This window comes from Pseudomonas protegens (genome assembly GCF_003363755.1).
Lineage (GTDB): Bacteria > Pseudomonadota > Gammaproteobacteria > Pseudomonadales > Pseudomonadaceae > Aquipseudomonas > Aquipseudomonas danubii.
The window spans coordinates 4,946,726-5,059,359 of the sequence record NZ_CP031396.1 but is presented as its reverse complement, the minus strand read 5'-3'; the positions used below and the strand labels follow the sequence as shown (position 1 = coordinate 5,059,359).

General features: G+C 62.9%; 106 protein-coding genes (2 of these 106 running past the window's edge). 49 read left to right on the top strand and 57 right to left on the bottom strand.

The features are described from left to right. From DWF74_RS22910 to DWF74_RS22895, 4 genes are all read right to left on the bottom strand, one after another. Nucleotides 1-1,133, bottom strand: the 5' portion of a protein-coding gene (locus DWF74_RS22910; protein ID WP_115581764.1) for an acyl-CoA dehydrogenase family protein. It extends 73 nt beyond the left edge of the window; the window shows 1,133 of its 1,206 coding nt (coding positions 1-1,133); it begins with the start codon at nt 1,131-1,133; its stop codon lies beyond the left edge, outside the window. Then, entirely contained in the window at nt 1,130-1,909 is a 780-nt protein-coding gene (locus DWF74_RS22905) for an ABC transporter ATP-binding protein (RefSeq protein ID WP_115581763.1), read from the bottom strand. Before DWF74_RS22905 ends, DWF74_RS22910 begins: the two co-directional genes overlap by 4 nt. Nucleotides 1,910-1,911: 2 nt before the next feature. After that, nucleotides 1,912-2,733, bottom strand: a complete 822-nt coding sequence (locus DWF74_RS22900) for an ABC transporter permease (RefSeq protein WP_115581762.1) — start codon at nt 2,731-2,733, stop codon at nt 1,912-1,914. A 244-nt stretch (nt 2,734-2,977) separates the two neighbouring features. Next, complete coding sequence (locus DWF74_RS22895) at nt 2,978-3,865, bottom strand: LysR family transcriptional regulator (protein WP_092320280.1); 888 nt, start codon at nt 3,863-3,865, stop codon at nt 2,978-2,980. Between the two features lie 106 nt (nt 3,866-3,971). On the opposite strand from DWF74_RS22895, the gene DWF74_RS22890 reads away from it, so the two are divergent. From DWF74_RS22890 to DWF74_RS22860, 7 genes are all read left to right on the top strand, one after another. Then, complete coding sequence (locus DWF74_RS22890; protein WP_115581761.1) at nt 3,972-4,601, top strand: cysteine dioxygenase; 630 nt, start codon at nt 3,972-3,974, stop codon at nt 4,599-4,601. Further along, nucleotides 4,598-6,181 (top strand): rhodanese-related sulfurtransferase, encoded by a 1,584-nt coding sequence (locus DWF74_RS22885; protein WP_115581760.1) that lies wholly within the window; start codon nt 4,598-4,600, stop codon nt 6,179-6,181. The genes DWF74_RS22890 and DWF74_RS22885 overlap by 4 nt, the downstream gene beginning before the upstream one ends. A 258-nt stretch (nt 6,182-6,439) precedes the next feature. Continuing rightward, complete coding sequence (locus tag DWF74_RS22880; RefSeq protein ID WP_102861537.1) at nt 6,440-6,988, top strand: RNA polymerase sigma factor; 549 nt, start codon at nt 6,440-6,442, stop codon at nt 6,986-6,988. After that, nucleotides 6,985-7,947 (top strand): FecR family protein, encoded by a 963-nt coding sequence (locus DWF74_RS22875; RefSeq protein ID WP_110595028.1) that lies wholly within the window; start codon nt 6,985-6,987, stop codon nt 7,945-7,947. The genes DWF74_RS22880 and DWF74_RS22875 overlap by 4 nt, the downstream gene beginning before the upstream one ends. Before the next feature lie 120 nt (nt 7,948-8,067). Further along, on the top strand, nt 8,068-10,629 hold the full coding sequence (locus DWF74_RS22870) for a TonB-dependent receptor (protein WP_115581759.1): 2,562 nt from the start codon (nt 8,068-8,070) through the stop codon (nt 10,627-10,629). Between the two features lie 210 nt (nt 10,630-10,839). Further along, the gene (locus DWF74_RS22865) at nt 10,840-11,130 is read left to right on the top strand and encodes a hypothetical protein (protein WP_240321955.1); all 291 of its coding nucleotides are present in this window, start codon (nt 10,840-10,842) and stop codon (nt 11,128-11,130) included. Between the two features lie 9 nt (nt 11,131-11,139). After that, a complete protein-coding gene (locus tag DWF74_RS22860) occupies nt 11,140-11,760 on the top strand; it encodes a hypothetical protein (protein WP_115581757.1) in 621 nt (206 codons plus the stop codon). Between the two features lie 560 nt (nt 11,761-12,320). Here DWF74_RS22860 and DWF74_RS22850 read toward each other — a convergent pair. Beyond that, entirely contained in the window at nt 12,321-12,626 is a 306-nt protein-coding gene (locus DWF74_RS22850) for a ribbon-helix-helix domain-containing protein (protein ID WP_102861531.1), read from the bottom strand. Nucleotides 12,627-12,640: 14 nt separating this feature from the next. After that, nucleotides 12,641-13,222 carry a DJ-1/PfpI family protein gene (locus DWF74_RS22845; protein ID WP_115581755.1) on the bottom strand — a complete coding sequence of 194 codons (582 nt, stop codon included), beginning with the start codon at nt 13,220-13,222 and terminating at the stop codon, nt 12,641-12,643. A 253-nt stretch (nt 13,223-13,475) separates the two neighbouring features. Between DWF74_RS22845 and DWF74_RS22840 the strand changes: the two genes are divergently transcribed. Next, nucleotides 13,476-14,390 carry a DMT family transporter gene (locus DWF74_RS22840; RefSeq protein WP_102861529.1) on the top strand — a complete coding sequence of 305 codons (915 nt, stop codon included), beginning with the start codon at nt 13,476-13,478 and terminating at the stop codon, nt 14,388-14,390. Here DWF74_RS22840 and DWF74_RS22835 read toward each other — a convergent pair. From DWF74_RS22835 to DWF74_RS22815, 5 genes are all read right to left on the bottom strand, one after another. Further along, the gene (locus tag DWF74_RS22835; RefSeq protein WP_115581754.1) at nt 14,378-15,595 is read right to left on the bottom strand and encodes a class I SAM-dependent methyltransferase; all 1,218 of its coding nucleotides are present in this window, start codon (nt 15,593-15,595) and stop codon (nt 14,378-14,380) included. The two genes, DWF74_RS22840 and DWF74_RS22835, sit on opposite strands and share 13 nt — an antisense overlap. A gap of 169 nt (nt 15,596-15,764) precedes the next feature. Beyond that, the gene (locus DWF74_RS22830; protein ID WP_060837908.1) at nt 15,765-16,382 is read right to left on the bottom strand and encodes a TPM domain-containing protein; all 618 of its coding nucleotides are present in this window, start codon (nt 16,380-16,382) and stop codon (nt 15,765-15,767) included. A gap of 29 nt (nt 16,383-16,411) precedes the next feature. Continuing rightward, entirely contained in the window at nt 16,412-17,170 is a 759-nt protein-coding gene (locus DWF74_RS22825; RefSeq protein WP_115581753.1) for a TPM domain-containing protein, read from the bottom strand. 33 nt (nt 17,171-17,203) lie between these two features. Further along, on the bottom strand, nt 17,204-18,154 hold the full coding sequence (locus tag DWF74_RS30815) for a TPM domain-containing protein (RefSeq protein WP_102861526.1): 951 nt from the start codon (nt 18,152-18,154) through the stop codon (nt 17,204-17,206). Further along, nucleotides 18,154-18,762 carry a LemA family protein gene (locus DWF74_RS22815; RefSeq protein ID WP_115581752.1) on the bottom strand — a complete coding sequence of 203 codons (609 nt, stop codon included), beginning with the start codon at nt 18,760-18,762 and terminating at the stop codon, nt 18,154-18,156. The genes DWF74_RS30815 and DWF74_RS22815 overlap by 1 nt, the downstream gene beginning before the upstream one ends. 399 nt (nt 18,763-19,161) lie before the next feature. On the opposite strand from DWF74_RS22815, the gene bglX reads away from it, so the two are divergent. Continuing rightward, nucleotides 19,162-21,453 carry a beta-glucosidase BglX gene (gene bglX, locus DWF74_RS22810; RefSeq protein ID WP_115581751.1) on the top strand — a complete coding sequence of 764 codons (2,292 nt, stop codon included), beginning with the start codon at nt 19,162-19,164 and terminating at the stop codon, nt 21,451-21,453. Nucleotides 21,454-21,693: 240 nt separating this feature from the next. On the opposite strand, the gene DWF74_RS22805 is transcribed toward bglX, so the two are convergent. The 9 genes from DWF74_RS22805 to DWF74_RS22765 all read right to left on the bottom strand — a co-directional run bounded on the left by DWF74_RS22805 (nt 21,694) and on the right by DWF74_RS22765 (nt 31,085). Further along, nucleotides 21,694-22,851 carry a phospholipase D-like domain-containing protein gene (locus tag DWF74_RS22805; protein WP_102861523.1) on the bottom strand — a complete coding sequence of 386 codons (1,158 nt, stop codon included), beginning with the start codon at nt 22,849-22,851 and terminating at the stop codon, nt 21,694-21,696. A gap of 1 nt (nt 22,852) precedes the next feature. Further along, a complete protein-coding gene (locus tag DWF74_RS22800; RefSeq protein WP_102861522.1) occupies nt 22,853-23,434 on the bottom strand; it encodes a YceI family protein in 582 nt (193 codons plus the stop codon). Between the two features lie 100 nt (nt 23,435-23,534). Next, the gene (locus tag DWF74_RS22795; RefSeq protein ID WP_102861521.1) at nt 23,535-24,305 is read right to left on the bottom strand and encodes an IclR family transcriptional regulator; all 771 of its coding nucleotides are present in this window, start codon (nt 24,303-24,305) and stop codon (nt 23,535-23,537) included. 85 nt (nt 24,306-24,390) lie between these two features. Then, nucleotides 24,391-25,833: an amidase gene (locus tag DWF74_RS22790; RefSeq protein WP_115582477.1), complete on the bottom strand. Its 1,443-nt coding sequence runs from the start codon at nt 25,831-25,833 to the stop codon at nt 24,391-24,393. 17 nt (nt 25,834-25,850) lie between these two features. Next, nucleotides 25,851-27,161 (bottom strand): MFS transporter, encoded by a 1,311-nt coding sequence (locus DWF74_RS22785; protein ID WP_102861520.1) that lies wholly within the window; start codon nt 27,159-27,161, stop codon nt 25,851-25,853. Between the two features lie 98 nt (nt 27,162-27,259). After that, nucleotides 27,260-28,435 carry a M20 aminoacylase family protein gene (locus DWF74_RS22780; protein ID WP_102861519.1) on the bottom strand — a complete coding sequence of 392 codons (1,176 nt, stop codon included), beginning with the start codon at nt 28,433-28,435 and terminating at the stop codon, nt 27,260-27,262. Between the two features lie 173 nt (nt 28,436-28,608). Continuing rightward, nucleotides 28,609-28,938 carry an amidase gene (locus DWF74_RS22775; protein ID WP_102861518.1) on the bottom strand — a complete coding sequence of 110 codons (330 nt, stop codon included), beginning with the start codon at nt 28,936-28,938 and terminating at the stop codon, nt 28,609-28,611. Continuing rightward, complete coding sequence (locus DWF74_RS22770; protein WP_115581750.1) at nt 28,935-30,032, bottom strand: serine hydrolase domain-containing protein; 1,098 nt, start codon at nt 30,030-30,032, stop codon at nt 28,935-28,937. Before DWF74_RS22770 ends, DWF74_RS22775 begins: the two co-directional genes overlap by 4 nt. A 153-nt stretch (nt 30,033-30,185) precedes the next feature. Next, nucleotides 30,186-31,085: an acyl-CoA dehydrogenase gene (locus DWF74_RS22765; protein WP_115581749.1), complete on the bottom strand. Its 900-nt coding sequence runs from the start codon at nt 31,083-31,085 to the stop codon at nt 30,186-30,188. Nucleotides 31,086-31,225: 140 nt separating this feature from the next. Here DWF74_RS22765 and olsB point away from each other — a divergent pair, with 140 nt between their 5' ends. Both olsB and DWF74_RS22755 read left to right on the top strand, forming a co-directional pair. Continuing rightward, a complete protein-coding gene (gene olsB / locus DWF74_RS22760) occupies nt 31,226-31,981 on the top strand; it encodes an L-ornithine N(alpha)-acyltransferase (RefSeq protein ID WP_102861515.1) in 756 nt (251 codons plus the stop codon). Beyond that, nucleotides 31,981-32,775 carry a lysophospholipid acyltransferase family protein gene (locus tag DWF74_RS22755; protein WP_102861514.1) on the top strand — a complete coding sequence of 265 codons (795 nt, stop codon included), beginning with the start codon at nt 31,981-31,983 and terminating at the stop codon, nt 32,773-32,775. Before olsB ends, DWF74_RS22755 begins: the two co-directional genes overlap by 1 nt. Nucleotides 32,776-32,879: 104 nt before the next feature. Here DWF74_RS22755 and DWF74_RS22750 read toward each other — a convergent pair whose 3' ends face one another. Continuing rightward, on the bottom strand, nt 32,880-33,461 hold the full coding sequence (locus DWF74_RS22750) for an ACP phosphodiesterase (protein WP_102861513.1): 582 nt from the start codon (nt 33,459-33,461) through the stop codon (nt 32,880-32,882). A 153-nt stretch (nt 33,462-33,614) separates the two neighbouring features. Between DWF74_RS22750 and DWF74_RS22745 the strand changes: the two genes are divergently transcribed. The 3 genes from DWF74_RS22745 to DWF74_RS22735 are packed head-to-tail and all read left to right on the top strand — an operon-like array spanning nt 33,615 to nt 36,185. Further along, on the top strand, nt 33,615-33,917 hold the full coding sequence (locus DWF74_RS22745) for an ArsR/SmtB family transcription factor (RefSeq protein ID WP_016965050.1): 303 nt from the start codon (nt 33,615-33,617) through the stop codon (nt 33,915-33,917). Between the two features lie 18 nt (nt 33,918-33,935). Continuing rightward, on the top strand, nt 33,936-35,102 hold the full coding sequence (locus tag DWF74_RS22740; RefSeq protein ID WP_102861512.1) for an MFS transporter: 1,167 nt from the start codon (nt 33,936-33,938) through the stop codon (nt 35,100-35,102). Between the two features lie 33 nt (nt 35,103-35,135). Continuing rightward, nucleotides 35,136-36,185 (top strand): alkene reductase, encoded by a 1,050-nt coding sequence (locus DWF74_RS22735; protein ID WP_102878651.1) that lies wholly within the window; start codon nt 35,136-35,138, stop codon nt 36,183-36,185. Nucleotides 36,186-36,249: 64 nt separating this feature from the next. Here DWF74_RS22735 and DWF74_RS22730 read toward each other — a convergent pair whose 3' ends face one another. Further along, nucleotides 36,250-37,134, bottom strand: a complete 885-nt coding sequence (locus DWF74_RS22730) for a DMT family transporter (protein ID WP_115581748.1) — start codon at nt 37,132-37,134, stop codon at nt 36,250-36,252. A 162-nt stretch (nt 37,135-37,296) separates the two neighbouring features. After that, nucleotides 37,297-37,929: an efflux system transcriptional repressor EmhR gene (gene emhR / locus DWF74_RS22725; protein WP_102861509.1), complete on the bottom strand. Its 633-nt coding sequence runs from the start codon at nt 37,927-37,929 to the stop codon at nt 37,297-37,299. A gap of 265 nt (nt 37,930-38,194) precedes the next feature. Here emhR and emhA point away from each other — a divergent pair, with 265 nt between their 5' ends. From emhA to adeC, 3 genes are read left to right on the top strand one after another with little or no spacing between them, the layout of a single operon-like run. Then, nucleotides 38,195-39,352: an efflux RND transporter periplasmic adaptor subunit EmhA gene (emhA, locus tag DWF74_RS22720; protein ID WP_102861508.1), complete on the top strand. Its 1,158-nt coding sequence runs from the start codon at nt 38,195-38,197 to the stop codon at nt 39,350-39,352. Between the two features lie 3 nt (nt 39,353-39,355). Further along, on the top strand, nt 39,356-42,499 hold the full coding sequence (locus DWF74_RS22715; protein WP_102861507.1) for an efflux RND transporter permease subunit: 3,144 nt from the start codon (nt 39,356-39,358) through the stop codon (nt 42,497-42,499). Continuing rightward, nucleotides 42,496-43,956 carry an AdeC/AdeK/OprM family multidrug efflux complex outer membrane factor gene (gene adeC, locus DWF74_RS22710; RefSeq protein ID WP_102861506.1) on the top strand — a complete coding sequence of 487 codons (1,461 nt, stop codon included), beginning with the start codon at nt 42,496-42,498 and terminating at the stop codon, nt 43,954-43,956. Before DWF74_RS22715 ends, adeC begins: the two co-directional genes overlap by 4 nt. 67 nt (nt 43,957-44,023) lie before the next feature. Here adeC and DWF74_RS22705 read toward each other — a convergent pair whose 3' ends face one another. The 4 genes from DWF74_RS22705 to DWF74_RS22690 form a co-directional block, all read right to left on the bottom strand. Then, nucleotides 44,024-45,970: a multinuclear nonheme iron-dependent oxidase gene (locus DWF74_RS22705; RefSeq protein WP_115581747.1), complete on the bottom strand. Its 1,947-nt coding sequence runs from the start codon at nt 45,968-45,970 to the stop codon at nt 44,024-44,026. Nucleotides 45,971-45,985: 15 nt separating this feature from the next. After that, nucleotides 45,986-47,146 carry an aKG-HExxH-type peptide beta-hydroxylase gene (locus DWF74_RS22700; protein WP_115581746.1) on the bottom strand — a complete coding sequence of 387 codons (1,161 nt, stop codon included), beginning with the start codon at nt 47,144-47,146 and terminating at the stop codon, nt 45,986-45,988. A 20-nt stretch (nt 47,147-47,166) separates the two neighbouring features. Beyond that, on the bottom strand, nt 47,167-47,637 hold the full coding sequence (locus DWF74_RS22695; protein WP_240321954.1) for a GNAT family N-acetyltransferase: 471 nt from the start codon (nt 47,635-47,637) through the stop codon (nt 47,167-47,169). 93 nt (nt 47,638-47,730) lie between these two features. Beyond that, a complete protein-coding gene (locus DWF74_RS22690) occupies nt 47,731-47,988 on the bottom strand; it encodes an Os1348 family RiPP precursor (protein WP_102861503.1) in 258 nt (85 codons plus the stop codon). A gap of 622 nt (nt 47,989-48,610) precedes the next feature. Between DWF74_RS22690 and DWF74_RS22685 the strand changes: the two genes are divergently transcribed. Continuing rightward, nucleotides 48,611-49,873: an OprD family porin gene (locus DWF74_RS22685; protein WP_115581745.1), complete on the top strand. Its 1,263-nt coding sequence runs from the start codon at nt 48,611-48,613 to the stop codon at nt 49,871-49,873. Between the two features lie 69 nt (nt 49,874-49,942). On the opposite strand, the gene pcaC is transcribed toward DWF74_RS22685, so the two are convergent. The 11 genes from pcaC to pcaR all read right to left on the bottom strand — a co-directional run bounded on the left by pcaC (nt 49,943) and on the right by pcaR (nt 60,922). Beyond that, on the bottom strand, nt 49,943-50,335 hold the full coding sequence (gene pcaC, locus DWF74_RS22680; protein WP_102861501.1) for a 4-carboxymuconolactone decarboxylase: 393 nt from the start codon (nt 50,333-50,335) through the stop codon (nt 49,943-49,945). 22 nt (nt 50,336-50,357) lie between these two features. Then, a complete protein-coding gene (pcaD, locus tag DWF74_RS22675) occupies nt 50,358-51,146 on the bottom strand; it encodes a 3-oxoadipate enol-lactonase (protein ID WP_115581744.1) in 789 nt (262 codons plus the stop codon). An 11-nt stretch (nt 51,147-51,157) separates the two neighbouring features. Beyond that, entirely contained in the window at nt 51,158-52,522 is a 1,365-nt protein-coding gene (locus DWF74_RS22670) for a 3-carboxy-cis,cis-muconate cycloisomerase (protein WP_115581743.1), read from the bottom strand. Between the two features lie 48 nt (nt 52,523-52,570). Then, a complete protein-coding gene (locus DWF74_RS22665) occupies nt 52,571-53,866 on the bottom strand; it encodes an MFS family transporter (RefSeq protein ID WP_102861498.1) in 1,296 nt (431 codons plus the stop codon). Between the two features lie 251 nt (nt 53,867-54,117). Further along, nucleotides 54,118-54,684 (bottom strand): protocatechuate 3,4-dioxygenase subunit alpha, encoded by a 567-nt coding sequence (gene pcaG / locus DWF74_RS22660; RefSeq protein ID WP_102861497.1) that lies wholly within the window; start codon nt 54,682-54,684, stop codon nt 54,118-54,120. Nucleotide 54,685: 1 nt separating this feature from the next. Beyond that, nucleotides 54,686-55,390, bottom strand: coding sequence for a protocatechuate 3,4-dioxygenase subunit beta (pcaH, locus tag DWF74_RS22655; RefSeq protein ID WP_102861496.1), 705 nt, complete (start codon nt 55,388-55,390; stop codon nt 54,686-54,688). A 37-nt stretch (nt 55,391-55,427) separates the two neighbouring features. Next, entirely contained in the window at nt 55,428-56,633 is a 1,206-nt protein-coding gene (gene pcaF / locus DWF74_RS22650) for a 3-oxoadipyl-CoA thiolase (RefSeq protein WP_180988530.1), read from the bottom strand. Further along, nucleotides 56,630-57,409: a CoA-transferase subunit beta gene (locus tag DWF74_RS22645; RefSeq protein WP_102861494.1), complete on the bottom strand. Its 780-nt coding sequence runs from the start codon at nt 57,407-57,409 to the stop codon at nt 56,630-56,632. The genes pcaF and DWF74_RS22645 overlap by 4 nt, the downstream gene beginning before the upstream one ends. Beyond that, a complete protein-coding gene (locus tag DWF74_RS22640) occupies nt 57,409-58,266 on the bottom strand; it encodes a CoA transferase subunit A (protein ID WP_102861493.1) in 858 nt (285 codons plus the stop codon). The genes DWF74_RS22645 and DWF74_RS22640 overlap by 1 nt, the downstream gene beginning before the upstream one ends. Before the next feature lie 190 nt (nt 58,267-58,456). Further along, the gene (locus tag DWF74_RS22635; RefSeq protein WP_102861492.1) at nt 58,457-59,803 is read right to left on the bottom strand and encodes an MFS transporter; all 1,347 of its coding nucleotides are present in this window, start codon (nt 59,801-59,803) and stop codon (nt 58,457-58,459) included. Nucleotides 59,804-60,079: 276 nt separating this feature from the next. Further along, a complete protein-coding gene (gene pcaR / locus DWF74_RS22630; protein WP_016962563.1) occupies nt 60,080-60,922 on the bottom strand; it encodes a pca regulon transcriptional regulator PcaR in 843 nt (280 codons plus the stop codon). 686 nt (nt 60,923-61,608) lie between these two features. Here pcaR and DWF74_RS22625 point away from each other — a divergent pair. Together DWF74_RS22625 and DWF74_RS22620 are read left to right on the top strand one after the other, a co-directional pair. Next, nucleotides 61,609-61,809, top strand: coding sequence for a hypothetical protein (locus DWF74_RS22625; RefSeq protein WP_102861491.1), 201 nt, complete (start codon nt 61,609-61,611; stop codon nt 61,807-61,809). Nucleotides 61,810-62,185: 376 nt separating this feature from the next. Continuing rightward, nucleotides 62,186-63,661, top strand: a complete 1,476-nt coding sequence (locus DWF74_RS22620; RefSeq protein WP_102861490.1) for an inorganic phosphate transporter — start codon at nt 62,186-62,188, stop codon at nt 63,659-63,661. Nucleotides 63,662-63,788: 127 nt separating this feature from the next. Here DWF74_RS22620 and ccoM read toward each other — a convergent pair whose 3' ends face one another. After that, the gene (gene ccoM / locus DWF74_RS30810; protein ID WP_015634423.1) at nt 63,789-63,905 is read right to left on the bottom strand and encodes a cytochrome c oxidase subunit CcoM; all 117 of its coding nucleotides are present in this window, start codon (nt 63,903-63,905) and stop codon (nt 63,789-63,791) included. Between the two features lie 144 nt (nt 63,906-64,049). After that, the gene (locus DWF74_RS30455; protein WP_162884110.1) at nt 64,050-64,211 is read right to left on the bottom strand and encodes a hypothetical protein; all 162 of its coding nucleotides are present in this window, start codon (nt 64,209-64,211) and stop codon (nt 64,050-64,052) included. A 205-nt stretch (nt 64,212-64,416) separates the two neighbouring features. Between DWF74_RS30455 and DWF74_RS22615 the strand changes: the two genes are divergently transcribed. From DWF74_RS22615 to DWF74_RS22605, 3 genes are all read left to right on the top strand, one after another. Next, nucleotides 64,417-65,283, top strand: a complete 867-nt coding sequence (locus DWF74_RS22615) for a LysR substrate-binding domain-containing protein (RefSeq protein WP_115582476.1) — start codon at nt 64,417-64,419, stop codon at nt 65,281-65,283. An 88-nt stretch (nt 65,284-65,371) separates the two neighbouring features. Next, nucleotides 65,372-65,842 carry a RidA family protein gene (locus tag DWF74_RS22610; protein ID WP_102861489.1) on the top strand — a complete coding sequence of 157 codons (471 nt, stop codon included), beginning with the start codon at nt 65,372-65,374 and terminating at the stop codon, nt 65,840-65,842. Then, nucleotides 65,839-67,047 (top strand): aminotransferase class V-fold PLP-dependent enzyme, encoded by a 1,209-nt coding sequence (locus DWF74_RS22605; RefSeq protein ID WP_115581742.1) that lies wholly within the window; start codon nt 65,839-65,841, stop codon nt 67,045-67,047. Before DWF74_RS22610 ends, DWF74_RS22605 begins: the two co-directional genes overlap by 4 nt. On the opposite strand, the gene DWF74_RS22600 is transcribed toward DWF74_RS22605, so the two are convergent. Next, the gene (locus DWF74_RS22600) at nt 67,044-67,385 is read right to left on the bottom strand and encodes an aspartate-semialdehyde dehydrogenase (protein WP_102861487.1); all 342 of its coding nucleotides are present in this window, start codon (nt 67,383-67,385) and stop codon (nt 67,044-67,046) included. The genes DWF74_RS22605 and DWF74_RS22600 overlap by 4 nt on opposite strands. A 218-nt stretch (nt 67,386-67,603) precedes the next feature. Here DWF74_RS22600 and rapA point away from each other — a divergent pair, with 218 nt between their 5' ends. Then, nucleotides 67,604-70,453, top strand: coding sequence for an RNA polymerase-associated protein RapA (gene rapA, locus DWF74_RS22595; RefSeq protein WP_102861486.1), 2,850 nt, complete (start codon nt 67,604-67,606; stop codon nt 70,451-70,453). Nucleotides 70,454-70,516: 63 nt separating this feature from the next. Here rapA and DWF74_RS22590 read toward each other — a convergent pair whose 3' ends face one another. Further along, a complete protein-coding gene (locus DWF74_RS22590; RefSeq protein WP_102861485.1) occupies nt 70,517-71,863 on the bottom strand; it encodes a spinster family MFS transporter in 1,347 nt (448 codons plus the stop codon). A gap of 329 nt (nt 71,864-72,192) precedes the next feature. Here DWF74_RS22590 and DWF74_RS22585 point away from each other — a divergent pair, with 329 nt between their 5' ends. Both DWF74_RS22585 and DWF74_RS22580 read left to right on the top strand, forming a co-directional pair. Next, complete coding sequence (locus tag DWF74_RS22585) at nt 72,193-72,561, top strand: YkgJ family cysteine cluster protein (RefSeq protein ID WP_102861484.1); 369 nt, start codon at nt 72,193-72,195, stop codon at nt 72,559-72,561. A 142-nt stretch (nt 72,562-72,703) separates the two neighbouring features. Then, nucleotides 72,704-74,980 carry a putative bifunctional diguanylate cyclase/phosphodiesterase gene (locus DWF74_RS22580; RefSeq protein ID WP_115581741.1) on the top strand — a complete coding sequence of 759 codons (2,277 nt, stop codon included), beginning with the start codon at nt 72,704-72,706 and terminating at the stop codon, nt 74,978-74,980. On the opposite strand, the gene DWF74_RS22575 is transcribed toward DWF74_RS22580, so the two are convergent. Beyond that, the gene (locus tag DWF74_RS22575) at nt 74,871-75,767 is read right to left on the bottom strand and encodes an NAD(P)-dependent oxidoreductase (RefSeq protein ID WP_115581740.1); all 897 of its coding nucleotides are present in this window, start codon (nt 75,765-75,767) and stop codon (nt 74,871-74,873) included. The two genes, DWF74_RS22580 and DWF74_RS22575, sit on opposite strands and share 110 nt — an antisense overlap. Before the next feature lie 197 nt (nt 75,768-75,964). Between DWF74_RS22575 and DWF74_RS22570 the strand changes: the two genes are divergently transcribed. Further along, nucleotides 75,965-78,145 (top strand): hypothetical protein, encoded by a 2,181-nt coding sequence (locus DWF74_RS22570; RefSeq protein ID WP_102861481.1) that lies wholly within the window; start codon nt 75,965-75,967, stop codon nt 78,143-78,145. A gap of 289 nt (nt 78,146-78,434) precedes the next feature. On the opposite strand, the gene DWF74_RS22565 is transcribed toward DWF74_RS22570, so the two are convergent. Beyond that, nucleotides 78,435-78,740, bottom strand: coding sequence for a DUF2288 domain-containing protein (locus tag DWF74_RS22565; protein WP_115581739.1), 306 nt, complete (start codon nt 78,738-78,740; stop codon nt 78,435-78,437). Nucleotides 78,741-79,079: 339 nt separating this feature from the next. On the opposite strand from DWF74_RS22565, the gene DWF74_RS22560 reads away from it, so the two are divergent. The 9 genes from DWF74_RS22560 (at nt 79,080) to DWF74_RS22520 (ending at nt 86,728) form a co-directional block, all read left to right on the top strand. Beyond that, nucleotides 79,080-80,207 (top strand): branched-chain amino acid ABC transporter substrate-binding protein, encoded by a 1,128-nt coding sequence (locus DWF74_RS22560; protein ID WP_102861479.1) that lies wholly within the window; start codon nt 79,080-79,082, stop codon nt 80,205-80,207. Between the two features lie 230 nt (nt 80,208-80,437). Next, nucleotides 80,438-81,361: a high-affinity branched-chain amino acid ABC transporter permease LivH gene (gene livH, locus DWF74_RS22555; protein ID WP_102861478.1), complete on the top strand. Its 924-nt coding sequence runs from the start codon at nt 80,438-80,440 to the stop codon at nt 81,359-81,361. Further along, a complete protein-coding gene (locus DWF74_RS22550; RefSeq protein WP_102861477.1) occupies nt 81,358-82,614 on the top strand; it encodes a high-affinity branched-chain amino acid ABC transporter permease LivM in 1,257 nt (418 codons plus the stop codon). Before livH ends, DWF74_RS22550 begins: the two co-directional genes overlap by 4 nt. Then, on the top strand, nt 82,611-83,378 hold the full coding sequence (livG, locus tag DWF74_RS22545; RefSeq protein ID WP_016967588.1) for a high-affinity branched-chain amino acid ABC transporter ATP-binding protein LivG: 768 nt from the start codon (nt 82,611-82,613) through the stop codon (nt 83,376-83,378). The genes DWF74_RS22550 and livG overlap by 4 nt, the downstream gene beginning before the upstream one ends. Further along, nucleotides 83,379-84,080: an ABC transporter ATP-binding protein gene (locus DWF74_RS22540; RefSeq protein ID WP_025127774.1), complete on the top strand. Its 702-nt coding sequence runs from the start codon at nt 83,379-83,381 to the stop codon at nt 84,078-84,080. It begins immediately after the preceding gene. 147 nt (nt 84,081-84,227) lie between these two features. After that, a complete protein-coding gene (locus DWF74_RS22535) occupies nt 84,228-84,533 on the top strand; it encodes a BufA1 family periplasmic bufferin-type metallophore (protein WP_102861476.1) in 306 nt (101 codons plus the stop codon). 22 nt (nt 84,534-84,555) lie between these two features. Then, a complete protein-coding gene (gene bufB, locus DWF74_RS22530; protein WP_430757459.1) occupies nt 84,556-85,449 on the top strand; it encodes an MNIO family bufferin maturase in 894 nt (297 codons plus the stop codon). Then, nucleotides 85,446-86,216 carry an HvfC/BufC N-terminal domain-containing protein gene (locus tag DWF74_RS22525; RefSeq protein ID WP_102861474.1) on the top strand — a complete coding sequence of 257 codons (771 nt, stop codon included), beginning with the start codon at nt 85,446-85,448 and terminating at the stop codon, nt 86,214-86,216. Before bufB ends, DWF74_RS22525 begins: the two co-directional genes overlap by 4 nt. A 2-nt stretch (nt 86,217-86,218) precedes the next feature. After that, nucleotides 86,219-86,728 carry a DoxX family protein gene (locus tag DWF74_RS22520; RefSeq protein ID WP_102861473.1) on the top strand — a complete coding sequence of 170 codons (510 nt, stop codon included), beginning with the start codon at nt 86,219-86,221 and terminating at the stop codon, nt 86,726-86,728. A gap of 71 nt (nt 86,729-86,799) precedes the next feature. Here the strand turns inward: DWF74_RS22520 and DWF74_RS22515 are convergent, their stop codons facing one another. Then, the gene (locus DWF74_RS22515) at nt 86,800-87,708 is read right to left on the bottom strand and encodes a LysR family transcriptional regulator (protein WP_102861472.1); all 909 of its coding nucleotides are present in this window, start codon (nt 87,706-87,708) and stop codon (nt 86,800-86,802) included. A gap of 105 nt (nt 87,709-87,813) precedes the next feature. On the opposite strand from DWF74_RS22515, the gene DWF74_RS22510 reads away from it, so the two are divergent. From DWF74_RS22510 to DWF74_RS22500, 3 genes are all read left to right on the top strand, one after another. Beyond that, a complete protein-coding gene (locus DWF74_RS22510) occupies nt 87,814-88,413 on the top strand; it encodes a short chain dehydrogenase (protein ID WP_102861471.1) in 600 nt (199 codons plus the stop codon). Between the two features lie 178 nt (nt 88,414-88,591). Next, entirely contained in the window at nt 88,592-89,269 is a 678-nt protein-coding gene (locus DWF74_RS22505; RefSeq protein WP_102861721.1) for a COG3650 family protein, read from the top strand. 112 nt (nt 89,270-89,381) lie between these two features. Further along, nucleotides 89,382-90,995 carry an NAD(P)/FAD-dependent oxidoreductase gene (locus DWF74_RS22500; protein ID WP_102861470.1) on the top strand — a complete coding sequence of 538 codons (1,614 nt, stop codon included), beginning with the start codon at nt 89,382-89,384 and terminating at the stop codon, nt 90,993-90,995. Between the two features lie 132 nt (nt 90,996-91,127). Here DWF74_RS22500 and DWF74_RS22495 read toward each other — a convergent pair whose 3' ends face one another. Next, a complete protein-coding gene (locus DWF74_RS22495; RefSeq protein ID WP_115581738.1) occupies nt 91,128-92,219 on the bottom strand; it encodes a PLP-dependent cysteine synthase family protein in 1,092 nt (363 codons plus the stop codon). A gap of 319 nt (nt 92,220-92,538) precedes the next feature. Here DWF74_RS22495 and nhaA point away from each other — a divergent pair, with 319 nt between their 5' ends. Beyond that, nucleotides 92,539-93,726, top strand: coding sequence for a Na+/H+ antiporter NhaA (gene nhaA, locus DWF74_RS22490; protein WP_102861468.1), 1,188 nt, complete (start codon nt 92,539-92,541; stop codon nt 93,724-93,726). A gap of 78 nt (nt 93,727-93,804) precedes the next feature. On the opposite strand, the gene DWF74_RS22485 is transcribed toward nhaA, so the two are convergent. Next, entirely contained in the window at nt 93,805-94,269 is a 465-nt protein-coding gene (locus DWF74_RS22485; RefSeq protein ID WP_011059627.1) for a glycine zipper 2TM domain-containing protein, read from the bottom strand. A gap of 173 nt (nt 94,270-94,442) precedes the next feature. Between DWF74_RS22485 and DWF74_RS22480 the strand changes: the two genes are divergently transcribed. Beyond that, on the top strand, nt 94,443-94,679 hold the full coding sequence (locus DWF74_RS22480; RefSeq protein WP_102861467.1) for a hypothetical protein: 237 nt from the start codon (nt 94,443-94,445) through the stop codon (nt 94,677-94,679). Nucleotides 94,680-94,689: 10 nt separating this feature from the next. Here the strand turns inward: DWF74_RS22480 and pdxH are convergent, their stop codons facing one another. The 5 genes from pdxH to dinG form a co-directional block, all read right to left on the bottom strand. Beyond that, on the bottom strand, nt 94,690-95,337 hold the full coding sequence (gene pdxH, locus DWF74_RS22475) for a pyridoxamine 5'-phosphate oxidase (protein WP_102861466.1): 648 nt from the start codon (nt 95,335-95,337) through the stop codon (nt 94,690-94,692). 23 nt (nt 95,338-95,360) lie between these two features. Then, entirely contained in the window at nt 95,361-96,599 is a 1,239-nt protein-coding gene (locus DWF74_RS22470) for an OmpA family protein (RefSeq protein ID WP_115581737.1), read from the bottom strand. 140 nt (nt 96,600-96,739) lie between these two features. Next, a complete protein-coding gene (locus DWF74_RS22465; protein WP_102861464.1) occupies nt 96,740-97,885 on the bottom strand; it encodes a serine hydrolase domain-containing protein in 1,146 nt (381 codons plus the stop codon). 112 nt (nt 97,886-97,997) lie between these two features. Beyond that, nucleotides 97,998-100,397 (bottom strand): beta-galactosidase, encoded by a 2,400-nt coding sequence (locus DWF74_RS22460; protein WP_115581736.1) that lies wholly within the window; start codon nt 100,395-100,397, stop codon nt 97,998-98,000. A gap of 93 nt (nt 100,398-100,490) precedes the next feature. Then, nucleotides 100,491-102,635, bottom strand: coding sequence for an ATP-dependent DNA helicase DinG (dinG, locus tag DWF74_RS22455; RefSeq protein ID WP_102878618.1), 2,145 nt, complete (start codon nt 102,633-102,635; stop codon nt 100,491-100,493). A 99-nt stretch (nt 102,636-102,734) separates the two neighbouring features. Between dinG and DWF74_RS22450 the strand changes: the two genes are divergently transcribed. After that, nucleotides 102,735-103,199 (top strand): CopD family protein, encoded by a 465-nt coding sequence (locus DWF74_RS22450; RefSeq protein WP_102861461.1) that lies wholly within the window; start codon nt 102,735-102,737, stop codon nt 103,197-103,199. 56 nt (nt 103,200-103,255) lie between these two features. Here the strand turns inward: DWF74_RS22450 and DWF74_RS22445 are convergent, their stop codons facing one another. The 4 genes from DWF74_RS22445 to DWF74_RS22430 form a co-directional block, all read right to left on the bottom strand. Beyond that, complete coding sequence (locus tag DWF74_RS22445) at nt 103,256-104,014, bottom strand: hypothetical protein (protein WP_102861460.1); 759 nt, start codon at nt 104,012-104,014, stop codon at nt 103,256-103,258. Further along, a complete protein-coding gene (locus tag DWF74_RS22440) occupies nt 104,007-104,288 on the bottom strand; it encodes a DUF1145 domain-containing protein (protein ID WP_102861459.1) in 282 nt (93 codons plus the stop codon). The genes DWF74_RS22445 and DWF74_RS22440 overlap by 8 nt, the downstream gene beginning before the upstream one ends. Before the next feature lie 139 nt (nt 104,289-104,427). Continuing rightward, entirely contained in the window at nt 104,428-105,156 is a 729-nt protein-coding gene (locus DWF74_RS22435; protein ID WP_115582474.1) for an OmpA family protein, read from the bottom strand. A gap of 89 nt (nt 105,157-105,245) precedes the next feature. Further along, nucleotides 105,246-105,935, bottom strand: a complete 690-nt coding sequence (locus tag DWF74_RS22430) for an OmpA family protein (protein ID WP_102861457.1) — start codon at nt 105,933-105,935, stop codon at nt 105,246-105,248. A gap of 190 nt (nt 105,936-106,125) precedes the next feature. Here DWF74_RS22430 and DWF74_RS22425 point away from each other — a divergent pair, with 190 nt between their 5' ends. From DWF74_RS22425 to DWF74_RS22410, 4 genes are all read left to right on the top strand, one after another. Then, complete coding sequence (locus DWF74_RS22425) at nt 106,126-106,623, top strand: DUF6231 family protein (protein ID WP_102861456.1); 498 nt, start codon at nt 106,126-106,128, stop codon at nt 106,621-106,623. Between the two features lie 4 nt (nt 106,624-106,627). After that, the gene (locus DWF74_RS22420) at nt 106,628-107,104 is read left to right on the top strand and encodes a YchJ family protein (protein WP_102861455.1); all 477 of its coding nucleotides are present in this window, start codon (nt 106,628-106,630) and stop codon (nt 107,102-107,104) included. Nucleotides 107,105-107,167: 63 nt separating this feature from the next. Next, nucleotides 107,168-107,653: an LEA type 2 family protein gene (locus tag DWF74_RS22415; RefSeq protein WP_102861454.1), complete on the top strand. Its 486-nt coding sequence runs from the start codon at nt 107,168-107,170 to the stop codon at nt 107,651-107,653. 6 nt (nt 107,654-107,659) lie between these two features. Then, nucleotides 107,660-107,860, top strand: a complete 201-nt coding sequence (locus tag DWF74_RS22410) for an SEC-C metal-binding domain-containing protein (RefSeq protein ID WP_007923047.1) — start codon at nt 107,660-107,662, stop codon at nt 107,858-107,860. Nucleotides 107,861-107,908: 48 nt separating this feature from the next. On the opposite strand, the gene DWF74_RS22405 is transcribed toward DWF74_RS22410, so the two are convergent. Beyond that, nucleotides 107,909-108,457, bottom strand: coding sequence for a cysteine hydrolase family protein (locus DWF74_RS22405; protein WP_102861453.1), 549 nt, complete (start codon nt 108,455-108,457; stop codon nt 107,909-107,911). Nucleotides 108,458-108,722: 265 nt separating this feature from the next. On the opposite strand from DWF74_RS22405, the gene DWF74_RS22400 reads away from it, so the two are divergent. The 3 genes from DWF74_RS22400 to DWF74_RS22390 all read left to right on the top strand — a co-directional run. Further along, a complete protein-coding gene (locus DWF74_RS22400; RefSeq protein WP_115581735.1) occupies nt 108,723-111,164 on the top strand; it encodes a penicillin acylase family protein in 2,442 nt (813 codons plus the stop codon). Between the two features lie 333 nt (nt 111,165-111,497). After that, nucleotides 111,498-112,280 carry a transporter substrate-binding domain-containing protein gene (locus DWF74_RS22395; RefSeq protein WP_102861451.1) on the top strand — a complete coding sequence of 261 codons (783 nt, stop codon included), beginning with the start codon at nt 111,498-111,500 and terminating at the stop codon, nt 112,278-112,280. 56 nt (nt 112,281-112,336) lie between these two features. Continuing rightward, nucleotides 112,337-112,634 carry the start of an ABC transporter permease gene (locus DWF74_RS22390; protein ID WP_102861450.1) on the top strand. The gene runs 431 nt beyond the window's last position, so only the first 298 of its 729 coding nucleotides appear in the window; it begins with the start codon at nt 112,337-112,339; its stop codon lies beyond the right edge, outside the window.

The following is a 112,634-nucleotide window of genomic DNA, read 5'->3' as shown; positions in this document are numbered from 1 at the left end:
GGCGTGTGAATCCGGCTGCACAGCACATCACGGTAATGCCGCTCGATGGGGTTGCCCCGGGCCAACCCGGGATTACCGATGGCCTCGATGCCCAGCTCCACGGCGCTGATGGCGTTACTGGTCACCAGGTACTTGATCTGGGTCGCCTCGCCCGGGGCGATCCGCCCTTCGGCGGCGGCATCGAGCAGCACCCGATTATTGAACAGCAAGGCATCGATGCGCCCGATCAGCTCCTGGAAACGCGGCAGGCTCGACAGCGGCGCGCCAAGGTTGGCCGGGACGCGCTGGGCCAGCCAGCCCAGCAGCCAGTCGCGGGCGGCCCGGGCCACGCCGTCATAGATCGCCGACAGCAGCACCGCCAGCCAGAGCACACCCTTGCTGTCCAGTTCGGAAGGACGAGGAACGTTGGCCGGCTGGATGTCCACCGCCTGCTCCAGGGGCACGAACACGTCGTCGAAGATCACGTCGTGGCTGCCGGTGGCGCGCATGCCCAGGTGGTCCCAGGTTTCCTCGACGCGGATGCCGGGGCTGTCGCGGTGCACCAGCCAGGTGCCCACCTGCGGCTCGGCATCGTCGCTGCGGGCCCAGACCGCCAGCCAGGTCAGCCCGGGAATGCCGGTGGAGTAGATCTTGCGCCCGTTGAGCCGCCAGCCACCTTCGACCCGCTGCGCCAGGGTCGCGGGCAAGCCGCCCCGGGCCGGGGTGCCGAGGTCCGGCTCGACCCGCAGCGCATTGATCAGGGCGCCCTCTTGCACCGCCTCGCGCGCCACGCGCTGGCGCAGGTGCAGGGGCCAGGCGCTGTTCTGTTGCAGGCGGGTGTGCTGCAGGTACTGCATCACCAGCACCAGCGCGGTGGACGGTTCGCCCCGGGCCACGGCGCCGATCACCCGCCGCGCCTGGGCCAGGGTCGCCTCGCTGCCACCCAGGGCCCGAGGCACGGTCAGGGCCAGCAGGCCATGCTGTTGCAGGCGCTGCAGGTTGGCGTGGGGAAACTCGCTGTGGCGATCGTAATGGGCCGCGGTGGCGGCGAACTCCTCGCTCAACTGCTGCAGCAGGTCGGCGAACTCGCTGGAGTCCGGATCAGGGACGGGACGGGACACGGACGAAGACGGTTGCACGCTGGAAAGGCTCATCGGCTGGCAGTCCTGCTCAAGGGGTGGGAGATGTCGACGGCCGGCTCGGCCTCGGTTTCCACGCCCAGCAGTTGCAGCAACCGCGCACGCAGCGGCTGGAACCCCGGGGCGGACACCTGGCGCGGACGCGGCAGGCGAATCGGCAGTTGTTCGGCGATTTGCCCGTTGGCCAGCACCAGCACCCGGTCGGCCAGCAGCAGCGCCTCGTCGACATCGTGGGTCACCAGCAGCACCGCCGGGGTATGCGCCCGCCACAGGCGGATGATCAGTTGATGCATGCGAATCCGGGTCAGGGCGTCGAGGGCGGCGAAGGGTTCATCCAGCAGCAACAGCTGCGGTTCGCGCACCAGGGCCCGGGCCAGGGCCACGCGCTGGGCTTCGCCGCCGGACAGGGTGCCGGGCCAGGCGCCCAACCGATGGGCCAGCCCGACCTCGCCCAGCGCCGCCTCGGCCCGCTCGCGGACCCCAGCCCCACGCACGCCCAGGGCAACGTTGCGCCACACGCGCTTCCAGGGCATCAAGCGTGGTTCCTGGAACACTGCAGCCATGGCCGAAGGCACCTGTAACCGGCCCTCGTCGATGGGTTCCAGCCCGGCCAGGGCCCGCAGCAAGGTGGTCTTGCCCGACCCGCTGCTGCCCAGCAGGGCGACGAACTCCCCCGGGGCGATGTTCAGGTCCAGGCTGTCGAGTACCGCCTGCCCGGCAAAACGGCGGGTCACCCCACGGCATTCGACGGCGGCGCGCACGGGGCCCGGCTGGGGCAATGACACAGTCATGGTCAGTTCCTGATAAAGGTCGGGCGCCAGGCCAGGGCGCAACGTTCGAGGCCGCGCACCAGCCCGTCGATGCCCAGGCCGAGCACGCTGTAGACCAGGAGGCAGATGACGATCACATCGGTGCGCATGAAGTCCCGGGCGTCATTAACCAGGTAGCCGATGCCGGCGCTGGCGTTGATCTGCTCCACCACCACCAGCCCCAGCCAACTGATGCCGAAGGCGTAGCGCAGGCCGACGAAGAACGCCGGCAAGGCTCCGGGCAGGATCACGTGGACGATCAGTTCCCAGCGCTTGAGGCCGAGCAGGGTCGCCGCCTCCAGCAGCTTGGGGTCCAGGCTGCGGATGCCGGAAAACAGCGTCAGGTAGATGGGAAAGGTGGTGCCCAGGGCAATCAGGGCGATCTTCGGCGTCTCGCCCACGCCGAACCAGAGAATGAACAGCGGCACGATGGCCAGGAACGGCAGGGTGCGCAGCATCTGCATCGGCGAGTCGATGGCGATCTCGCCGCGCCGCGACAGCCCCGCCACCAGGGCCAGGACAGTGCCCAGGCTGACGCCGATGGCCAGGCCGCTGAGGGCGCGCTGGAGGGACACCCACAGATGCCCGCCCAGCTCGCCACTGCCGAGCATCTGCCACAGGGTGTCGCCGATGGTGCTGGGGGCGGCGATGATCCGCGCCGGCAACAGCCCGCTGCGGGAAGCCAGTTCCCAGAGCAGCAGCAACAACAGCGGGCTGATCAGGCGCAGCGACAGATTGCCGAGGAACTTCACTCCGGGGCGCTCGGTCCAGCGGGCATACAAGGAGAGCGGGGCTTGCGCAGGCATTTCAACATCCCTATTTCAGCGCGTTCGAGCCCCATGCTAACTACATAAAAAACGTCCGTGAAATTCGTTTTGGTTCTAACTTAATATACAAAAATTGCATTCAGCAAATAGATATATATGCAAACAAAGGATAAACCCGTAGACGTCGGCTTGCCGGCGAAAAGGCCGTAGAGCCTTGTGCCGCCTTTGCCGGCACCTTCGCTGGCAAGCCAGCTCCTACCGCCGATTTGTGCCGCCCCCGCGGCTAGCCGACGCGAGCGGCGACCATTTCGCCGAACAGACTCACCGGCTCCTGCAAGTTGCCGAGGAAGCGCGGGTGGATCAGCCACAGGTCGATCACCGGCTTGAAGTCGCTGACCGGGACGATCTCCAGCTTGTCCCGGTGGCTGCTGTTTTCCAGCAGCGGCAGCGGCACCAGACCGTAACCCAGGCCATTGGCGATCAGCCCCAGTTGCAGCTCGGTGCCGAAGGTTTCCAGGTTGATCTGCAAGGTCAGGCCCTGGGCGCTCAAGGCCCGTTGCAGGCCGGCCCGGAAACCGCAGCCATCGGGATTCAACACCCAGCCGCGCTGGTAACAGTCGGCCAGCTTGCACGAGCGCTTGCGCACCTCGCCCTTGGCCGCCACCACCACCAGGTTCATGCTGCCCAGGGAACGCCCCACCACCCCTTCGGGGAACACCTTGCCGGCGGGAAACAGCGCGGCCACCACGTCCAGCTCACCGTTCTCGACCTTGCTCAGCAGGTGGCTGCCCCAGCCGGTGGCCACCGAGGTCTGCAACTGCGGATAGAGGTTCTTCAGCTGGCTCAGGGCATCCAGCAGCACCACGTCGCCAATGGTCTGCGGCACGCCAATGCGCAAGGCGCCGCTGGGGGCGCCGTCATTGGCCACCAGCTCGTTCAGGGCATCGATGCTGCGCAGCACTTCCAGGCACTGGCCGTAAACCCGCAAGCCCATGCTGGTGGGCTTGAGCGGCTTGGTGTTGCGGTCCAGCAACTCCACCCCCAGGGCTTCCTCGAAATTCTGCACCCGGCGGGTGATGGCCGGCTGGGTCAATTGCAGGGCATCGGCCGCTTGGCTGATGGTCTGGCAGCGGATCACCGCCACGAACGCGTTCAGATCATCTATCTTCATTCTTTTTTCGCATAATAAATGACTGGAAAAATGTTCGAGAAGAATAATACCTTTTAGCTCGCCCGTGTAGTTCGCGTCATTTGCCTTGTGTCCACGGAGGGAGCCCATGCCCCACAACGCCGCAACAGTCGCTATCGATACACCCAACTTCGCCCGCCTGCGGGACTTCATCGCCGCCCTGGCCGAGCTGCTGGACGGCCATCCCGACGAGGCCCGAATACTGGAGCACGGCGCCGACCTGCTGCAGCGCCTGGTGAGCCAGGACGACTGGCTGCCCGATGATTTCGCCCAGCCGGACCCGCAGCGCTACCAGCAATTCCTGCTGCATGCCGACTCGCGCCAGCGCTTCTCCATCGTCAGCTTTGTCTGGGGTCCGGGGCAGCGCACGCCGATCCACGATCACCGGGTCTGGGGGCTGATCGGCATGCTCCGCGGCGCCGAAGACTCCCAGGGGTTCGAACGCCTGGCGGACGGCCGCCTGCAACCTGCGGGGGCTCCGATTCGCCTGGTACCGGGGCAAGTGGAGGCGGTGTCGCCGCGCATTGGCGACATCCATCAGGTGAGCAACGCCTACGCCGACCGGGTGTCCATCAGCATCCATGTGTACGGCGCCAACATCGGCGCGGTACGACGGGCCGTGTACACCGCCGAAGGTCACGAGAAGCCCTTTGTCTCCGGTTATTCCAACCGCTTGCTGCCTAACCTCTGGGACTTGTCGAAGGAGCCCCTGCAATGACCGATTTCCCTACCCGCAGCCCGGCGCAGATCCGTCAGGCCCTGCTCGAGCGCCAGGAACTGGCGCTGATCGATGTCCGCGAAGAGGCGCCCTTCGCCGAAGCCCACCCGCTGTTCGCGGCCAATATCCCGCTGTCGAAACTGGAGCTGGAGGTCTATGCGCGCATCCCCCGGCGCGACACCCCGATCACCCTCTATGACCAGGGCGAAGGGCTGGCCCAGCGCGCCGCGACCCGCCTGGGGCAACTGGGCTACCGCGACGTCGCCCTGCTCGAAGGCGGCCTGGAGGGCTGGCGCGCCGCCGGTGGCGAGTTGTTCAAGGACGTCAACGTCCCCAGCAAATCCTTTGGCGAACTGGTGGAAGCCGAACGTCATACCCCATCCCTGGCCGCCGAAGAACTCCAGGCACTGCTCGACCAAGAGGCCGACCTGGTGGTACTGGATGCCCGGCGCTTCGACGAGTACCAGACCATGAGCATCCCCGGCAGCACCAGCGTGCCCGGCGCCGAACTGGTGCTGCGGGTGCGTGAGCTGGCCCCCGATCCACGCACCCGAGTGGTGGTCAACTGTGCCGGACGCACCCGCAGCATCATCGGCACACAGTCCCTGGTGAACGCCGGCATTCCCAATCCGGTGGCGGCGCTGCGCAACGGCACCATCGGTTGGACCCTGGCCGGACAGAAACTGGAGCACGGCCAGAGCCGCCGGTTCAAGGCGGTGAATGAGGACCAGCGGGCGCAGGCGCAAACAGCAGCGCGGGCGGTCGCGGATCGGGCTGACGTGGCACGCATTGACCTCGCCCAATGGCGGCGCTGGCAAGCCGATCCCAAGCGCACCAGCTATCTGTTCGATGTACGCACTCCGGAGGAATTCGCCGCCGGACACCTGCCGGGAGCTCGCTCCACGCCCGGGGGACAACTGGTGCAGGAAACCGATCACTTCGCCAGCGTTCGCGGTGCGCGCCTGGTGCTGGTGGACAACGACGGCGTGCGCGCCAACATGAGCGCGTCCTGGCTGGCCCAGATGGGCTGGCAGGTGGCAGTGCTCGACGGCCTGCGCGATAGCGACTTCAGCGTGCGCGGTCCCTGGCAGGCGCCGCTGCCGGATACCTCGCCGGCCGAAGAAATCAGCCCTCGGACCCTCGCCGCCTGGCTAGAGAAACCCGGCACCCTGGTCCTGGATTTCACCGCCAGCGCCAACTACGTGCAACGTCATATCCCCGGCGCCTGGTGGGCCCTGCCCAGCCAACTGCAGGAATCCCTGGCCCGGTTGCCCCAGCCCGAGCGGTTTGTCCTGACCTGCGGCAGCAGTCTGCTGGCGCGCTTTGTGGTGCCGCAATTGCAGGCCCTGACCCAGCGTCCGGTGTTTCTCCTGAGCGGTGGCACCGCGGCCTGGATCGACGCCGGCCTGCCCTTGGAGGAAAGCCGCCAGCAACTGGCCGCGCCACGGATCGACCGCTACCGCCGGCCCTATGAGGGCACCGACAACCCCAGGGAAGCCATGCAGGGTTACCTGGACTGGGAGTTTGGTCTGGTAGAACAACTGCGGCGCGACGGCACCCACGGTTTTTTCGTGATCTGAGCCTTAGTGGGGGCTTTCGCTGGCACGCCAGCTCCTACAGGCCTGCTTCCCCTTGTAGGAGCCGGCTTGCCGGCGAAGAGGCCGCAAGCCTGGCATCGCTCGCAAGGTCGCCTTCGCTGCAGGCCCGCTCCTGCGAAGAGGGTATTTCGGACGCGTAGGCGGTGCCGGTTGATCGTCAATCTGCCCAAGTGACAAATAGCAATAATTCTCGATATCATTCGCGACCTTGTGCTCACCGCGTCGTCAAGAAGGATATCCATGTCTCGCTCCAAGACCGACTCTGCGTCGGCGGACTCTGTTCGCGGGTTCTATGCGGACATCCTGCATTTCCTGCGTAAACGCACGGACAACGCCAGCGACGCGGCGGACATGACCCAGGACGTGTTCACCCAATGGCTTGATTACCGTGATCGGGCCCAGGTCGAGCAGCCCCGGGCCTTCCTGTTCCAGATGGCGCGCAATCTGTTGCGCGATCATTGGCGGCGCCAGCAAGTGCGCTCCAAGGTGCACCACGAGGCCCGCCACGAGGAAAATTTCGACAGCGAGCCCCTGGCCGACGAACAGCACGAGCCGCTGCCCGCCGCCCAGCGCCTGCAACGCCTGGAACAATTGAAAGAAGTCCTCGCTCAACTCTCGCCGCGCCGCCGCGAAGCCCTTATGCTGCACCGCTTCGAAGGGCTGAGCCAGGCGCAGATCGCCGAACGCATGGGGATTTCCGTGAGCATGGTGGAGAAACACATCGCCTTTGCCCTGCTGCACTGCAAGCAGCACCTACAACGAGAAAATGGCAAGGAGCAGCCTGAATGACCCGCTTTCCCGGCACTCACGACGACCTCGACAGCGAGCAGATCGATGCCCAGGCCGCCAGCTGGTTCGCCCGTAACCGCAATGATCCGGACCGTGCCACGCGCAAGGCCTTCGAGAGCTGGGTCAGTGAACCGGCCCATGCCCGGGCCTACGCCGAATTCGAGGAGCTGTGGGACGACCTGGCGCAGCTGCAACAACTGAGCCGCCCAGTGCCACTCCCCCGGCGCAAGGCGCCGCTATGGCGCCCGGCCCTGGCAGTGGCCGCTGCTTTGCTGTGCGCGGTACTGGCGGCCAACCTGGGCACGCCCCAGGCCCCCTACCGGCAGCAGATCGCGGCCCAGGAACAGGGAGCGCGAGCCTTCAAGCTGCCGGACGGCAGCACTTTGTACGTCAATGCCAATACCCAGGTGAGCGTCGATTTCAGCGCCCATCAGCGCAACATCTACTTGCAGGCGGGCCAGCTGTACCTGGAAGTCGCCGCCGACAAGGAGCGTCCGCTGTGGGTGCACAGTGGCGAGGCCAAGGTCCGGGTGGTGGGCACCGCTTTCGACGTGCGGCGCGGCCAGCGCCAACTGGTGGTCAGCGTGGCCCACGGCCAGGTGGCCTTCAGCCCGGACGGCAAGCCCGGGGAGCTGACCCTGCTGGGCGCTCGGCAACAGGCCACCTATGACCTGCAAAAAGGCACCTTGCGCCAACAGACCCTGGACCGCGACGAGGTGGCCGACTGGCGCAGCGGGCGCCTGGCCTTTCGCAACCGCGACCTGGCCAGTCTGGTGGACGAGTTGAACCTGTACCGCCAGCAACCGGTACAACTGGCCGAGGGCCCGCTGGGTGCCTACAAGGTTTCCGGCAACCTCGACGTCAACGATCCGGATGCCCTGGTCAAGGCTCTACCGGCCCTGATCCCGGTGAAAACCCGGGTCCAGGCCAACGGTCAGCTGAAGATCGAAGCCCGCTAATTTTTTATATGAGAATATTTTGCATTCGCATATGAGGTTTTTTTTCACTGCCGCGTCTTCCTCCTGTCTGCGCTCTGTCCGCAGCGCCTTTTTGGCCTTTAAGCCGCTCTGGGGGATGTCATGTTTCGCGCGTTCTTGCCTGTTCCGTTAGTCCGTACCCGCCCGACCCTGCTCGCCGCCTGCCTGGCATTCAGCCTGCAGGCCCATGCCGGGCCGCTGCATTTCCAGTTGCCGGCGCAACCTCTGGCTGCCTCCCTGAGCCAGATCGCCCAGCAGGCGAAAATCCAGCTGCTGTTCGATGAACAACTGCTGCGCAATGCCAAGGCCCCGGCCCTGCAAGGCGACTACAGCCCGGAAGAAGCGATCCGCACCCTGCTGCAGAACGGCCAGTTCAATCTGATGAAGGTCGACAACACCTACATCGTGCGCCCTGCCGAGACCAGCCTCAGCAGCGGTTCGGCCCTGCAGTTGGGGGCCATGAGCGTGATCGGCAACGGCACCGAGGTGGACGCCGCCAGCGTTGGCCGCTCGACCCTGAACCAGGCGGAAATCGATCGCCATCAGTCCAACAACGTGGTCAGCCTGATCGACACCCTGCCCGGGGTCAGCCTGGGCGGCTCGCTGAAACCCGGCGGCCAGACCATCAATATCTGGGGCCTGGGGGATGCCGAAGACGTGCCGATCACCGTCGACGGCGCCACCAAGAGCGGCTTCGAGCGCTACCAGCAGGGAGTGATCTTCATCGAGCCGGAACTGATCCGGCGGGTTGAAGTGGAGAAAGGCCCGCACTCGCCGAAGACCGGCAACGGCGGTTTCGGCGGCACCGTGCACACCGAGACCAAGGATGCCCCGGACCTGTTGCAGGACGGGCGCAATGTCGGCGCCATGGTCAAGTACGGCTACAGCAGCAACGACCATCAACAGGCCTACACCTCGGCCGTGTATGGCCGTTCCGATGACCATCGCTTCGACGCTCTGGCCTACTGGACCAAGCGCGACGGCGACGACATGAAGCTGGCCAGCTCCATTCCCGATCCGCGCAACGAGTACCTGATCAACCCCAAGCGCCAGCCCAACACCGCTCAGGACCTGGATGGCGAACTCTACAAGTTCAACATGCAACTGACCGACGAGCATCGCCTGGGATTCAGCTACATGCGCTCCAACAGCGACATCTGGGCGCCCTTCTCGGCCAAGACCTACCCAGCGCCGCCCAGCAAGGCCAACATCGACAAGTACGGTTATGACGGCGCCACCAAGCGCTACCTGGCCCAGCGCAACACCATCGACACCACCTGGCTGACCAAGTACGAGTACCAGCCGGTGGACAACCCCTGGGTCGACCTCAAGGTCCAGTACTCCAACTCCAAGACCGACCAGACCGACGAGCGCGGCCCGACCGCCTTCTATCAACCGGTCACTGGCGGGCGCAAGATCACCGTGGGCTACGAGGACAAGATCCTCGAAGTGACCAACATCAGCCGCTTCAGCACCGGTCCCCTGGAACACGCCTTCACCACAGGTGCGCAGATCCGCAAGCACACCCGTGAGGTGGACATGTGGATGCCGGGCAAGACCTATGAAGTGCCCAAATACAACTACGGCCACTACCAACCGGGCTTCATGCCCCACGGTAAGGTCGACAACAACGCCTTCTATATCCAGGACGCGATAACCCTGGGGGACTTCACCCTGACTCCATCGCTGCGCTACGACCACGTGCGCAACCGTGGCGAGCAAAACGACGCGCCGCTGTACAACAGCACCAGCCCCAAGGACGGCCATGACTACGGCGACAAGACCTACACCGGCTGGTCGCCGCGCCTCTCGGCGTTCTGGAACGTCAATCCGAACCTGGCGCTGTTCGCCGACTACAGCAAGACCTGGCGCGCACCGGTAATCGACGAGCAGTACGAGGTCCAGGCCCCCGGCAGCACGCGCTCGGCCACCAGCCGCAACCTGGACCCGGAGCGCATCACCGCACTGCGCGCGGGGACCCTCCACAACTTCTCCAAGGTGCTGACCGACAACGACAACGTGCAGATCCGCACCACGGTGTTCCAGAACAAGATCAGCAACGAGATCCTCAAGGCCACCGGCATCGGCTGCGCGGAACAACTGAGCACCGGCAAGAGCATCGCCCAGGTGTGCAAGGAGTCGCCGATGTCGGTGTATCGCAACATCGGCGACCTGACCATCAAGGGCTTTGAAGTCGAGAGCTACTACGACTCCACCTACCTGTTCGGCGCACTGTCCTACTCGTGGATCACCGGCAAGCACCAAGGCGCCTACACCAACCCCTGGGGGCCGAACGTCTGGGCCCGGGACATTCCGCCGCGCAAATGGGTGGCGACCCTGGGAGTGAAGATTCCCCAGTGGGATGCCCAAGTCGGCTGGCAGGGCCAGTGGGTGCGCCAGACCGACCGCCTGCCCAGCGACAAATACCCCAGCGGCCCGGCCAGTAGCCTGGGTGATTCCTACTGGGACCAGTACGGCAATGATCGCTACAACGTGCAGGGCCTGTTCGCCAACTGGAAGCCCCAGCAGGCCTATCTCAAGGGCACCGAAGTCAACTTCACCCTGGATAACATGTTCAACCGCGACTACCGTCCGGCCCTCAGCGGCGACAACGCCTACAGCGTCGGACGCAACGCCAAGATCAGCGTGACCCGCTTCTTCTGACGGCCACTGACTGCGGTGCATCGGACGCACCGCAGCAGGCCAGCCGTTGGCCATCACCGATGTATTGCAAGCCGTTAGCCCGGCCCTGCCGCCCGCGCCTGCCGGGCTAAGATCGACTCCCCCCTGAACACCGCTGAAAGGCCGTTGAGCGCTTTCAGTCAACGTCCCATTGATTATGTACGACGACTGTCGTACAAACGAGAACGCATCATGGACAGAGGCTTCAGGAAGGTCAGGCGGGACCTGATCAATGCACTACAAAGCGGTAACTATGTGCATGCCGCGCGCGGTTCGATCGAGGTCAAGAACCTGCTGGCCACTGGCGAGGTTTCGGCTGGCCAACTGATCGAGGTCATCGGCGCCTGCAAGGGCTCCGACCACCATTGCAGTGCCCACCACAGCGTCCCGGACCTTGCCGTCCATGTGCTGAAGAAGGCGGGCTGGTACATCAAGTTCTACTTTATCGAGCCAGAAACCTGGTTCATCAGCGTTCACCGATGAGGGCAACCCATGAAACTCTATCTGCAGGGCGACCGGGGCAAGGCGCTTTGTGAGCATTGCCAACAGGTCGTGGGCATCACCTACACCCGCCGCGACGTCCCTTTCAGCGACGGCAACGGCCAGGCCCGGGAGGTCCTGGTGGGGGTCTGCGACCTGTGCGCCACGGTGGTGGCCATCCCGCCCCAGTCGACGCCGGCGATCAAGGAAGCCCGCAAGCAGTCATTGACCTCCATCGAGGCGCGGCTGCCGGCGGTCTACCTCGATGTGCTGGATGCGGCGATGCACTCGGTGGCCGAAGACGCCGGAGTACAGATGCGCAAACTGTTCTTCAGCTACTACTTCAGCGCTCCTCCGGCGTCTTCCCTGGAGCAGGTGCATGAGGGCTTCGCCGCGTACCTGGCCGAACAGGCCGAGGCCCGCCAGTTGCCGGCCGTGCCGGCCATGAAACGCCTGTCGCTGAAGGTCAACCACTATGCGGCCGAGGATCTCGCGCGCCTGCTGCAAGCCACCCGGATGACCCAGACCGAGCTGCTGAAATCGCTGATCGCGCAGATGCGCCTGGATGTGCTCGAAGGCGGCAACCCGGCGGTGATCGCCGACCTGCGCCAGCTGGCACGCCTGGGGCTCTAGCCCTCAGCCTTTGCCGCGGCCCTGAACCTTCGCGAACACCTGCAACGCCTCAAAGTGCTGTCGGTGCTCCCGGAACCGGAACCACCTGGCTTCCTCAGCAAAATCAGCCGAGCCCTGTAGCCGCTGCCGAGCCCGCGAGGCTGCGCAAAGGTCCGCAGGACCTTGCTTGGCGATCGCCCGCCAAACCTCTGGTGGCCTTCAGCTCCCCGCGTCCCTGCGGGCCGTTCGCAGCCTGCGGCAGCGGCTACACAAATCCCGACCCGGCATCGACCCTGTAGCCGCTGCCGAGCTCGCGAGGCTGCGCAAAGGTCCGCAGGACCTTGCTTGGCGATCGCCCGCCAAACCTCCAGCGGCCTTCAGACCCCCGCGTCCCTGCGGGCCGTTCGCAGCCTGCGGCAGCGGCTACACAAATCCCGACCCAGCATCGACCCTGTAGCCGCTGCCGAGCTCGCGAGGCTGCGCAAAGGTCCGCAGGACCTTGCTTGGCGATCGCCCGCCAAACCTCCAGCGGCCTTCAGCCCCCCGCGTCCCTGCGGGCCGTTCGCAGCCTGCGGCAGCGGCTACAGTGCGTTGCGCCGCACCAGGCTGAGATCGGGGGCGGTGGTGCGGCGCTGGCTCAGGTAACGGGTGCAGCTGACCCGCAGGAAGGAGGCGAAGTTCACCACTTCGCCGCGATAGTCCATGACCTCTTCATAGAGTTTGGCGATCAGCTGGTTGGTGGTCATGCCATCCACTTCGGCAATTTCGCTGAGGATGTCCCAGAACTGGTTTTCCAGGCGCAAGGTGGTGACCACGCCACAGATGCGCAGCGAGCGGGAACGGGATTCGTAGAGAATCGGGTCGGCCTTGACGTACAGCTCGCACATGGCGTGGTCCTCGCTTACAGGGTGATTTGGGTGCCCAACAGGCCGAGGAAACCCGCCAGCCAGCTGGGGTGCGCCGGCCAGGCCGGAGCGGTGGCCAGATTGCCCTGGACGTGGCCTTCGGTCACCGGGATATCGATGTAGGTGCCACCGGCCAGCCGCACTTCCGGGGCACAGGCCGGGTAGGCGCTGCACTCGCGGCCTTCGAGAATGCCCGCCGCCGCCAGCAGTTGCGCGCCATGGCACACCGCGGCAATCGGCTTGCCGGCCTGGTCGAATTCCTTGACCAGTTGCAGGACCTTTTCGTTCAGCCGCAGGTATTCCGGAGCACGTCCGCCGGGGATCAGCAGGGCGTCGTAATCAGCGGAGCGGACCTGGGCGAAGTCGTGGTTGAGGGTAAACAGGTGACCCGGTTTCTCACTGTAGGTCTGGTCGCCCTCGAAGTCATGGATCGCCGTGCGCACGGTCTGCCCGGCGCTCTTGTCGGGGCACACCGCGTGCACCTGGTGGCCGACCATCAGCAGGGCCTGGAACGGCACCATCGCTTCGTAGTCTTCGACGTAATCGCCAACCAGCATGAGGATCTTTTTCGCGGCCATGGAGTGGACTCCTATCAGGGAAATACATGGGCAGAAGGAGTACTCAAGGTAGCCCCATTCCCGCGGGCCGGGTAATAACCCGGTACTACAGCGGTAAGCTTCAAGCGGTAAGTGGACGCCTTGCAGCCTGTGGCCTGCAACTGCCCCCTCCAACTGTACGGACAACTCTGCCGCCAGCTGTAACAGCCGCACCGGCCGGCTTTATGGCTAGATGCAAGCTCCTGTGTCCCTGTACGAATTCTGGTAGCCCCTCATGTCCTCGCGCGAAAACACCGGCATGGCCCTCGGCCTGCTGGGTGTCATCATTTTCAGCCTGACCCTGCCCTTCACCCGGATCGTGGTGGAGCAGATGCACCCCTTGCTCAACGGCCTGGGCCGCGCGCTGTTCGCGGCGATCCCGGCGGCCTTGCTGCTGCTCTGGCACCGGGAGAAGTGGCCGACCTGGAAACAGGTCAAAGGCCTGAGCGTGGTGATTCTCGGGGTAATCCTCGGTTTTCCGGTGCTTTCGGCCTGGGCCATGCAGACCCTGCCCGCGTCCCACGGCGCCCTGGTCAATGGCCTGCAACCGTTGTGCGTGGCGCTGTATGCGGCGTGGCTGTCCCACGAACGGCCGTCGAAGGCCTTCTGGGCTTGCGCCGCCCTGGGCAGTGCGCTGGTACTGGGTTATGCGCTGCTCAGTGGCGCGGGCAGCATCCAGGCCGGTGATGTGCTGATGCTCGGGGCGATTGCCGTGGGCGGCCTGGGTTATGCCGAAGGTGGCCGGCTGGCGCGGGAGATGGGTGGCTGGCAGGTGATCTGCTGGGCCCTGGTGCTGTCCACGCCGCTGCTGATCGGCCCGGTGTGGTACCTGGCGGCGCAGCACCAGGGAGCGATTTCCATGAGGACCTGGTGGGCCTTCGGCTACGTTGCGCTGTTCTCGCAGTTCCTGGGTTTTTTCGCCTGGTATGCCGGGCTGGCCATGGGCGGAATTGCCCGAGTGAGCCAGATCCAGCTATTGCAGATTTTCTTCACCATCGCCTTTTCCGCGCTGTTCTTCGATGAACAGGTGCAGCCCATTACCTGGGTGTTCGCGGTGGGCGTGATCCTCACCGTGGTCGTGGGGCGCAAGACCGCGGTGCGCCCGGCCGCCCCGCTGCCCACGCCGCTGACCAACCCTCAGCCGAGATAGCCATCGGCCTTGAGCAGGGTTTCCAGGCAGTGTTCGCTGATCTGGTAGAAGGCCTTGAGTTCTTCGATCCTGGCCAGCAACTGGGTCGGGTCAACCGGCTCGGCGCGCTTGACCGCCAGGATCATCTTGTTCTTGTTGGTGTGCTCCAGGGAGATGAACTCGAAGACCTTGGTTTCATAACCACAGGCTTCGAGGAACAGCGCCCGCAGGCTGTCGGTGACCATCTCCGCCTGCTGTCCCAGGTGCAGACCGTATTGCAGCATCGGCTTGAGCAGCGCCGGGCTCTGGATCTGCAGGCGGATCTGCTTGTGGCAGCACGGCGAGCACATGATGATCGCCGCGCCGGAGCGGATGCCGGTGTGAATCGCGTAGTCGGTGGCGATGTCGCAGGCATGCAGGGCGATCATCACGTCCAGCTGGCTGGGGGCTACGCTGCGCACGTCACCGCACTTGAACACCAGGCCCGGGTGTTCCAGGCGCTGCGCCGCGGTGTTGCACAGGGTCACCATGTCCTCGCGTAATTCGACGCCGGTGACTTCGCCCTCGGCCTTGAGGGTGTTGCGCAGGTAATCGTGGATGGCGAACGTCAGGTAGCCCTTGCCGGAGCCGAAGTCCGCGACCCGCACCGGCTGATCGAGCTTGATCGGCGAGCTGCCCAGGGCGTGGCTGAAGACCTCGATGAACTTGTTGATCTGCTTCCACTTGCGCGACATGGCCGGGATCAGTTCGTGCTGCTTGTTGGTCACCCCAAGATCGGCCAGGAAAGGCCGGCTCAGGTCGAGAAAGCGGTTCTTCTCGCGGTTGTGCTCGGCGGACGGCACATCGCGCTGGATTTGCGGCTTGCCCTTGAACAGCGAACTCTTGCCCTTCTTGCTGTATTCGAGCTGCACTTCGTCGGTCAGGGTCAGCAGGTGGGCATTCTTGAACGCAGCCGGCAGCAGCTCGGCGATGGCGGCGCTGCCTTCGTCCAGGGTGAAGTTCTTGGTGATGTCGCGGGTCTTGTAGCGATAGACGAAGGACAGGCACGGCTGCTCCTTGACCGTCAGTTGCTTGATGATCAGGCGTTGCAGGTCCGCCTCCGGGCCCACGTGCTTGGCCAGTACCAGCTTGATAAAGGCGTTCTGCGCAAGGCTGGTGTCGAGCAATTGCAGGAACTGGGCATGATGATCCGGCGCGGGACGGGCGGAAGGTGCGGTCACAGACATGGGGGCAGGTGCCTCGGGCGATGCGGGGTGTGAATCAGGGAGTGGCGGGTATTTTAGGGAGCAAACCCCGTCGGGGCACGGAGTTATTCACCCGACGGTAAAAAAATCGTCTCCCCAGGGCAGTGGAAGGCTCAGGGGCCATGGGCCGGCAAGCCGGCCCCCAAGGGGCTCAGTTGAGCACCACCAGGCGGTTGGGCAATTCATTGCGCACCTGGGTCAGGGGCACATGGGCCTTGAGCAGTTCGCCGCTGGCCTCAATGCAGTCGAGGAAGCCCTGCAGGGTCTGGCCCTGCCGGACCTGCTGGGTAAAGTTGCGCACGATACCGTTCCACTGCTTGTTATCCAGACGCTTGGAAATGCCTTCGTCCACGAGGATTTCCACGTAGCGCTCGGCTTCGCTGACAAAGATCAGCACCCCGGTGCCGCCCACGGTGTGGTGCAGGTTCTGTTCGAGGAACTGGCGCCGGGCCAGGTTGGAAGCCCGCCAATGGCGCACCGAACGCGGGATCAGCCGGGTGGTGATCCGCGGCAGGCGAAACACCAGGCACAGCACGATGAAGGTCGCCCATTGCGCCAGCAGCAACAGGTGCATGTTCAGCCAGCCGGTGGCGTAGTGCACCAGCCCCGGCACCACCAGCGCCAGCAGGCTGGCCCAGAGCAGCGGGATATAGGCGTAGTCGTCGGCCCGGGCGGCCAGCACTGTCACCAGTTCGGCGTCGGTCTGCTGCTCCACCCGGGCAATGGCTTCGGCCACTTGCCGTTGTTCGTATTCACTGAGTAATGCCATGTCGTTGGATTTCCGCTTCTTATTTTGAGTTACCAGCCGCCGGAGGAACCGCCGCCGCCAAAACTGCCGCCGCCACCGCTGAAGCCGCCACCGCCGGACCCACCACCAAAACCGCCACCGCCGAAACCACCCCCACCACCGCCACGACCGCTGGTGGTGGTGATGAAACCGAGCGCCTGCGCCACCATCACCACCAGGATGAACAGCAGCACCATGAAGAGGAACAGCCACGGGTGACGCTGGACAAAATCCTCCTGGTCGCTGCTCTCGCCGCCGCTGTCGTAGGCCGTGGCCGGCTCGTCCAGCGGCGTGCCGCCGAGCACCAGGAGCATGGCCGAAACCCCGTCGCTGATGCCCTTGCTGAACTGCCCGGTCTTGAACGCCGGGGTGATCACCTGGTTGATGATCACCGAGGCCTGGGCGTCGGTCAGGCGCTCCTCCAGGCCGTAGCCCACTTCGATGCGCAGCTTGCGCTCGTCCCGAGCGACGATCAGCAGCGCGCCGTTGTTCTTGTCCTTCTGGCCGATGCCCCAGTGGCGCCCCAACTGGTAGCCGTAGTCCTCGATGCTGGCGCCTTGCAGGTCCGGCAGGGTCACCACCACCAACTGTTCGCTGGTGGCCTGTTCGTGGGCTTGCAGTTGCCGAGTCAGCTGGGCGCGGACGCTCGGCTCGATCATCTGCGCGTCGTCCACCACCCGCCCGGTCAGGGCCGGGAACCTGAGTTCGGCCTGGGCCGAGACCGCGAAGACCCAGAGCAACAGCACCAGGCCGATTTTATAGAGTCGCATCAGCACCTCATCCTTAATGTTTGTCCGCGTGTACTACCAACTGCCAGACGCCCCGCCACCGCCAAAACTGCCACCACCGCCCCTGAAACTGTCCGAATCCGAGCTGGAACTGGAGCTGGAGCTGGAGCTGCTGGAGTCGAACCAGTCGAATGAACCGCTGCTCGCACGGCTGTCGCGCTCGGCCCTGGGCTCGCGCCTGGACGAGTCATCGCCGGTGTCCCGCCGCCCGGCGCTTGCCGCTTCACCGTCGTCGCGCGTGTAGAGCAAGAGCCCAACCAGCGGCACGCCGACGAACACCGAGAAAAACACCAGCTTGAACCACCACAGCCATTCGATCTGCTGGTACCAGCTCTGCACCACCCAGCGATGCTCCAGCATCCGCGTGCTGTTGGGCTCCAGCAGACGCACGATGGAGGTGGTGCCGGTAATGATCCCGGAGGAGTACAGCTCATCCTTGAAGTACGGAATGATCGAGTCGTTGATAATCAGGTGCGCCCAGATATCGTCGATCCGCCCTTCCAGCCCGTAGCCCACCTCGATCCGCACCTGGCGCTCGTCCTTGGCCACCAGCAGCAGGACACCGTTGTTCCTGTCCTTGCGGCCGATGCCCCAGTGCCGGCCCAGTTGCAGGCCGAACTCCTCGATGCTGTAGCCGCCCAGGCTCGGCACCGTGACCACCACCACCTGGTCGCTGGTGCTTTGTTCAAGCCGTTCGAGCATCTGCGTCAGGTAGACCTGCGCCGAAGGCGTCAGCAACTGGGCGGTGTCCACCACACGCCCGGTCAACGGGGGGAACAGGCTTGCAATCGGTGCCGCTGTCGCCGTGGCCGTGGCCGGTGCAGGCCCGACCTGGACAGAGGGCTGCGTCGCACGCAACGGCACCCCATCCATGGGTGTTGAACCTGAGGGTTGCGCCAGTACGGCGCCACTCACCAGCCCCAGCCACAGCAGCGCGCCTCGTAGCACGCGCTGCCCGAGGGCCATCAGAATTTCACTTGCGGCGCTTTGTCGGCGTCGGGGCTGGTGGCCTCGAAGGTTTCACGCACCGGCAGGTCGCTGTACATCAGGCTGTGCCACAGGCGGCCGGGGAAGGTGCGGATCTCGGTGTTGTACTTCTGCACCGCGAGGATGAAGTCGCGGCGGGCCACGGCGATGCGGTTCTCGGTGCCTTCCAGCTGAGATTGCAGGGCCAGGAAGTTCTGGTTGGCCTTCAGATCCGGATAACGCTCGGAGACCACCATCAGACGGCTCAGGGCACCACTCAACTGATCCTGGGCCTGCTGGAACTGCTTGAGTTTTTCCGGGTTGTCCAGGGTGCTGGCGTCCACCTGGATCGAAGTGGCCTTGGCCCGCGCCTCGATCACCGCGGTCAGGGTGGCTTCCTCGTGCTTGGCGTAGCCCTTGACGGTCTCCACCAGGTTGGGGATCAGGTCGGCGCGGCGCTGATACTGGTTCTGCACCTGGCCCCAGTCGGCCTTGACCTGCTCGTCCAGGGTCGGAATGTTGTTGATGCCGCAGCCGCTGAGCAGGCTGGCAAGCAACAACAGGGCAGCGACGGGCCAGCTCAAGCGCAGGCTTTGGGTGATGTTCATGGGTGGGGCTCCTTGCACAAACTGATGGAAAAGAATCTTTTGCCCGTTTTCACACATTCTGTGGGGCAAAATCTGCCTGCGCCACTGGAATGCATCGGGCTGATGGGCTAAAAGATGCCCAGCGCGAAAAAGAGTTCAGAAATAAGGCGGTGTGAAAACGTCGCGAGTGAAGGCAAGACAAAGCAAAAACAGGCGAGGACGCGAAGTGTAGGAGCCTACATGAGCATTCCGATCGGACTCGCGCACGAGCCTGTTTTTAACGCCGTATTGCCGAACGCAGTGGTTTTCACACGGCCTGAAGTGTGCTGGATTTATCTGAACAACAATAGTCGCTCCCTAAATTTTGGCTGTTCGACGCGTCACTCATGCGTCGGTCTTGAGCCCTTGAGAACACTATTCATGAATAAGCTGTGTTTGCTGGGCCTGCTGGTCAGCCTGGCCAGTCACCCTGTGTTGGCCGAATCTGCCCCGGTCCCCCTGGAAAACAAAGACGCCTTTATCAACGACCTGCTCAAGCGCATGACCCTGGAAGAGAAGATCGGCCAGTTGCGCCTGATCAGCATCGGCCCGGAAATGCCCCGCGAGCTGATCCGCAAGGAAATCGCCGCGGGCAATATCGGCGGCACTTTCAACTCCATCACCCGCCCGGAAAACCGGCCGATGCAGGACGCGGCCATGCGCAGCCGGCTGAAGATCCCGATGTTCTTCGCCTATGACGTGATCCACGGCCACCGGACCATCTTCCCCATCAGCCTGGCCCTGGCGTCCAGCTGGGATATGGACGCCATCGGTCGCTCCGGGCGCATCGCCGCCAAGGAGGCCAGCGCCGACAGCCTGGACATCACCTTCGCGCCGATGGTGGACATCTCCCGCGATCCTCGCTGGGGCCGTACCTCCGAAGGCTTCGGCGAAGACACCTACCTGGTCTCGCGCATCGCCAAGGTCATGGTCAATGCCTACCAGGGCCAGAGCCCGGCCCTGCCGGACAGCATCATGGCCAGCGTCAAGCACTTCGCCCTGTACGGCGCGGTGGAGGGCGGTCGCGACTACAACATCGTCGACATGAGCCCGGTGAAGATGTACCAGGACTACCTGCCGCCCTACCGCGCAGCCATTGACGCCGGTGCCGGCGGAGTGATGGTGGCCCTGAACTCCATCAACGGCGTGCCGGCCACCTCCAACACCTGGCTGATGAACGACCTGTTGCGCAAGGAATGGGGCTTCAAGGGCCTGGCGGTGAGCGACCACGGGGCGATCATCGAGCTGATCCGCCACGGCGTCGCCAAGGACGGTCGCGAGGCCGCCAAGCTGGCAATCAAGGCCGGCATCGACATGAGCATGAACGACTCGCTGTACGGCAAGGAACTGCCGGGGCTGCTCAAGTCCGGCGAGATCGAGCAGAAGGACATCGACAACGCGGTGCGTGAAGTGCTGGCGGCCAAGTACGACATGGGCCTGTTCAAGGACCCTTACGTGCGCATCGGCAAGGCCGAGGACGACCCGGCCGACACCAACGCCGAAAGCCGCCTGCACCGCAGCGACGCCCGGGACATCGCCCGCCGCAGCCTGGTGCTGCTGAAGAACCACAACGACACCTTGCCGCTGAAGAAAACCGCGAAGATCGCCCTGGTCGGCCCCCTGGCCAAGGCCCCCATCGACATGATGGGCAGCTGGGCCGCCGCTGGCGTACCGACACAGTCGGTGACGCTGTACGACGGCATGCGCAACGTCCTGGGTGACAAGGCCCAACTGGTGTACGCCCGGGGCTCGAACATCACCGCCGACAAGAAGGTGGTGGACTACCTGAACTTCCTCAACTTCGATGCCCCGGAAGTGGTGGACGACCCGCGTCCGGCGCAGCAGATGATCGACGAAGCGGTCAAGGCGGCCAAGCAGGCGGACGTGATCGTGGCCGCTGTGGGCGAGTCCCGTGGCATGTCCCACGAGTCTTCGAGCCGCACCGACCTGCACATCCCCGCCAGCCAGCGCGAGCTGATCAAGGCCCTCAAGGCCACCGGCAAGCCTCTGGTGCTGGTGCTGATGAATGGCCGGCCGCTGTCACTGCTGGAAGAAAACCAGCAAGCCGACGCCATCCTGGAAACCTGGTTCAGCGGCACCGAGGGCGGCAACGCCATTGCCGACGTGCTGTTCGGCGACTACAACCCGTCGGGCAAGCTGCCGATCACCTTCCCTCGCTCCGTGGGCCAGATTCCCACCTACTACAACCACCTGACCATTGGCCGGCCGTTCACGCCGGGCAAGCCGGGCAACTACACCTCGCAGTACTTCGACGACACCACCGGCCCGCTGTATCCGTTCGGCTATGGCTTGAGCTACACCAGCTTCAGCCTGTCGGACATGGCACTGTCCTCCACCACCCTGAACAAGAGCGGCAAGCTCGATGCCAGCGTGACCGTGAAGAACACCGGCAAGCGTGACGGCGAAACCGTGGTGCAGCTGTATATCCAGGACGTGGCCGGCTCGATGATCCGCCCGATCAAGGAATTGAAGAACTTCCAGAAAGTCATGCTCAAGGCCGGCGAAGAGAAGTCCATTCACTTCACCATCACCGAGGATGACCTGAAGTTCTACAACGCCCAGCTCAAGTACGCCGCAGAACCGGGCGACTTCAATGTACAGATCGGCCTGGATTCCCAGGACGTCAAGCAACAGAGCTTCGAACTGCTCTGATGCCTGTCAGCGGCCGGCGCAGGACCTGCGCCGGCCGCCTCCTTCTGCAATCCCAGCAATCCCCACAATCGCTGCAATATCTGTAGCCGCTGCCGAGCCTGCGAGGCTGCGCAAAGGTCCGCAGGACCTTGCTTGTCGATCTACCGCCAAACCTCCATCGGACTCACGACCGCCGCGACCGCTTCGCGCTCGTTCGCAGCCTCCGGCAGCGGCTACAGCCAGCCATGTCAGCCGTGACGGTCAGCCGCGCCGGTCCAGCAGGTTGACCACCAGGCGGTCGACCCAACCCCAGATCCGCTGCTTGACCCGCCGCCACAACGGCCGGTTGCGCCACTGCGCCAGGCTGATCTCTTCACTCTGGGCGAAGTCCGCCTCGAAGCTCGCCGCCACGGAGTGGGTCAGGGGCGGGTCCAGGGCCTCCAGGTTGGCTTCCAGGTTGAAACGCAGGTTCCAGTGGTCGAAATTGCACGACCCCACACTGACCCAGTCGTCCACCAGCACCATCTTCAAATGCAGGAAACGCGGCTGATACTCGAAAATCCGCACGCCGGCCTTGAGCAACCGCGGGTAGTAACGGTGCCCGGCATAGCGCACGGCCGGATGATCGGTGTGCGGCCCGGTCAGCAACAGGCGTACGTCGACGCCCCGGGCGGCGGCCTTGCGCAGTGAGCGCCGCACCGACCACGTCGGCAAGAAGTAAGGCGTGGCCAGCCAGATGCGCTGCTGGCCGCTGTGCAGGGCACGAATCAGTGAATGCAGGATGTCGCGATGCTGACGCGAGTCGGCATAAGCCACCCGGCCCATGCCCGCCCCCGAGTCAGGCACACGGGGCAGATGGGGCAGGCCGAAATCCACGTCGGGCCGCCAGGCGCCCTTGCGCAGGTTGGCGCTCCACTGGCGGTCGAACAGCCTTTGCCAGTCCAGCACCGCGGGCCCGGCGATCTCCACCATCACTTCATGCCAGTCGCAGCTGTTGTCCTCGGGCTGCCAGAACTCATCGGTAACCCCTGTACCGCCCACCACGGCCAGGGACTGGTCCACCAACAACAGTTTTCGATGGTCGCGATACAGATTGAGAAAGCCCTGGCGCCACTTCAGGCGGTTGTAGAAACGCAGCTCGACACCGGCCGTGGTCAAGCGCAGGCGCAAGGCCTGGGTAAAAGCCAGGCTGCCATAGTCATCGAACAGACAGCGCACCCGCACCCCGCGCTCGGCAGCCTGGACCAGGGACTGGACCAGAGCGTCGGCACAGGCGCCGGCTTCCACCAGATACAGCTCCAGCTCCACCTGCTGCCGGGCGCGGGCAATGGCCACCAGCATGCGCGGAAAGAACTGGGGACCGTCGATCAACAGCTCGAAGCGGTTGCCTTCACGCCAGGGGAACACCGCTCCGCGCATTTCAGCGCGCCGTGAAGATCAGTACCGCACCCACCGGTACCGAGAAACTGATGGCCGACAAGCCAGCCACTTTGCGCAGACTGTCGAGGCCCGGTGCCAGGTTGAAGTCTTCGGCATTGAGAACCAGCGGTTCCAAGGTCACCACCTGGAAACGCCGCTCATCAAGGCGAGTGGCCAGCAGCTCGGCGTTGTAGGTGTGTTCCTGGCCGTGCAGGGCCACGGTGACCGGCAACAGCAGCTCGATCTGCGCCCCGGGGGCCAGGTCGTTGATCGGCCGCAGGTTGATCTGCGTCGTGATCTGCGCTTCGGGAAACTGCTGGACCTGGAACAGCTCCTGACGCATGCGCTCATCGCGCAGGGGAATGCCGCTGCTGATCGAGTCCAGCTCGATCTGCAACCGGGCCTGGCCCTTGGCGTCGACCTTGCCGTGCAACACCAGGAAGCGCTGGACCTCGGAAATACTGGCGTTCTTGGTGGTCACGAAGGACACCCGGGAAGACTCGTTGTCCAGGTACCAGTTGGCCTGGGCCGGCAGGGCAAGTACCCCGAGCAGGCTGATAAGAAGGCGGATCGGCGTACGCATGCAAGCTCCCGTGAACAGAAGGCGCCACCTTAACCGGCTGCCAGGGGGCTGGCAAACACCGCGCTCAAGTGGGGCCCAGCCGTTGCAGACGGGGAATGGTTCAGGCAATGGACTTCTGCAATTGCTCGATGGTGTCGGCCAGCAATCCCAAGTGACGATTGCGCACCTGCTCGACACAGCTCAGGTCCATCGGCCAATGCAGAGCGATGCTGCCGATCACCCGGCCTTCGGCCTGCAACGGCAGGGCCACGGCACGAATCAGAAAAGGCAGTCGTACCGGATATTCCCAGTGGCCCTCGGTACGCTGACCGAAGCCCAGATGCTGGGACTGGGCGCAAGCTTGTTGCTGGTCTTCGGCCGGTACTCGCTCACGCTCGGCCAGACGCTCGACTTCATCACTGGCCAGGGCCCCCAGGCAGGCCTTGCCCATGGCCGAATGAAACAGGCTGGCATGCTGGCCGACAATCCGGCTGTTGTTCGGGTAGCGCTTGCGCAACACCGCAGGCACCGCACTTTCCAGGACCTCAAGGTGCTCACCGTCAAAACTCGACAGGTCGCTGACCAGTCCGGTGCGTGCACTCAACTCCAGCATCCAGGGCGCCGCCTGCTCCACCAGATGGCGCTTGAAGCGTTGCCGGCTGTCGCCGAACAGGCTGCGGGCGCTCAGGCGATAACGCCTGTCGCTCAGTCCACGGTAGATCCAGCCCTGCTCCTGCAGGGTCAGCAACATGCGCGACACCGTGGCCTTGGCTAGGCCCGTCAGGTAGTGCAGCTCCTCCAGGCCCAGGGCCTGGTGCTGACCCAGCAACTCGACGATGGCCAGGGCCCGTTCCACGGAACGCACGCTGCCGGTTTCTACCTTGCTGGCCATAGTCCGAACTCCCTGACTGAAGATGGGTAAAGGTTTTTCCCAGCAAGATGCGGGCCTCAGAACCCTATCAACAGCATTTGCCTGGTTACAGCAGGTTACCCGGAGGGCGTTGCCGCACCCAGTGCGTCAGTTGTTCGTGGGCATAGGCCAGTTGCAGCACGGCGTGGTCGGCCTGGGCCGGCCCGATGATCTGCAAGCCCATGGGCAGGCCCGCCAGATTGAACCCCACCGGAATGCTGATACTGGGCAGGCCGGCCAGGGTCGGACCGATCACCACCTCCATCCAGCGGTGATAGGTGTCCATTTCCTGCCCATCGATCTGCCTTGGCCAGGCCTGCCGTGCATCGAAAGGGAACACCTGGGCCGTGGGCAGCAGCAGAAAATCGTAACGTTCGAACAGCCGCAGCAAGGCGCGATACCAATCGCTGCGACTCTGGGAAGCGCGGTACACGTCCGCGGCACTGAGGCTGGCCGCGCCCTCCACTTCCCAACGCGCCTCGGGCTTGAGCCAGCGGCGCTGGTCCGGGTCGTTGTGCAACAGCCCCAGGGAACCCTGGATCAGCCAGTGCCGGTGCACCAGCCAGCAGTCCCACAACTGCGCCATGGAAAACTCCGGCTGGCAGCTTTCCACTTCACAGCCCAGATGGGTGAAATCGGCCAGGGCCTTTTCGCACAGGCTCAGGACGCCCTGCTCCATGGCCAGGTAGCCGTTGTAGTCACCCAGCCAGCCCAGGCGCAGGCCACGTACATCCCGTTGCAGAGGCGCCTGCAACAGCGCCGGATCGTCCTTGAGGGACAAGGGCACTCGCGGATCATATCCGGCCTGGGTGCTCAACAACCGCGCCACATCAGCCACCGTGCGCCCCATTGGCCCTTCGGTAGCCAGTTGCTGCACGAACAGCTCAGGGGTCGGGCCGAATGGCACCCGCCCCTGGGAGGGGCGCATGCCGAACACGTTGTTGAAGGCCGCCGGATTGCGCAGCGAGCCCATCATGTCGCTGCCATCGGCCACCGGCAGCATGCGCAAGGCCAGGGCCACCGCCGCCCCGCCGCTGCTGCCGCCCGCGCTCAGGCTGCTGTCATAAGCATTGCCGGTGGTGCCGAACAACTGGTTGTAGGTATGGGAGCCCAGGCCGAACTCCGGCACGTTGCTCTTGCCGACAATGATCGCGCCGCTGGCACGGACCCGGGCCACGCTGATGGCATCCACCTGGGGTACCTGATCGGCGAACAGCGGCGAGCCCATGCTGGTGGCCAGCCCTGCGGTGGCTGCCAGATCCTTGATCGCCTGGGGCATGCCATGCATCCAGCCCATGGACTGCCCCCGGTCCAGTTGCCGGTCACGCTCATCGGCCTGGGCCAGCAGATCCTGCGGATCGCACAGAGAGACCAGGGCATTGACGCCCGGGTTGTAACGCTCGATCTGCTGCAGATAAGCCTGCATCACCTCGCGACAGGACAGCTCGCGCGCATGGATCGCCCGGGATAGTGCCAAGGCATCCAACTCGACGATGGACTCGTTGGCCATTGCTTCGCTGTGCTTGATCAAGACTCGCCTCCCAGGGTCACGGCATCTTGTTTGTCGTCTCTGACTGCGTCATGCATGCAGTAGATACCCAGCAGGCTGAGGATCGAGGTCAGCAAGACATAGAAGGATGGCGCCACCGGCGTGGCCATGACCTTGCTCAGCCAGGTCACGATCAAGGGCGCAAAGCCACCGAACAACATCACCGTGACGTTATACGCCACCGACACCCCGGTGGAACGCACCTCGATGGGAAACTGCTCGGCCAGGGCCGTAGGACCGGGACCGAAAAAGCCGCCAATGGCACCGCACAGCAACATTTGCATCACCAGCAGGCGTTCAATGGACGGCGCCGCGGCGACCCACACATACAAGGGATAGACCATGACGAAAAACGCCAGGGTGAAGGCCATCAGCACTGGGCGCCGGCCGATGCGGTCCGACAGCGCCCCGGCAAAGGGAATCACCAGGGTCATCAGGGCCACGGCGAACATCTGCACCAGCAGCACCTGATCCAGGGGCAGGCCGAGGTTGGTGTGGGCGAAGGTCGGCATGTTCACCAGCACCACATAGAAAGACACAGTGCTGCCGCAGCACAGGCCCATGGAGACCAGGATCGCCCGGCGATGGGCCGACACCACCTGCCACAGCCCCGGCCCCTTGCCACCTGCCTGCTTGCGCGCCTCGATGAAGGCCTCCGGCTCCTCCATGTACTTGCGAATCCACAGTCCCACCGGACCGATCAGCAGGCCGATCACGAACGGCAGGCGCCAGCCCCAGAGATCCAGGGTCTGCGGCGAAAAGAGGTGGGTCACCGCCGCCGCCATTGCCGCTCCGCTGAACACCGCCAGGCACTGTCCTACCAACTGCCAGGAGCCATACAACCCCTTCTTGTCCACTGGGGCACTTTCCACCAGGTAGGCCGTGGCGCTGGCGTATTCCCCCCCGGTGGCAAAGCCCTGGAGCATCCGCGCCACCACGATCAGCAACGGCGCGCCCAGGCCAATGGCCGCGTAGTTGGGGGCAAAGACGATCATCGCAATGGCCACGGTCATCAGCTGGATGATCACCAGCATCGCCGCCTTGCGGCCTTTGCGGTCGGAATACATGCCCAGCAGCACGCCGCCCACCGGGCGCATGAAAAAACCCACGCCGAAGGTGGCCAGGGCCATCAGCAGCGAGGTGTACTCGTCTTCAGCCGGGAAAAACTGGCGGGCGATAAAGCTGGCGAGAAAGCCATAGACGATGAAGTCGTACCATTCCAGGGCGTTGCCAACCACGGCGGCAACCACTTGCCGGGTCTTGGAAACAGCAGGTATCGAGACGCTCATGGGAGGTTCCTTGATACTTTTGAGCCTTCTTGCGGGCTCGAAAAAGTGCCGGACGCATGGCACGCCCGGGCCGCACAGCACTACAGGAACAGGAGGGTTCAGACGGGCTTGAGCCAGCTCTCCGCCAGCGCGCTCCAATAGGCCGCACCGGTGAGCAGGATGTCGTCGTTGAAGTCGTAACCCGGGTTGTGCACCATCGGTTGCGCTATGCCATTGCCGATGAACAGGTAGCTGCCGGGGCAGCGCTGCAGCATCCAGCCGAAGTCTTCGCTGCCCATCAGCTTCGGCGTTTGGCCATTGACCGCCTCGGCCCCCACCAGCTCGACACCGACCCGCCGGGCAAACTCGGTTTCTTCAGGACTGTTGACCAGCACCGGATAAGCCGGGCGGTGGTCGATGCTGGCGCTGCAGCCAAAACTCTCGGCCTGGGTGCGGATGATCGACTTGACCCGCTCCAGCATCTGCTCGCGCACCGGTGCGTTGAGGGCCCTGAGGCTCAGGCGCAGTAACGCCTGCTGGGGAATCACGTTGGCCGCCTCACCCGCCTGCAAGGCCCCCACCGTCACCACCGCCGCTTCCTGCGCGTCGATATTGCGCGCCACCACCGTCTGCAAGGCCATGACCATGCTGGCCGCGGCCACCAAGGGGTCCACCGCCAGGTGGGGCATGGAGCCGTGACCGCCGACACCTTCGACAATCACCTCAAGCAGGTCCTGGGACGCCATCATCGGCCCCTCGCGAAAGCCCAGGTGACCGGCCGGCAGCCCAGGCATGTTGTGCAGGCCGAACAGTGCATCACAGGGGAAGCGTTCCAGCAGGCCATCGGCAAGCATCGCCTCGGCACCGCCCTGGCCCTCTTCCGCGGGCTGGAAGATCAGGTTCAGGGTGCCGTCGAACGCTCGGGTCGCCGCCAGGTAGCGCGCCGCCCCCAGCAGGATGGTGGTGTGGCCGTCATGCCCGCAGGCGTGCATGCAACCGCCATGGCGGCTGCTGTAGGGAACCCCGGTGTTCTCGATGATCGGCAAGGCGTCCATGTCCGCCCGCAGGCCCAGGGTGCGCGTGCCCGTGCCGTTGCGCAGAACACCCACGACCCCGGTTCGGCCGACGCCGGTGTGCACTTCATAACCCCACTCCTGCAGACAGCGAGCCACCAGCGCCGAAGTGCGTTGCTCTTCGAAACCCAGTTCCGGGTGGGCATGAATATCCTGGCGGATGGCCCGCAGATCGCTGGCAATGTCGTTGAGCCAGGCAAGGATGTGCTGGTGTCGGGTCATGGCGAATCTCCTCTGGGCCGGGTGGCTTCCCGTTCTTTTTTTCGGAGCGTTGCACGAGGCGCCGGAGCGTGCTCGAAGCTCGGCGTCAGATAACCGCGAGCCGGAGCACAGGACAATCAAATGTGGTTCCACTGGATGGAACACATAATCTGCAGCGCTGCCTGATCCAGGGATCAGGGGGCGAGGCGGCAGCCTTCCCGGGGACCTAGCCAGAGTGCGCTGTGGGTACGCCCCAGGGCGCTGGCGGTGACACGTCGGCTCTGCGGCTCATCGCTAAAGCCGCTGATGGGCAGGTACTGGCGCACATAGGCGCGGCAGTAGTCGGCAGGTTGTTGCATCACGTAACGGCAGGAGCAGTACTCCTTGGCGGTGTAGGCACCGAGGATATCCGGGAAGGCTTGCAGGGCCACCCGGTGCTGCAAGCTCCAGCCCAGCAGCAGGAGCAGCGCCACCAACACCAGGCCGAGCAGCGGATGACGGCGGAAAAAGGCCCGACGCTTCATGGCTGCCCCTGGCTGGAAAACGCCGCCACGACTCGCTTGAGCAACTCATTGTGCCGATAGCTGCCATCGCGATCGTCGCCGTAACGCACGATCACCAGGCGCTGCGCCGGCAGGACATACAGCGCCTGTCCCCAGTGCCCCAGGGCCGCATAGGTATCCGCTGGAGCATCGGGCCAGGGCTGAGGAGCACCGTCCACCGAGCGGTTGAGCCACCAGTGCCCGCCCGCCACCGCCTCATCCTGGTTGGCCCGATAGCCGGCAAAGGGCGTGCGGCTGAACTCGACCCAGGCCCTGGGCAGCAACTGCCGGTCACGCCAGCGCCCCTCGCGCAGCATCAACAGGCCGACACGGGCCAGATCGCGGGCCGTCAGGTAGAGGTAGGAAGACGCCACGAAGGTGCCGGCGGCGTCGCGTTCCCACACCGCCTGGGTGATGCCCAGCGGTTCGAACAGGGCACGCCAGGGATAGTCCGCGTACTGGTCTGCCCCGACCATCCCCCGCAGGCTGGCCGCCAGCAGGTTGCTATCGCCGCTGGAATAACGGAAGACCTGCCCCGGTGGGGTGGAGCGCACCTGCTGTGCAGCAAATGCCGCCATGTCCCGATGCCCGCGGGTATAGAGCATGGCCACCACTGAGGAATTGAGGGGGGCGTATTCGTAGTCTTCCTGCCAATCCAGACCCGAGGCCCAATGCAACAAATCCTCCAGGCTGATAGCCGGATGCGGCTGCAGCGCGGGGTAATATTTTGCCGCGGGGTCCTGGAGCTGGAAGCGGCCTTCACCGTAAGCAACGCCCAACACCACCGCCAACAGGCTTTTGCTGGCAGACCAGATGAGATGGGGCGTCTGTGGTCCGGTGGCGCCAGCGTAGCGTTCGTAAAGCACCTGGCCATCGCGGATCACCAGCAAGGCGTCAGTGCGAATGCCTTTGTGGGACTGGTCGTCCCTGGGCACAAAGGCATAGTCCTCCAGAGCCTTGAGCGCCGGGCCACTGACAGTCGGCCCCCGACTCCATTGCTGCGCCGGCCACTCCTCGGCCCAGGCCGGCAAGCAGAGGTACACCAGTAACGCCAGCAGAATCGGAGCCTTGGCCATGGATGACACTCGAACAACGTCAGTGGCCGAGCCTAGTCCAGGCTGATGACAGTTTCACTGCAAGTGCCCCCGTTTGTTGGAGCTGGCTGGCCAGCGCAGACGTAATCGAGCCTTGTGCGAGGCTCTCGGGCCCTTTCGCCGGCAAGCCGGTTCCTAGGCAAGGGGACGCCGTTGCTGAAACGAGGCCAGGGCTTTGGCCAGGCGTTGTTCCCGGGCGCTGGCCGCCAGGTCCAGCAGGGCCTGGTCACGGGACCATTGGTTGCGCCAATGCTCGGGGCCATTGGCGAATGCGGCGTCGATTTCAGGCCGCAATACCTGGAACTGCGTGAACAAACCAGCCAATAGAATGTGCCCGCCACTCAAGGAGGGATTCTGCCGACTGACTTCGGCACAACCTGCAAGCAACCCCAGTACCTGCAACTGCAAGGGCTGCGGCCAGCCGCTGTCCTGCCCCACGCCATACAGCCAGGCGAGCATGGCGCTCAGGACATAGATGTCCTCCAGGGTGCGGAAGGGTTTGACATAGGCGTCCCAGCCATCGCCGGCCAGCAGTTCGCAGGCGGCGTTTTCCAGCAACAGGCAGCCGTGGCTGATCTCCGGCATCAGGGCGATGGCGGGCAGAGTCTGGACCTTGACCCCAGGCTCCCCGGCATAGACCACGGTCAGGCGCAAGGTCGCCCGCTCACCCGGGGCCTCGCTGCGGGCCGCCACCAACAGCCAGTCGGCGGCATCGCCAGCGGTCACGAAATCCTTGCGCCCCTGCAGGCGCAGATCCTCCAGCCGGGTCTGCATGTCCGCCGGACGCAGGCTGCGGCGCTCAGTCGCGCACATAGCCCCCAGGCTTTGCGGCGCACTGGGCCACAACATGCGCAACGCCGCCTGGTAGCCCACCAGGAACGCCAGCCCCGGAGTCTCCATCAGACGGCCGCCGAGCACCGCCAGTTCGAAGGGTGTAACGCTGCCCAAATGGGCCAGCAAAGCCCCGTAGCCCTCGGCCAGATCGGGGTTGACGGGCAGTCGGTCACGGCTCTCGAGCAGGGCTTGCCAGGGCATTCGAAGATCCTCAGGGGCTGTCATATAAGCATCACCAAAGCTTCATGGCGATGACACCGGGGCTACATAGCCTGACTTTGCACAACAAAGTCGATTGGCTGCAACCCAAGGCGGGTCGGTAGCCCGCACGGAGATTCACGATGACTCAGATCGCCCGCATCAGCGACACCGGCACTGAACGCCGCCTGCAAGCCGAACGCCTGATCGGCGCCCAGGCCCTGCAAGAAGCCCAGGCCCTGCGTTTCAACGTCTTCAGCGGCGAGTTCAACGCCAAGCTCAAGGGCGCGGAATGGGGTCTGGACATGGATGACTATGATGTTCACTGCAGCCACATCGGTGTACGCGACTTGAACACCGGGCGTCTGGTGGCCACCACCCGCCTGCTGGACCATCAGGCCGCCAGCAGCCTGGGACGCTTCTACAGCGAGGAAGAGTTCAGCCTGCACGGCCTGGCGCACCTCAAGGGCCCCATCCTGGAAATCGGCCGCACCTGTGTCGACCCGGCCTATCGCAACGGCGGCACCATCGCCGTGCTCTGGGGCGAGCTGGCGGAAGTGCTCAACCAGGGCGGCTACAGCTACCTGATGGGGTGCGCCAGCATCCCCATGCAGGACGGCGGCATCCAGGCCCAGGCCATCATGCAACGGCTGCGCGAGCGCTACCTGAGTACCGAACACCTGCGGGCCGAGCCCAAGCACCCGCTGCCCAGCCTGGATATTCCTTCCAATGTCATCGCCGAGATGCCGCCACTGCTCAAGGCCTACATGCGCCTGGGGGCGAAGATCTGCGGCGAACCCTGCTGGGACCAGGACTTCCAGGTTGCCGACGTGTTCATCCTGCTCAAGCGCGACGAGTTGTGCCCGCGTTATGCACGGCACTTCAAGGCGGCGGTCTGATGCGCCGGCTGCGGGTCTACGGGCGCATCGCCCGGGTACTGCTGGTGGTCGCGCTGGGCCTGAGCATGGCCAGTATCTTCGGCTTGCTGGAACGTCTGGGGGTCGCCAACTCCATGGTTCGGCGCCAGCGCTGGTCGCGGTTCTTCATGGCTCGCCTGAGCAATGCCCTGCCGTTTCGGGTTACGGTGCACGGCGAGTTGCCTCGCCAGCCGATGCTCTGGGTCAGCAATCACGTGTCCTGGACCGATATTCCACTGCTGGGCATGTTGACGCCGCTGTCGTTCCTGTCCAAGGCCGAGGTGCGCACCTGGCCGGTGGCGGGCTGGCTGGCAGCCAAGGCCGGCAGCCTGTTCATCCGTCGAGGGGCCGGTGACAGCCAACTGATCCGCAAGCAGATGACCCGACACCTGCAGGAGCAGCACCCGCTGCTGCTGTTTCCTGAAGGCACCACCACCGACGGCCGTGCCCTGCGCACCTTCCACGGCCGCCTGCTGGCCAGCGCCATCGATGCCGAGGTGTCCCTGCAACCGGTGGCGATCCGTTATTTGCGCGATGGCCAGATCGATACCCTGGCTCCTTTCATTGGCGACGACGACCTGCTCTCGCACCTGATGCGGCTGTTTGCCAACGACCGGGGTCAGGTGGAGATTCATGTGCTCAAGCCGATTGCCTGCCAGGGCCAGGAACGTGCGGCGCTGGCCTTTCAGGCCCAGCAAGCCGTACAGAAAGCCCTGTTCGGTGAGGTCATACAGCCCGCCGAACCACGCCGCAACGGCGAACTGGTCGCGGCCTGAAACTCGCTGTAGGAACCGGCTTGCCGGCGAAAAGGCCTTCAAGCCTGGCGCCACTCATGAAGGCGCCTTCGCTGGCAAGCCAGCGCCTCCCGGTGGAGCGTTCGTCAGGGCAACTGGGTGTGCTGCGCGGCGAATGCCTGCAACTGCGGGTAGAAGGCTCGGAAATCTTCGCTCAAGGGCTGATACAGCCGCTCCAGCTCGATCATCGCTGCAGTCAGTTCCTCTGGCCGTGACAGGCGTCGGGCAATGCCCCGCAAGACCTGCTCCAACACCGCGAAATCCCGATAGGAACCCAGCCAGTCATCAGCAGCCATGTACGGCGCAATCTGCGCCAGACGCGCCGGCAGTTGCGGCTCGGCCGCCAGCACCCGGTACACCTCGGCGGTGAACAGCGGCAAGGGACGATCGGCGTAATGAGCCCAGTCACGGGCCAGGCAGTGGTCGAAGAACACGTCGATGACGATGCCGGCATAGCGCCGCCGGGTCAGGGAGAAACGCGACAGTGCCGCCGTCACCCGAGGATGGCTGTCGGTGTAGGTATCGATGCGCCGATGCAGCTGGATCGCCGCCTCGACCTCGGGGGCAAACTGCCCTTGCAGGCGGCCTTTGACGAAATCGCCATACAGGCTGCCGAGTAATTGACCCGGACGCTGGCCGCCAAGGTGTAGATGTGCGAGATAATTCATTCGCGCAGCTTAGCACCGCGCACAACATATCGTTATAACCCGATATACCGATAAGTGATGATTTAAGATCAAAATCATATTGGTATATCGCGAAATAACGATTTAAATTTCGCCTCATCGCGATACAACGTTTTATGGAAAACGAGCACCGCCATGTCCCTCGACCTCGACGAAATAATAAAAGCCCTGGCACATCCGGTTCGCAGGGAAATCCTGCACTGGCTGAAAGACCCGACAGTCGAATTTCCCGATCAGGCTCACAGCAATGAGCACGGCGTCTGTGCCGGACAGATCGATCAACGCTGCGGCCTGTCGCAGTCGACCGTGTCCGCCCACCTCGCCACGTTGCAACGCGCAGGCCTGATCAGCAGCCGGAAAGTCGGCCAATGGCATTTTTTCAAACGCAATGAGGAAGTCATCCAGCAGTTCCTCACGCAAATGAGCCAACAGCTCTGATCTGACAAGGACCCGACAATGCCCCTTTCACTCATCATCCTGGCCTTGAGTGCCTTCGCCATCGGCACCACCGAGTTCGTCATCATGGGGCTTTTGCCCGATGTGGCGGCGGACCTCGGGGTGTCGATTCCCGGTGCCGGCTGGCTGGTGACCGGCTACGCCCTGGGTGTGGCCATCGGCGCGCCGTTCATGGCCCTGGCCACCGCACGGCTGCCACGCAAGGCAGCACTGGTAGCACTGATGGGGATCTTCATTGTCGGCAACCTGCTGTGTGCACTGGCCAGTGATTACAACGTGCTGATGTTCGCCCGGGTAATCACGGCGCTGTGCCACGGTGCCTTCTTCGGCATCGGTTCAGTGGTGGCCGCCGGCCTGGTGCCCGCCAACAAGCGCGCCTCGGCCGTGGCCCTGATGTTCACCGGCCTGACCCTGGCCAACGTACTCGGCGTGCCCCTGGGTACTGCCCTGGGCCAGGCAGCCGGCTGGCGTTCGACCTTCTGGGCGGTGACGGTCATCGGTGTGGTGGCGCTGATCGGCCTGCTGCGTTTTTTGCCGGCCAAGCGCGATGAGGAAAAACTCGACATGGGTGCGGAACTGGCGGCCCTCAAGGGCGCGGGGATCTGGCTATCCCTGAGCATGACCGCACTGTTCGCCGCGTCGATGTTCACCCTCTTCACCTACGTTGCGCCGCTGCTCGGCGACGTCACCGGCGTCTCGCCCCGGGGCGTGACCTGGACCCTGCTGCTGATCGGCCTGGGCCTGACCCTGGGCAACATCATCGGCGGCAAGCTGGCGGACAAGCGCCTGGGCGCCACCCTGATCGGCGTGTTCGCGGCCATGGCCGTGGTCTCCACCGTACTGACCTGGACCAGCGTGGCGTTGATTCCCACCGAGATCACTCTGTTCCTCTGGGCCACCGCTTCGTTTGCTGCGGTGCCGGCCTTGCAGGTCAATGTGGTGACCTTCGGCAAAGCCGCACCCAACCTGGTTTCGACCCTGAACATCGGCGCTTTCAACATCGGCAACGCCCTGGGCGCCTGGGTCGGCGGCAGCGTCATCGCCCACGGTTTCGGCCTGACCAGCGTGCCCCTGGCGGCGGCGGTCCTGGCGATCCTGGCCCTGCTGGTGACGCTGATTACCTTTCGCCAGGGCGGCAACGCCGAACTGGCTGCTGCAACCCACTGATCCGTTCCTTTCCTATATAGAAGGCTGTATTCCATGACCACTCTCTTTGATCCGATCAAGATCGGCGACCTCGAGCTGTCCAACCGCATCATCATGGCCCCACTGACCCGCTGCCGCGCCGACGCCGGCCGCGTGCCCAATGCGCTGATGGCCGAGTACTACGTGCAGCGGGCCTCCGCTGGCCTGATCCTCAGCGAGGCCACCTCGGTGACCCCAATGGGGGTGGGCTACCCGGACACCCCCGGCATCTGGTCCAACGACCAGGTGCGTGGCTGGGCCAATGTAACCAAGGCCGTGCACGGCGCTGGCGGCAAGATCTTCCTGCAGCTGTGGCACGTGGGGCGGATTTCCCACCCGTCCTACCTGGACGGTGAAACGCCAGTGGCGCCAAGCGCCATCCAGCCCAAGGGCCATGTCAGCCTGGTGCGTCCACTGGCCGACTACCCAACCCCGCGAGCCCTGGAAACCGCTGAGATCGCCGACATCGTCGACGCTTACCGGGTCGGTGCGGAAAACGCCAAGGCCGCCGGTTTCGACGGTGTGGAAATCCACGGCGCCAACGGTTACCTGCTGGATCAGTTCCTGCAAAGCAGCACCAACCAGCGTACCGACCAGTACGGCGGTTCTCTGGAGAACCGTGCCCGCCTGCTGCTGGAAGTCACCGACGCCGCCATCGAGGTCTGGGGCGCTGGCCGAGTGGGCGTGCACCTGGCACCCCGTGCCGACTCCCATGACATGGGCGACGACAACCTGGCAGAGACGTTCACCTACGTAGCCCGCGAGTTGGGCAAACGCGGCATCGCCTTTATCTGCTCCCGCGAGAAAGAAGGCGCCGACAGCCTGGGCCCGCAGTTGAAAGCGGCTTTCGGTGGCCCCTACATCGCCAACGAGCGCTTCACCAAGGACAGCGCCAATGCCTGGCTGGCCGCCGGCAAGGCTGACGCCGTTGCGTTCGGTGTACCTTTCATCGCCAACCCGGACCTGCCGGCCCGCTTGAAGGCCGATGCGCCCTTGAATGAGGCGCATCCGGAAACCTTCTACGGCAAGGGCCCAGTGGGCTACATCGACTACCCGGCGCTGTAAGCCTGCCTCTGTAAATAGAAAGCCCCGACTCTCACGAGCCGGGGCTTTTCTTTGAGTGCCAGGATTAACGCTTGCGTTGAGTCCAGGCCACCGCCAGGCCGCTCAGGCAGATCACCGCAATCCCGATAAGGCCGTAGCGGTCCGGGGTATGGTCGAAGATCAGGTAGCCATACAGGCCAGCGAACAGTATCTGTCCATAGCTGAAAGGCGCCAGCATCGCCGGCGCGGCATGACGGAAGGCCTGGGTCAGCAGCATATGGCCAAGCATGCCGCAGGTGCCGAGGCCGATCATGAACAGGCCGTGAATAAAGCTTGGCGTGCTCCAGAAAAACGGCAACAACGCGCTAATGATCAGGCTGTTGAAGATCCCGGTCAGGAAGTTGCTGGTAGTCGGGCTGTCGATGCCGCTGAGCTTGCGGGTGAGCAACTGATAAAAGCCGAAGCACAGCGCCGACCCCAGGGGCAGCAGGATCGCCGGAGTGAAGAGAACGCCACCAGGGCGCACCACGATCAGCACCCCGACGAAGCCCGCGAGCACCGCCAGCCATTGCCCACGGCTGACCCGCTCGCCCAGGAACGGCACAGACAAGGCCGTGACCAGCAAGGGCGCAAGAAAGTTGACCGCGGTAGCTTCCGCCAGGGGGATATAGCGCAGGCCAGTGGTGAACAGCAGGCTGGTGCCGATCAGGCACAAGGCCCGGAGCAGTTGCAGGCCGGGACGCTTGGTTCGTACCACCGCGGAAAAACCGCTGCGAGGCACGAACACCACCAGCATCAGCAAGGTATGAACCACGTAACGAGCCCAGACCACCATGACGATGGGGTAAAAGGCCGAGAGATATTTGGACAGCGTGTCGTGACTGGCGAAGAGCAGAACCGCCAGACAAATCAGGGCGATCCCCTTGATTGGCTGTTCTGCGCCTTTGAACGGTGAAGGGTTCACACTCATTCACACACCCGCAACAAAATCACTACAAAATACGTAGCTCGCTATCTATCAAGATGCAGCCAGCCCGTATATAAAAGCACCCCATCGCGATCCGGCGAGCGCGGTAATGAATCTCCCTCGCCGTAAATCTTGACATAACTGGACTCAATTACGCATTTTGTCTTAATGACGCAGGTTCGGGCTCAAGCGCAGCATGTCCAGCCCGATGTCGATCCAGCGCTCTGCCTCGGTGTGCAGAGCGAAGCTGTCAGGGGCCAGCAGCCATTGATAAAGGATGCCATCGATAAAGGCCCGCATGCTGATAGCCGCTCGCATAGTGTCGAGATTTTCGGGCAATTGCCCACGATTCACTGCATTGGTCAGCGCCAACTCGATACGCAGGTTGCAGTCCAGGCTGGCGGCACGACGCTGGCGACGCAGGTCGCACATTTCATCGGTGAATTCGCACTTATGAAACAGAATTTCATTAATGCGTCGGGTTTTCGGGTCCAGGGCAACTTGATGAAACAAATGAATGAGCAACTTGCGCATCCAGCCCAACGGATCCATTTCATCTACATTTTCACTGGCGGCAGCCATCTCATCCAAGGGTTCACGCAGGCTGTCGAGCATGGCCTGCACCAGATCGGCCTTATTGCTGAAGTGCCAATAGATGGCACCCCGAGTCACCCCTGCCAGCGCCGCGATATCGGCCAGGGTGGTACGCGCCACGCCACGCTCGTAAAAGGCCTTTTCGGCGGCCTCGAGTATCTGGCTGCGAGTTTCTTGAGCTTCCTCTTTGGTACGACGGACCATGGCAGTAAAACCTCGATCAGGATCTTTCAGCGATGCGTGAAGACCTTCTGAATAAATATGGAACGGCATCTCGAGTGCCGTTTGCCCAACCTACAATTCAACACCTACAGGGGCTTTTGTAACCGGATGGGTACGCCGCCAGGGTATTTACAAACAACCATGAACGTAAGTATATTCCTTAGCAAGCTACTAATCCACTCAGCCAACTCTTTTTACCCTTCCACTTTTCTTGTGCGCATCTTGCGTGCCTGACCCGAGGATCTTCATGCAACTCAAGCCAGCTGTTACCGCTCTGGTCACTGCCGTCGCCCTGGCATCGCTGCTCAGCGGATGTAAAAAGGAAGAGGCGGCGCCAGCCCCTCAAGCCCCTCAGGTCGGCGTCGTTACCCTGCAACCACAAGCCTTTACCTTGACTTCCGAACTCCCGGGCCGGACCACCGCTTTCCGCATCGCCGAAGTTCGCCCACAGGTAAACGGGATCATTCTCAAGCGCCTGTTCAAAGAAGGCGGAGATGTTAAGGAAGGTCAGCAGCTTTATCAGATCGACCCATCGGTCTATGAGGCAACGCTGAAGAGCGCCGAGGCCAATCTGCAATCGACCAAGTCGATTGCAGATCGCTACAAGCAATTGGTCGATGAGCAGGCCGTGAGCCGCCAGGAATACGACACCGCCGTGGCCAACCGTCTGCAATCGGAAGCCTCCCTGCAAAGTGCCCAGATCAACCTGCGCTTCACCAAAGTGCTGTCGCCCTTGACCGGCCGCATTGGCCGCTCCTCGGTAACCGAAGGCGCCTTGGTCAGCAACGGCCAGGCCAATGCCATGGCAGTGATCCAGCAGTTGGACCCGATCTACGTCGACGTCACCCAGTCCTCGGTTGAGCTGCTGGAACTGCGCCGCGAGCTGGAAAGCGGTCGCCTGCAGAAAGTGGGCGACAACGCCGCCAAGGTCAAACTGACTCTGGAAGACGGCAGCCAGTACAAGCTCGACGGCAAGCTGGAGTTCTCCGAAGTCTCGGTGGATGAAACCACCGGTTCGGTGACCCTGCGCGCCGTGTTCCCCAACCCCCAGCACACCCTGTTGCCGGGCATGTTCGTCCACGCCCAGCTGCAAGCTGGGGTCAACAGTGCAGCGATCCTGGCCCCACAACAAGGCGTGACCCGCGACCTGAAAGGCACCCCGACCGCCCTGGTGGTTGGCCCGGACAACAAGGTCGAGCTGCGCCAGCTCAAGGCCAGCCGCACCGTCGGTAGCCAGTGGCTGGTGGAAGATGGCCTGAAAGCTGGTGATCGGCTGATCACCGAAGGCCTGCAATTCGTCAAGCCGGGCATTGAAGTAAAGGCCAGCGAAGCGACCAATGTAGCAACCAAGAACCCGGCCCCTGCACAGGCAACTGACAAAGCTGCAGGCGGCAAAGGGGAGTAAACCATGTCGAAATTTTTTATCGACCGTCCGATTTTCGCCTGGGTAATTGCCCTGGTGATCATGTTGGTCGGGGCTCTATCGATCCTCAAATTGCCGATCAACCAGTACCCGAGCATCGCCCCTCCGGCGATTGCGATCTCCGTGACCTACCCAGGCGCTTCTGCACAGACCGTGCAGGACACCGTGGTCCAGGTGATCGAGCAGCAGCTCAACGGTATCGACAACCTGCGTTACGTGTCCTCGGAAAGTAACTCCGACGGCAGCATGACCATCACCGCCACCTTCGAGCAGGGCACCAACTCGGACACCGCGCAGGTCCAGGTACAGAACAAGCTCAACCTGGCCACCCCGCTGCTGCCGCAAGAAGTGCAGCAACAGGGTATCCGCGTAACCAAGGCAGTGAAGAACTTCCTGCTGGTGATCGGCGTGGTTTCCGAGGACGGCAGCATGTCCAAGGACGACCTGTCGAACTACATCGTGTCGAACATGCAGGACCCGATCTCGCGGACCGCGGGTGTGGGTGACTTCCAGGTGTTCGGTGCCCAGTACGCCATGCGGATCTGGCTCGACCCGGCCAAGCTGAACAACTTCAACCTGACCCCGGTGGACGTGAAGACCGCGGTTGCCGCGCAGAACGTCCAGGTGTCCTCCGGCCAGCTCGGTGGCCTGCCCGCCCTGCCCGGCCAGCAGCTGAACGCCACCATCATCGGCAAGACTCGCCTGCAGACGGCCGAGCAGTTCAAGGCAATCCTGCTCAAGGTCAACAAGGACGGTTCGCAAGTACGCCTGGGTGATGTTGCCGATGTAGCGCTGGGCGGCGAAAACTACGCCATCAGCGCCCAGTTCAACGGCAAGCCGGCTTCCGGTCTGGCGGTGAAACTGGCCAACGGCGCCAACGCCCTGGACACCGCCAAGGCGCTGCGCAAGACCATCAGCGACCTGGAACCCTTCTTCCCGCAAGGCATGAAGGTGGTGTTCCCGTACGACACCACGCCAGTGGTGACCGAATCCATCAAGGGTGTGGTTGAAACCCTGGTGGAAGCGATTGTCCTGGTGTTCCTGGTGATGTTCCTGTTCCTGCAGAACTTCCGCGCCACGGTGATCACCACCATGACGGTGCCGGTGGTCCTGCTGGGGACCTTCGGCATCCTCGCGGCGGCCGGCTTCAGCATCAACACCCTGACCATGTTCGGCATGGTACTGGCCATCGGCTTGCTGGTGGACGACGCCATCGTCGTGGTGGAAAACGTCGAGCGGGTGATGCACGAGGAAGGTCTGTCACCCAAGGAAGCGACGAAGAAATCCATGGGCCAGATCCAGGGCGCCCTGGTGGGTATCGCCCTGGTGCTGTCTGCGGTACTGCTGCCGATGGCGTTCTTCAGCGGCTCCACGGGCGTGATCTACAAACAGTTCTCGATCACCGTGGTGTCGGCCATGGCCCTGTCGGTGCTGGTGGCCCTGATCTTCACCCCGGCCCTGTGCGCCACCATGCTCAAGCCTGTGGTTGCGGGGCAGAATCACGAGAAGCGCGGCTTCTTCGGCTGGTTCAACCGCACCTTCGATCGCAGCGTGAAAAGCTACGAGCGCGGCGTCGGCAACATGCTGCGCCACAAGGTCCCGTACCTGCTGGCCTACGTATTGATCGTCCTGGGCATGATCTGGCTGTTCACCCGCATCCCGACCGCGTTCCTGCCGGAAGAAGACCAGGGCGTTCTGTTCGCCCAGGTACAGACCCCAGCCGGCTCCAGTGCCGAACGGACCCAAGTGGTGGTGGACGAGATGCGCGCCTACCTGCTGGACAAGGAAAAGGACACCGTGGCTTCGGTGTTCACCGTGAACGGCTTCAACTTCGCCGGTCGCGGCCAGAGCTCGGGCATGGCCTTCATCATGCTCAAGCCCTGGGGCGAGCGCTCCGCAGAAAACAGCGTGTTCAACCTGGCGGCCCGCGCCCAGCAGCACTTCTTCAGCTTCCGTGACGCGATGGTGTTCGCCTTCGCCCCTCCGGCGGTACTGGAGTTGGGTAACGCCACCGGTTTCGACGTGTTCCTCCAGGACCGCGCCGGTATCGGCCACGAGAAACTCATGGCGGCACGCAACCAGTTCCTCGGCATGGCCGCCCAGAGCAAGGTGCTGTCCCAGGTGCGTCCGAACGGCCTGAACGATGAACCGCAGTACCAGTTGACCATCGATGACGAGCGCGCCAGTGCCTTGGGCGTGACCCTCACCGATATCAACAACACCCTGTCGATTGCCCTGGGCAGTAGCTACGTCAACGACTTCATCGACCGCGGTCGGGTGAAGAAGGTCTACATCCAGGGTCAGGCCGGTGCTCGCATGAGCCCTGAAGACCTGAAGAAGTGGTACGTACGCAACAGCGCCGGGACCATGGTGCCGTTCTCCGCCTTCGCCAAGGGCGAGTGGATCTACGGTTCGCCGAAACTGGCCCGTTACAACGGCGTGGAAGCCATGGAAGTCCTCGGTGCTCCAGCCCCTGGCTACAGTACCGGTGAGGCCATGGCCGAAGTCGAAGCCATTGCCGCCAAGCTGCCACCGGGTGTGGGCATCTCCTGGACCGGCCTGTCCTATGAGGAACGCCTGTCGGGTTCCCAGGCTCCAGCGCTGTACGCCTTGTCCCTGCTGATGGTGTTCCTGTGTCTGGCAGCCCTGTATGAAAGCTGGTCGATTCCGATCGCGGTCATGCTGGTGGTGCCTCTGGGGATCATCGGTGCACTGATGGCCACCAGCCTGCGGGGTCTGTCCAACGACGTGTACTTCCAGGTGGGGCTGTTGGTGACCATCGGCCTGGCGGCGAAAAACGCCATTCTGATCGTCGAGTTCGCCAAGGAACTGCACGAGCAGGGCCGCTCCCTGGTGGACGCGGCGGTGGAAGCCTGCCGTATGCGTCTGCGGCCGATCATCATGACCTCCCTGGCCTTCGTCCTCGGGGTTGTGCCACTGGCCATCTCCACCGGCGCCGGCTCGGGCAGCCAGCATGCGATCGGTACCGGGGTGATTGGCGGTATGCTCACCGCGACGATCCTGGCGATCTTCTGGGTGCCATTGTTCTTCGTCACCGTGTCGTCCATGGGCCGCAGGAAAGCGGACCAATCAGAAACTACTGCAACTGCTAATGAGGCTGGCCAATGAGCAAGTCGCTACTCTCCCTGGCAATCACCGCCATCGCGCTAAGTGGTTGCTCGCTGATACCGGATTATCAGCGACCGCAAGCGCCGGTGGCGGCGCAATTCCCCCAAGGCCCTGCCTACTCGCCCAAGGAGGCCGCCAACGTGGCGGCCGCCGAACAGGGCTGGCGGCAGTTCTTCCATGACCCGGCGTTGCAGCAGCTGATCCAGACTGCACTGGAAAACAACCGCGACCTCAAAGTCGCGGCGCTGAACATCGATGCCTATGCCGCGCAGTACCAGATCCAGCGGGCTGACCTGTTCCCTGCGGTTTCGGCCAACGGCAGCGGTAGCCGCCAGCGTACTCCAGCACGCATGTCGCAGACCGGCGAAGCCGGGATCACCAGCCAGTACTCGGCCACCGTGGGCGTCAGCGCCTATGAGCTGGACCTGTTCGGCCGGGTTCGCAGCCTGAGCGAACAAGCCCTGCAGACCTACTTCTCCAGCGAAGAGGCCCGGCGCAGCACCCAGATCAGCCTGGTGGCCAGCGTGGCCAATGCCTACATGACCTGGCAGGCCGACAAGGAACTGCTGAAACTGACCCAGGACACCCTCGGTGCCTACGAGGAAAGCTACCGGCTGACCTCCCGCAGCAACGAAGTGGGCGTGGCCTCGGCACTGGACCTGAGTCAGGCGCGAACCTCGGTGGAAAACGCCCGGGTGCAACTGGCCCGTTACACCCGCCAGGTGGCCCAGGATGAAAACAGCCTGACGCTGCTGCTGGGCACGGCGATTCCGAGCAATCTGCCGGCGGCCCAGCCGCTGTCGGCCAATCTGTTGAGCGAGCTGCCGGCCGGCCTGCCGTCGGAACTGCTGCAACGGCGTCCGGACATCCTCGAAGCCGAGTACAAGCTCAAAGCAGCCAACGCCAATATCGGCGCGGCGCGGGCGGCGTTCTTCCCGAGCATCAGCCTGACGGCCAACGCCGGCACCTTGAGCCCGGACCTTTCCGGGCTGTTCAAGGGTGGTTCGGGAACCTGGCTGTTCCAGCCGCAGATCAATCTGCCAATCTTCAACGCCGGCAGCCTGCGGGCCAGCCTGGACTACTCGAAGATCCAGAAAGACATCACCGTGGCCCAGTACGAAAAATCCATCCAGACCGCCTTCCAGGAAGTCTCCGATGGCTTGGCCGCACGCCAGACCTACAACCAGCAGTTGCAGGCCCAGCGTGACTTCGTCAACGCCAACCAGGACTACTACCGCCTGGCCGAGCGTCGCTATCGCATCGGGGTCGACAGCAACCTGACCTTCCTCGACGCCCAGCGCTCGCTGTTCAGTGCCCAGCAGGCCTTGATCACCGATCGCCTGTCGCAGCTGACCAGCGAGGTCAACCTGTACAAGGCCCTCGGCGGCGGCTGGAGCGAACAGACCGCGAAGAACGAGCCACTGGCTGAAAAGGCCCCGGCGCTGCACCTGTTCTGAAGCACAGTCTGTGCGTATGAAAAACCCACCTGACGGTGGGTTTTTTTATGCCTCGCGCGCCCTCCCCTCAGCCGCCGGCACCATTGAGCAGGAACACCGGCTCGCGCAGGTAATCCAGGCCCAGTCGGGTTTCGAAGGTCTCGTCGCGCAAGGCTGCCGTGGTGCAGCTCTTGAGCCCCAGCGCCGTGGCCACCAAGGCGAAGCTCTGGCTCAGGTGGCCGCAGTCCATCAAGGCCACGCGCAAGGCCCGGCTGCCCGGGTATTTCCAGGCCAGGCGCTCAAGCCGCGCGGTGGACAGAAACACCACGGCGGCCTTGCTGATCCAGTCCTGCTCGCCACAGGCTGCGCCAATCCACTCCCCGGGGTCCTCTCGCGACAGCAGTTCAAGCCCGTGCCGACGCACCGAATAGTGGTACAACCCTGCCTCGAAGCCCTGCACATTGAGCAAGATCGGATAGACCTCGATGGCATGCAGAGAGCCGCCGGACGCCGAGGTTTTCTTCAGGAAGAAGTCGCCCATGGGGTTGCGGCGCATCTGGGTAGCGCCCCAGGTGTAATACAGCAGCAGGGACAACTGCCGGGCGCTCAAGGGCGAACCGTCGAAGGTCCGGCAAGTCTCGCGATCGCTCAAGGTATCCATCAGGCCCTGCTGACCCAACGCCGGTGCAGATGCCAACAGAGGATTGTCCAGGGCAAGGAACGGGTGAGAAAAGTAGTCCTTGAACGCCGATGGCTGACGCTGCTGCAACGCCTTGCCAGCCAGCTGTTCTTCCATCTGCGCCACACTGATGTAGGGCGTAGCGGTTTGAGTGCGAGTCCCCAGGTAGAAATCCAGGGCGTCCTGCCAATGGGCCCAGATATCGCCGGCGTCCTCGGGCTCGGCAAGGCCCTGGGACTGCCCGGGCTGCAACAGGCCCAACTCAATCAGCTCCTGGAGCACCGCCAGGCTCTCGCCCTGCAACGCGCCGGGTAGCAAGAGTGCGCTGTCCAGGGTCCGCGGGCAGAGAAAATGCCGTACCAGCGGCAAAAACTCCGTCGACAACTCCAGGTCCAGGCCGCGCCGACGATCGCGCAGGGAAAAGGCCTGATGGGCGAAACCGAGCCAGGTCCCCGGCCGCAGTTCGAACAAGCTCTGGCCATCCACCGCGCCAACCGTCGGGGCCGGCACACTGGCAACAGGCGCGGCCTGCCAGAACAGAGGTTCGGGCCGCAGGGCCTTGATCTCCTTGATCAGCGCCGACAACTGCGGGTCCTCGGCTCGATCGGCAATGTCCCACTCGATGGTGACCGCCTTGAGCGGCGCACACTGCAAGAGTTGGCGCAATATGTCCCAGTCCCGGCGCGGATCGCCGATATGCACCTCAATCAGACGTTGCAGCGGCAATGAGCGCAGGTAATCGCGCAAGTCGTAGCCCAGGGCCCTGGCCGTGCTGATGGCGCTGTCCAGGTCCAGAAGAAAGCCACTGTCACTGCGCTCGACCACACTGCAAATGAACCCGCCTTCGGAGAGTTCCTGGCCAATGTCCATGGAAAACAGCCGGGGGGCGTTCTCCAGCACCAGGGGGGTCCGGGTGAAGGCCTGCAGCTCGATGGCATTGGCCACCACCGTATCGGCCACTTCACGGGCCAGGCTCGGCAGAATGAAATGCTGGGTATCACCCCCCTGAAACCGTGACCAGGAAATATGCTCCGCCAGCCAGGGGGATGAGGTTCGGTCGCACAGACGACGGGTCATGCGCAAAAACTCCCGATCCATCTCAATACCGACGCTACCCAGGGACAGGCTGGAAGAATGCAGCAGCACCGGCACCCGTCCGCCCAGCTCATTCAGCTGCGGCTGCAGAATGCAGTGGGTGGGCTGGAATTCCAGGTAATCGAAGTACGGCAGCCCTTCATCCAGAATCCGCTCGATGGTGGGATCGAGCCCTGCTGAGCCGGCCCCGGCGCCATGTGGCAAATGATATTCCAGCCCCACCCCGGCTTCGGGGAAACGCGAAGAATCGAAGTTTTGCATGTCCGCCTCCCTGGCTCAGGCCGTCAGGTGCAGGGGCGCGGCAACGGTGCTGGCACCTTCGCCTCGACTCAGCAACCCGGCATGACGACGCTCCAGCCGATGCACTTCCTGCATCAGGTTACCCAGCAGTTCCCGCCCTTGCGCGGTGAAGCCCGGTGCGGTTTCAAAATCCGCCAGCGCCTTGCTCAAGCCCCGCAGGATAAACAACATGCGCTGCTCGGCCCGGCGCATTTCCTCTGCCGGACGGGCCTGGACCCGCTCCAGGTACTTGACCAGGGCGATGTAGACGTAGAAGGCATGGAAGTAGCCATACAAGTCACGCTGCTGCCCCGACCAGGGCAAGGAATACAGGGCTTCTTTGGAGGCGTGGGGCTCCACCACCGCAGCGACTTCAACGATGTTGTACAGCAGCTGATGGGTCGCTTCATGCACCAGCGACTCTTCCATATCGAGTATCGAGTTGTCCCGGCTCGACAGCAGGATCACCCCGGTATAACGGGACGCCGAGCAACTGCGAAAACTGCCGTCGGGCAAATAGCACACGGCCTTGACCAGCACTTGCCACTGTTCATGACAGGCCGGCCAGGTGTGCTTGATCCGCAGCAGGGCAAGCTGCATGACGTCCTTGAAAAAGGCTTTGGAATAACCCGCCCGCTCCAGCTGACGCCGGGTTTGCTCATCTGGCGGATAGTCATAACTGGGCGGCGTGACCTGGGTGATCAACGGGTCGACATCGAATCGATAAACCGGCGGGTATTGCTCATCGACCTGTGCATCCTGCGAAGCTTCGATCCGTTGCAGAACTTGCGCAAACTCCAGCAGCCTGGCTTTAACTTCAGCATCATCCAGCGTCTTTCCGGTCAACAGATAGTTAACATCACGAAACGTCAGAATGCTCCAGATCTGAAACACTGGATGGGCGATAAGTTTGGCGCGAGCACTGGGCGGAGACAGAATAATATCCAGCGCCTGTTTAAAAAAAAGATTCAACGCAGAGTCGGCGACAAACAACTTTGACAGCTCGGCATATAACGCGACAAACATCGTATAACGATTCTTTTCGACTTGCTCCTGTAACTTTAAAAAACGTTCCGGCTCGCTGTCCGGGAGAAAAGTAGTGCCCTGAAATAGCTCATCAATGGAAAGTTCTGGTTGCTGACTGTTAACGCTGTCCATGGTTCAACCTTCCCTTAAGGTCACGGCAAGGGCTTGCTCATCGTCAGGCTGGCGACTTCATAGCCCAGCAGTTCATAAAGACGACGCGCCCCTAGGTTGTGCCCGAAGACATGCAAACGCATCTCGTCACACCCCCACTCACGCGCCGCCGACTCACCGGCCAGCAGCGTCTGCCTGGCGTAACCCCGGCGACGTTCGATCGGTTCGATATAAAGATCGAGGATGAAGGCAATCCGTCGAGAACCCACCTGGCGCTCGGCGATCCACAACTCGCCCACCGCCCGCCCCGCACACAGCGCCCGCCACAAGTGATTGTGCGTACTCAGACGCCCCTGCGGCAGCAACTGGCGGAACACCTCTGCCGCCTGGAGCGACGCCTGCTCCGGCAACCACTCACCGGCCGCCACCATGCCGGCGGCGTATTCATCCAGGGCTCGCTGGGCGAAACGACTGAAGTCGGCTTCCTGCATCGACACCAGGGTGATGGACACGGACAGGCACTCCACGATGACCTTGAATCCCGGTTCCGGTGTGCCGCACTGATGAAAACTTGAGCGCGGCACACCGGACTGCACACGCCTGGCTCAGTCCATGCGCGCCTGTTGCTGTTGAGTGTCAAAGATTGCCGCGACACCAATTTTGTCGCGAATCGCCGAACCGGCGCTGGTCAGTTTTGCCGTATCGATACTTTTTACTGCACCCACTTCGGTAACACTCAGGTGCACACCGATACCTTTGGCCGCTGCTTCTGGGTCCTTTTGCAACTGTGCGGCGAACTCCTTATCCAGAAGTGCGCGACCGACTACCGACGCCAAGCGTTCCTGATTGACTCTCGTACTCATGGTATTTCTCCTTGTATATTCACAACACGATAAAAAGCCCTCTCCCGACGAAACTTTAAACTTATCCTTGTCCGCCTTGAGGAACTTCAATATAGCAAGGCAAACCTGCTTTTCCAGCGAACACAAACCTTTCACTTAAACCTTTTTACGATAATCAATAACACCGAATATCAAGTTTAACTGGCGATTAGCCCTATATCCTTTTATATAAGAACAACATCCAACAACAAGGATTTACTACTAAAGCAATAAGTCCTTTTTATTAACTAGTTGATACCGCCCGCAGCGTCATGGAAATAGCGCAACTTCCAGCATTGATCGATTAGCGAGGACAACCTCAGGATTCATCAGGGATATATCCCCTGGCAGCCCACCACACCCGGCCCGATAACTGTTCGTTAATCGCCCAGAACCCGCATTCGCCAATTGATCGGCCCTGATCCGCGACGCACCATTCCCGGCACCCGAACACACCAATAACAACAGGTTCGATGCCATGCCCTCACGTCCTGCCCGCTCCGGCTGATCCTGCAAGCACCTCCTCCCACACCTTGAAAGCTGTCCGCATGGGCTTTTTGCGGCAGTGGATAGTTGCACCCCTAACAATTAGAGAGACCGACGAATGAAGCCAATCACCCCGCCGCAATACCTTCTGCCCAGCCTTCTGGCCCTGGCGCTGACCAGCGCCGCCCTGCCGGTCATGGCCGCAGAGTCGGGCTTTCTCGAAGATGCCCAGGCCAACCTGAACCTGCGCAACTTCTACATCAACCGCAACTTCACCAACCCGAGCAAGGTCCAGGGCAAGGCTGAAGAGTGGACCCAGAGCTTCATCCTCGACGCCAAGTCAGGATTCACCCAGGGCACGGTAGGCTTCGGCATGGATGTATTGGGCCTGTACTCGCTGAAGCTCGACGGTGGCAAGGGCACCGGTGGCACCCAGCTGCTGCCCCTGGACCACGACGGGCGCCCGGCGGACAACTTCGGGCGCCTGGGAGTGGCCTTCAAGGCCCGGCTGTCGCAGACCGAGGTCAAGGTTGGCGAATGGATGCCAGTGCTGCCAATCCTGCGTTCGGATGACGGTCGCTCGCTGCCGCAGACCTTCCGCGGCGGCCAGATCACCTCGAAGGAAATCGCCGGCCTGACCCTCTATGGCGGTCAGTTCCGTGGCAACAGCCCCCGCGACGACAGCAGCATGAGCGACATGACAATGTTCGGCAAAGCGGCCTTTACCTCGGATCGCTTCAACTTCCAGGGGGCCGAATACGCCTTCAATGACAAGCGCACCCAGATCGGCCTGTGGAATGCCGAGCTCAAGGACATCTACAGCCAGCAGTTCGTCAACCTGATCCACACCCAGCCGCTGGGCGACTGGACCCTGGGGGCCAACCTGGGCTTCTTCTACGGCAAGGAAGACGGCAGCGCCCGGGCCGGCGATCTGGAAAACCGCACCTGGTCCGGCCTGTTCTCGGCCAAATACGGCGGCAACACCTTCTACGTCGGCCTGCAGAAACTCACTGGCGACAGCGGCTGGATGCGGGTCAATGGCACCAGCGGCGGGACCCTGGCCAACGACAGCTACAACGCCAGCTACGACAACGCCAAGGAAAAATCCTGGCAACTGCGCCATGACTACAACTTCGCCGCCCTGGGCGTGCCTGGTTTGACCCTGATGAACCGCTACATCAGCGGCAGCAACGTACACACCGCTACGGTCAGCGATGGCAAGGAATGGGGCCGGGAAAGTGAGCTTGGGTACACGGTGCAGAGCGGCACCTTGAAGAACCTCAACCTGAAATGGCGCAACTCCACCATGCGCCGTGATTTCAGCAACAACGAGTTCGACGAGAACCGCCTGATCGTCAGCTATCCGCTGAGCCTGCTGTAACCGCGCAACGCCCAATAAAAAGGCCAGCCCGGTGATCGGGCTGGCCTTTTTGTTGGGCCATGGAACGGGTTACACACGCGATTCGGTGCCCAACTCGTCCCAAACCGATTCGGCCAGGTGGAAGGTGGCATTGGCTGCCGGGATGCCGCAGTAGATCGCGCTCTGCATGATCACTTCCTTGATCTCGGCTCGGCTCACACCGTTGTTGGCCGCTGCCCGCAGGTGCAGCTTGAGTTCTTCGTTGCGGTTCATGCCGATCAGCATGGCGATGGTGATCAGGCTGCGGGTATGCCGCGGCAGGCCCGGACGGGTCCAGATATCACCCCAGGCATGGCGGGTGATCATTTCCTGGAACTCCGAGTTGAACTCGTTCAGGGCATTCAGGCTGCGGTCCACATGGGCGTCGCCCAGTACGGCGCGGCGGACCTGCATGCCTTCGTCATAACGTTGTTTCTCGTCCACAAAGGGCTCCTTGAATCCGGGGTCAGGCCAGCAGGAATTCCACGACACGGTCGCTGAACGCGTCACCGGCCTGGACGTTGGACAGGTGCGCGGCATAGAACTCGGCGTACTCGGCGCCGGCCACGTGCTGCTGGATGAAGTGACTGCCAGACGGCGGTGTCACCGCGTCTTCGCTGCCGGCGATCACCAGGGTCGGTACCTTGATTGCTGCCAGTTGCTCACGGAAATCCGCATCCCGCACCGCTGCGCAGTTGGCGGCATAACCCTGGGGCGAGGTGGCGGCGAGCATGTCGGTGATCAGTTTGGCCTGATCAGGACGCGCGGCGGCAAAGTCCTCGGTGAACCAGCGGGCAATGGAAGCATCGCGCAACGCCACCATGGCAGCTTGGCCGTCACGCAGCACGGTCTCGATCCGTGGGTTCCAGATGGACGGGTCGCCGATCTTCGCCGCGGTGTTGCACACCACCAGCTTGTGCAGACGCTCGCCGGCATTGATCCCCAGCCACTGGCCGATCAGGCCGCCCATGGACAGACCGCAGAAATGCGCCCGGCGGATATCCAGGGCATCCAGCAGTGCCAGCACATCCTGGCCCAGTTGCTGGATGCTGTAAGGCCCCTCGGTCACCAGCGAACGGCCATGGCCGCGAGTGTCCATGCGCAACACCCGAAAGTGCAGGGTGAACGCCGCGATCTGCTTGTCCCACATGTGCAGATCGGTGCCCAGGGAGTTGGACAGCACCAGTACCGGCGCGCCCTCTGGTCCTTCGAGTTGATAGTGCAGATCGCCCTCGGCGAGTTTCACGAATCCCACAGCAGTCTCCTTCAGGCCTTCAAGGCAAAATGTTCAGCCACGGCACGCTCGACCCAGGCCTGGGCCTGACCGAGGTAATGCGCCGGGTCCATCAGACGATCCAGCTCTGGCGCCGACAGCTCGGCGCTGACCTGGGCATCGTCCGCCAATACCTCGCGCAAATGGCGTCGTTCAGCCACCGCACGCTTGCAGCATTGTTCCAACAGGTGATGGGCCGTCTCCCGCCCCAGGCGCTGGGCCAGCTCAATGCTCACCGCTTCCGCTAGAACCAGGCCCTGGGTCAGGTCAAGGTTGCGCGCCATGCGTGCGCTGTCGACCTCCAGGCCCTCAGCGATCAGCAAGGCTTGTTGCAGGGCTCCGGACACCAGGCAGCAGATCTCCGGCAGGGTTTCCCATTCGGCGTGCCACAGGCCGAGGCTGCGCTCGTGCTCCTGGGGCATGGCGGCAAACATCGTCGCCAAGAGGCCCGGAACCCGGGTCGCGGCGCTGATCAATACCGCCGCGCCCACCGGATTGCGCTTGTGCGGCATGGTGGACGAACCGCCCTTGCCCGGCGCCGAAGGCTCGAAGACTTCCGCCGCCTCGGTCTGCATCAACAGGCTGATATCCCGCCCCAGCTTGCCCAGGCTGCCGGCCAGCAGGCCCAGCACCGAGGCGAACTCCACCAGACGGTCGCGCTGGGTGTGCCAGGGCTGTTCCGGCAGGCTCAGTTGCAGTTCTTGCGCCAGGGCCTGGGCAATCGGCAGGGCCTGTTCGCCCAGGGCCGCCAGGGTTCCGGAGGCACCGCCGAACTGCAGCACCAGCAGACGCGGCTTGAGTTGCTGCAGCCGTTCGCGGCTGCGGGTCACGGCCCCCAGCCAACCGGCGATCTTCATGCCCAGGGTCACCGGCGTGGCATGTTGCAGCCAGGTACGGCCGGCCAGGGGCGTGTCGGCATAGCGCTGGGCCTGGTCCGCGAGTATGCCGCCCAGACGGTTCAGGTCCTGCTCCAGCAAGTCCACGGCGCGGCGCAATTGCAGCACCAGCCCGCTGTCCATCACGTCCTGGCTGGTGGCGCCCAGGTGCACATAACGCTCGGCCTCGGCATCGGTCCGGGCGATCTGCTTGCCCAGGGCCTTGACCAGAGGAATCGCCGAATTGCCGGCCGTGGCGATCGCTTCACCCAGGGCCTGGAAGTCATAGAGATGGGCGTGGCAAGCCGCCTCGATGGGGGCAACCGCCGCGCTTGGAATCACCCCGGTCCGCGCCTCGGCCCGGGCCAGGGCAGCCTCGAAGTCGAGCATGGCCTGGACCCGTCCCTGGTCACAGAACACCCCACGCATTTCCCGGGCAGTAAAGTAGGCATCGAACAACTGGTTGCTCGCAGGTAAGGTCATAAACAGTCCTTGGTGCGCCTGTGCCCTGGGCGGGCACAGGCGTACGGGTCAAAGGTCATGGTGCAAGTATGCAGCCTGTTTCGGCAGACGCAGGCTGAACAGGAAAGCAATCGCCATCATCGCCGTGACATACCAGTAGAAGGTGTTTTCCATGCCCATGTTCTTGAAGTTCAGGGCCACCCATTCTGCCGAGCCACCGAAGATCGCATTGGCCACCGCATAAGCCAAGCCTACCCCCAGCGCCCGCACTTGTGGCGGGAACATCTCCGCCTTCACCAGGCCGCTGATGGAGGTGTAGAAACTGACGATGGCCAGGGCCAGGGTGATCAGTACAAAGGCCAGGAACGGACTGGTGACGGTCTTGAGGGTCATCAGGATCGGCACCGTGAACAGGGTGCCCAGGGCGCCGAACCAGAGCATCGAGTTACGCCGGCCAATCCTGTCCGCGAGCATTCCGAACAGCGGCTGCATGCACATATAAAGGAACAGCGCGCCGGTCATGATGTAGCTGGCGGTCTTGGCGTGCATGCCCGCGGTGTTCACCAGGTACTTCTGCATGTAGGTGGTGAAGGTGTAGAAAATCAGCGAGCCGCCAGCGGTGTAGCCCAGCACGGTGATAAAGGCCGCCGAGTGATGCTTGAACAGCGCGGCGATGCTGCCGGCGTCCTTGTTATCACGCATTTCCTTGCTGGTGGTTTCCTTCAGCGAACGCCGCAGCAGCAACGAGATCACCGCCGCGATGGCGCCGATCACGAAGGGAATGCGCCAACCCCAGGCCTTGAGCTCGGCCTCATCGAGGAACTGCTGGAGGATCACCACCACCGACACCGCCAGCAGTTGTCCGCCGATCAGGGTCACGTACTGGAAGGACGCGAAGAAACCGCGCTGGCCCTTGAGCGCCACTTCACTCATGTAGGTGGCGGTGGTGCCGTACTCGCCGCCCACCGACAACCCCTGGAACAGGCGCGCCACCAGCAGCAGGAACGGCGCCCAGGCACCGATGCTGGCGTAGGTTGGCAGGAAGGCGATGACCAGGGAGCCGGCGCACATCATCAGCACCGAGATCATCATCGAGTTCTTGCGCCCATGACGATCGGCAACCCGGCCGAACAGCCAGCCGCCGATGGGACGCATCAGGAACCCCGCAGCGAATACCCCGGCCGTGTTGAGCAGTTGCACGGTGGGATCGTCAGAGGGGAAGAAAGCCGGAGCGAAGTAGATGGCGCAAAAGGCATAGACGTAGAAGTCGAACCACTCCACCAGGTTGCCGGAGGAAGCACCGACAATGGCAAAGATCCTTTTGCTGCGCTCCTCTGCGGTGTAGTGACTTGTCGTTGTAGTCATGGTTTTTCACTCATGGGGGACAGTGCGAATCTAGACACACTTTGCAACAACCCCGTTCCCTACGGGACGTGGGCCCTGTGGTTCTGCCCTGTAGCCGCTGCCGAGCCACGGCGAGGCTGCAAAAGGCCGGGCCGCGTTCGGTGCACAGGGCCTTGCTCGGCAATCTCTCGCCAAACTCGCCGCAACCTTGAGAACCCCGCGCCCCTTCGGGTCGTTCGCAGCCTGCGGCAGCGGCTACACAGTGCTCCGGCTCAGTAGTCGAAGAACACGGTTTCGGCGTCGGTACCCTGGAGGATCACGTTCCACTGATAGCGGCCCTCGGCGTCGGACTTGGCCAGCAAGGTGCTGCGGCGCTCCTCGGGTACACAGGCCAGCAAGGGGTCGGTGGCATTGGCCGGTTCACCCTCGAAATAGATCCGGGTCAGCAAGTGCTTGACCAGGCCCCGAGCGAACACCAGCACCACCAGGTGCGGCGCCTGGGTCGTGCCCTTCAGACCCGGCACCGCGCCCGGCTTGATGGTGGTGAAGCGGAAGCGCCCTTCGCCATCCACCGGGACTCGGCCAAAACCCTGGAAGCTCGGGTCCAGAGGTTTGTCCTGGTCGTCCTCGCAGTGGCGGTACTTGCCGGCAGCGTTGGCTTGCCAGACTTCCAGCATGGCGTCGTTGACGAAGTTGCCGTTGCCGTCCACCACCTGGCCGGTGATTGCCACTCGCTCGCCCAGAGTGCCTTCCTCGGTGAGGTCTTCGCGGTTCAGCCAGGTCAGGCCGATGTGGTAGTAGGGGCCGACGGTGTGGGAGGTAGTCGCGGTCAGGCTCATGTTATTTCTCCATCGGCGTGGCATCGCGGCCGCGCAGGACGATGTCCCAACGGTAACCGAGGGCGTAGGAAGGAATGGTTTTCTCCAGGTCGAAGCGGGCGATCAGGCGTTCCTTGGCACGGGTGTCCGGCACGCAGTTGTAGATCGGGTCATATTCCAGCAGCGGGTCCCCGGGGAAATACATCTGGGTCACCAGACGGGTGAGGATGCTCGGGCCGAACAGCGAAAAATGGATATGCGCCGGACGCCAGGCATTGTGGTGGTTGCCCCAGGGGTAGGCACCGGGCTTGATGGTCTGGAACTGATACCAGCCCTCAGCATCGGTGACGGTGCGCCCGGTGCCGGTGAAGTTCGGGTCCAGGGGCGCGTCGTGCAGGTCGCGGTCGTGGTTGTAGCGACCGGCGGCGTTGGCCTGCCAGATCTCCACCAGGATGCCCGGCACCGGCAGGCCGTTCTCGTCCAGCACCCGGCCGTGGATGATGATCCGCTCGCCCTGGGGCTGGCCTTGGTGCTGGGCCGTCAGGTCGTTGTCCCGTTCCTGGATCGACTCGGCGCCGATGCTCGGGCCGGTGATTTCCGACAGCGAATGGGGCAGGAACACCAGCGGCTTGGACGGCGAGCGGGTGTTGGTCGACTGGTAGGCCGGGTGCAGGTAATCAGGCTGAGTACCCGCTTGCGGGCGCCGGTAACCGGGCTTGTCACTCATGGTGGTTCCTCGTTCTCTTCTTATATAGGGCAGGCATTCAAACCCGCTCGATGGCCAGTGCCAGCCCTTGGCCGACGCCCACGCACATGGTGGCCAGGCCTTTTTTACCGCCGCTCTTTTCCAGCTGATGCAGAGCTGTCAGCACCAGGCGCGCGCCACTCATGCCCAAGGGGTGACCCAGGGCAATGGCGCCGCCATTGGGATTGACCTGCGGCGCATCGTCGGCAAGACCCAGCTCCCGCAGTACCGCCAAACCCTGGCTGGCGAAAGCTTCATTGAGTTCGATCACGTCGAAGTCGCTGACGGCCACACCCAAGCGCTCGATCAGTTTACGCACCGCCGGCACCGGGCCGATGCCCATCACGCGTGGCGCCACACCGGCGCTGGCCATGCCCAGCACTCGCGCACGTGGAGTCAGGCCGTGTTTCTTGACCGCCTCGGCCGACGCCAGAATCAGTGCGGCAGCACCGTCGTTGACCCCGGACGCATTGCCGGCGGTGACGGTCTTGTCCGGGCCGTTGACCGGCTTGAGTTTGCCCAGGGCTTCCAGGGTCGTGTCGGCCCGTGGATGTTCGTCCTGTTCCACCACGCTCTCACCCTTCTTGTGGGCAATGCGCACCGGGACGATTTCCTCGGCGAAGAAACCGGCGGCCTGGGCCGCGGCGGTGCGCTGCTGGCTGCGCAGGGCGAAGGCGTCCTGGTCAGCGCGGGACACTTTATAGTCGTCGGCCACGTTGTCGGCGGTCTGGGGCATGGCATCCACACCGTACTGGGCCTTCATCAACGGGTTGATGAAGCGCCAGCCGATGGTGGTGTCTTCCAGCTTCATATTGCGCGAAAAGGCGGCATCGGCCTTGCCCATCACAAAGGGCGCACGGGACATGGACTCGACGCCGCCGGCGATGGCCAGTTCCATCTCGCCACTGGCAATGGCGCGGAAGGCGGTGCCGATGGCATCCATGCCCGAGGCGCAGAGGCGGTTGAGGGTGACGCCCGGCACGCTGTCCGGCAGGCCCGCCAGCAGCAGCGCCATGCGCGCCACGTTGCGGTTGTCTTCACCGGCCTGGTTGGCGCAGCCGAGGAACACCTCGTCCACGGCAGTCCAGTCCACCGTCGGGTTGCGCTCCATCAGCGCCTTGATCGGCACCGCCGCCAGGTCGTCGGCGCGCACCGCCGACAGGCCGCCGCCAAAGCGGCCGATGGGGGTACGAATGGCATCACAGATGAATACGTCGCGCATCAGGCTTCTCCAGGTGCTTGGCCGTGGGCCGCAGCGGTGCGTGCTTCCAGCTCACGCAGGGCGGTCAGTTCGACTTCGGTAGGCGCGGCCGTCTCGGCCACGTGCTCGGCGAAACGGATCGCCCAGCCGGTGGCGGCCACCACCTGCTCGCGGGTCACCCCCGGGTGCAGGGAAGTGACGACGAATTCGTGGGTACCGGCTTCCGGTTCCATGATGCACAGGTCGGTGATGATCCCCACCGGCCCGGCGCCGGGCAGGCCCAGACGCTTGCGCGAGTCGCCGCCCTCGCCGTGACCGACGGAGGTGATGAAGTCCAGCTTGTCGACAAAGGAACGGGAAGACTGCTTGAGGATGATCAGCACACTTTTCGCCGAACCGGCGATCTCCGGAGCACCGCCGGCCCCCGGCAGGCGCACCTTGGGCCGGTGGTAATCACCCACCACTGTGGTGTTGATGTTGCCGAAGCGGTCGACCTGGGCCGCGCCGAGGAACCCCACATCGATGCGCCCACCTTGCAGCCAGTAACGGAAAATCTCTCCGGTGGGGACGACGGTGTCGGCAGTTTCCGCCAATTCACCGTCACCGATGGACAGCGGCAGCACGCTGGGCTTGGCACCAATCGGGCCGGATTCGTAGATCAGCACCACGTCCGGCGACGAGGTCAGGCGCGCCAGGTTGGCGGCCTTGGACGGCAGGCCGATGCCGACGAAGCATACCGAACCGTTCTGCAGGCGACGGGCCGCGGCCACGGTCATCATTTCATTGGTGGAGTAGGTCATTACTGGGCCTCCGAAGCTGCGGCCAGCTTGGCCTGGAATTCGCTGAAGTCGGCACTGCCGTGGATGTATTCGTTGATCCACGCGGTGAAGGTCTCACGGTCGCGGGCGATCGGGTCCCAGGCCTGGTAGAAACGGTTGTCGCGCTCGGAATAACCATGGGCGTAGGACGGATGGGCGCCGCCGGGCACATGGCACACCGCGCTCAGGGCCCAGGTCGGCAGCACGCAGGCGTTCATCGGCGCATTCAGGTCGTCGACGATTTCCTCGACGGTGACGATGCAGCGCTTGGCGGCCAGGGCGGCCTCTTTCTGCACCCCAAGGATGCCCCACAGCAGGACGTTGCCCTTGCGATCGGCTTTCTGCGCGTGAATCACCGTCACGTCGGGACGCACCGAAGGCACCGCCGCCAGCACTTCACCGGTGAAGGGACAGGTCACGGTCTTGATCAGTGGATTGACCTTGGGCAGATCGGAGCCGGCATAGGCCCGCAGTACCGCGAATGGCAGGCCGGAGGCCCCGGCCACATAGGCGTTGGCCAGGTCGGCGTGGCTGTGCTCTTCAATTTCCAGGGGCTGTGGCCACTGCTTTTCCACGGCGTCGCGCAGGCGATGCAGGGAGCCAACACCCGGGTTGCCACCCCAAGAGAAAATCAGCTTGCGAGCGCAACCGGCACCGATCAACTGGTCGTAGATCAGGTCAGGCGTCATCCGTACCAGGGTCAGGTCTTTCTTGCCCTGGCGGATGATTTCATGACCTGCGGCCGTAGGAATCAGGTGGGTGAAGCCTTCGAGTGCGACGGTGTCACCGTCGTTGACGAATTGCTTCACCGCGTCGTGCAGCGAAAGGATTTCAGCCATGGATGGGGTCTCCCGATTGTTATTCAGCGACTGGAGAAAAAGGCGCTCTAGGCGCGCCGCAGTGACTGAAGATTAAGCCGGAGCAATACCCCAAACAATCCGATAATCGACTGAGCGTTCGATTATCGAACAGATTGTTGCAGGGCTATCGATTCTTCGCCCTGCACCCAATCCTGCTCCTTGTTGCCTGTCAGGTGGCGTCGGCATGGCTGACCATGCCCTTGATTACTACCGCTGTGGTGGCCAGCGCTGCCGGGATCACCAGCGCGGTCAGCACCTGCTCGAAGTTCCAGCCCAGGCCCAACAGGGTGGCGCCCATCCAGGCACCGAGAATGGCGCCGAATCGACCGATGCCGAGCATCCAGGACACCCCGGTGGCCCGTCCCTGGGTCGGATAGAAACGCGCCGCCAGGGAGGGCATCGCCGATTGCGCACCGTTGACGCACATGCCGGCGATCAGCACCAGGGTGGCGAGCACGGTGATGTTGCCCAGGCTTTGTCCCACGGCGTAGGCAAAGACCCCGGCCAGCAGGTAGAAGCAGCCAATCACCTTGTGCGGATTGAAACGGTCCATGGCCCAGCCCACGGCGACTGCACTGAGCACCCCGCCAAACTGGAACAAAGCGCCGATAAAGGCTGCCTGCTCCATGCTCGCGCCACTGTCGCGCATCAGGGTCGGCAGCCAGCTGGTCAGCAGGTAGACAATCACCAGGCCCATGAAATAGGTGAGCCACAGCAGCAGCGTGCCGACGCTGTAAGTGCCGGAGAAGATCACGGCAAAAACGTTGCGCGCCTTCACCGTCTTCTGTTCCGGCACGCTGAAACTGCCCGCCTCGCTGACGATGGCCGGAGCGATGGGGGCCAAGGTCTTGCGCACTTTGTCGGTGCCGCGATTGCGCACCACCAAGTAACGCGCCGACTCCGGCAGCCAGACCACCAGCACCAGGGCCAGGATCAGCGGCAGGACGCCACCGATCAGCAGCAGGCTGTGCCAGCCGAAGGCCGGGATCAGCTTGGCGGAAATGAAACCACCGCCCGCCATGCCCAGGTTGAACCCGCAGAACATGCTGGTCACCAACAGCGACTTATGACGCTCGGGGGTGTACTCCGAAAGCAGCGTGGTGGCATTGGGCATCCCCGCCCCCAATCCCAGGCCGGTGAGAAAGCGCAGCACCAGCAACTGGTCGACGTTGGTGCTGTAGGCCGAAGCCAGGCTGAAGGCGCCAAACAGCAGCACCGCCCCTACCAGCACCACCTTGCGACCAAAACGGTCAGCCAGGGGCCCGGAACCCAGGGCACCGAAGACCATGCCGATCAGCGCCGCACTCATCACCGGGCCCAGGCTGGCACGGTCGATGCCCCAGTCCTGGGACAGCGCCGGGGCGATGAAGCCCATGGCCGCGGTGTCCAGCCCATCGAGGAAGACAATCAGGAAACACAGGATCACGACTCGCCACTGGTAACGCGACAGCGGCTGGGAATTGATGAAGGACTGCACATCGAGGCAGTTCCCTACAGCGGATTGGGGTTGATTCATTGTTTTTATTTCCACACTAAAACGCAGGCGCGCACAGGCCGCCAAGGGCTGATCAGGTCACGTAGAAAAGGTGGCGAAAATCAGGCGATTCGAGCGGGACGGCAGGAACGGTCACGGCAACGACGCAGGGAGAGCATGCTCATGAGTTGGCCTCTTCATTATTATTGGACGGGTCATCGGCAGCAGGCTGGCCGCCGATGACGCTGGCGCGACATTAATGAGCCAGGGGAAAGAGCGTCAATTCGTCAAAGGCGGATCTGTGCGTTTATCGAACGCTTAAGCAAACAGCTGGGCGCTGAGATCGCGGCTGGCGCTCAGCAGGCCGGGGAGAAAACGCTGTTCCAATTCGGCGCGGCTGACCCGGCCCGCGTGGGTGCTGACGTTCAACGCCGCCAACACCTGGCCCGAAGCATCGTAGACCGGCACGGCAATTGAACGCAGCCCTTGCTCCAGTTCCTGGTCGACGATGCACCAGCCCTGCTGACGAACTTGCTGCAGGCACTCCAGCAATGCCTCCGGGGTGTGCAGGGTGCGGCTGGTCTTGGCCTGCAGATCGGCGTGTTCCAGATACTCATGCAGCGAGGAGTCATCCAGCGCGGCCAACAGAATCCGCCCCATGGACGTGCAATAGGCCGGTAGCCGGCCGCCCACCGAAAGATCGACGGAAATCAACCGCTGGGTAGTGGCCGAACGGGCGATATAGAGGATGTCGTCGCCTTCCAGGGTGGCCATGTTGCAGGCTTCATGGAGTTGCTCGCTCATGCGGTCCAGATAAGGCTGCGCGGAAACCGCCAGGGGCGTCGACGACAGGTAAGCATGCCCCAGGGTCAGCACCTTGGGCAGCAGCGAATAGGTACGCCCGTCGGTGGTGGCGTACCCCAGCTTGATCAAGGTATGCAGGCAGCGGCGCACTGCCGCTCGGGGAATCTCCGTGCGGTGGCTGATCTGGGCGATGGTCAGGTGACGCTTGCGTTCCTGAAACGCCTGCACCACCGCCAGGCCTCGGGCCAGAGACGTCATGAAATCCGGGTCACCGGTCAACGCCTGAATCCTCTTCGCTGCCGAAGCCACGATGGGCGGCGCCACTGAGGTGAAGGAATTACGCATCTGATCGTTCATTTCAGGGTCTCTGCGATGAAATTCTTCCGTATTACAAGCCGTATTGGAGAGGCAGCACAAGTCAGCCCCTGCAAGATTGGGCGATTATCGAACCGTCGACCGATAATCGCAATCTGCGGTGCTTGCCGCTGCCAACCACTCGCCCACTCTTTTATTGCAAAAACTCATGGTAATAATCACCAGCAGGCGGTGGACTCAGTGACCATCTTCAGGCCTGTCACTTGTATCAAGAGCGGATTAGCCCCATATAGATTTCTGCCAACGGAGTACGAAGACGGGAAGCGCCGTGTAGGAATTCATTAGAACTTCCGTGTCACAAAACGCTCACAATAAAGTTGACAGTTTTAAACTTGCCGAGCGTAGAGTTATTCTTTGCCGAGGCTATACTGCCGAAGTGAGTAACGCGCAATCAGTCCCGCTCGTACCTCGCTCAGGTGACCCAAGGCTGCAATCGGTCACCTGTCGCAAGCGCTTGACCCCTAACCAGATTCGGCCAATCCGCTTGCAACAAACAACACTGTAGCTACGACAGTCGTTTTCATCCGGTGACGTGGCCGCATGCAACAAAAGGCTGGCTGGAAAGAGCAGGCCCCAAGGCCTCGGCAGGCAATCAGTCTGCTTTCTTGATAGTCGCCCACAAGCAATGCGTTGCACCGGAATGGACCCTTACTCAATTAGGTAACACTGTGACGAAAGACGAACTGCGCGCGGAACTTGAGCGCCAGGAACAACGTTACAAGGAAGTTTACGGCGGCGAGATCACCCGTTATGCCGCCCAACCGGAACCTGAACGCAAACCTTGGCGCAAACGCGCAAGTATTCGCGACCAGGCGTTCACCCAAGAACTGCAAAAGATGGAAAAAGAGCTCAAGGCCGAACAGCCATAATGCCGGCAGCCTGAGCTTCTCAGGGCTTGCTCTCTTGTCCGCTCGATCACCCCAGCGGCCAGGCAGACCATTGATGCTCGCTACCCCGGGCCCCTCACCGCCTCGCCCCACCCACAGCGAGAAACGGTACCCGGCAGGCCCTTTCGTTGAAATTTCATACAAGCGTTTGAACCCTCTCACTCCCGGGCTCAAACCCTCGTCATCGTGCTTTGGCCCAATAAACTCAATGACTTGCCACATTTGGCGAGAATTGGCGAAAACTCTGCTCCCGGTCAGTTTTTTCGTTGAAGAATGTTACCGGTTAGCACCTTGTGCATTGATTAGCAGGGTTTTCTGGCATAATCGCGCCCCCTTATGACCGGGTCAGAAAACCTTCATGATCGATTTATTCAGCGGACTGGATGCTTGGGTGCTTGTGAGCCTCTTGCTCGCCCTGGCTTTTGTCCTCGCCTACGAGTTCATCAACGGCTTTCATGACACCGCAAACGCGGTTGCCACTGTCATCTACACCAAAGCCATGCCGCCACACCTGGCCGTGTTCTTTTCCGGTGTCTTCAATTTCCTCGGCGTGCTGCTGGGCGGCGTCGGCGTGGCCTATGCCATCGTTCACCTGCTGCCGGTCGAGCTGCTGATCAATGTCAACACCGGTCACGGTCTGGCCATGGTCTTCTCGTTGCTGGCCGCGGCCATCGCCTGGAACCTGGGCACCTGGTACTTCGGCATCCCGGCTTCCAGTTCCCACACCCTGATCGGCTCGATCCTCGGTGTCGGCCTGGCCAACGCCCTGCTCAACGACATTCCCCTGGGGGACGGCGTGAACTGGCAGAAAGCGATCGATATCGGGGCCTCCCTGGTGTTCTCGCCGATGGCCGGCTTCCTTATAGCTGCGCTGGTGCTGATTGGTCTGAAATGGTGGCGTCCGATCTCGAAGATGCACAAGACCCCGGAACAGCGCCGCAAGGTCGATGACAAGAAGCACCCACCGTTCTGGAACCGCCTGGTCCTAGTGATCTCGGCGATGGCCGTGAGCTTCGTCCACGGTTCCAACGATGGTCAGAAAGGCATTGGCCTGATCATGCTGGTGCTGATCGGCATCGTGCCTGCGCAGTTCGTGCTGGACCTCAACAGCACTACCTACCAGATCGAGCGTACCCGCGACGCGACCCTGCACCTGAGTCAGTTCTACGAGCGCAACCACGACTCCCTGGGCGAGTTCCTGGCCCTGGGCAAGAGCGTGAAAGACGACCTGCCGGGCAAGTTCCGCTGCAACCCGCAACAGACCGAGCCCACCATCAGCGCCCTGCTGAGCAGCCTCAAGGGTGTCGCCGACTACCACTCGCTGTCGCCGGAAAGCCGTATCGAAGTGCGTCGCTACCTGCTGTGCCTGGACGACACGGCGAAGAAAGTGGGCAAACTGCCGAACCTGTCGGCCCGCGAAAAGGCTGACCTGGACAAGCTGCGCAAGGACCTGACCGCCACCACCGAGTACGCACCGTTCTGGGTGATCCTGGCGGTGGCCCTGGCACTGGGCCTGGGCACCATGATCGGCTGGAAGCGTGTGGTACTGACCATTGGCGAGAAGATCGGCAAGCAAGGCATGACCTACGCCCAGGGCATGTCGGCACAGATCACCGCGGCGGGCCTGATCGGCCTGGCGAACATCTTCAGCCTGCCGGTCTCCACCACCCACGTACTCTCCTCCGGCGTGGCCGGGACCATGGTCGCCAACAAGAGCGGCCTGCAAGGCGGTACGGTTAAAACCATCCTCTTGGCCTGGGTCCTCACCCTGCCAGCGACCGTGGCCCTGTCTGCCGGTCTGTTCTGGGCGGCCTCCAAAGTCCTGGGTACCTGATACCCCAGCGCCAACAAAAAAGGTGCGCCCCTCGGGACGCACCTTTTTTTATGCCTTTTCGACAGGCAAAAAAAAGGGCAACCGAAGTTGCCCAAAATGCCTTGCGTGCTCGTTGCTCTGGAGAGACTTAAGGTTTTTTACGCTTATTCGCGTCTTTCCAGATGAAGAAACCAAACCCTGCGAAAAACAGAACCATGAGGCCGACAGTCAGCACTCCGGCGATCACCACATTGTCGAAAAACATGACTGGCCTCCTGCTCTTGCCCTGTTGCGATGGGGCTAAGTTAACCAAAGAGGCCGCGGGGAAAATTGACCGGGGTCAATGTCGCCCAAGACTGGGCGCGAGGAAGGGGAAATAACTGACCTGTATCAACAGAAAGCGCCCAGTTCAGCGCTTTTTCGGTTTGTTTTTCGGCTTTTTCTTGGCCTTGCCCAAAGGCATGGCCTGCTCGAATGCCTGGCGTACTTCATTCAGGCGTTTCTCGTTCAGGTCATGCACACGCTTGGCGCGTTCAGCATTCAGGTCGATCAGCTTGTCGTCTTGATTCATGGCTTGGCTGGCATCACTGGGAGGTCAATATCAACCGCACTGCTACAGGATGCAGAGCGGCCCTGGCGGATAGGCCAATAATGCGGCGTGACGCCGCACCTGACCAGTGATCAGACCGGCACAGAGGCAATAAAGTCGCTGCCGTGAAGAGTTTTTATCCGCACAATGGCCCTTTGCAAACCGCCCCACGGAGCCTGATGTGGAAATGCCCAAGCACCTGCCGCCACTACTGGCCCTGCGCGCATTCGAGGCCGTGGCCCGCCACCTGAGCTTTATCAAGGCGGCTCGGGAACTGTGCGTGAGCCAGAGCGCGGTCAGCCATCAAGTGCAGAAACTCGAACAGCACCTGGGCCAACGCCTGTTCATACGTCGGACTCGCGCCATCGATCTGACCGCCACCGGCGACACCTACTACCGACAGATTCGCCCGGCCCTGGAGCAGATCGCCCAAGCCACCCAGGCGCTGCTTGCGCCCGCTGGGCAGCACGTTCTGCGCATCGGTCTGCTGGCGTCCTTCGCCACCTTGTGGCTGGCGCCTCGCCTGGCAGACTTCAACCGCCGCCATCCAAAGATCCAGTTGGAATTGCTACCGGCCATCGACCTGGCGGATGTCGCCGGCGCCGAGGTCGACCTGGCCATTCGCTACGGCAAGGGCAACTGGCCAAAGGTCCGGGCCACGCGCTTTCTCGCCGAGCAGCTATCGCCAGTCTGCAGCCCTGCCTTCAAAGCCACCTCCCTGGCCAACGGCCCCTTGCTGTTGGCTCGCTCCCATCAACCCTTCGAGTGGGATGACTGGAGCAGGCAACAGGCCATGGACCTGGCCTCCCACCCCAGGGTGATGCTGCACGACTACAACATCGTGGTGGAAGCGGCCGTGGCCGGCCAGGGCATCGCTATGGGGCGCCGCCAGTTGATCCAACGCCACTTGGCCCAGGGCAGCCTGGTGGATGCCTTCGACCTGCCCCCTTTGTGCAGCCAGATCGGCTATTGGCTGGTGACCGCTGAAGGAGCGTCGAACCCGGCTCTGGAGTGCTTTGTACAGTGGCTACTGGAACAAGGCCTCGACCCATGAGAAATTCAGATACGTCGAATTAGATCTATCCGTTTGTCGCTCCTGGACTGAACGCGGATGCTGCAGGCCTTGCATCCGAGGACTTCCCATGAGCGACTCCCTGAAACACCGCGTGCAGCAATTGGGGCTTGAGCTACCCGCCCCCAGCCAGCCAATCGCCAACTACGTCAACCATGTACGCAGCCAGAACCTGCTGCTGATCTCCGGACAGATTCCCTTGTTGCAAGGCCAACCGACCCTGCAGGGCCGTCTCGGCGAGAGTCTGACAGTGGAGCAAGGCACCCAGGCCGCCGAGCTCGCGGCCCTGGCCTTGCTGGCCCAGTTGAGCGCGGCGCTGGACGACGACCTGTCGCGGCTGCAGCGCATCAGCCGGCTCGGTGTATTCATTGCCGCCAGTGCCGATTTCCAGAGCCATGGCATCGTGGCCAATGGCGCTTCCAACCTGCTGGTCAACGCCCTGGGTGAGAAAGGCCGGCATGCGCGCACCGCGGTGGGTGTGGCCAGCCTGCCCGCCGGGGTCGCCGTGGAGGTCGACGCGATTTTCGAACTCAAGCCATGAGCCCCCTGGACCCAGCGCACCTCGCCCGTCTGCGCGAGGCCACACCCGGCTGCGCCCGGGTCTGTCACTTCAACCACGCGGGTGCTTCATTGCCCAGCCAGGGCACCCTGGACGCCATGCTCGGGCAACTGCAACGGGAAGCCAGTGAAGGGCCGATGGAGGCCGCCATCACCGGCGCACAGCTGCAGGAACAGGCCCGTGAGGTCGCGGCCCGCCTGCTCAATACCAGTCCCGCTGCAATCGCCTTTGCCAGCAGCGGCTCGGCAGCCTGGAGCATGGCCTTCAACGCCCTGCCGCCGTGGCAGGCGGGCGACCGGATTCTGGTGGGGCGCCATGAATGGGGTGGCAACCTGGCCTGCCTGGCCCAGGCGGTAAGTGCCGGCGCCCAACTGGAAATCATCCCCTGCGACCGCCATGGCGCAGTTTCGGTGGAGGCGCTGGAATCCATGCTCGACTCGCGCGTGCGCCTGATCGCCCTGACCTGGCTGCCGGCCAACGGCGGCTTGATCAATCCGGCCGCCGCCGTCGGCCAACTGGCCCGAAATAGGCGCATTCCCTATTTCATCGACGCTGGCCAGGCCCTGGGGCAACTGCCCTGTGATGTAGAGGCGCTGGGGTGCGACGTGCTCAAAGGCGCGGGACGCAAATACCTGCGCGGGCCACGGGGCACGGCCCTGCTCTATGTCAGGCCGGGTTTTCTGGAACAGTTGCAGCCACTGCCGCGGGATGTCTTGTCTGCTCCCTGGAACGGCCAGGGCTTCAGTTTGCGGGACGATGCACGGCGCTTCGAAACCAGCGAAGTTTCGCTGGTGCTGCTGGCGGGGCTGGCCAATGCCTTGCAGGAACTGAACAGCATCGGTATCGACGCCATCCGCCAGCGGATCAAGACCCTGGCCGACACGCTGCGTCAGGACCTCGACCGCCTGCCCGGCCTGCAGCGCCAGGACCTGGGGGTCGCCGGGCAGCAGTCAGGCCTGATTGCCTTCACCCTCAAGGGCTGGGACTGTTTTGCACTGAAGGAAGCGTTGGCTCGAAGGGGCATCAATATCGGAGCCAATGGCGTGGCCTACACCCCGCTGGACATGCAGGCCCGAGGCCTGCCCCAGATTGCCCGGATCGCCCTGAGCTATTTGAATACCGAAGCGGAAATCCAGCGCCTGCTGGAGGCGCTGACGGAACTGGCCGGACGCGGCCCCGCGGGCTAGACCTGCACGTCCACCCACAGGCCCTGGCGCGGGGCATCCTCGATCAGCGGTGCCACCGGCACGGTGTTGTCGGCGTTCAATTCGTCGCCGGGCACGGCCAGGTGCTGCTCTGGATCATCGTCGGCCTCACGCTTGCGCCGCTGCTTTTCCTGTTGGCGCTGCTGCTCTTCGCGCAGTAGCAGGGCCGACTGCTCGGCATCGCGCTTTTGCAAGTCGATGGTGCTTTCGTTGGAGCTTTCCTGCACCGGCACCACTGGCGGGATATCCGGACGCTGCCGGATCGGGTCCTGCTGGGCGGTGATGGGCACGGCACTCAAGGGGAGCATCGGTGGCAGCATGTTATGGGTCTCCTGTCGGCAGGCTGTCGGCTGCGGCACGGGCGACTTGAGCCATCGGTCGCAAAACTGTGACCCGGTCGTCAGCCGATAGTGCCCTCGGGGCCGACGAACGCCGCTGTACGCTACCTTTTATTCCAGGGGTTTTTATCAGAGTTCTTTGGACTGGAAGCGTCGTTCCGTTAAGATAGTCGGCTTTTTCAAAGCGGGAGTCAGGCAGCATGGCGCAGCAGTATCAACCGGGGCAACGCTGGATTAGTGACAGCGAAGCCGAGCTAGGTTTAGGCACCGTTCTGGCACAGGACGGTCGCTTGCTGACCGTGCTCTATCCGGCCACTGGCGACACCCGCCAGTATGCGCTACGGAATGCGCCCCTCACTCGCGTGAGGTTCTCTCCTGGGGACAGCATCACCCACTTCGAAGGCTGGAAAATGACCGTTCAGGAAGTCGACGACGTCGACGGCCTGCTGGTCTATCACGGCCTCAACGGGCAGAACGAGGCCGTTACCCTGCCGGAAACCCAACTCTCGAACTTCATCCAGTTCCGTCTGGCCAGCGACCGTCTGTTCGCCGGACAGATCGACCCGCTGGCCTGGTTCTCCCTGCGCTACCACACCCTGGAACACACCAGCCGCCAACTGCAGTCCTCGCTCTGGGGCCTGGGCGGCGTGCGCGCCCAACCCATCGCCCACCAGTTGCACATTGCCCGTGAAGTCGCCGACCGTATCGCGCCACGGGTCCTGCTGGCGGACGAAGTGGGCCTGGGCAAGACCATCGAGGCCGGCCTGGTCATCCATCGCCAACTGCTCTCGGGCCGCGCCAGCCGGGTGCTGATCCTGGTTCCGGAAAACCTCCAGCACCAGTGGCTGGTGGAAATGCGCCGGCGCTTCAACCTGCAAGTGGCACTGTTCGACGAAGAGCGCTTTATCGAAAGCGATGCCAGCAACCCGTTCGAAGACACCCAGTTGGCCCTGGTGGCCCTGGAGTGGCTGGTGGACGACGAGAAGGCCCAGGACGCGCTGTTCGCCGCCGGCTGGGACCTGATGGTGGTGGACGAAGCCCACCACCTGGTCTGGCACGAAGATCAGGTCAGCCCGGAATACGCCCTGGTGGAACAGCTGGCCGAGACTATCCCTGGCGTGCTGCTGCTGACCGCGACCCCGGAACAACTGGGCCAGGACAGCCACTTCGCCCGTTTGCGCCTGCTGGACCCGAATCGCTTCCACGACCTCGCGGCCTTCCGCGCCGAGAGCGAGAACTACCGCCCGGTGGCCGAAGCGGTGCAAGAACTGATGGATAAAGGCCGCCTGTCTCCCGAGGCGCACAAGACCATCCACGGCTTCCTCGGCAACGAAGGCGAAGCCCTGCTGGCCGCGGTCAACGACGGCGACAGCGAAGCCAGTGCACGCCTGGTGCGCGAACTGCTGGACCGCCACGGCACCGGCCGCGTGCTGTTCCGCAACACCCGCGCCGCCGTGCAGGGTTTCCCGGAGCGCAAGCTGCACGCCTACCCGCTGCCATGCCCGGACGAATACCTGGAACTGCCCCTGGGCGAACACGCCGAGCTGTATCCGGAAGTCAGCTTCCAGGCCCAGCCCGACGCCAGCGATGAAGAACAGCGCTGGTGGAAATTCGACCCGCGGGTCGAGTGGCTGATCGACCAGCTGAAGATGCTCAAGCGCACCAAGGTCCTGGTGATCTGCGCCCACGCGGAAACCGCCATGGATCTGGAAGACGCCCTGCGCGTGCGCTCCGGCATTCCGGCCACGGTCTTCCATGAAGGCATGAACATCCTCGAACGCGACCGCGCGGCGGCCTACTTCGCCGATGAAGAGTTCGGCGCCCAGGTGCTGATCTGCTCGGAAATCGGCAGTGAAGGCCGCAACTTCCAGTTCGCCCACCACCTGGTGCTGTTCGATCTGCCGTCGCACCCGGACCTGCTGGAGCAGCGGATCGGCCGTCTGGACCGGATCGGCCAGAAACACGTGATCGAACTGCATGTGCCGTACCTGGAAACCAGCCCGCAAGAGCGCCTGTTCCAGTGGTATCACGAAGCCCTGAACGCCTTCCTCAACACCTGCCCGACCGGCAACGCCTTGCAGCACCAGTTCGGCCCGCGCCTGCTGCCGCTGCTGGAAAACGCCGACGACGGCGAGTGGCAAGCCCTGATCGACGAAGCCCGTGGCGAACGCGAGCGCTTGGAAGCCGAGTTGCATACCGGCCGCGACCGCCTGCTGGAGCTCAACTCCGGCGGCGCCGGTGAAGGCGATGCGCTGGTGGAAGCGATCCTCGAACAGGACGACCAGTTCGCCCTGCCGATCTACATGGAGACCCTGTTCGACGCCTTCGGCATCGACAGCGAGGACCATTCGGAAAACGCCCTTATCCTCAAGCCCAGCGAGAAGATGCTCGATGCCAGCTTCCCCCTGGGCGACGACGAAGGCGTGACCATCACCTACGACCGCAACCAGGCGCTGTCCCGCGAAGACATGCAGTTCATCACCTGGGAGCACCCGATGGTGCAGGGCGGCATGGATCTGGTGCTGTCCGGTTCCATGGGCAACACCGCCGTGGCGCTGATCAAGAACAAGGCGCTCAAACCCGGCACCGTGCTGCTTGAGCTGCTGTATGTGAGTGAAGTCGTGGCCCCGCGTTCGCTGCAACTGGGCCGCTACCTGCCGCCGGCCGCCCTGCGCTGCCTGCTGGACGCCAACGGCAACGACCTGTCGGCACGGGTGGCTTTCGAGACCCTCAACGACCAACTGGAAAGCGTGCCCAAGGCCAGCGCCAACAAGTTCATCCAGGCTCAGCGCGACCAGCTGGCGCCGAAGATCAACGCTGGCGAAGCCAAGGTCGCACCGCGTCACGCCGAGCGCGTGGCCGAGGCGCAACGGCGCCTGGCGGCCGATACCGATGAAGAACTGGCGCGCCTGACCGCGTTGCAAGCGGTCAACCCGACCGTCCGTGACAGCGAGCTGGTCGCCCTGCGCAAGCAACGGGAACAGGGTCTGGCGATGCTGGAAAAAGCCGCCCTGCGCCTGGAAGCGATCCGGGTGCTGGTGGCGGGCTGATTGCCCGACGCCAAGCGCTAAACAAAAGGCCCGCATCGTGCGGGCCTTTTTTCATCTGCCAGATCAGACCGCCAACGCCGTCGCCGCAGGCTCAGCCAGCGCCAGCCCCTCCTTCATGCGCTGGGCATCGCGGACAAAGCAACGCGCGGCCTGGAACAGAAACAGCAGGGTCAGGAACAGCGCCACCGGAATCAGGTACATGGCGTCGTGCAGGCCGATGGCCTTGAACTCCTCGGTCATCAGCTCGGCACCGGCGGCATACATCGCCGAGTGGGCGAAGTGATCCGACAGCGCGCCGACCACCACTGGTCCCAACCCGCCGCCCAGCAGGTACAGACCGGCGAAAAACAAGGCCATGGCCGTGGCCCGCAAACGGGGTTCGACCACGTCCTGCAAGGCGGTATAGACGCAGGTGTAGAAGTTGTAGGCAAACAGCCAGCCGACGCTGAACACTGCAACAAATACCCCGATCTCGACGCGCCCGGCATGCAACGCCCAGCCAGTGGCCAAGGTCGAGATGACCAGGCTGCAGGCCGCGAACAGCAGGCGGCCGTTGGCAACCCGCTGATGAATCTTGTCGGCGACCCAGCCACCCAGGGTCAAACCCACCAACCCGGTCACACCGACAATCAGCCCCGTCGCCATGGCCGCCTCCTGCAAGGGCATGAGGAAGTAACGCTGCAGCATCGGCACCAGGAAGGAGTTGCAGGCGTAAGTGGCGAAGTTGAAGGTCAGCCCGGCCAAGGTCAGCCAGAGAAAGGTCGGAATCGCCAACACCCGGCGAATCGGACGGTCGACAGGCACTTGCGCCACCTTCACCGCTTCCGCCGCGCCGCGCTTGGGCTCCTTGATGAAAAACATGAACACCGCCAGCACCAACCCGGGTACCGCAGCGATGAAGAACGGTGCCCGCCAGCTGTCGAAAGCCTTGACCATGGCCCCGATGGTGAAGAACGCCAGCACCAGCCCCAGGGGCAGCCCAAGCATGAAGATACCCATGGCCCGGGCCCGGCGGTGCGCGGGGAACAGGTCGCCGATCAGCGAGTTGGCCGCCGGTGCGTAGCTCGCCTCGCCAATGCCCACCCCCATGCGCACCAGCAGGAAACTCCAGAAACTGCCGACCATGCCGTTGACCGCCGTCAGCCCGCTCCACACCGCCAGGCCCCAGCCCATCAGCTTGCTCCGCGAGCCGGTATCGGCCAGGCGCCCGAGGGGCAGGCCGGCGATGGCGTAGACGATGGTAAAGGCGGTGCCGATGATCCCCAGCTGGAAGTCACTCAAGTGCCATTCCATGCGGATCGGCTCGATGATGATGGCGGGAATGGTGCGGTCGAAGAAGTTGAACAGGTTTGCCAAAAACAACAGGAACAGAATGCGCCAGGCATTTGCCGCTTGAGTCGAGTTATCCATGGGGTCGATCTCTTTATTGTTATTCGGCCAGACGCGAGCGAGCCTGGAAGCTGCAATCTAGTCAGGCCCGGCTTGGCTGTCTGTGATCATTCGTCAGCCTGATATCAAACCATCGCATGCCGGCCCCGGCCGCGACCTTCAAAACCCTCACAGCGCGGCGCGGCGAATTCGCCACAGCCCCCATTACCCGGGGCTTTCCCAGTCTTTTCAAGGGCTTGGCCGGCACTGAAAAAATACCTGGCGCCCCCCCTTCCCAAGGCCGATGGGAAGCCTAGAATAGCCGCCTTGCCTGCCCCCCCTTACCCTTCCCTCTCCCTTTGAATACGCCTATGTCCGAAGCCAGTCCGTGTCTGAATTGCGGTGCCTGCTGTTCATACTTTCGTGTGTCTTTTTTCTGGGGCGAATGCGCCTCATCCGGTGGCACGGTCCCCGACGATCTGGTGCAGAGCATCAGTCCCACTCGGGTAGCCATGCTCGGCACCGACTGCAAATCGCCGCGCTGCATCGCCCTTGAAGGCGAGGTCGGCCAGGGCGTGAGCTGCTCGATTTATGAGCAGCGTTCCAGCCCCTGCCGGGAGTTCGAAGCCTCCTGGGCCGACGGCCAGCACAACAGCGACTGTGACGCCGCCCGGGCCGCCTTTGGCCTGGCGCCCCTGGAGCCGCTGGATCACGAGCCCTGGTTCGAGAAAAGCGCATAGCACCATTGGCGATAGGGTTCATAAGCAAATCATTAGAGCCAGATTGCCACCTCCCATTGCAGCCAACAGGTGCCTTCTATACTGCAAGCACTTGTTGGCGCGCGGGTCCGCCGACACCACATGACTCAGAGATGGGCATGCTATGGAATGGCTGGGTCTGCATTTCCTCACCGAGCTTCCAGATAGCGGGCAAGTGGTTCTGCAATGCAGTCACAACCCGGTCCTGGTGCTGCTGGCTTATCTGGTGGCCTGTGCCGCCAGCTTCGCGACACTGGATATGGCCGAACGTGTCAGCCACGTCGAACAAGCCACCCATCAACGCCTGTGGCGCTGGGTCGGGGTCTGCTGTCTGGCCGGCGGTATCTGGGCCATGCACTTCATCGCCATGCTGGCGCTCGAAGTCCCCCTGGAAATCCAGTACGACCTGCCACTGACCCTGGTTTCCCTGCTCCTCGCCCTGATCGCCGCCTGGCTGGCAATGAACACCTTGAGCCATATCGAGCTACCGCTCTGGCGCTATGGCGTGGCCTCGGTGTGGATTGGCCTGGGCATCTGCTGCATGCATTACGTGGGCATGGCCGCTATGCGCTCCAGTGCCAGCCTGTACTACGAACCCATGCTCATGGGGCTGTCGCTGCTGGTGGCGATCGGCGGCAGCCTGGCCGCGCTGCTGCTGTCCCGGCACTTGCGCGATGGCAGCGGGATGTTCCATCAACTGCTCAAGTACGCCAGCAGCCTGGTGTTGGGTGGCGCCATCGTGCTGATGCATTTCACCGGCATCTGGTCCATGACCCTGGTGCTGCCCGCGGGCAGCCTGCCGACCTCAGTGGCACCCAACGGCCACATGCAACTGGGCCTGACCCTCAGCGTGATCACGCTCCTGATCATCGCCAGCGGTATCAGTGCGGCCCTGGCGGACAAGAAGCTGCAACACAAGGAGCGGGACCTGCGTCGGGTCAACGCCTTGCTCTCGCAACTGGACCAGGCCAGGGCCTCGCTGCAGCAGGTGGCTCATTACGATGCCCTGACCAACCTGATCAACCGCCGTGGCTTCAACCAACTGTTCGCGGAAAAACTCATGGAGAAAAACACCTTCGGCGGCATGCTGGCGGTGATGTTCCTCGACATCGACCACTTCAAGCGAATCAACGACAGCCTCGGCCACGATGCCGGCGACGAGTTGCTCAAGGTCATCGCAGGGCATATCAAGAGTTCCACCCGCAGCCATGAAGACGTGGTGGCACGCCTGGGTGGCGATGAATTCTGCATTCTCATCAACCTCCATGAGCGAGATGAGGCGCGGCTCATGGCCCAGCGCATCATGCAGAAGATGAAGGAACCGATCGAACTGGGGGGCCGGCGCATGGTGATGACCACCAGCATCGGCATCAGTGTCTTCCCTGACGACGGCAAGACCTGCGAGGAGCTGCTGAAGAACGCCGACCTGGCGCTCTATCAGTCCAAGGGTGCCGGGCGCAACAGCCTGCACTTCTTCAGCTCCAACCTGAAGACCCGCGCCACCCTGGAGCTGCAACTGGAAGAAGAGCTGCGCAATGCCCTGCGCGACGATCAAGGGCTGCTGCTGTATTACCAGCCGATCTACGACCTCAAGCTCGGCAGGGTCACCAAGCTCGAAGCCCTGGTCCGCTGGCAACATCCGCAGCATGGATTGCTGTTACCGGATCGCTTCATCGACATTGCCGAAACCAACGGCATGATCGCCGAGCTGGACAACTGGGTATTGCGCAAGGCTTGCGAGGACCTGGCCTACCTGTCCCAAAACGGCAGTGGCGAGTTGAAGATCGCAGTCAACTGCTCGGCCCTGAACCTGACCCGTGACACCCTGGCCGAGGAAATCGCGGCCGCCCTGCGTGACGCCCAGGTAGCCCCGCAACGCCTGGAACTGGAGGTCACGGAAAACGCCCTGATGGGCAACATCGCCAGTACCCTGGCCCTGCTCCAGCAGATCCGCGACCTGGGCGTATCCCTGTCGATCGACGACTTCGGCACCGGTTACTCATCCCTGGCCTACCTCAAGCGCCTGCCGCTCAATACCCTGAAGATCGATCGATCGTTCATCCAGGACATCCCCAAATCGACCCAGGACAGGGAAATAGTCCAGGCAATCATCGTCATGGCCCACACCCTGCACCTGCAGGTGGTCACCGAAGGGGTCGAGACCCTGGAGCAGCAGCAGTTCCTCGAACACTACGGCTGCGACTACCTGCAGGGCTACCTGCTCAGTCGCCCGGTGCCGCTGCAGGACCTGGGTCGGGTACTGGATGAACTGAACCAGCGCCACGACAGGCTCAATCTGCGGATGCCGGGTCTCGATAGAGGCGAATCAGGGTCGCCGGGTCCTGCTCCAGATAGCCCTGCCCACCATGCAGACGCATCAACTGCGCAGCTAATCCGCTGATCGGCGTAGCCGAACCCTGCTCCCGGGAAAACTTCACCGCACCGTCCAGATCCTTGAGCAGGGTCCGCACATGCCATTTCACCGGTTCGAAACGGCTCTCAGCCATCTGCGGGGCCAGGATCTGCAGCGGCTTGGAGTCAGCGAAACCGCCGGCCAGGGCCTCGGCAATCAACCGTGCATCCACGCCGGAACGCTCCGCCAGGGCCACCACTTCGGCAATCACCAGGGCATTGCAGGCAACAATCATCTGGTTGCAGGCCTTGGTGACCTGGCCTGCCCCCACAGCCCCCATGTGCGTGACCCGCTCCCCCAGGGCCAGCAACACCGGGCGGACCCGTTCGATATCCGCCGCCTCGCCGCCCACCATGATCGCCAGGCTGCCGGACTCGGCACCGGGGGTTCCACCGGAAACCGGGGCATCGACCCAGGCCATGCCGGTGTCGCGAGCCAGCATCGCGGCCATCTCCCGGGTGGCGGTGGGTTCCAGGCTGGACAGGTCCAGCAGCAGTTGCCCGGCCCGGGCGCCCTGGGCGATGCCATCGGCAGCAAACACCACCTGGCGCACCACGTCAGTGTTGGCCAGGCACAGCAGCACCAGATCCGCGTGCTCGCACAGCTGCGCGGGTGTGGCCACTTGTCGCGCCCCGGCGGCCACCAGGGACGCGCACTTCTGCGGATTGCGGTTCCACACCGTCAGCGGATAGCCCGCAGCCAGCAGGCGCCGGCACATGGGCAGCCCCATCAGGCCGATCCCGGCAAACCCGAGTGAAGGTAACGCTGACATCATATTGCCCCCATTTGATTAAAGATCATCGAATACTGGCCGATTCATCATGATTCAGGAAAGGATTCCCCCGAGCGACGCTCAGTAAATACCCTGACGCCTTGGGCAAAATTCGCGCTCCACGCAGCGGCGAGGTCCCATTCCGTGATGGTTCGCTGACACCTCGTCTCGAGCCAACCAGACCAGGCATATGGCGCACAATGACTTCTAAAAACAATCCTGCCAACGCAGTCTCCGAGATGACGCTGACCTCCCCCACATCAAGCCACTCAGATACGAAGCCATTGTCCAGTTCACGCCCCCTGTCGACCCAGCAGTACCTGTATTTCACCGAAACCAACACCGACCGCATCCTCGACAACCTCGATGGCCTGCGCGACTCCGTGTTCCCGCGCCCGCCGCACCTGGAAGACGAGCAGGAAAATCGCCGTGACCAGGAATTCCCGTCGGTGTGCCTGATCGGCCTGGGCCGCTGCGGCTCCAACATCGCCCTGGATGTGGCGGAGCTGGTGTACAACGCCCGCAAGTTCTACCTCAACGAATTCAATAACGAAGACAAGGCCTACGAAGGCGGCTACAGCCCCGGCCAGTGGATCCGCCAGAACCTGCGCCTGGGCCAGAGCAAGGCCAGCAAACCGGTATTCCTGGTGGAGCCCCTGGTGATGCTCGGTGACCTGGACAAGGACATCGCCGGGCGCATCCGCTTCTCGCGCAAGGGCGAAAAGAGCGGCTTCATCCGCGACTACAGCAAGATGAAGATCATGGACCTGTCGGAAGTCCACGCCGGCGGCGCCGGTAACGCGCCGATACTCGGCCAGTACCTGGCCAAGATCATCCTCAACAAGGACACCCAGCGTTTCTCCAGCCCCGACTGGAAAATGATCCACTCGTACCTGATCGATTCCTGCGGGATCAAGGCCAACCAGTCGCGCCTGTACTTCTCGATCTTCAGTGCCGGTGGCGGTACCGGCTCGGGCATGGCTTCGGAATTCGGCCTGGCCCAGCAGTACTCGTACATGAACAAGACCTTCGACACCAAGCCGATGGACGAGCACGACAGCAAGAGCGGGCACTCCTTCGTCTTCGAGCCGATCTTCACCAGCGGCATCTGCGTACTGCCGAACATCTCGGACCATCGCAGCGAAATGTCCGAGGCGCTGCACATCAACGCCGGCCGCCTGCTGTGCAAATACCTTTCGGAAGAGTGGGACTTCTCCTACAACTTCGACAACGAAGACAGCAGCGAAGCCAGCGTCATGGGGCGGATCCGCCCGTGGAACGCGATGATGCTGATCTCCAACGACATCATGCGCTATGCCGAAGAAAGCGATGACGGCAACATCCAGAACATTGACGTCAACGCCATGGAGAAGCACGCCAACCAGTACATCTCCCAGCAGATCTTCAACATCCTCACTGCCCAGGCAGTGACCACCGACTACGACCAGAACTACTTCCGTCGCGCCGGCATCGACATCGGCGAGACCATCCGCCTGGACGCCAACGACCTGTTCATGAGCCTGGCCGGCCCGGTGGCGATCGCCTACGCCGAATCCGTGGTGCCGGAGCAGCCGGTGCCCACCGGCGACAAGTTCAAGGTGTTCGAGAAAGAGCCGCAGCGCCTGAACATCGACGACCTGTTCTTCCGCTCCATCGACCTGCCGCATTTCAACAAGGTGACCCAGGCCATTGAAGGCATCAGCCTGCTGCCCATCGAGTCCAAGCGCTATCGTGCGGCTCTGGAGCAGTACAAGGCCTCGGGGTATGACGCCGCGGCGCTGCACGACCTGCACTTCTTCAAGAACTGCTCGTCGGTGGTATCGATTGTGTCCCTGCCCAAGGACTACAAGCTGTCCTACATGGACCTGAACCGGCTCAAGACTCACCTCAACAGCCTGTTCCCCAACACCACCCTCAAGCGCTACGCGCTGGTGATCGGCGCCTCGGCCAACCTGTCGCTGACCACCCTGATCGCCAAGAGCCCGTGCCTGTCGGATGACTTCCTGACCCTGATCGTGGCCTTTATCAAGCGTTGCTTTGCGCGCAATCCGTACCGTTTCGACGACACCCTGGACAACTCGGTGCTGGATTTCATCGTCAGCGAGCAATTCGACGAAGACCGCATCGACGATCTGCTCAACGAATTCGAGAACCCGGCGAAGATCCTCGATACCAACTGGTACGCGATCAAGCCGATGTACGAGAAGAAGTACCGCGAGCTGATCAACGACAAGGACAAGTTCGTCTCGATCAACGACATCCGCCTGTCCCGCGATTGCGTGAAGAAGGCCATCAAGTACCTGCGCGAGATCTACCGTCACCGCATCGGCAAGACCCGGGTCATCTCCCTCAATAGCCACACCGGCAAGACCGCCTATTAAGAAGGGCTTCGCCAGCGAGCCGGCTCCTACACAGCAGGGAAAAAACCTGCTGCCCTGTAGGGGCGGCCGGGCGGCGTTCCGCTCGCCGGCCAATGGTCTATTTGTTCACACCACGAAACAATTAAGCAGCTCGTCGGACCGACTTGAAACTGTGCCCCTTCCGTGAACGTCACCCTGGCTGAAATCCCTGTGGGGCCTTTCTCCACGGCAAGATGCCATCACTGGACTCACGGTTACTCGGCTACACACTTTTGTCCGACAAAATAGCGCACCAGATTGGCGCACACCTTCAGCGCGGCGCCCTCTCCTGGGTCAGAATCCAGGGCGAGACCACCACGGCCCACAGCTGCGGATCACGCTCCAACAGATCGGACGCCCGCGTCGCAGGCAGCTTTTCAACCTTCCCTTCGGCCAGCCAGGCCGCGACTTTTTGTGCCTGATTCTCCGCTACCGCCTGGGCCGCCTCGATCAGATCCAGGTCGGCGTCGACCCACAATAGGGCACCCTTGGCAAAGAACGGCTCCAGTTCCTTCCAGCTGATAGATGCGGTCTCACCAAGCAGCTTGGCATAGAGGGTGCTAGGTTCTTGAGTCATGGGACTGTCCAGAAATGAAATCGGCGCAATCATAACGTCGGTGCTCTGGCAGAAAAACCCAGAAGCAAATGCATCACCGATCGAGAAGCTCAGAAGCGCCAGGGACTGACGCCGAACCGGGCGCGAGCCACGCCGCAAATCTGTCTTTTTCTTTCGATTAAGCGACACCCCGCGTTTTTGCCCCCAGCCGCCAGCTTTTCAAGCGAACAACCGGCGCTCTACACTGTACCGGTACAGTTGCCAGGGGCACTTCCGACGGATATTCGCGATATATCTGATTCGGTTCTGCGACCAAGGCCGCCGGAACTATAAAAATTACAACAGTAAGAGTGGAGCACTATGAATAAGGCTACTAAGCAGATTTCCAAACTGTTTGCCGCTATGGTCCTGGCCGGTGTTGCCAGCCATTCGTTCGCAGCTGACACCATCAAGATCGGTATCGCCGGCCCCAAGACCGGCCCGGTAGCCCAGTACGGCGACATGCAGTTCAGTGGCGCAAAAATGGCCATCGAGCAGATCAACGCCAAGGGCGGCGTCAACGGCAAGAAGCTCGAAGCCGTTGAATACGATGACGCCTGTGATCCAAAACAAGCCGTGGCGGTGGCCAACAAAGTGGTCAACGATGGCGTCAAGTTCGTGGTCGGCCACCTGTGCTCCAGCTCCACTCAACCCGCTTCCGACATCTACGAAGATGAAGGCGTGATCATGATCACCCCGGCAGCCACCAGCCCGGACATCACCGCCCGTGGTTACAAAATGGTGTTCCGCACCATCGGCCTGGACAGCGCCCAGGGCCCTGCCGCCGGTAACTACATCGCCGACCACGTGAAGCCAAAAGTCGTTGCCGTACTCCACGACAAACAGCAGTACGGTGAAGGCATCGCCAGCGCCGTGAAGCAGACCCTGGAGAAGAAAGGCACCAAGGTGGCCGTGTTCGAAGGCATCAACGCCGGCGACAAGGACTTCTCTTCGCTGATCGCCAAGCTCAAGCAAGCCAACGTCGACTTCGTCTACTACGGCGGCTACCACCCGGAGCTGGGCCTGATCCTGCGTCAATCCCAGGAAAAGGGCCTGAAGGCCAAGTTCATGGGTCCGGAAGGCGTGGGTAACGACTCCATCTCGCAGATCGCCAAGGACGCGTCCGAAGGCCTGCTGGTGACCCTGCCCAAATCCTTCGACCAGGACCCGGCCAACGTCGCCCTGGCTGACGCATTCAAGGCCAAGAAAGAAGACCCGAGCGGTCCTTTCGTATTCCCCTCCTACTCCGCGGTTGAAGTGATCGCTGGCGCCATCACCAACGCCAAGAGCGAAGACGCGGCCAAGGTGGCTGAAGCCATCCACGCCGGAACCTTCAAGACCCCGACCGGTGACTTGAGCTTCGACGCCAAGGGCGACTTGAAAGACTTCAAATTCGTGGTCTACGAGTGGCACTTCGGCAAACCTAAAACCGAAGTCTCTCCTCAGTAAGGCGCGCCCTGACTGACTGCCAATAAAGCCCACGGCTCGCCGTGGGCTTTGTTTTACGAATGTATGGGCCTGTGTTCCGTGATCCGGAATCCCGCCCACCTGAAAATCTCAAAACCGTCATCAGCGGTTCGCTGGCAAAACCCAGCCCGAAGTGGGTGCAGATCCACGGGGCCTGGGCGGGAAAATGACTCCACCAGTGAAATGCGTATCAGGTTTTTAGGAGCGTTGTAATGCCTGACCTCTATCACTTTTTCCAACAGCTGGTTAACGGTCTCACCGTTGGCAGCACGTATGCCCTGATCGCCATCGGCTATACGATGGTTTACGGCATCATTGGAATGATCAACTTCGCCCACGGCGAGGTGTACATGATCGGCTCCTATGTGGCGTTCATCGCCATCGCCGGGCTGGCCATGATGGGACTCGACAGCGTACCGCTGTTGATGACCGCAGCCTTTATCGCGAGCATCGTCGTCACCAGTGCCTACGGCTACAGCATCGAACGGATCGCCTACCGCCCCTTGCGGGGCAGTAACCGCCTGATCCCGCTGATCTCGGCCATCGGCATGTCGATCTTCCTGCAGAACACCGTTCTGCTGGCGCAAGACTCCAAGGACAAATCCATTCCCAACCTGATCCCGGGCAATTTCTCCATCGGGCCAGGTGGCGCACATGAAGTGCTGATTTCCTACATGCAGATCGTGGTATTCGTGGTGACCCTGGTGGCCATGCTCGGTCTGACGCTGTTCATCTCCCGTTCTCGTCTGGGTCGCGCCTGCCGTGCCTGTGCCGAAGACATCAAGATGGCCAACCTCCTGGGGATCAATACCAACAACATCATCGCCCTGACCTTCGTGATCGGCGCCGCACTGGCGGCCATCGCCGCCGTGCTGCTGAGCATGCAATACGGTGTGATCAACCCCAACGCCGGTTTCCTGGTGGGCCTCAAGGCCTTCACCGCAGCGGTCTTGGGCGGCATCGGCAGCATTCCGGGCGCGATGCTCGGCGGGCTGGTGCTGGGGGTGGCCGAAGCCTTTGGCGCCGACGTATTCGGCGACCAGTACAAGGACGTCGTAGCGTTCGGCCTGTTGGTTCTGGTGCTGTTGTTCCGTCCGACCGGCATTCTGGGCCGTCCGGAGGTTGAGAAAGTATGACTAGGAATCTTAAATCGGCGCTATTTAGCGCCTTGCTGGTCTGGGCCGTCGCCTACCCGGTACTGGGCCTGAAACTGACCATCGTCGGCATCAACCTGGAAGTCCACAACACCAGCCCGACCATCCTGGCCACCATCGCGGTGTGCTCGGTGCTGATGTTCCTGCGGGTGCTGTTCCATAGCCAGATCAGCGCCGCCTGGAAGTCCTCTCCCAGCATGCCGCTGATTCCGGCCAAGGCCAGCAACTTCCTGACCCTGCCGGGCACCCAGCGCTGGATCATCCTGGCATTGATCGTCGTTGCCCTGGTCTGGCCATTCTTTGGCTCCCGCGGTGCGGTGGACATCGCCACGCTGATCCTGATCTACGTGATGCTGGGCCTGGGCCTGAACATCGTCGTCGGTCTGGCCGGCCTGCTGGACCTGGGTTACGTGGGGTTCTATGCCGTCGGTGCCTACAGCTACGCGCTGCTCTCGCACTACTTCGGCCTGAGCTTCTGGATCTGCCTGCCGATCGCCGGGATGATGGCGGCCACCTTCGGCTTCCTGCTGGGCTTCCCGGTGCTGCGCCTGCGCGGTGACTACCTGGCGATCGTGACCCTGGGCTTTGGCGAGATCATCCGTCTGCTGCTACGCAACATGACCGATCTCACTGGCGGCCCGAACGGCATCAGCAACATCGACAAGCCGACCTTCTTCGGCCTGACTTTCGAGCGCAAGGCAGCAGAAGGCATGCAGACCTTCCACGAGTTCTTCGGCCTGCAATACAACTCGATCAACAAGGTGATCTTCCTCTACCTGGTGGCCCTGCTGCTGGCGCTGGCGGCGCTGTTCGTCATCAACCGCCTGCTGCGCATGCCCATCGGCCGTGCCTGGGAAGCCTTGCGTGAAGACGAGATTGCCTGCCGCGCGCTGGGCCTGAACCCCACCGTGATCAAGCTCTCGGCCTTTACCCTGGGCGCCGCGTTCGCCGGTTTCGCCGGCAGCTTCTTCGCCGCGCGCCAAGGCCTGGTGACCCCGGAGTCCTTCACCTTCATCGAGTCGGCGATCATCCTCGCCATCGTCGTGCTGGGTGGCATGGGCTCGCAGCTGGGTGTGATCCTGGCGGCGATCGTGATGATCCTCTTGCCTGAAATGATGCGTGAATTCAGCGAATACCGGATGTTGATGTTCGGCGCCATGATGGTGCTGATGATGATCTGGCGTCCTCAAGGTCTGCTGCCCATGCAACGTCCTCACATGGAGCTGCGCAAATGAGCCGTGAGATCCTCAAAGTAACCGGCCTGTCGATGCGCTTCGGCGGCCTGCTGGCGGTCAACGGCGTGGCCCTGACCGTCAAGGAAAAACAAGTGGTGGCGCTGATCGGCCCGAACGGCGCCGGCAAGACCACGGTGTTCAACTGCCTGACCGGTTTCTACCAGCCAAGCGCCGGCAGCATCCTCCTGGACGGTGAGCCGATCGAAGGCCTGCCGGGCCACCAGATCGCCCGCAAGGGTGTGGTGCGAACCTTCCAGAACGTGCGCCTGTTCAAGGACATGACCGCGGTCGAGAACCTGTTGATCGCCCAGCACCGTCACCTGAACACCAACTTCCTGGCCGGTCTGTTCAAGACCCCGGCGTTCCGCAAGAGCGAACGCGAAGCCATGGAGTACGCCGGCTACTGGCTGGACAAGGTCAACCTGCGGGAGTTTGCCAACCGTCCCGCCGGCACCCTGGCCTACGGTCAGCAACGGCGCCTGGAAATCGCCCGCTGCATGATGACCCGCCCGCGGATCCTCATGCTCGACGAGCCGGCCGCCGGCCTCAACCCCAAGGAAACCGAGGACCTCAAGGCGCTGATCAGCGTGTTGCGTGAGGAGCACAACGTCACCGTGCTGCTGATCGAGCACGACATGAAGCTGGTCATGAGCATTTCCGACCACATCGTGGTGATCAACCAGGGCACGCCCCTGGCCGACGGCACGCCGGAACAGATCCGCGACAATCCCGAAGTGATCAAAGCCTACCTGGGGGAAGCGTAAATGCTGCAGTTCGAAAACGTTTCCACCTACTACGGCAAGATCCAGGCGTTGCACAGCGTCAACGTCGAGATCCGCCAGGGCGAAATCGTCACCCTGATCGGCGCCAACGGCGCCGGCAAATCCACCCTGCTGATGACCCTCTGCGGCTCGCCACAGGCCCACAGCGGCAGCATCCGTTACCTGGGTGAAGAGCTGGTGGGGCAAAGCTCGGCGCAGATCATGCGCAAGAGCATTGCCGTGGTGCCGGAAGGCCGCCGGGTATTCGCCCGCCTGACCGTGGAAGAAAACCTCGCCATGGGCGGTTTCTTCACCGACAAGGGTGACTATCAGGAGCAGATGGACAAGGTCCTGGAGCTGTTTCCACGGCTCAAGGAGCGCTTCACCCAGCGCGGCGGCACCATGTCCGGCGGCGAACAGCAGATGCTTGCCATCGGTCGCGCGCTGATGAGCAAGCCCAAGCTGTTGCTCCTGGACGAACCGTCCCTGGGACTGGCGCCGATCATCATCCAGCAGATCTTCGACATCATCGAACAGCTGCGCCGCGACGGCGTGACGGTGTTCCTGGTGGAGCAGAACGCCAACCAGGCGCTGAAGATCGCCGACCGCGCCTATGTGCTGGAAAACGGCCGAGTGGTGATGCAAGGCACCGGCGAAGCGCTGCTGACCGATCCGAAGGTGCGCGAAGCCTATCTGGGCGGCTAAACACCTGCGTCACAAAAAACGGCCCTTCGGGGCCGTTTTTTTATTCCGGGAGAAAAAACTGTCCCGGGCTGTAACAAATGCCAATGAGCCTTCTCTAGAGGGGTAAGCAAGCACAAATGCTTCCTTACCCAACCGATCTGGAGAAACATCATGAGCACCACTCGCACCCTGTCCGCCACCGCCCTGGTCCTGGCCCTGGGCTCCGCCCTGAGCATCGCTGCCGTCTCCACCACCGCCCACGCCGCCGACGACATGGAGAAATGCTTCGGCGTGGCCATGAAGGGCAAGAACGACTGCGCCGCGGGCGCCGGCACCAGCTGCGCCGGCACCTCCAAGGTCAACGACCAGGCCAACGCCTGGAAACTGGTGCCCAAGGGCACTTGCGAAAAAACCGCCAGCAGCACCTCGCCCACCGGTTTCGGCCAGCTCGAAGCCTTCAAAGCCAAGTCCTGATCCTGCGCCAGCCTGAGTGTCGATGATGAACACCGCCTTGATCCCACGTCCCCGCCACGACATTCAGGCGTCCACCCCGAGCCTGCCGCCCTGTGCAGGCCTGGGGCTCAAGAGCCAACACTTCAAGGACGTCCTCGAACAGCGTCCCGACATTGGCTTTTTCGAGGTGCATGCCGAGAACTACATGGTGGCGGGCGGGCCCTTCCATCATTACCTGGGCCTGATTCGCCAGGAGTATCCCCTGTCGCTGCACGGTGTCGGTCTGTCCATTGGCGGCGAAGGCCCCCTGGACAGCGAGCATCTGCGGCGCCTGGCGGTGTTGATCGAGCGCTATCAACCCCAGTCCTTTTCCGAACACCTGGCCTGGTCGAGCCACGGCCCGGTGTTTCTCAACGACCTGCTGCCCCTGGCCTACGATGTGCCGACCCTGCAGCGGGTCTGCGACCACATCGACCAACTGCAGAATCATCTGGGGCGAACCATGCTGCTGGAAAACCCCGCTACCTACCTGCAGTTCCAACGCTCGACCCTGGACGAGACGGACTTCATTCGCGAAGTGATCCAGCGCAGCGGTTGCGGCCTGCTGCTGGACGTCAACAACCTCTACGTTTCCTGCATCAACCACCAGCGCGATCCCCTGGCCTATCTGCAGGCACTGCCGCTGCAGGCCGTGGGCGAGATCCATCTGGCCGGGTTCGCCGAAGACCAGGACAACCTCGGTGATCGCCTGTTAATCGACGACCACGGCGCCCCGGTGGACCGGGAAGTCTGGGCCCTGTACCAACAGGTGCTGGGGCGAATCGGCCCCATGGCCACCCTGATCGAACGGGACAATCAGGTGCCGAGCCTGACCACGCTGCTGGGGGAGGCCGCTCAGGCCCAGGCGCTGTTACACCAGGCGCGGGTGCAGCCATGAGCGACCACGCCCTCTTTGCCCAGGCGCTACTGAGCGCCGAATCCATCTGCCCGGAGGGGCTTTGCAGCAGCAACGGCGCCGATCCGGCCAGTCGCTTCGCGGTCTATCGCAACAACGTGCAAGGCTCGCTGATCAACGCTCTGGCGGAGGCCTACCCAGTGCTGGCGCAACTGGTGGGGCAGACATTCTTCAACGCCATGGCCCGTCTGTATGTGCAGGATTACCCTCCATACAGCCCGGTGATCAACGACTACGGCCAGGACCTGGCGGACTTCATCCAGGGTTTCGCTCCGGCAGCGACCCTGCCCTATCTGGCCGATATGGCGCGCTTGGAACGGCTGCGGGTCGAGGCTTATCACGCCGCCGACGCCGAGCCTCTGCAACCGGCCCAACTGCTGGCGGCAATGAACCAGCCCGATCGCCTCGGCCAGCTCTGCCTGCAGTTGCATCCGTCACTGCGCACCCTGCACTCGGCGTTCGCCGTCGTCAGCCTGTGGGCCGCTCACCAGAGCGACGCTGCCTGGCCGGCGTTCGACTTGCACCAGAGCCAGCACGCCCTGGTGCTGCGCGATGCCCTGGAGGTGCGGGTGATCGCACTGGACGCCGGCAGCGCTACCTTCATCGACAGCCTGCGCCACCACTGGCCGCTGGAAATCGCCGCCGCTTATGCCCTGGACGCCCAGGCCGACTTCGACCTGGGCCAGTGCCTGGGGCTGCTGCTGGCCCACGGCGCCCTCATTGACCTGCAACCTCACCAAAAGGCTTGACCATGAACACCCAGACACCTGCCCCCGTTAGCGGACTGCTGCACCGAATCATTCAAGGGTTCGAGCGTATTCCCTACAGCCTGATCGCCTTTCTCGCGCGCTTTTCCATCGCCGCGGTGTTCTGGAAATCCGGCCAGACCAAAGTCGAGGGACTGGCCATCGACCTGGTCGATGGCACCTTCGAACTGGGCTGGCCGCGCTTGGCGGACTCGACCATTCCCCTGTTCCAGAGTGAATACCACGTGCCGCTGCTGACGCCGGAAGTGGCGGCGCACCTGGCGGCCTTTGCCGAGCATTTTTTTCCGGCGTTGATTCTGCTGGGCCTGGCCACGCGCTTTTCCGCCCTGGCGCTGCTGGGGATGACCCTGACCATCCAGCTTTTCGTCTACCCCGACGCCTACCCGACCCACGGCACCTGGGCGGCGATCTTGCTGCTGTTGATGGCCCGTGGCCCGGGCATGTTTTCCCTCGACCACCTGCTGGCCCGGCATTTTCACCACCGTCCTCTGTAGCCGCTGCCGCAGGCTGCGAAAAGGGCCTTAGGCCCTTGAACCGATTCAAGTTCGCAACCCACTGGCCGCGGCTACAGACGATCCAGCGCCTCACCGCTGCGGCGGAACCAGTCCATCAGGTAATCGGCCAGCACCTGGGTGCGCCTGGGCAGGCCGCCCTGATAGGGATGCACCAGGTACATCGGCATGCTGCGGGTCTGGTAGTCCCGCAGCAGCCAGCGCAAACGGCCATCGGCCAGCTCGCTGTGCAGCACATAGGACGGCAGCCGAGCGATTCCCGCCCCCACCAGGGCGGCCTTCTTCAGCAGGTTGTAGTGATTGCTGGCAAAAGGACCGCTGACCCGCACCCGCAGCAGTTCGTGACGCTGGTGATAGAGCCACTCTTCCCGCCCGCTGTAGTGGCTGTTGAGCAGGCAGCGATGCTCGGCCAGCTCCGCGGGAGTCTGCGGCTCACCGTATTGCTCCAGATAGGCCGGGCTGGCGCAGGTCATCTCATGCCAGGCCAGCAGCGGCCGGGCGACCAGGCGCTGATCGTTGGCCACTTCCGAGCGCACCGCCAGATCAAACCCCTCCCGGGCCAGGTCACGGTAGCTGTTGTTCAGGTCCAGCTCGATCTGCACCTGGGGATAGTGCCGGGAGAACTCCAGCAGCAGGCCGTCGAAAAAGGTTTCGCCCAAGGACACCGGCACCGTCAGGCGCACCGGGCCGGCCATGTCGTCCTTGAGCCGCGCCAGGGCCTGATGCGCTCGTTCCACTTGGGCAACCAGGGCTTGGGCCTGAGGCAGCAACGCCGCGCCGGCGGCGGTCAGGTCCAGGCGCCGGGTGGTGCGTTGCAACAGCACCACGGCGTAGCGTGCCTCCAAGGCACTGAGGCGCTTGGACAACTGGCCCTTGCTGCAACCCAGGCGCTGGGCCGCCAGGGTAAAGCTGCCCGCCTCCACCAGCACGGCAAACGCCGCCAGGTCATCCATCTCGCTCATGGACTGTTTCCATTTGAAAACCAAAGGTTGCCTATTAGCGCGTTAATCCACGTAAAAAACCACTCTAGACTGCAAGTTCTTCCCCCCCTTATCGAGGAACGCCCCATGAAGATTCTCTTGATCGGTGCCAACGGCACCATTGGTTCGGCGGTTGACCGGGAACTGTCCCAGCGTCACGAGGTGATCCGGATCGGCCGTAGCAGCGGCGACTTCCAGGTGGACATCAGTGATGCCCAGTCGATTCGCGCCCTGTTCGAGAAAACCGGACGCTTCGATGCGCTGGTCTGCGCCGCCGGCAACGTCACCTTCGCGCCCCTGGCGGACATGACCGCCGAGCACTTCAGCCTGGGCCTGCAGGACAAGCTGATGGGCCAGGTCAACCTGCTGCTGATCGGCCGCGAGTACGCCAACGATGGCGCGTCCTTCACCTTCACCACCGGCATCTTGAGCCACGACCCGATCCGCAGCGGGGCCTCGGCGGCCCTGGTCAACGGCGCCCTCGACAGCTTCGTGCGCGCCGCCGCCATCGAACTGCCGCGGGGCCTGCGGATCAACTCGATCAGCCCCAACGTGCTGCTGGAAGCCATGGGCAGCTATGCCCCCTACTTCCGTGGCTTCAAGCCGGTGCCGGCGGCTGACGTGGCCCTGGCCTACGCCAAGAGCGTGGAAGGCCTGCAGACCGGCCAGACCTATCACGTCGGCTAAGCCGGCTTGTGTAGGCGCTGGCCTGCCGGCGAAGGCGTCCTGCCGAACCGCACAAGGCTCCAGGGGCGCTTCGCCGGCAAGCCGGCTCCTGCGGTTGATGGCGCCGCAGCCTTCAATCCGGGGTTGTGGTGACCGGGCGGGCTGCGTAACGTGTCGGCTTCCGCTTGGAGGCCCGATGATGCGCACTGCCCGTTCACTGCTTTGTTTCGCCCTGTTGCCGCTGTTTGCCGGCTGCCAGATGCTGCCGATGTTCAACCAACAGCCCCAGGCCCCCTCCATGGCCGGGCTGACCCGGATGCAGGGTGAACTCAGTGCGGCGGACGGCAAATTGCTGTTCAAGCCCTGCACCGAGGATCGCCGCTATGTGGTCAGTGACGGCGGCGGCACCAGCGTGCTGCAGGAGGCCGCCACCCTGGCGGAGAAACAGGGCAAGCTGTTCGCCGACCTGCGGGGCAAGTTCTCCGCCAGTGGCAGCAGCGACGGCCAGCTGGACCTGCGCCAGCTGTACCGCGTAGAGCGCTCCGCCAGCGCCTGCGGCGACCCGAACTTCCAGCGCCTGATCCTGCGGGCCGGCGGCAAGAACCCGGCCTGGAACGTCGATGTCAGCGCCAAGGGCATGATGATCGAACGCGCCGGCCAACCGACCCTGGCCCTGCCCTATCTGGAAGAACAGTTGGGCGACGGCCGTTTCAACCTCAGCAGCGAAGCCAATCACCAGCGCGTGGAGCTCTGGGTGGCGCCGCAGCGTTGCGTCGACCCGACGACCGGCAGCGTCCAGCACCTCAGTGCCGAACTGCGGGTGGACGGTCAGGTGCAGCGCGGTTGCGGCTATTTCGGCGGCTCGCGCAACGACTGATTCGACGAGCAGCGGTTTTAGCCTCACGGCCAGGGAGGATTGCGGCTTATAATCGCCGGTTTGTGCAAAGCAAGCCGGCGCACTGTTGCGCACCGCCTACCCGGATCCTGTCATGTTACGAATCACCGAACTCAAGTTGCCGATCGACCATCCCGATGAAGACCTGCGCGCCGCTATCGTGCAGCGCTTGGGGATCGCCAGCGATGACCTGCTCGATTTCACCTTGTTCAAACGCAGCTACGATGCGCGCAAGAAATCTTCCGAGCTGTGCTTCATCTACACCATCGACCTCAACGTACGCGACGAAGCGGCGCTGCTGCTCAAGTTCGCCGACGACCGTAACGTCAACCCGGCGCCGGATGTCAGCTACAAGGTGGTGGGCCAGGCCCCGGCAGACCTGAGCGAGCGACCGATCGTGGTGGGTTTCGGCCCTTGCGGCATCTTTGCCGGCCTGTTGCTGGCCCAGATGGGCTTCAAGCCGATCGTCCTCGAGCGCGGCAAGGAAGTGCGCCAGCGCACCAAGGACACCTGGGGCCTGTGGCGCAAAAGCGTGCTCAACCCCGAGTCCAACGTGCAGTTCGGCGAAGGCGGCGCCGGGACCTTCTCCGACGGCAAGCTCTACAGCCAGATCAAGGACCCGCAGCACCACGGCCGCAAGGTGCTCCACGAGTTCGTCAAGGCCGGTGCGCCAGACGAGATTCTCTACGTCAGCAAGCCGCACATCGGCACCTTCCGCCTCACTGGCGTGGTGGAAAACATGCGCCAGCAGATCATCGCCCTGGGCGGTGAAGTGCGCTTCGAGCAGCGGGTCACCGACGTGCTGATCGAAGACGGTCAATTGCAGGGCGTGGAGCTGGCCAGCGGTGAACAACTGCATTCGCGGCACGTGATCCTGGCCCTGGGCCACAGCGCCCGCGACACCTTCCGCATGCTCCACAGCCGTGGCGTGTACATGGAAGCCAAGCCGTTCTCGGTGGGTTTCCGTATCGAGCACCCGCAGTCGCTGATCGACAGTGCGCGCCTGGGCAAGTACGCCGGCCACCCGAAACTCGGCGCCGCCGACTACAAGCTGGTGCACCACGCCAAGAACGGCCGTTCGGTCTACAGCTTCTGCATGTGCCCGGGCGGCACCGTGGTGGCCGCCACGTCCGAGCCGAACCGGGTGGTGACCAACGGCATGAGCCAGTACTCGCGCAACGAGCGCAACGCCAACTCCGGCATCGTGGTCGGCATTACTCCGGAAGTGGATTACCCGGGCGGCCCGCTGGCCGGCATCGAATTGCAGGAACGCCTGGAGTCTCACGCCTTCGTCCTGGGTGGCAGCAACTACCAGGCCCCGGCGCAGTTGGTGGGCGACTTTATCGCCGGCAAACCCACCACGGCACTGGGCAGCGTCGAGCCATCCTACAAGCCCGGCGTGAGCCTGGGGGATCTGGCGCTGGCCCTGCCGGACTTCGCCATCGAGGCCATTCGCGAGGCATTACCGGCCTTCGAACGGCAGATCAAGGGCTACTCGTTGCACGATGCGGTGCTGACCGGCATCGAGACCCGCACCTCATCGCCACTGCGCATTACCCGTGATGCCTCGATGCAGAGCCTGAATGTGAAGGGTCTGTACCCCGCTGGCGAAGGCGCCGGTTATGCCGGGGGAATTCTTTCCGCCGGTGTGGACGGGATTCGTATTGCCGAAGCCGTGGCCCGCGACATCCTCGGCATTCAGGCCTGACGGACGGGTGCTTTCGCCGGTAAGCCGGCTCCTACCGCCTGCCGTAGGAGCTGGCTCGCCAGCGAAGATGTCATCCAGAACAGTGCAAGGCTCAAGGGCCTCTTCGCCGGCAAGCCGGCTCCTACGACAGGTTCAGATGCCGGCGCGCAATACGCTGGCCGGGAGTGCCTCGCCACGCTCGACGCTGGCCGCTACCGCATGGATCAAGGCATCCAACTCATACCCCTGCTCTGCCAGCCACTGCTGATCGTAGTAAGTGGTCGCATAGCGCTCGCCACCGTCACAGAGAATCGCCACGATCGAACCGCTTTCGCCGACCGCGGCCATGTGCTGGGCGGCCATCAATGCGCCGATCAGGTTGGTGCCACTGGAGCCGCCGACCCGCCGCCCCAGACGCTGGGCCAGGTAGTGCATGGCTGCCAGGGACAGGGCATCCGGCACCTTGACCATGGCGTCGATCACCTTGGGCAGGAACGAAGCTTCGACCCGCGGCCGGCCGATGCCTTCGATCCGCGAACCGCAGTCCAGACGCAAACCAGCATCACCGCTCAGGTAGTAGTCGAAGAACACCGAACGCTCGGCGTCGGCACACAGCACCCGGGTGCCGTGCTGGCGATAACGCACGTAGCGACCCAGAGTCGCGGTAGTGCCGCCGGTACCAGGGCTGGAGATCAGCCAGCTGGGTTCGGGATAACGCTCGAAGCGCAGCTGCTGGAAGATCGACTCGGCAATGTTGTTGGCCCGCCAGTCGGTGGCCCGCTCAGCGTAAGTGAACTGATCCATGAAGTGGCCACCGCTCTCCCGGGCCAGGCGCTCGGATTCGGCATAGATCTGTGTGGGGTCCTGCACCAGATGGCTCTTGCCGCCATAGAAGGCGATCTGAGCGATCTTTTCCTGGGAGGTGGTGGCTGGCATCACGGCAATGAAAGGCAGTCCCAAGAGACGGGCGAAATAGGCCTCGGAAATCGCCGTGGAGCCGCTGGAGGCCTCGATCACTGGCGCGCCGGGCTTGAGCCAGCCGTTACACAGGGCATAAAGAAACAGCGAGCGAGCCAGGCGGTGCTTGAGACTGCCGGTGGGATGGCTGGATTCATCCTTGAAATACAATTCAATGCCCGGCAGTCCCGGCAAAGGCAGCGGAATCAGGTGGGTGTCGGCGCTGCGCTGGAAGTCGGCTTCGATAATGCGAATGGCCTCACGGGCCCACTGGCGATTGTCACTCATGTTCTATTCTCGTCAGATCGAACGCCGTACCGGCGCAAGAAGATGAAATGCACCCGGCGGAGATGATCCGGGTTCGTGGCTGACTGGCGTTTTCCCGGGAAAAACAGCTCGGAACGGCCCTGAAAAGACATGTTATGAAATAACTTTCGGACCTTACAGGTACAGCTGGGAAGCAATTGGAAACACAACTGCAAAAGCGCATTTTCAAACAGGCCCTTTAGCCTCTGCATATAACAAAAAAGAATATAATTTTTGTTTTAACAACTATCTGTACGGGTTAGGGTGTGCCACCTTTTTTAGATTTAGATGGAGAGCGACCTTGCCTCTGCGTAGCACTTTCACTCGTTTCTTTGCCATGGAAGCTGCCAGCGGTCTGTTATTGATCGCCGCTGCCATCCTGGCTCTCATCATCAACAACTCGCCACTGTCCTGGCTGTACAACGGCCTGCTGGAAACCCCGGTGGTGGCCCAGATCGGCGCCTTGAAGATCGCCAAACCGCTGTTGCTGTGGATCAACGACGGTCTGATGGCGCTGTTCTTCCTGCTGATCGGCCTTGAGGTCAAGCGCGAAGTCCTGGAAGGGCAACTGTCCAAGCCTTCGCAAATCGTCCTGCCGGGCATGGCGGCCATTGGCGGCATGCTGGTCCCGGCGCTGATCTACTGGTTTCTCAACCGGGACAATCCGGCGGCACTCAATGGCTGGGCGATTCCCACCGCCACCGACATCGCCTTCGCCCTGGGGGTCCTGGCCCTGCTGGGCAAGCGGGTGCCGACATCGCTGAAACTGTTCCTCATGACCCTGGCGATCATCGACGACCTGGGGGCCATCGTGATCATTGCGATCTTCTATTCCGGCGCCCTGTCGACCCTGTCACTGATGCTGGCGGCCGCCTGTATTGCCGCCCTGGTGGCGATGAACCGCATGGGGGTGGTGAAACTCGGGCCGTACATGATCATCGGCCTGATTCTCTGGGTTTGCGTGCTCAAGAGTGGTGTCCACGCCACCCTGGCCGGCGTGACCCTGGCCTTCTGCATTCCCTTGCGTACCCGTAATGCCGAACCCTCGCCCTCGCTGGCCCTGGAACATGCGCTGCATCCCTGGGTGGCGTTCGGCATCCTGCCACTGTTCGCCTTCGCCAACGCCGGCCTGTCCCTGAACGGCGTGACCCTTGAGAGCTTCACCCACCATGTCCCCATGGGCATCGCCATCGGCCTGTTGCTGGGCAAGACCATCGGTGTGTTCGGCCTCAGCTGGTTGGCGGTCAAAGCCGGCCTTACGGCCTTGCCTGCCGGCGCCAACTGGGGCCAGATCCTCGGGGTGGCAATTCTCTGCGGCATCGGCTTCACCATGAGCCTGTTTGTCGGCTCCCTGGCCTTCGTGCCCGGTAGCAGCGAATACGCCGGCATGGATCGCATGGGGATTCTCACCGGCTCGTTGCTGGCCGCACTGATTGGCTATACGGTTACCGCCGCCGCCAGCCGCAAGAACACGGCGCTGGCCTCCTGATCCACACCGATCCGACAGCCTGAAAACACAAAACCCCGACCAGTTGCCTGGCCGGGGTTTTGTTTTGTAGCAGAAATATCAGCGGGTAACGCGGCTGGTACCGTTGACGGTCATGATGCGTACGCGATCGCCAACCCGGAACACTTCGTTTTCCTGTACCTGCTGCACATAGGCACGCATGCTGCCATCGTCTTCACGCACGGTGATTTCCACGCCCTGGGTACGGGTCAGGCCTTCTTCAGTAGCCGAACCCAACAGACCGCCAGCTACCGCACCGATCACAGCGGTGACGATGCTGCCACGGCCGCCGCCGATGGCGCTGCCACCCACGCCACCAATCACAGCGCCAGCAGCGCCGCCGATGGGGGTCTTGGTGCCTTCGATTTTCACCGGACGCAGGGACTCGATGGTGCCCATACGCACGGTTTGCACACGACGTGCTTCATCACGGGAGTAGGAGTCACCGGTCAGGTTAGAGGCACAACCGCCGAGCAACATTGCCATCGTGGTGAAAGACGCAACCAGCAAAACAGACTTACGCATAGGATCAACTCCAAAGGACAGATAGCCATTAGACTCCGCAGCTTGACGCCTGTCACGGCACCGCCCGGATAAAATTGGTTTCATTCAGCCAAAGTACAGACTGCAAAAAAGCCAAACCGTCTCAATACGGTAACGCCGATTTCCAGCATAGCGCCAACCAGCAAGGGATTTTCATGGATTACTTCATCATCATCGTGACCACCATCGCCGGTCTGTATTTCCATTGGTGGCTCTACGTGCGCATCAAGCGTTGGGTGGACCGGGACCTGGCTTTGTCCCTGGCCGGAACCGATGAACAGAAGAAACAATTCATGCTGCAAAAGCTAGCCGAGGCCCAACGCCAGAAAGTAAAACGCCGGGACCTGCCGCAATGGCTGGAAGCCGCTGCGGCCGGTTATCCCGGCGACTGACCTGCGCGCTTCAGGGGGCCAGGCGCTCCCGGCTCCACTGCCCCGCCTGCAGGCGATAGTTCAAACGGTCATGCAGGCGGCTGGGGCGACCCTGCCAGAACTCGATGCGCTCCGGCAGCAGGCGATACCCCCCCCAATGCTCCGGGCAATCGGGCTGACTATCACTGAAACGCGCCTCGGTGGCCTTGAGCAATTCCTGCAACTCGTTGCGATCGGCGATCACCCGGCTTTGCGGTGAAGCCCAGGCCCCCAACCGACTCCCCAGAGGGCGCACCTGATAATAGGCATCAGACTCCTGGGGAGTGACCTTGACCACCTTTCCTTCGATCCGCACCTGACGCTCCAGGGTCGGCCAGAAGAAGGTCATGGCGGCAAAGGGCCGTGCGGCCAGTTGCTCGCCCTTGGCGCTTTCGTAGTTGGTGAAGAAGGTGAAACCCTGTTCATCCAGCCCCTTGAGCAACAAGATGCGGCAGTGGGGACGACCGTCAGTATCGACAGTCGCCAGCGTCATGGCATTGGCCTCTACCGGCGGTTGCTCGGTCTTCACCGCTTCGGCAAACCACTGATGAAACAGCGCGAAGGGTTCACCCGGGGCCTGAGCCTCGGACAAACCATCGCGGGTGTAATCCCGGCGCATATCAGCCAGAGACTGAGTCATGCCTGCTTCCTTATCCTTGAGAATCAGTTTTTAGCCTGAGCGGTAGCCGTTGTTTTCTTCGCTGGAGCTGCGGCCTTCTTCGCTGGAGCCTTCTTGGCGGCAGGCTTCTTGGCAACGGTGGACTTCTTCGCCGGCGCTGCGGCCTTTTTGCCCGAGGCGGCAGGAACGGGCGGCTTGGCATCTTGCACCGCGACCATTTCGGTCTCGGACGGCGTCGGCTGGTTGTACTTGCTCAGCAGGCCCAGCATGGTGCTGCGCTGGGTCAGCATGATTTCCACTCGACGGTTCAGCGAACGGCCTTGAGGGCTGTCATTGGCAGCACGCGGCATGACCGCCCCCATGCCACGCAGCATCAGGCGGTCCTGCTTCAAGCCGCTGAGGCTGAAGATGGCAGCAACGGACTGGGCGCGATCACGGCTCAGCTTCTGGTTGGCCAGGGTCGGGCCGGTCGCATCGGCGTGGCCGAGAATCAGTACGGCGGTCTTGGGGTCACCTTCAACAGCCTTGGCCACCCGGGTAAATGGGCCCAGGGTCACTGGCAGCAGCATGGCAGGACGGTCCGGGTTGAAGGACGCATCGACCAGCGCAGTCACCACCAGCACGTTTTCACGACGTTCTACTTGCAGCTTGCTGTCCTTCACCGCTTCACGCAGGCGCGGCTCGTAGTCGTCCAGCCAGGCCTGGGTGATTTTCGGGTCGGGCATTGGAATGTCCGCCACATTGACCTTGCTCAGGGGCTTGGGCTGGCTCTTGGCAAACGGCCACCACCAGTGGGTCTCGGAGTCGGCGGCCTTGGCGACCTCTGGAGCTGGAGTCGGCTCGGCTTTCTTGGTCTCAGCCACAGGCTTGTCGGCGGATTCCTTGGAGGAGAACGGCCACCACCAGTTGCTGCTCTCGGCCTTGGCGGCAGGAGCGGCAGGTGCTGCGGCTACAGGGGCAGGAGCTGGCTCGGCTGCTGCCGGCTTGGCGGCAACCGGCGCTTTGCCTGCCGGTGCTGCCGGCTTCGCGGAGGCGGTGGTTTTACCGGCAGCGGCCGCAGGAGCTGCGGGCTTGGCCGCCACTGCCGGCTTGCCTGCTGGAGCGACAGGAGCTGGCGCTTCGGCTGCGACGGGTTTTTCAGCGGTCTGCGGGGCTTCCTTGCTGCTGGCCTTATCGGACCCGAACGACCACCAATGGCCGCCATCCGCTTCATTTTGTGGGGTTTGTGCACAACCGGTGACGGTCAGGCAGATGGCCAAGGCTAGAGACTTGTTCGACGACATGGGATATCCACAAAATGAGATAAAAAATTCGGTCTACATGACCGGTACAAACAGACGCTTGGAAATTATAAAAGCCACAGGGTTCCGTCCTGCAGCTTTCCAAGCATGTTTAAGCAAAAAAGTGCTTAACAGCAACCTTTTTACAGACAATCCGACAAAGCCCGCACCAGCTTCTGTGCCCGTGGATCCATCAATACATAAGGCCCCAGGGTATTTGTCACAAAACCGAACGCCACATCATGCTCCGGGTCAGCAAAACCGATGGACCCCCCGGCACCCGGATGCCCGAACGCCCGAGCCCCCAGGCCAAAAGTGGCATTGGCGACCTGGGGTTGATCAAGCATGCAGCCCAGGCCGAATCGGGTCTGGGTCAGCAGGGTCTTGTCCATGCCCAGGCTGTGTTCGCGGGTCAGTTCTTCGAGCATATCGGCCTCCAGCAAGCTGCCATCGAGCAGGCCGCTGTAGAACCCGGCGAGACTGCGGGCGTTGCCATGGCCATTGGCCGCCGGCTGCTGCATGCGCCGCCACTCGGGTTTGTTGGTGCTGGTCATGATAGACGGTGGATTGGTGAAGGCCCGGGTGGTCATGGCCGTCGGCTCGCGCAGGGTCACCTGCAGCAAGCGCTGGGCTGCCGCGTCACCCACATTGCCTTTGCCACGGGCGATATGTGCCACCCGATGGAACTCTTCGTCGGCCAGGCCGACATGGAAGTCCAGCCCCAGGGGTCTTGCGACCCGGGCCGCAATGGACTCTCCCGGACCGCGTCCATCGGCGCGTCGGATCAGTTCACCCACCAACCAGCCATAGGTGATAGCGGCGTAGCCATGCCCGTCACCCGGCGTCCACCAGGGCTGCTCGGCGGCCAGGGCATCGACCATGGCCTGCCAGTCGTAGAGGGCCTCGGCAGGCAGCAACTCGCGCAGGGCCGGCAAGCCCGCCTGATGACAGAGTAATTGGCGCAAGGTAATGGCAGCTTTGCCTGCTGCGGCGAACTCCGGCCAGTAACTGGCGACCGGCGCATCCAGCCTGAGCTTGCCTTCGGCCACCAGTTGCAGGGCGGTGACCGCAGTGAAGGTCTTGGTGCAGGAGAACAGATTGGCGATGGTATCGCTGTGCCAGGCCTCGGCACCGTCCTTGTCGGCGGTGCCGGCCCACAGGTCGATGACGGTTTCTCCGCCGATCTGGATGCACAGCGCCGCGCCGCGCTCCTGGGGATCGTCGAACAGTGCCGCGAAGGCTTCGCGTACCGCCTCGAATTTAAGTTCGTAATGACCCTGAATCTGCACCCTGACTCCCCCAGCACATTTGCTCGACAACGAGGCGCGCATTGTTCCAGCCCGAAACGGATTTGGGAACAGCCAACGGAGCTCTGTGCAGCGCGGCAGAGCCCCGGATCGATCAATGACCGTTAGCGGAATGGCCGCCAGCGTGCTCACCCGCGCCCTTGCCTTCGTGGCCCTTGCCCGCTTCCTCGCTGCCATGCTCGGCGGCTCCAGCCTGCTGCGCCTGAACCCGGGCCTTCTGTGTTTCCTTGGCCAGTTGTTCAATCGCCTGCAGGTTGCTCTTGCGCACATTGTCGACAAAACCCTGGAAGGGCACATCGGTAATGCCCACCAGGCCAAAATGGCCATTTTCACCGTCCAGCAGACGTCCGGTTACCGGTTGGTCGAGATACTGGAACCAATGCACACCGACAATCGATGGCTCACTCACGGCCTGTTTGAGGAAGTTGGCGTAGGCCGGTCCACGATCTTCCTCCCGAGCCAGCTCGGTCACCCCGCCCCAGAACGGGCCACGATCCCGGGAGCCGAAATTGAACTCGGTCACCAGCACCGGCTTGTCAAGGCTGCGCAGGTACGCAAAGTCCTGACCGTCCTGAGGCTTGAGGGTGTACATGTTGAAGCTCAGCACATCGCAGTACTGGGCACAGGCCGCCACCGCTTCGGGGTTGCTGACGGCAAAGCGACCGCCCAGCAGCAGATGGTTGGGGGCATGCCACTTCAGCGAGTCGGCGATGGTCTTGAAATAGGTCTCGGCAAAGACTTTCTGGAAATACTTGAAGTCAGCCTCGATCTCCGGGTGCTCGGGACTTGGCTGTGGCGGCACGAAACCCGGGTCCTCCATCAACTCCCAGGCCGACAGATCGATGCCCCAGGCTTTCGACAGGCCCGCCTGGTTACGATATTTGTCCCGCAGTTGCTTGAGGAAGGCCCGTTTGGCCGGCACATCGGTGGTCAGGCGCAGGGTGCCGTAGGCCAGGGCATAGCGGGCTTGGGGATCATTACCGGGACCGGCCCAGGCCAGCTCGTTGTCGGCAAAATAACCAATCAGCCAGGGATCATCCCGATGGTCGCGGGCGGCGATGGCCACGGCGCGCTCGGTGGCCATGGCAAAGCGCGGATCGAAGGGGTCCGGCATGCCGCCCCACCAATCACTGCCCGTGCTGATGCTGGCGTAATCACCCACGATGGACAGCGGCAAGGTGTAGGGCACCCGGTCGGCCGCCCCCAGCGCCGGGGCGCTCCAATTACCGATGGTGTTGAATCCCCAGGCCTGCAAGCGGTCCAGGGTGTGGCTGACCCAGCGTCGCTCATCGAAGGTCGGTGTCGCGCATGGGACTGCGGCGGCTTCAGGCGCCGCTGGCTTGGGCTCGGTACCGGAGACTTCGGCCGGAGCTTCGCTGGCTACTGCACAGGGGGCGCTGTAGGTACGTTGCAGGTTGGCCCGATAGAAGTCGTACCAGCGGCCGGCGTTGTAACCACGTCCCCGGTCGGCGCCGTTGCCGCCACGGTTGTCGCCCTCACCGTAATGGCTCGCCAGGGGCTCGCCGTCCTTGGGCAAGGCGCTGAACATCCACTCACGCCCGGCGACATAGGTCTGGCTGTTATCCGGGGCCACGGTGTTGACGCCCAGGGAGTAGAACGGGTGACCTTGCGGAGTCACCAGGAACCAGCGCCCGTCACGCTTTTCCGTGCGGAAGAAGCCGCTGGCCTTGAAGCTCGGGCCCTTGTCCCAGCCGCCAAACTTGTCCAGGGAAGTCTTCTCGCGCTCGCCAAGCCACGCCTTGAGTTGCTGCTGTTCCTTGGCGTCGGCCGCCTTGAGCTGATCGTCGCTGGTAATCTTTTCCGGCCAGCGGGACCGGGTCGACTGGCCGTAGCCATCCACCAGGGAACCGTAGACCGCCTTGACCACGCCCTCGCCGTCCTGCACGCCAAAGCGCTCGAGGAGGATACTCTGAGCGGCCTTGGGGCTATCCAGGGACAAGGTCACCGACACCACCTGGCTGCGGTCCAATTGTCCCTCGCTGCTGGCCAGCAGGATGCGCTGGCCGTCCACGGTCATCGGCATCGGCGGCGCGGCCTTCATGCCCTGGCTCAGGGGAGTGTTGGCCACCAGCGGCACCAGCAGGGTCTGCGCCGGCCCCGCGGGCAGATCGACGCGACTGACCAGGGTCTTGCCGTCGTTGCTTTGAATGGTCACATAGAGGGTCAGGGCCCAGTTCATCGCGCTCTGGATGCGCAGGCTCATCATCCCTGACTGCGACCAGTCCCAGGCACCGCTCTGGGGCGCCAGGGTCAGGCTAGGCCGACGGGTCGGGTTGAAGATGATACGCCGCAGCACCTCGCCTTCGGCCGTTTGCTCCGCGTTGGACTGCGGCAGGCTGGCATCTTGTGTCGCCACCTGCACCACAGCGGCAGGCCGGACAAAGTTGAACAGCGTCTGTTGTCCGGTCGGGGCCGCCCACACAGGCGCGGTAAACAACAGGGCAAATACAGCGGGCAACGAACGGCGAATCATATGAACCTGGCTCTCCCTAAAGACCGATGAACGGCCGGTGCTGAAGCGGTGATATGAAATAGACAGCAAGGCGCGCAAAGGTGCGCGCCTTGCTTATGATATTTCTCGGCGAAATGGCGGCAAGGCATTGAGGATAGCCTTGCCATAGCGCTGGGTGACCAGGCGGCGGTCCAGCAGGGTGATAGTGCCGCGGTCCTGCTCGGTACGCAGCAGACGGCCGCAGGCCTGAACCAGCTTGAGAGAAGCATCCGGCACCGAGATTTCCATGAATGGATTGCCACCCCGGGCCTCGATCCATTCCGCCAGCGCCGCTTCCACCGGATCATCGGGTACCGAGAACGGGATCTTGGCGATCACCACGTGCTCACAGTAGGCACCGGGCAAATCCACCCCTTCGGCAAAGCTCGCCAGACCGAACAGCACGCTGGAATCGCCACCGTCGACCCGGGCCTTGTGCTTGTTGAGGGTCTCCTGCTTGGACAGGTTGCCCTGGATGAACACCTGCTTGCGCCAATCCCGATCCAGACCGTCGAACACGTCCTGCATCTGCTTGCGCGAAGAGAAGAGCACCAGGGTGCCCCGGGAGCCTTCCACCAGTTCCGGCAGGTCGCGGATGATCGCCGCCGTATGCGCCGGCGCATCCCGCGGATCGGCACGCAGGTCAGGCACTCGCAACACCCCGGCATCAGCGTGATGGAACGGGCTGGGTACCACCGCAGTCACGGCTTTCTTCGGCAGCCCGGCACGCATGCGGAAGCGGTCGAAGGTGCCCAGGGCGGTCAGGGTCGCCGACGTCACCAGGGCGCCGTAGGCCACGTTCCACAAATTGCGTCGGAGCATCTCCGCCGCGAGGATCGGGCTGGCGTTGACCTCGATGTCGAACAGCGAGCCGCTCTCGGCCAGGGTCAGCCAACGGGCCATGGGCGGATTGTCTTCCGGGTCCTCGATGGTGAACGCGGTCCACAGTTCCCAGTTGCCCGACGCCCGCGCCAGCAGGCTACCGAACAGCGGATACCACTCTTCGGCCTGATTGCTGGCGATGCCGATATTGACCTCGCCATCCATGCCTTCCTTGAGCAGCTCAGTGAGGCGGGTGAACAGATCGGTGAGACGGGAGAAGCCCTTCTTCAACTCGATGCCCATCTCGCGCATGTGGTCGGGGATCAGCCCGCCGACGAAGCGATGGCGTGGCCGTTCGCGGCCTTCCATGTCTTCGCCGGTCTTGAAGTCGGCGATCTGCTCGCAGGCGCTGAACATGAACTGCTGCTGGGTCTTGATCTCCCGCGCCAGCTCCGGCACTTGCTCGATCAAGCGCCCCAGATCCCCCGGCAGCGGGTGCTGGGCCAGCAACTTGGTGAGGTTCTTGGCGGTCTGCTCCAGCCAGTCGGCAGTGGAGCGCAGCCGGGTGTAATGGGCAAAGTGGCCGATGGCCTTGTCCGGCAAGTGGTGGCCTTCGTCGAACACATAGAGGGTGTCGCGCGGGTCCGGCAGCACCGCGCCGCCGCCCAGGGCCAGGTCGGCCAGGACCATGTCGTGGTTGGTGACGATCACGTCCACCTTGCCCATGCCTTCCCGAGCCTTGTAGAAGGCGCACTGGCCGAAGTTCGGGCAATGACGGTTGGTGCACTGGCTGTGGTCGGTAGTCAGGCGCGCCCAGTCGGCGTCTTCCAGGGCGGTGGGCCAGCTGTCGCGGTCACCGTCCCATTTATTGCCGGCGAGCTTCTCGATCATGCTGGTGAACAGCTTCTGGCTGGCTTCATCCACTTCGATCTTGAAGCCTTCTTCCTCGAACAGCTGGGCCGTGGCGGTCTGGGCGTGACCTTCCTGGAGCAACATATCGAGCTTGGACAAGCACATGTAGCGCCCGCGGCCCTTGGCCAGGGAGAAGCTGAAGTTCAGCCCGCTGTTGCGCATCAGGTCGGGCAGGTCCTTGTAGACGATCTGTTCCTGCAGGGCGACGGTGGCGGTGGCAATCACCAGGCGCTTGCCGGCGGCCTTGGCCGTGGGAATGGCCGCCAGACTGTAGGCCACGGTCTTGCCAGTACCGGTACCGGCTTCCACCGCGACTACCGCCGGGTCGCCACTGCGCCGGCCCTCGTCGTCGGTGTCGATATCACCCAGGACCTTGGCCACTTCGGCAATCATCAGGCGCTGGCCGTAACGCGGCTTGAGGCTCTTGGCTTCGAGAAAACGCGAGTAGGCGCCCTGGATCGTGGTTTTGAGTTCGTTGCTGATCATGGTTTTTCGGGCGCACAAAACGCTGGATAAATTTTCAGTGGTTCGAATCGGCCGCTATCATACCCCGCTAATTCATGTCGCGCAGAACGGAGTACCCGAATGACCGCTTTCGCCCTTGCCTACACCTTGCATGTACTGGCCGCCCTGGTCTGGGTCGGCGGCATGTTTTTCGCCTGGATGGTCCTGCGCCCGGCAGCCGTGGCGGCCCTTGAAGGACCGGCGCGACTGCAGCTCTGGGTGCAAGTGTTTCCGCGTTTTTTCGTCTGGGTCTGGGTCGCCGTGGTGCTGTTGCCGATCAGCGGTATCGGCCTGCTACATTTGCGTTTCAGCGGCTTTGAAACCGCGCCGAAGTATGTGCAGATCATGATGGGGCTGTATCTGGTGATGACCGCCCTGTTCATCCGCATCCAGTCCCTGCAACTGCCGGAGCTGCGCAAGGCCGTCGCGGCGCAGGACTGGCCGGCCGGCGCCGCGGCGCTGGGCAAGATCCGCCGACTGGTGGGCAGCAACCTGATCATCGGCCTGGTACTGGTGGCCCTGGCAGCGGCCCGGCCAAGCTTCTGAAAGCAACCGCCCGCTACAGGAGCGGGCGGCTGGAACAATCCATCTTTCGAGGTTGACTACAAGCGCTGGACCGTCAGTGACCCCGCCTCGCCCACAGGGCCCGGCTGCCCCTGAGCACCGGGACGCCCGCTTTTGCCGCCGTCGGTTCGGTAGACCAGGCAGCCCTTGGACTTGCCCCCGGCCCCCGGCTTGCCGCCGGCACCGGCCAGGCCGCCGGCGCCACCATCGACCAGGACCTTGATCTGCTCGCTGGGGTAATCACGGGGCAACTCCAGCCGGACCTCGGCGCCCGAAGCCCCGGGCCGGCCGTCACCGCCGTTGTCACCGTCGGCACCGCGCCCGGCCTGCCCCCAGGTGCAACCCGGCTCCTGGCCATTGGCCCCATCAAGGCCGACGTAACCGGGAGCCCCCTTGCCACCGCGGGCGTCCACGAACAATTGCTCGGCCTTCAAGGACTCGATTCGCAGGTTCAGATCGCGCCCCGGCTTGGCCACCTTCTCATAGGTGCCCGGTGCACCACGGGAGTTGATCTGGCTGCCGCTCTCCAACTGCGCATGGCGGACAATCAGTTGCAGGCTTTGCCCGGTAGGCACGATGGCGATCCGCGCGTCACGTCCCAGATGCAGGTCGTCGACCTTGAGTTCGGTGACATTGGCCGGAATCAGCAAGGTGCCGTAGTCCGCCACGTCCAGACGCTCCAGCTGCAGGGTGCTGGCGGTATTGGGCAGGCGCATGAAGGAGTTGGTTTCAACCTGGACCACCTGGGCCACGGCCAGAGGACTGCAGAACAGGGCCAGCAGGCAAAGCTTACGCATGGTCGGTCTCGGCAACAGGAGCAGCAGCGGGAAGGGTTTGCAGGTGGAAGATCCCCACCAGCAGGATGTGTAAACGATCACGCCAGGGATGTGGACGCTCCTTGAGGCTGCCATTGAACAGCAGCAGTTCCAGCAAATGGGTCAAAAGCAACAGGCTACCCGCCAGGTTGACCAGCAGGTGCAACGGATTGATCAATGGCTTGACCAGATTGATCAACACCACCAGCCAAAAGACCAAGGTCAGAAACTTCCCCGCCCCCCATAAGACCTTCATAGGCTCCCCTTGTGAATTATTCTTTGCGCGCACAGTAACGACTTACCCCGGGGATACGCCAGAGGTCGATGAAAATTCTTCCCGAAGCGTCTGTTTAGCGGCCCGATCGGCGAGGATCGCCGACCCGGACCGACTCGTTTCAACGTTGGAGATGCAGCTCCACGCGACGATTCGTCGCTCGCCCCTGATCACTGTCGTTATCCGCTACCGGCTGACTTTCTCCCAGGCCCTGGCTGCTGATTTTTTCCGACGCCACGCCCTGGCCAACAAGAAAGGTGACGACACTGCTAGCGCGGCGCTCCGAGAGCTTCTGGTTATAGGCATCGGAACCCTGGCTGTCGGTATGCCCGAGCACCTTGATGCTGACCACATCGGCATTGGCCAGCCTGGCCATCAGCCCCTGCAGTTGGTTACGCGCCTCGGCGGTCAACTCCGCGGAGTCGAAAGCGAACAGCACATTGCCCTGGTCACTGAGGGTGATCACTTCCGCAGGCGCTGCTACCTCAGGCTCCGGCGCCTTGACCACTGCCGGATACTCGGGCATCGGGCAACCGCGATTATCCACCGCCGTGTTGGAAGGCGTGTCCGGGCAACGATCGCGACGATCGAATACCCCATCGCCATCCTCGTCGCCATCCTGGGCGTAACAGATCAGGCCACCGCCGATCAGCCCCAGGGCCGCGCCTCCAGCCGCCCAACTACCACTCTCGATCGCTCCCAAGCCACCGCCGGCCAGCCCGCCGAGCAGACTACAGAGGGGCCAGGTGCGTTGGTTGAGGGGAGCAGTGCCATCACTGTGGGTTGCGCAACCTGTCAGGAGGCCGCCGAGCAACAGGACCGGGAAAACGGCCCGAGGAAGAAGGTTCATCATGAATGCTCCTGTGTCACCGGCAAGACCGGTCACACAGGAGTAAAGACTGCCATCGACGGCTGCACAAGCCGCGCAGGCAAAGGGTTTCAGCGGTTGATCTGGATCTCCGTACGACGGTTCATCGCCCGGCCCGCGGCCGTCTTGTTGTCCGCCACCGGCTTGCTTTCACCGGCTCCGGTCACTGACACGAAACTGTTGCGGGGGATGCCGTTGCTGATCAGATAGTCCACGACCGAATGGGCACGCTTGTCCGAGAGTTTCTGGTTGTAGGCATCGCTGCCGACGCTGTCGGTGTGTCCGGTCACGCGTAGCTGTGCAGTCGGCGCTTCCTGTTTCAGGCGACTCACGATGGTGTTGAGCTTGGTCTTGTCGGCGTCGGTCAACTTGGCCGAGTCGAAATGGAAGTAGACATCGCGGATGACGATGGTTTCCTCCTTGACCACCACGACTTCTTCCACCACCGGTGGCGGCGGTGGGCAACCGTTGGCATCGACCTGTACACCTTTGGGGGTATGCGGGCACTTGTCGCGGCTGTCCGGCACGCCATCGCCGTCTTCGTCGCCATCGCCTTTTACCCAGCAGTAGGCACCTGCCAGACCACCAACCACCAGTGCGCCACCACCCGCCCACGAGGCGCTTTCGGTGGCGCCCAACGCCGCGCCCGTGACGCCGCCGACTGCGGCACAGGTTGGCCAGTCGGTTTTCTGCAAACCTGCACAACCAGTCAACACACTGGTTAACAGAACCAAGGGTACTGCCGTCCGAATGATGCTCATCTGATTTCTCCTGAGGGATCGGCTCGAGGCCGATTCACGGAGTAAAGACTGCGCATTTCATCTGCGCCAGCACCGGGCTATCAGTGATTTCGCCCCGTAAATACGGGAGGTTCGCCGATTTAGTGGCGAACCGCTCTAGGCCCGAGGGTGCCAGCACGCTAGTCTTGGGCGTTCTGATCGAGGAGCGACAATGAGCGCCGGCATTTCTACCCGTACCCCCCAGCAGGCTCTGGCGGCCTTGCTGGACCGTTACGCCCCCCAACAGCTGCTGCTGATCGGCGCCAGCGACTTCCCCGCCCTGGCCGCATTCAAGGAGGCTCATCCCGCTACCGAGGTGGCTCAGGCGGCCCCCGGCCCCTTGCCTGCGGAGCTGGCTGCACGGCGTTTCGACCTGGCCCTGGCGGTGGATTGCCTGGAGCATCTGCCCAAGCGCGATGGCCTGAACCTGCTTGGGGGTATTCGCAACCTCAATGCCAGCCGAATCGCCGTACTGGCCGACCTGAGTGCCTGCGGCTGGCAGGAGACCGACTTTTTCTCACTGGCGCTGCAGGCCAGTGAACGCTTCCAGCGGGACGAACAGGTGCTGACCCTGTTTACCTATGATCTGCTTGAATACAAACAAGTGCCCGACTGGCTCAACGCTCGCTTCTGGGCGAACCCGGAAAACTTTGGAAAGTATTGGTGGTAACACAATGAGCGCCTCGATTTGTCCTTGTGGCAGCGGCAACCTGCTGGACGCCTGCTGCGGCCACTACCACGCCGGTCATCCCGCCCCTTGCGCCGAAGCCCTGATGCGTTCGCGCTACAGCGCCTATGTGCTGGGGCAAGTGGACTACCTGCTGGCCACCACACTGCCCGTACAACAGGCAGGCCTGGATCGCCAATCCATCAGTGACTGGAGCGCACAAAGCACCTGGCTGGGGCTGGAGGTAGAAAGCTCGGAGGTCTTCGGCGGTCAGCCCGAACATGCCTTCGTCACCTTCACTGCGCGCTGGCATGACAACCAGGGCGAACACAGCCATCGCGAACGCTCGTCCTTCGTGCAGAATCATGGACGCTGGTATTTCATCGACCCCACCGTGCCCTTGAATGCCGGACGCAACGACGCCTGCCCCTGTGGTAGCGGGCAAAAATTCAAGAAGTGCTGCGCCGGCTATTTCACACGCTGAGCCTTTGCAGGCCAGGCACCCCATGCCCAGGACGGGTACAGGGGGTTCAAAGGGAGTCTTGCAATGATCGGTGAACTGCGCGCACTACGGGCCGTCTGCCTGTTCGGACTATTGAGCCTGTCGGGATGCGCTTCCTGGTTCACCGATGAGGACCTGGCCCCTGCGGTACACCTGGTCAAGGTCGAGGTGGTCAAGGCCAACCTGCTGGAGCAGCGCTTCACCCTGCACCTGCGGGTCGACAATCCCAATGACAGCGACCTGACTGTGCGCCGCTTGACCTACCGGGTCTACCTGGAGCGTTTTCTGCTCAGCGAGGGCGAGCATGAACACTGGTTCACCGTCACGCCCCACAGCAGCCGCTATTTCAAAGTGCCGGTGCGCACCAATCTCTGGCCGCAGATCCGGGATGTGGTGAAACTGTTGCGCAAGCCCGAACGGCCGATCCCCTATCGCCTCGAAGGGGAGCTGGAAATCGGATTATTCATCGGCCAGGACGTGCACCTGAAGCGCAATGGCGTGATAATTCCCGGCGATTTTATCCCGGAGTAACCCGCAATGACCCAGCAACCTCATGTCCATGGCCCGGACTGCAACCACGATCATGACCACCACGATCATGACCATGGCCATGTTCACGGTCCGCACTGCAACCACGCCCACCAGGAACCCGTGCGCAACGCGCTGAAAGACGTTGGCCGCAACGATCCTTGCCCATGCGGCAGCAGCAAGAAGTTCAAGAAGTGCCACGGCGCTTGATCTGATCGCGCAAGAGGCCTGTCCGCGCACGTCGCCGTCCGGCCTCTCCTAAAAAAGCTGCGCCAGGTTCAACACCGTGGCGTACTCGCCGTGCAGGTTGGCCAGCGACATGTCATGCACCTCCTCGGCAGAACGGGCTCGACCGGCAAAGTCGCGCTTGTCGAAGGTGAAGCAGGCGTCGGCCACCACCCATACCGCAAAGCCCAGGTTACCGGCGGTTCTCGCCGTCGACTCCACCGAGTTGTTGGTGGCCACACCGACTATCACCAACTGCCCGATCCCCTGCTGGCGCAGATCCGCCTCCAGGGAGGTGCCACAAAAGGCATCCGGCACCTGTTTCTGAATCAGTCCCTCCCCCGTTTGCGGACGAAAACGCGGCTGAAACTCCACGCCGGACTGCCCGGGCCAGAACACCGAATCCGTCGAGCGCGACAGATGCTGCACATGGATCACCGGCCAACCCCGGGAGCGCCAGTGGGCCAGCAACTCGAGCATCCGCTCCTCTGCCTCGGGATTGTTTCGTGGACCGAGCCGGGGATGCAGGATGCCTTGTTGTTGATCGATGATTAGCAGCGCCGTGTCGGCCGGAATGGGCATGAAGCATTCTCCGTTGGAGCATCATTGAATTTTCCAACTTCAACATCACCTGCTGTGACAGGCAAGCCACTCATTACACACCGGACGACCTAATGCAGACGCTTGCTGTCGTGCCATCGTCGAGCATGAAACGACAGATGACGGCGCTCCGGCGCTGGCTATTTGTGGCGCGGTCAAGAAATACCTCCAGCCCCCGCTTGCGCGGCACTCGCCTGCTCACTAACGTAGCGCCTTTATCGACGCTACCCCCCGCAGGAGCTTTGCCATGGCCTCGCCAGCCCTCTCACATTTTCTTCCCCGGTTCGGCGTTGCCGCGGCAGTGGCCGGTGCTCTCAGCCTGGCCGGTTGCCAGTCCTGGAACTCTCAAAACAGCCTGCCACCCACCTCCGGCGTACAGCCCCTCAAGGGCCTGGCGCAGAATGTTTCGGTCAGGCGTAGCGTCGTCGGTGTACCGCTGATCGAAAGCAACAGTTTCCACGACGCGCTGTTCACCCTGGGCTACGTACACGCCAGCGATCGTATCGAGCAGATGGTCACCCTGCGCCTGCTGGCCCAGGGCCGCCTGGCGGAGATGTCCGGCGCCGAGGTGCTGGAAGTCGACCGCCTGATGCGCGCGGTGAATCTGAAGAAAAGCGCCGACGAGCTGTACAAGGCCTCATCACCACGGATCAAGCGTTTCTTCGAGGTCTACGCTCGAGGCGTCAACGCCTACCTGTTCCGCTACCGCGACAAGCTGCCGCCAGACCTGGCCGCCCGCAGCTACATGCCTGAATACTGGAAGGCCGAGGATTCGGCACTGATTTTCTGCCTGCTGAATTTCGGCCAGTCCGCCAATCTGTTGGAAGAGATCAACAGCCTGGTACTGGCACAAAAGGTCGGCAGCGACAAACTGCCCTGGCTGACCCCGAGCTACCCCGATGAACCGCTGCCCACGGCCGAGGCCGACAAGCTCAAGGGGCTGGCCTTGTATGTGCCGGGCTTGAGCGAACTCAGCCTGGCCGTCAAGCAGATGTCGACCCTCAACTCACTGGGTGTCACGGCCGGCAGCAACCTGGCCGTCGCCCCGCAGCGCGCTCGCAGCGGTCGCAGCCTGCTGGCCAGCGACAGCCAGATCGGCGCCTGGTACTACGTACAGATCCGCGCGCCGAAATATCAGGCGGCCGGGGCTTCGATCGCTGGTCTACCGGCCATTCTGCAAGGCTTCAACGGCAAGCTGGCCTGGAGCATGAGCTCGGCGATGGGCGATAACCAGGACCTGTTCCTGGAAAAACTCAAACGCCAGGGCAACGCTCTGTACTACCAGAACAACGGAAAATGGCAGCCGGTCATCGTTCGCAACGAGACCTACTTCATCAAAGGACAGCGGCCAATTCGCGAAGCGGTGTACGAAACCCGCCACGGTCCGCTGCTCAACAGCACCCTGGGGATCAACGCCAACAATGCCCTGGCCAGTGGCTACGGCCTGGCGCTGCAAATGCCGGAGCTCAAGGACGACAGGAGCCTGGATGCGTTCTTCGATCTGTCACGGGCCCAGAATGTGGAGAAGGCCTCCGACGCCAGCCGTGAGATCCGCGCCATTGCCCTGAATATGGTCTATGCCGATGCCAGCAACATCGGCTGGCAGGTCACCGGGCGCTTCCCCAACCGCCGCGAAGGCGAAGGCCTGCTGCCCTCTCCCGGCTGGGACGGGCGCTATGACTGGGATGGCTACGCCGACCCGATGCTCCACCCTTATGACCAGGACCCGGCGCAAGGCTGGATCGCCACCGCCAATCAGCGGGTCATCCCCCGCGGTTACGGCATGCAGCTGTCCAACTCCTGGGACGCTCCGGAACGGGCCGAGCGCATCGGCCAATGGCTGTCAGGCGGCAAGCAGGACAACCGCAGCCTGATTGCCCTGCAGTACGACCAGACCACCCTGTTCGCCGCCAAGTTGAAGCTGATGTTCGAGGCGCCGGGCATGGCCCAGCCGCTGAAAAACGCCATCGACGCCCTGCCCGATGCAGACCGCGCCAAGGCCCGTGAAGCCTACAGCCGGCTGATGGCGTTCGACGGCAAGCTCAGTGCCGGCTCTGCCGACGCCGCGCTCTACGAACTGTTCCTCCAGGAAAGCGCCAAGCAGACCTTCCTCAAACAGCTCGGTCCGGAGCCCGGCATTGCCTGGCAGGCGTTCGTTGCCAATGCGGGCCTGTCCTATTCGGCCCAGGCCGACCATCTTCTGAGCCGAGAAGACAGCCCGTTCTGGGGCGACTCGCGTAACGGGCAAAAAGAGGACAAGCCGGCCATTATCGCCCGCAGCCTGGCGGCGGCCATCAGTTCGGGCGAGCAACTGCTGGGCACGGACCGCAAGGCCTGGCAGTGGGGCAAGTTGCACAGCTACCGTTGGACCAACAGCAGTGGCCAGGCGATACGCGGTCCCTTGCAGGCCGGTGGCGACCAGAACACCGTCAACAACGCCGGCTATCGCTGGGGACAGGACTTTGCCATCACCACGACCCCGGCCCTGCGTTTCGTCGTCGACTTCGCGCTGAGCGAGCCGTTGATGGGCCTTAACAGCAGTGGCCAATCCAGCAACCCGGTGAGCCCGAACTACGCCAATGGCATCGACGGCTGGCTCAAGGCCCAGTACCTGAGTTTCCCGATGCAACCGCAGAACTTCGAACGCAGCTACGGCAAGACCCGCCTGACCCTGGTCCCGGGCAAGTAACCTCCCCGGCCGACACCGCTGGCGCATCCTGCGCCAGCGGTGTCGCCTCATAACGATCACTCCGCTCTGCAGACGCCAGCGCCCAAACCAGCGGACATCCGCTCTGCAGCGCCTCGTAATCCGCTCCCCAGCATCGCCGCCCCCTCTTGGCGCCGCGCCGCCCACACGCCTCCTTTCAGTGCACAACAGGCCTTGCCCAAGTGTTGCCAACTGCTTTTAAAACACTTGTTCGGGGCTCTGGTTCGGAAATTGCTACTTTCAATAAGTCTTATGCGTTCCAGTAACAGTACTCATGCGCCACAAGCGCTCATATTGGTTCTTAGGGATTGAATAATGAAAAAAGCATTGCTGACCCTTTCCGCACTGGCTCTGTGCATGGCTGCCGGCTCCGCGCTGGCCAAGGAATACAAGGAACTGCGCTTTGGCGTCGATCCGTCCTATGCCCCCTTCGAGTCCAAGGCCGCCGACGGTAGCCTGGTGGGCTTCGACATCGACCTGGGCAACGCCATCTGTGCCGAGCTGAAGGTCAAGTGCAAATGGGTCGAAAGTGACTTCGACGGCATGATTCCCGGGCTGAAAGCCAATAAATTCGACGGTGTGATCTCGTCCATGACCGTCACTGCAGCCCGGGAAAAAGTCATCGACTTCTCCAACGAACTGTTCTCCGGTCCCACCTCGTTCGTGTTCAAGAAAGGCTCGGGCTTGAGCGCAGACACCGCCTCGCTCAAGGGCAAGACCGTGGGCTATGAGCAGGGCACCATTCAGGAAGCCTATGCCAAGGCCGTGCTGGACAAGGCCGGAGTCAAGACCCAGGCCTATCAGAACCAGGATCAGGTCTATGCCGACCTGACCTCCGGCCGCTTGGATGCCTCGATCCAGGACATGCTGCAAGCCGAACTGGGCTTCCTCAAATCGCCGCAGGGCGCGGACTACGAAGTCAGCAAGCCGGTGGATGACCCACTGCTGCCGTCCAAGACCGCCATCGGTATCTCAAAAGGTAACAAAGAGCTGAAAGCGCTCCTGGATAAAGGTATCAAAGCGTTACACGATGATGGCACCTACGCCACCATCCAGAAAAAGCACTTCGGTGACCTGAACCTCTACAGCGGTAAATAACCTGCCGGCGCCCATCCTCGATGGGCGCCTTTTTTATCGCCACGGGTCACTGATCAATGCTCGAAGAACTTCTAAAAAACCTGGGGCTTTCCGCCTTCAGTCTGAAGGGTTTCGGCCCTCTGCTGCTGGAAGGCACCTGGATGACCATCAAGTTGTCGGTGTTGTCGCTGCTGGTCAGCGTCTTGCTCGGCCTGCTCGGCGCCAGCGCCAAACTCTCCAGCGTCGCCTTGCTGCGGGTCCCCGCCCAGCTCTATACCACCCTGATCCGCGGGGTGCCGGACTTGGTGCTGATGCTGCTGATTTTCTACAGCCTGCAGACCTGGCTGACCTCCTTCACCGACTTCATGGAGTGGG

Coding starts and splice junctions, on each gene's coding strand:
- DWF74_RS22905 (WP_115581763.1), bottom strand. CDS start 1,909: ATGACTGTGTCATTGCCCCAGCCGGGCCCCGTGCGCGCCGCCGTCGAA.
- DWF74_RS22550 (WP_102861477.1), top strand. CDS start 81,358: ATGACTAGGAATCTTAAATCGGCGCTATTTAGCGCCTTGCTGGTCTGG.
- DWF74_RS22685 (WP_115581745.1), top strand. CDS start 48,611: ATGAAGCCAATCACCCCGCCGCAATACCTTCTGCCCAGCCTTCTGGCC.
- DWF74_RS22700 (WP_115581746.1), bottom strand. CDS start 47,146: ATGGACAGCGTTAACAGTCAGCAACCAGAACTTTCCATTGATGAGCTA.
- DWF74_RS22450 (WP_102861461.1), top strand. CDS start 102,735: ATGACCGCTTTCGCCCTTGCCTACACCTTGCATGTACTGGCCGCCCTG.
- dinG (WP_102878618.1), bottom strand. CDS start 102,635: ATGATCAGCAACGAACTCAAAACCACGATCCAGGGCGCCTACTCGCGT.
- DWF74_RS22590 (WP_102861485.1), bottom strand. CDS start 71,863: ATGGATAACTCGACTCAAGCGGCAAATGCCTGGCGCATTCTGTTCCTG.
- DWF74_RS22735 (WP_102878651.1), top strand. CDS start 35,136: ATGACCACTCTCTTTGATCCGATCAAGATCGGCGACCTCGAGCTGTCC.
- DWF74_RS22585 (WP_102861484.1), top strand. CDS start 72,193: ATGTCCGAAGCCAGTCCGTGTCTGAATTGCGGTGCCTGCTGTTCATAC.
- DWF74_RS22795 (WP_102861521.1), bottom strand. CDS start 24,305: ATGGCCAGCAAGGTAGAAACCGGCAGCGTGCGTTCCGTGGAACGGGCC.
- DWF74_RS22715 (WP_102861507.1), top strand. CDS start 39,356: ATGTCGAAATTTTTTATCGACCGTCCGATTTTCGCCTGGGTAATTGCC.
- pcaR (WP_016962563.1), bottom strand. CDS start 60,922: ATGAACGATCAGATGCGTAATTCCTTCACCTCAGTGGCGCCGCCCATC.
- DWF74_RS22790 (WP_115582477.1), bottom strand. CDS start 25,833: ATGGCCAACGAGTCCATCGTCGAGTTGGATGCCTTGGCACTATCCCGG.
- DWF74_RS22765 (WP_115581749.1), bottom strand. CDS start 31,085: ATGCCCTGGCAAGCCCTGCTCGAGAGCCGTGACCGACTGCCCGTCAAC.
- DWF74_RS22785 (WP_102861520.1), bottom strand. CDS start 27,161: ATGAGCGTCTCGATACCTGCTGTTTCCAAGACCCGGCAAGTGGTTGCC.
- DWF74_RS22405 (WP_102861453.1), bottom strand. CDS start 108,457: ATGCCCATTCCGGCCGACACGGCGCTGCTAATCATCGATCAACAACAA.
- emhR (WP_102861509.1), bottom strand. CDS start 37,929: ATGGTCCGTCGTACCAAAGAGGAAGCTCAAGAAACTCGCAGCCAGATA.
- pdxH (WP_102861466.1), bottom strand. CDS start 95,337: ATGACTCAGTCTCTGGCTGATATGCGCCGGGATTACACCCGCGATGGT.
- DWF74_RS22730 (WP_115581748.1), bottom strand. CDS start 37,134: ATGAGTGTGAACCCTTCACCGTTCAAAGGCGCAGAACAGCCAATCAAG.
- DWF74_RS22610 (WP_102861489.1), top strand. CDS start 65,372: ATGAGCGACTCCCTGAAACACCGCGTGCAGCAATTGGGGCTTGAGCTA.
- bglX (WP_115581751.1), top strand. CDS start 19,162: ATGAATAAGCTGTGTTTGCTGGGCCTGCTGGTCAGCCTGGCCAGTCAC.
- DWF74_RS22815 (WP_115581752.1), bottom strand. CDS start 18,762: ATGAACATCACCCAAAGCCTGCGCTTGAGCTGGCCCGTCGCTGCCCTG.
- DWF74_RS22580 (WP_115581741.1), top strand. CDS start 72,704: ATGGAATGGCTGGGTCTGCATTTCCTCACCGAGCTTCCAGATAGCGGG.
- pcaG (WP_102861497.1), bottom strand. CDS start 54,684: ATGAGCCTGACCGCGACTACCTCCCACACCGTCGGCCCCTACTACCAC.
- DWF74_RS22485 (WP_011059627.1), bottom strand. CDS start 94,269: ATGCGTAAGTCTGTTTTGCTGGTTGCGTCTTTCACCACGATGGCAATG.
- DWF74_RS22800 (WP_102861522.1), bottom strand. CDS start 23,434: ATGCGTACGCCGATCCGCCTTCTTATCAGCCTGCTCGGGGTACTTGCC.
- DWF74_RS22745 (WP_016965050.1), top strand. CDS start 33,615: ATGTCCCTCGACCTCGACGAAATAATAAAAGCCCTGGCACATCCGGTT.
- DWF74_RS22665 (WP_102861498.1), bottom strand. CDS start 53,866: ATGACTACAACGACAAGTCACTACACCGCAGAGGAGCGCAGCAAAAGG.
- emhA (WP_102861508.1), top strand. CDS start 38,195: ATGCAACTCAAGCCAGCTGTTACCGCTCTGGTCACTGCCGTCGCCCTG.
- DWF74_RS22525 (WP_102861474.1), top strand. CDS start 85,446: ATGAGCGACCACGCCCTCTTTGCCCAGGCGCTACTGAGCGCCGAATCC.
- DWF74_RS22500 (WP_102861470.1), top strand. CDS start 89,382: ATGTTACGAATCACCGAACTCAAGTTGCCGATCGACCATCCCGATGAA.
- livG (WP_016967588.1), top strand. CDS start 82,611: ATGAGCCGTGAGATCCTCAAAGTAACCGGCCTGTCGATGCGCTTCGGC.
- DWF74_RS22495 (WP_115581738.1), bottom strand. CDS start 92,219: ATGAGTGACAATCGCCAGTGGGCCCGTGAGGCCATTCGCATTATCGAA.
- DWF74_RS22645 (WP_102861494.1), bottom strand. CDS start 57,409: ATGACCTACTCCACCAATGAAATGATGACCGTGGCCGCGGCCCGTCGC.
- DWF74_RS22410 (WP_007923047.1), top strand. CDS start 107,660: ATGACCCAGCAACCTCATGTCCATGGCCCGGACTGCAACCACGATCAT.
- DWF74_RS22860 (WP_115581757.1), top strand. CDS start 11,140: ATGAAACTCTATCTGCAGGGCGACCGGGGCAAGGCGCTTTGTGAGCAT.
- DWF74_RS22605 (WP_115581742.1), top strand. CDS start 65,839: ATGAGCCCCCTGGACCCAGCGCACCTCGCCCGTCTGCGCGAGGCCACA.
- DWF74_RS22880 (WP_102861537.1), top strand. CDS start 6,440: ATGTCTCGCTCCAAGACCGACTCTGCGTCGGCGGACTCTGTTCGCGGG.
- rapA (WP_102861486.1), top strand. CDS start 67,604: ATGGCGCAGCAGTATCAACCGGGGCAACGCTGGATTAGTGACAGCGAA.
- DWF74_RS22705 (WP_115581747.1), bottom strand. CDS start 45,970: ATGCAAAACTTCGATTCTTCGCGTTTCCCCGAAGCCGGGGTGGGGCTG.
- DWF74_RS22615 (WP_115582476.1), top strand. CDS start 64,417: ATGCCCAAGCACCTGCCGCCACTACTGGCCCTGCGCGCATTCGAGGCC.
- DWF74_RS22565 (WP_115581739.1), bottom strand. CDS start 78,740: ATGACTCAAGAACCTAGCACCCTCTATGCCAAGCTGCTTGGTGAGACC.
- DWF74_RS22870 (WP_115581759.1), top strand. CDS start 8,068: ATGTTTCGCGCGTTCTTGCCTGTTCCGTTAGTCCGTACCCGCCCGACC.
- DWF74_RS22835 (WP_115581754.1), bottom strand. CDS start 15,595: ATGTCTGTGACCGCACCTTCCGCCCGTCCCGCGCCGGATCATCATGCC.
- DWF74_RS22770 (WP_115581750.1), bottom strand. CDS start 30,032: ATGGCCAAGGCTCCGATTCTGCTGGCGTTACTGGTGTACCTCTGCTTG.
- DWF74_RS22825 (WP_115581753.1), bottom strand. CDS start 17,170: ATGCGACTCTATAAAATCGGCCTGGTGCTGTTGCTCTGGGTCTTCGCG.
- DWF74_RS22425 (WP_102861456.1), top strand. CDS start 106,126: ATGAGCGCCGGCATTTCTACCCGTACCCCCCAGCAGGCTCTGGCGGCC.
- DWF74_RS22640 (WP_102861493.1), bottom strand. CDS start 58,266: ATGGCTGAAATCCTTTCGCTGCACGACGCGGTGAAGCAATTCGTCAAC.
- DWF74_RS30815 (WP_102861526.1), bottom strand. CDS start 18,154: ATGGCCCTCGGGCAGCGCGTGCTACGAGGCGCGCTGCTGTGGCTGGGG.
- DWF74_RS22845 (WP_115581755.1), bottom strand. CDS start 13,222: ATGGCCGCGAAAAAGATCCTCATGCTGGTTGGCGATTACGTCGAAGAC.
- DWF74_RS22805 (WP_102861523.1), bottom strand. CDS start 22,851: ATGCGCGGAGCGGTGTTCCCCTGGCGTGAAGGCAACCGCTTCGAGCTG.
- DWF74_RS22755 (WP_102861514.1), top strand. CDS start 31,981: ATGCGCCGGCTGCGGGTCTACGGGCGCATCGCCCGGGTACTGCTGGTG.
- DWF74_RS22575 (WP_115581740.1), bottom strand. CDS start 75,767: ATGATGTCAGCGTTACCTTCACTCGGGTTTGCCGGGATCGGCCTGATG.
- DWF74_RS22830 (WP_060837908.1), bottom strand. CDS start 16,382: ATGGCATTACTCAGTGAATACGAACAACGGCAAGTGGCCGAAGCCATT.
- DWF74_RS22865 (WP_240321955.1), top strand. CDS start 10,840: ATGGACAGAGGCTTCAGGAAGGTCAGGCGGGACCTGATCAATGCACTA.
- DWF74_RS22460 (WP_115581736.1), bottom strand. CDS start 100,397: ATGATTCGCCGTTCGTTGCCCGCTGTATTTGCCCTGTTGTTTACCGCG.
- DWF74_RS22900 (WP_115581762.1), bottom strand. CDS start 2,733: ATGCCTGCGCAAGCCCCGCTCTCCTTGTATGCCCGCTGGACCGAGCGC.
- adeC (WP_102861506.1), top strand. CDS start 42,496: ATGAGCAAGTCGCTACTCTCCCTGGCAATCACCGCCATCGCGCTAAGT.
- DWF74_RS22635 (WP_102861492.1), bottom strand. CDS start 59,803: ATGAATCAACCCCAATCCGCTGTAGGGAACTGCCTCGATGTGCAGTCC.
- DWF74_RS22670 (WP_115581743.1), bottom strand. CDS start 52,522: ATGACCTTACCTGCGAGCAACCAGTTGTTCGATGCCTACTTTACTGCC.
- DWF74_RS30455 (WP_162884110.1), bottom strand. CDS start 64,211: ATGAATCAAGACGACAAGCTGATCGACCTGAATGCTGAACGCGCCAAG.
- livH (WP_102861478.1), top strand. CDS start 80,438: ATGCCTGACCTCTATCACTTTTTCCAACAGCTGGTTAACGGTCTCACC.
- DWF74_RS22780 (WP_102861519.1), bottom strand. CDS start 28,435: ATGACCCGACACCAGCACATCCTTGCCTGGCTCAACGACATTGCCAGC.
- DWF74_RS22470 (WP_115581737.1), bottom strand. CDS start 96,599: ATGTCGTCGAACAAGTCTCTAGCCTTGGCCATCTGCCTGACCGTCACC.
- DWF74_RS22850 (WP_102861531.1), bottom strand. CDS start 12,626: ATGTGCGAGCTGTACGTCAAGGCCGACCCGATTCTCTACGAATCCCGT.
- DWF74_RS22415 (WP_102861454.1), top strand. CDS start 107,168: ATGATCGGTGAACTGCGCGCACTACGGGCCGTCTGCCTGTTCGGACTA.
- DWF74_RS22890 (WP_115581761.1), top strand. CDS start 3,972: ATGCCCCACAACGCCGCAACAGTCGCTATCGATACACCCAACTTCGCC.
- bufB (WP_430757459.1), top strand. CDS start 84,556: ATGATGAACACCGCCTTGATCCCACGTCCCCGCCACGACATTCAGGCG.
- DWF74_RS22445 (WP_102861460.1), bottom strand. CDS start 104,014: ATGCGTAAGCTTTGCCTGCTGGCCCTGTTCTGCAGTCCTCTGGCCGTG.
- ccoM (WP_015634423.1), bottom strand. CDS start 63,905: ATGTTTTTCGACAATGTGGTGATCGCCGGAGTGCTGACTGTCGGCCTC.
- DWF74_RS22440 (WP_102861459.1), bottom strand. CDS start 104,288: ATGAAGGTCTTATGGGGGGCGGGGAAGTTTCTGACCTTGGTCTTTTGG.
- DWF74_RS22515 (WP_102861472.1), bottom strand. CDS start 87,708: ATGAGCGAGATGGATGACCTGGCGGCGTTTGCCGTGCTGGTGGAGGCG.
- DWF74_RS22560 (WP_102861479.1), top strand. CDS start 79,080: ATGAATAAGGCTACTAAGCAGATTTCCAAACTGTTTGCCGCTATGGTC.
- DWF74_RS22540 (WP_025127774.1), top strand. CDS start 83,379: ATGCTGCAGTTCGAAAACGTTTCCACCTACTACGGCAAGATCCAGGCG.
- DWF74_RS22740 (WP_102861512.1), top strand. CDS start 33,936: ATGCCCCTTTCACTCATCATCCTGGCCTTGAGTGCCTTCGCCATCGGC.
- DWF74_RS22395 (WP_102861451.1), top strand. CDS start 111,498: ATGAAAAAAGCATTGCTGACCCTTTCCGCACTGGCTCTGTGCATGGCT.
- DWF74_RS22570 (WP_102861481.1), top strand. CDS start 75,965: ATGACTTCTAAAAACAATCCTGCCAACGCAGTCTCCGAGATGACGCTG.
- DWF74_RS22505 (WP_102861721.1), top strand. CDS start 88,592: ATGCGCACTGCCCGTTCACTGCTTTGTTTCGCCCTGTTGCCGCTGTTT.
- DWF74_RS22480 (WP_102861467.1), top strand. CDS start 94,443: ATGGATTACTTCATCATCATCGTGACCACCATCGCCGGTCTGTATTTC.
- DWF74_RS22510 (WP_102861471.1), top strand. CDS start 87,814: ATGAAGATTCTCTTGATCGGTGCCAACGGCACCATTGGTTCGGCGGTT.
- DWF74_RS22750 (WP_102861513.1), bottom strand. CDS start 33,461: ATGAATTATCTCGCACATCTACACCTTGGCGGCCAGCGTCCGGGTCAA.
- DWF74_RS22520 (WP_102861473.1), top strand. CDS start 86,219: ATGAACACCCAGACACCTGCCCCCGTTAGCGGACTGCTGCACCGAATC.
- DWF74_RS22620 (WP_102861490.1), top strand. CDS start 62,186: ATGATCGATTTATTCAGCGGACTGGATGCTTGGGTGCTTGTGAGCCTC.
- DWF74_RS22775 (WP_102861518.1), bottom strand. CDS start 28,938: ATGAAGCGTCGGGCCTTTTTCCGCCGTCATCCGCTGCTCGGCCTGGTG.
- DWF74_RS22885 (WP_115581760.1), top strand. CDS start 4,598: ATGACCGATTTCCCTACCCGCAGCCCGGCGCAGATCCGTCAGGCCCTG.
- DWF74_RS22600 (WP_102861487.1), bottom strand. CDS start 67,385: ATGCTGCCACCGATGCTCCCCTTGAGTGCCGTGCCCATCACCGCCCAG.
- DWF74_RS22400 (WP_115581735.1), top strand. CDS start 108,723: ATGGCCTCGCCAGCCCTCTCACATTTTCTTCCCCGGTTCGGCGTTGCC.
- DWF74_RS22875 (WP_110595028.1), top strand. CDS start 6,985: ATGACCCGCTTTCCCGGCACTCACGACGACCTCGACAGCGAGCAGATC.
- DWF74_RS22840 (WP_102861529.1), top strand. CDS start 13,476: ATGTCCTCGCGCGAAAACACCGGCATGGCCCTCGGCCTGCTGGGTGTC.
- olsB (WP_102861515.1), top strand. CDS start 31,226: ATGACTCAGATCGCCCGCATCAGCGACACCGGCACTGAACGCCGCCTG.
- DWF74_RS22430 (WP_102861457.1), bottom strand. CDS start 105,935: ATGAGCATCATTCGGACGGCAGTACCCTTGGTTCTGTTAACCAGTGTG.
- DWF74_RS22435 (WP_115582474.1), bottom strand. CDS start 105,156: ATGAACCTTCTTCCTCGGGCCGTTTTCCCGGTCCTGTTGCTCGGCGGC.
- pcaH (WP_102861496.1), bottom strand. CDS start 55,390: ATGAGTGACAAGCCCGGTTACCGGCGCCCGCAAGCGGGTACTCAGCCT.
- DWF74_RS22690 (WP_102861503.1), bottom strand. CDS start 47,988: ATGAGTACGAGAGTCAATCAGGAACGCTTGGCGTCGGTAGTCGGTCGC.
- DWF74_RS22420 (WP_102861455.1), top strand. CDS start 106,628: ATGAGCGCCTCGATTTGTCCTTGTGGCAGCGGCAACCTGCTGGACGCC.
- DWF74_RS22895 (WP_092320280.1), bottom strand. CDS start 3,865: ATGAAGATAGATGATCTGAACGCGTTCGTGGCGGTGATCCGCTGCCAG.